This is a genomic window from Pseudomonas sp. Marseille-QA0892, assembly GCF_054950135.1.
The window spans coordinates 1427412-1542754 of record NZ_CM143104.1; the positions used below are offsets into that span (position 1 = coordinate 1427412).

The 115343-nt window shown below is 59.0% G+C and carries 92 protein-coding genes, 4 tRNA genes, 3 rRNA genes and 2 pseudogenes (2 of these 101 cut by a window edge); 37 read left to right on the plus strand and 64 right to left on the minus strand.

The features are described 5' to 3' along the window. Positions 1–1234, plus strand: partial view of a bifunctional diguanylate cyclase/phosphodiesterase gene (locus tag ACY8D3_RS06595; protein WP_462382700.1) — the 3' portion only. It extends 1358 nt beyond the left edge of the window; only the last 1234 of its 2592 coding nucleotides appear in the window; its start codon lies off the left edge, out of view; it ends in the stop codon at positions 1232–1234. Positions 1235–1269: 35 nt separating this feature from the next. Here ACY8D3_RS06595 and ACY8D3_RS06600 read toward each other — a convergent pair whose 3' ends face one another. Genes ACY8D3_RS06600 through ACY8D3_RS06610 form a run of 3 tightly spaced genes read right to left on the minus strand, consistent with a single transcriptional unit; the run spans position 1270 to position 5023 of the window. Then, positions 1270–2598, minus strand: coding sequence for an MFS transporter (locus ACY8D3_RS06600; RefSeq protein WP_462382702.1), 1329 nt, complete (start codon positions 2596–2598; stop codon positions 1270–1272). Between the two features lie 44 nt (positions 2599–2642). Then, positions 2643–3590 (minus strand): LysR family transcriptional regulator, encoded by a 948-nt coding sequence (locus ACY8D3_RS06605; RefSeq protein WP_462382704.1) that lies wholly within the window; start codon positions 3588–3590, stop codon positions 2643–2645. A 17-nt stretch (positions 3591–3607) separates the two neighbouring features. Continuing rightward, complete coding sequence (locus ACY8D3_RS06610; protein ID WP_462382706.1) at positions 3608–5023, minus strand: FAD-binding oxidoreductase; 1416 nt, start codon at positions 5021–5023, stop codon at positions 3608–3610. A 353-nt stretch (positions 5024–5376) separates the two neighbouring features. Between ACY8D3_RS06610 and ACY8D3_RS06615 the strand changes: the two genes are divergently transcribed. Further along, positions 5377–7224 (plus strand): sensor domain-containing diguanylate cyclase, encoded by a 1848-nt coding sequence (locus ACY8D3_RS06615; protein ID WP_462382708.1) that lies wholly within the window; start codon positions 5377–5379, stop codon positions 7222–7224. 20 nt (positions 7225–7244) lie between these two features. Here ACY8D3_RS06615 and ACY8D3_RS06620 read toward each other — a convergent pair. The 8 genes and pseudogenes from ACY8D3_RS06620 to ACY8D3_RS06655 all read right to left on the minus strand — a co-directional run bounded on the left by ACY8D3_RS06620 (position 7245) and on the right by ACY8D3_RS06655 (position 16946). Continuing rightward, positions 7245–7941: pseudogene (locus ACY8D3_RS06620) on the minus strand (response regulator). Further along, complete coding sequence (locus ACY8D3_RS06625) at positions 7931–10573, minus strand: DUF4118 domain-containing protein (RefSeq protein ID WP_462382710.1); 2643 nt, start codon at positions 10571–10573, stop codon at positions 7931–7933. Before ACY8D3_RS06625 ends, ACY8D3_RS06620 begins: the two are co-directional and overlap by 11 nt. Beyond that, positions 10570–11136: a potassium-transporting ATPase subunit KdpC gene (gene kdpC, locus ACY8D3_RS06630; protein ID WP_462384275.1), complete on the minus strand. Its 567-nt coding sequence runs from the start codon at positions 11134–11136 to the stop codon at positions 10570–10572. Before kdpC ends, ACY8D3_RS06625 begins: the two co-directional genes overlap by 4 nt. A 19-nt stretch (positions 11137–11155) precedes the next feature. Next, complete coding sequence (gene kdpB, locus ACY8D3_RS06635) at positions 11156–13210, minus strand: potassium-transporting ATPase subunit KdpB (protein ID WP_462382712.1); 2055 nt, start codon at positions 13208–13210, stop codon at positions 11156–11158. A 10-nt stretch (positions 13211–13220) separates the two neighbouring features. After that, positions 13221–14915: a potassium-transporting ATPase subunit KdpA gene (gene kdpA / locus ACY8D3_RS06640; RefSeq protein WP_462382714.1), complete on the minus strand. Its 1695-nt coding sequence runs from the start codon at positions 14913–14915 to the stop codon at positions 13221–13223. A gap of 5 nt (positions 14916–14920) precedes the next feature. Continuing rightward, a complete protein-coding gene (locus ACY8D3_RS06645) occupies positions 14921–15010 on the minus strand; it encodes a potassium-transporting ATPase subunit F (RefSeq protein ID WP_462382716.1) in 90 nt (29 codons plus the stop codon). Positions 15011–15221: 211 nt separating this feature from the next. After that, the gene (locus ACY8D3_RS06650; RefSeq protein WP_462382717.1) at positions 15222–15947 is read right to left on the minus strand and encodes a pirin family protein; all 726 of its coding nucleotides are present in this window, start codon (positions 15945–15947) and stop codon (positions 15222–15224) included. A 117-nt stretch (positions 15948–16064) separates the two neighbouring features. Beyond that, complete coding sequence (locus tag ACY8D3_RS06655) at positions 16065–16946, minus strand: LysR family transcriptional regulator (protein ID WP_462382719.1); 882 nt, start codon at positions 16944–16946, stop codon at positions 16065–16067. A 150-nt stretch (positions 16947–17096) separates the two neighbouring features. Between ACY8D3_RS06655 and ACY8D3_RS06660 the strand changes: the two genes are divergently transcribed. The 7 genes from ACY8D3_RS06660 (at position 17097) to rrf (ending at position 26028) form a co-directional block, all read left to right on the plus strand. Next, positions 17097–17780, plus strand: a complete 684-nt coding sequence (locus ACY8D3_RS06660) for a hypothetical protein (RefSeq protein WP_462382721.1) — start codon at positions 17097–17099, stop codon at positions 17778–17780. A gap of 75 nt (positions 17781–17855) precedes the next feature. After that, entirely contained in the window at positions 17856–20249 is a 2394-nt protein-coding gene (locus ACY8D3_RS06665) for a DNA polymerase II (protein WP_462382723.1), read from the plus strand. Positions 20250–20830: 581 nt separating this feature from the next. Beyond that, positions 20831–22366: ribosomal RNA gene (locus ACY8D3_RS06670) — 16S ribosomal RNA — on the plus strand. 94 nt (positions 22367–22460) lie between these two features. Further along, positions 22461–22537: transfer RNA gene (locus ACY8D3_RS06675), tRNA-Ile, on the plus strand. A 31-nt stretch (positions 22538–22568) separates the two neighbouring features. Further along, positions 22569–22644 (plus strand) — tRNA-Ala (locus ACY8D3_RS06680). Between the two features lie 237 nt (positions 22645–22881). Further along, positions 22882–25773, plus strand: a 23S ribosomal RNA gene (locus ACY8D3_RS06685). A gap of 139 nt (positions 25774–25912) precedes the next feature. After that, a 5S ribosomal RNA gene (gene rrf, locus ACY8D3_RS06690) occupies positions 25913–26028 on the plus strand. Together the 16S, 23S and 5S rRNA genes with 2 tRNA genes alongside form the textbook arrangement of a ribosomal RNA operon. Before the next feature lie 621 nt (positions 26029–26649). Here the strand turns inward: rrf and ACY8D3_RS06695 are convergent. After that, on the minus strand, positions 26650–26937 hold the full coding sequence (locus tag ACY8D3_RS06695) for a DUF2790 domain-containing protein (RefSeq protein ID WP_462382725.1): 288 nt from the start codon (positions 26935–26937) through the stop codon (positions 26650–26652). A gap of 689 nt (positions 26938–27626) precedes the next feature. On the opposite strand from ACY8D3_RS06695, the gene ACY8D3_RS06700 reads away from it, so the two are divergent. Continuing rightward, a complete protein-coding gene (locus tag ACY8D3_RS06700; protein ID WP_462382726.1) occupies positions 27627–28616 on the plus strand; it encodes a DctP family TRAP transporter solute-binding subunit in 990 nt (329 codons plus the stop codon). Positions 28617–28664: 48 nt separating this feature from the next. Here ACY8D3_RS06700 and ACY8D3_RS06705 read toward each other — a convergent pair whose 3' ends face one another. Together ACY8D3_RS06705 and ACY8D3_RS06710 are read right to left on the minus strand one after the other, a co-directional pair. Beyond that, positions 28665–30311: an acetolactate synthase large subunit gene (locus ACY8D3_RS06705; protein ID WP_462382728.1), complete on the minus strand. Its 1647-nt coding sequence runs from the start codon at positions 30309–30311 to the stop codon at positions 28665–28667. A 417-nt stretch (positions 30312–30728) separates the two neighbouring features. Continuing rightward, the gene (locus tag ACY8D3_RS06710) at positions 30729–31265 is read right to left on the minus strand and encodes an ankyrin repeat domain-containing protein (RefSeq protein WP_462382730.1); all 537 of its coding nucleotides are present in this window, start codon (positions 31263–31265) and stop codon (positions 30729–30731) included. Between the two features lie 134 nt (positions 31266–31399). On the opposite strand from ACY8D3_RS06710, the gene pncB reads away from it, so the two are divergent. Both pncB and ACY8D3_RS06720 read left to right on the plus strand, forming a co-directional pair. Next, positions 31400–32599, plus strand: a complete 1200-nt coding sequence (gene pncB / locus ACY8D3_RS06715; protein ID WP_462382732.1) for a nicotinate phosphoribosyltransferase — start codon at positions 31400–31402, stop codon at positions 32597–32599. Between the two features lie 126 nt (positions 32600–32725). After that, positions 32726–33850 carry a beta-ketoacyl-ACP synthase III gene (locus ACY8D3_RS06720; RefSeq protein ID WP_462382734.1) on the plus strand — a complete coding sequence of 375 codons (1125 nt, stop codon included), beginning with the start codon at positions 32726–32728 and terminating at the stop codon, positions 33848–33850. Between the two features lie 111 nt (positions 33851–33961). On the opposite strand, the gene ACY8D3_RS06725 is transcribed toward ACY8D3_RS06720, so the two are convergent. From ACY8D3_RS06725 to ACY8D3_RS06755, 7 genes are all read right to left on the minus strand, one after another. Then, the gene (locus ACY8D3_RS06725; RefSeq protein ID WP_462382736.1) at positions 33962–34960 is read right to left on the minus strand and encodes a TerC family protein; all 999 of its coding nucleotides are present in this window, start codon (positions 34958–34960) and stop codon (positions 33962–33964) included. A 265-nt stretch (positions 34961–35225) separates the two neighbouring features. Continuing rightward, positions 35226–35882, minus strand: coding sequence for an HAD family hydrolase (locus ACY8D3_RS06730; RefSeq protein WP_462382738.1), 657 nt, complete (start codon positions 35880–35882; stop codon positions 35226–35228). After that, positions 35879–36862 carry an ABC transporter ATP-binding protein gene (locus ACY8D3_RS06735; RefSeq protein ID WP_462382740.1) on the minus strand — a complete coding sequence of 328 codons (984 nt, stop codon included), beginning with the start codon at positions 36860–36862 and terminating at the stop codon, positions 35879–35881. The genes ACY8D3_RS06730 and ACY8D3_RS06735 overlap by 4 nt, the downstream gene beginning before the upstream one ends. 44 nt (positions 36863–36906) lie before the next feature. Continuing rightward, complete coding sequence (locus ACY8D3_RS06740) at positions 36907–37704, minus strand: ABC transporter permease (RefSeq protein WP_462382742.1); 798 nt, start codon at positions 37702–37704, stop codon at positions 36907–36909. Further along, on the minus strand, positions 37685–38593 hold the full coding sequence (locus tag ACY8D3_RS06745) for an ABC transporter permease (RefSeq protein WP_462382744.1): 909 nt from the start codon (positions 38591–38593) through the stop codon (positions 37685–37687). Before ACY8D3_RS06745 ends, ACY8D3_RS06740 begins: the two co-directional genes overlap by 20 nt. Positions 38594–38657: 64 nt before the next feature. Next, positions 38658–39464, minus strand: a complete 807-nt coding sequence (locus ACY8D3_RS06750) for an alkaline phosphatase family protein (RefSeq protein WP_462382746.1) — start codon at positions 39462–39464, stop codon at positions 38658–38660. A gap of 48 nt (positions 39465–39512) precedes the next feature. Beyond that, complete coding sequence (locus tag ACY8D3_RS06755) at positions 39513–40571, minus strand: ABC transporter substrate-binding protein (RefSeq protein WP_462382748.1); 1059 nt, start codon at positions 40569–40571, stop codon at positions 39513–39515. Positions 40572–40888: 317 nt separating this feature from the next. Here ACY8D3_RS06755 and ACY8D3_RS06760 point away from each other — a divergent pair, with 317 nt between their 5' ends. Next, positions 40889–41617, plus strand: a complete 729-nt coding sequence (locus ACY8D3_RS06760) for a UTRA domain-containing protein (protein ID WP_462382750.1) — start codon at positions 40889–40891, stop codon at positions 41615–41617. A 99-nt stretch (positions 41618–41716) separates the two neighbouring features. Here ACY8D3_RS06760 and ACY8D3_RS06765 read toward each other — a convergent pair whose 3' ends face one another. Both ACY8D3_RS06765 and ACY8D3_RS06770 read right to left on the minus strand, forming a co-directional pair. After that, complete coding sequence (locus ACY8D3_RS06765; protein ID WP_462382752.1) at positions 41717–42310, minus strand: LysR substrate-binding domain-containing protein; 594 nt, start codon at positions 42308–42310, stop codon at positions 41717–41719. Positions 42311–42480: 170 nt separating this feature from the next. Continuing rightward, positions 42481–42606 (minus strand): annotated as a pseudogene (locus tag ACY8D3_RS06770) (LysR family transcriptional regulator); the annotation flags it as partial. A 136-nt stretch (positions 42607–42742) separates the two neighbouring features. Between ACY8D3_RS06770 and ACY8D3_RS06775 the strand changes: the two are divergent. Both ACY8D3_RS06775 and hrpA read left to right on the plus strand, forming a co-directional pair. After that, on the plus strand, positions 42743–43948 hold the full coding sequence (locus ACY8D3_RS06775; RefSeq protein WP_462382754.1) for an MFS transporter: 1206 nt from the start codon (positions 42743–42745) through the stop codon (positions 43946–43948). Positions 43949–44088: 140 nt separating this feature from the next. After that, on the plus strand, positions 44089–48150 hold the full coding sequence (hrpA, locus tag ACY8D3_RS06780) for an ATP-dependent RNA helicase HrpA (RefSeq protein WP_462382756.1): 4062 nt from the start codon (positions 44089–44091) through the stop codon (positions 48148–48150). A 72-nt stretch (positions 48151–48222) separates the two neighbouring features. Here the strand turns inward: hrpA and ACY8D3_RS06785 are convergent, their stop codons facing one another. The 4 genes from ACY8D3_RS06785 to ACY8D3_RS06800 all read right to left on the minus strand — a co-directional run bounded on the left by ACY8D3_RS06785 (position 48223) and on the right by ACY8D3_RS06800 (position 51864). Beyond that, positions 48223–48495 (minus strand): PAAR domain-containing protein, encoded by a 273-nt coding sequence (locus ACY8D3_RS06785; RefSeq protein WP_462382758.1) that lies wholly within the window; start codon positions 48493–48495, stop codon positions 48223–48225. 89 nt (positions 48496–48584) lie between these two features. Continuing rightward, complete coding sequence (locus tag ACY8D3_RS06790) at positions 48585–49865, minus strand: NAD(P)/FAD-dependent oxidoreductase (protein WP_462382760.1); 1281 nt, start codon at positions 49863–49865, stop codon at positions 48585–48587. 89 nt (positions 49866–49954) lie between these two features. Further along, positions 49955–50902: a dihydrodipicolinate synthase family protein gene (locus ACY8D3_RS06795; protein WP_462382762.1), complete on the minus strand. Its 948-nt coding sequence runs from the start codon at positions 50900–50902 to the stop codon at positions 49955–49957. A 26-nt stretch (positions 50903–50928) separates the two neighbouring features. Next, entirely contained in the window at positions 50929–51864 is a 936-nt protein-coding gene (locus ACY8D3_RS06800; protein WP_462382764.1) for a 4-hydroxyproline epimerase, read from the minus strand. 370 nt (positions 51865–52234) lie between these two features. Here ACY8D3_RS06800 and ACY8D3_RS06805 point away from each other — a divergent pair, with 370 nt between their 5' ends. Then, positions 52235–53017, plus strand: a complete 783-nt coding sequence (locus ACY8D3_RS06805; RefSeq protein ID WP_462382766.1) for a helix-turn-helix domain-containing protein — start codon at positions 52235–52237, stop codon at positions 53015–53017. A 24-nt stretch (positions 53018–53041) separates the two neighbouring features. Here ACY8D3_RS06805 and ACY8D3_RS06810 read toward each other — a convergent pair whose 3' ends face one another. Both ACY8D3_RS06810 and ACY8D3_RS06815 read right to left on the minus strand, forming a co-directional pair. Next, positions 53042–54106, minus strand: a complete 1065-nt coding sequence (locus ACY8D3_RS06810; protein ID WP_462382768.1) for an NAD(P)H-dependent flavin oxidoreductase — start codon at positions 54104–54106, stop codon at positions 53042–53044. 72 nt (positions 54107–54178) lie between these two features. After that, positions 54179–57088 carry a PAS domain-containing hybrid sensor histidine kinase/response regulator gene (locus ACY8D3_RS06815; RefSeq protein WP_462382770.1) on the minus strand — a complete coding sequence of 970 codons (2910 nt, stop codon included), beginning with the start codon at positions 57086–57088 and terminating at the stop codon, positions 54179–54181. 464 nt (positions 57089–57552) lie between these two features. On the opposite strand from ACY8D3_RS06815, the gene ACY8D3_RS06820 reads away from it, so the two are divergent. Next, positions 57553–57945 carry a GFA family protein gene (locus ACY8D3_RS06820; RefSeq protein ID WP_462382772.1) on the plus strand — a complete coding sequence of 131 codons (393 nt, stop codon included), beginning with the start codon at positions 57553–57555 and terminating at the stop codon, positions 57943–57945. A 20-nt stretch (positions 57946–57965) separates the two neighbouring features. Here ACY8D3_RS06820 and ACY8D3_RS06825 read toward each other — a convergent pair whose 3' ends face one another. Further along, positions 57966–58964: a LysR family transcriptional regulator gene (locus ACY8D3_RS06825; protein ID WP_462382774.1), complete on the minus strand. Its 999-nt coding sequence runs from the start codon at positions 58962–58964 to the stop codon at positions 57966–57968. A gap of 89 nt (positions 58965–59053) precedes the next feature. Between ACY8D3_RS06825 and ACY8D3_RS06830 the strand changes: the two genes are divergently transcribed. Together ACY8D3_RS06830 and ACY8D3_RS06835 are read left to right on the plus strand one after the other, a co-directional pair. Further along, positions 59054–59704, plus strand: coding sequence for an alanyl-tRNA editing protein (locus ACY8D3_RS06830; protein ID WP_462382776.1), 651 nt, complete (start codon positions 59054–59056; stop codon positions 59702–59704). A gap of 88 nt (positions 59705–59792) precedes the next feature. Beyond that, positions 59793–60440, plus strand: a complete 648-nt coding sequence (locus ACY8D3_RS06835) for a LysE family translocator (RefSeq protein ID WP_462382778.1) — start codon at positions 59793–59795, stop codon at positions 60438–60440. A 113-nt stretch (positions 60441–60553) separates the two neighbouring features. On the opposite strand, the gene ACY8D3_RS06840 is transcribed toward ACY8D3_RS06835, so the two are convergent. Then, entirely contained in the window at positions 60554–61009 is a 456-nt protein-coding gene (locus ACY8D3_RS06840; protein ID WP_462382780.1) for a DUF3597 domain-containing protein, read from the minus strand. A 244-nt stretch (positions 61010–61253) separates the two neighbouring features. Here ACY8D3_RS06840 and ACY8D3_RS06845 point away from each other — a divergent pair, with 244 nt between their 5' ends. Further along, complete coding sequence (locus tag ACY8D3_RS06845) at positions 61254–61730, plus strand: nuclear transport factor 2 family protein (protein WP_462382782.1); 477 nt, start codon at positions 61254–61256, stop codon at positions 61728–61730. Positions 61731–61829: 99 nt separating this feature from the next. Further along, positions 61830–62567: an SDR family oxidoreductase gene (locus tag ACY8D3_RS06850; RefSeq protein WP_462382784.1), complete on the plus strand. Its 738-nt coding sequence runs from the start codon at positions 61830–61832 to the stop codon at positions 62565–62567. A 112-nt stretch (positions 62568–62679) separates the two neighbouring features. On the opposite strand, the gene ACY8D3_RS06855 is transcribed toward ACY8D3_RS06850, so the two are convergent. Beyond that, positions 62680–63816, minus strand: coding sequence for an aldo/keto reductase (locus ACY8D3_RS06855; protein ID WP_462382786.1), 1137 nt, complete (start codon positions 63814–63816; stop codon positions 62680–62682). A 285-nt stretch (positions 63817–64101) separates the two neighbouring features. On the opposite strand from ACY8D3_RS06855, the gene ACY8D3_RS06860 reads away from it, so the two are divergent. Then, positions 64102–64887 (plus strand): sulfite exporter TauE/SafE family protein, encoded by a 786-nt coding sequence (locus ACY8D3_RS06860; RefSeq protein ID WP_462382788.1) that lies wholly within the window; start codon positions 64102–64104, stop codon positions 64885–64887. Positions 64888–64903: 16 nt separating this feature from the next. Here the strand turns inward: ACY8D3_RS06860 and ACY8D3_RS06865 are convergent, their stop codons facing one another. The 3 genes from ACY8D3_RS06865 to ACY8D3_RS06875 all read right to left on the minus strand — a co-directional run bounded on the left by ACY8D3_RS06865 (position 64904) and on the right by ACY8D3_RS06875 (position 68730). Continuing rightward, positions 64904–66343, minus strand: a complete 1440-nt coding sequence (locus ACY8D3_RS06865; RefSeq protein WP_462382790.1) for a SulP family inorganic anion transporter — start codon at positions 66341–66343, stop codon at positions 64904–64906. Positions 66344–66630: 287 nt separating this feature from the next. Then, complete coding sequence (locus tag ACY8D3_RS06870; RefSeq protein ID WP_462382792.1) at positions 66631–67770, minus strand: lactonase family protein; 1140 nt, start codon at positions 67768–67770, stop codon at positions 66631–66633. A 45-nt stretch (positions 67771–67815) separates the two neighbouring features. Further along, positions 67816–68730 (minus strand): ketopantoate reductase family protein, encoded by a 915-nt coding sequence (locus tag ACY8D3_RS06875; protein WP_462382794.1) that lies wholly within the window; start codon positions 68728–68730, stop codon positions 67816–67818. 125 nt (positions 68731–68855) lie between these two features. Between ACY8D3_RS06875 and ACY8D3_RS06880 the strand changes: the two genes are divergently transcribed. Further along, complete coding sequence (locus ACY8D3_RS06880; protein WP_462382796.1) at positions 68856–69491, plus strand: HAD hydrolase-like protein; 636 nt, start codon at positions 68856–68858, stop codon at positions 69489–69491. On the opposite strand, the gene ACY8D3_RS06885 is transcribed toward ACY8D3_RS06880, so the two are convergent. The 4 genes from ACY8D3_RS06885 to ACY8D3_RS06900 all read right to left on the minus strand — a co-directional run bounded on the left by ACY8D3_RS06885 (position 69488) and on the right by ACY8D3_RS06900 (position 73919). Continuing rightward, positions 69488–71437 (minus strand): cellulase family glycosylhydrolase, encoded by a 1950-nt coding sequence (locus tag ACY8D3_RS06885; protein ID WP_462382798.1) that lies wholly within the window; start codon positions 71435–71437, stop codon positions 69488–69490. The two genes, ACY8D3_RS06880 and ACY8D3_RS06885, sit on opposite strands and share 4 nt — an antisense overlap. A 247-nt stretch (positions 71438–71684) precedes the next feature. Then, entirely contained in the window at positions 71685–72041 is a 357-nt protein-coding gene (gene copM / locus ACY8D3_RS06890; protein ID WP_462382800.1) for a CopM family metallochaperone, read from the minus strand. Positions 72042–72347: 306 nt separating this feature from the next. After that, positions 72348–72731: a hypothetical protein gene (locus tag ACY8D3_RS06895; RefSeq protein ID WP_462382802.1), complete on the minus strand. Its 384-nt coding sequence runs from the start codon at positions 72729–72731 to the stop codon at positions 72348–72350. Positions 72732–72812: 81 nt separating this feature from the next. Beyond that, positions 72813–73919, minus strand: a complete 1107-nt coding sequence (locus ACY8D3_RS06900; RefSeq protein ID WP_462382804.1) for a Gfo/Idh/MocA family protein — start codon at positions 73917–73919, stop codon at positions 72813–72815. A 201-nt stretch (positions 73920–74120) separates the two neighbouring features. Here ACY8D3_RS06900 and ACY8D3_RS06905 point away from each other — a divergent pair, with 201 nt between their 5' ends. Together ACY8D3_RS06905 and ACY8D3_RS06910 are read left to right on the plus strand one after the other, a co-directional pair. Next, a complete protein-coding gene (locus tag ACY8D3_RS06905) occupies positions 74121–75449 on the plus strand; it encodes a DEAD/DEAH box helicase (protein WP_462382806.1) in 1329 nt (442 codons plus the stop codon). 98 nt (positions 75450–75547) lie between these two features. Next, positions 75548–76255 (plus strand): substrate-binding periplasmic protein, encoded by a 708-nt coding sequence (locus ACY8D3_RS06910; RefSeq protein ID WP_462382808.1) that lies wholly within the window; start codon positions 75548–75550, stop codon positions 76253–76255. A gap of 18 nt (positions 76256–76273) precedes the next feature. Here the strand turns inward: ACY8D3_RS06910 and egtD are convergent, their stop codons facing one another. Both egtD and egtB read right to left on the minus strand, forming a co-directional pair. Beyond that, complete coding sequence (egtD, locus tag ACY8D3_RS06915; RefSeq protein WP_462382810.1) at positions 76274–77236, minus strand: L-histidine N(alpha)-methyltransferase; 963 nt, start codon at positions 77234–77236, stop codon at positions 76274–76276. Position 77237: 1 nt separating this feature from the next. Then, on the minus strand, positions 77238–78545 hold the full coding sequence (gene egtB / locus ACY8D3_RS06920; protein ID WP_462382811.1) for an ergothioneine biosynthesis protein EgtB: 1308 nt from the start codon (positions 78543–78545) through the stop codon (positions 77238–77240). A 347-nt stretch (positions 78546–78892) separates the two neighbouring features. Here egtB and ACY8D3_RS06925 point away from each other — a divergent pair, with 347 nt between their 5' ends. The 3 genes from ACY8D3_RS06925 to ACY8D3_RS06935 all read left to right on the plus strand — a co-directional run bounded on the left by ACY8D3_RS06925 (position 78893) and on the right by ACY8D3_RS06935 (position 80377). Then, complete coding sequence (locus ACY8D3_RS06925) at positions 78893–79030, plus strand: hypothetical protein (protein WP_462382812.1); 138 nt, start codon at positions 78893–78895, stop codon at positions 79028–79030. 324 nt (positions 79031–79354) lie between these two features. Then, positions 79355–79489: a PA1414 family protein gene (locus ACY8D3_RS06930; RefSeq protein ID WP_462382814.1), complete on the plus strand. Its 135-nt coding sequence runs from the start codon at positions 79355–79357 to the stop codon at positions 79487–79489. Positions 79490–79534: 45 nt separating this feature from the next. Beyond that, on the plus strand, positions 79535–80377 hold the full coding sequence (locus tag ACY8D3_RS06935; protein ID WP_462382816.1) for an NAD-dependent protein deacetylase: 843 nt from the start codon (positions 79535–79537) through the stop codon (positions 80375–80377). On the opposite strand, the gene ACY8D3_RS06940 is transcribed toward ACY8D3_RS06935, so the two are convergent. Then, on the minus strand, positions 80374–81273 hold the full coding sequence (locus tag ACY8D3_RS06940; RefSeq protein ID WP_462382818.1) for a polyprenyl synthetase family protein: 900 nt from the start codon (positions 81271–81273) through the stop codon (positions 80374–80376). The genes ACY8D3_RS06935 and ACY8D3_RS06940 overlap by 4 nt on opposite strands. A 256-nt stretch (positions 81274–81529) precedes the next feature. Here ACY8D3_RS06940 and fni point away from each other — a divergent pair, with 256 nt between their 5' ends. From fni to crtB, 5 genes are read left to right on the plus strand one after another with little or no spacing between them, the layout of a single operon-like run. Next, positions 81530–82582 (plus strand): type 2 isopentenyl-diphosphate Delta-isomerase, encoded by a 1053-nt coding sequence (gene fni / locus ACY8D3_RS06945; RefSeq protein WP_462382820.1) that lies wholly within the window; start codon positions 81530–81532, stop codon positions 82580–82582. Continuing rightward, positions 82579–83841, plus strand: coding sequence for a glycosyltransferase (locus ACY8D3_RS06950; protein WP_462382822.1), 1263 nt, complete (start codon positions 82579–82581; stop codon positions 83839–83841). Before fni ends, ACY8D3_RS06950 begins: the two co-directional genes overlap by 4 nt. Before the next feature lie 13 nt (positions 83842–83854). Next, entirely contained in the window at positions 83855–85027 is a 1173-nt protein-coding gene (gene crtY / locus ACY8D3_RS06955) for a lycopene beta-cyclase CrtY (protein ID WP_462382824.1), read from the plus strand. Then, a complete protein-coding gene (locus ACY8D3_RS06960; RefSeq protein WP_462382826.1) occupies positions 85024–86508 on the plus strand; it encodes a phytoene desaturase in 1485 nt (494 codons plus the stop codon). The genes crtY and ACY8D3_RS06960 overlap by 4 nt, the downstream gene beginning before the upstream one ends. 2 nt (positions 86509–86510) lie before the next feature. Next, positions 86511–87437: a 15-cis-phytoene synthase CrtB gene (gene crtB / locus ACY8D3_RS06965; protein WP_462382828.1), complete on the plus strand. Its 927-nt coding sequence runs from the start codon at positions 86511–86513 to the stop codon at positions 87435–87437. A 14-nt stretch (positions 87438–87451) separates the two neighbouring features. Here the strand turns inward: crtB and ACY8D3_RS06970 are convergent, their stop codons facing one another. Next, positions 87452–87970: a sterol desaturase family protein gene (locus ACY8D3_RS06970; protein WP_462382830.1), complete on the minus strand. Its 519-nt coding sequence runs from the start codon at positions 87968–87970 to the stop codon at positions 87452–87454. Positions 87971–88521: 551 nt separating this feature from the next. On the opposite strand from ACY8D3_RS06970, the gene ACY8D3_RS06975 reads away from it, so the two are divergent. After that, positions 88522–89964, plus strand: coding sequence for an ATPase domain-containing protein (locus ACY8D3_RS06975; RefSeq protein WP_462382831.1), 1443 nt, complete (start codon positions 88522–88524; stop codon positions 89962–89964). Positions 89965–89992: 28 nt separating this feature from the next. Continuing rightward, positions 89993–90364, plus strand: coding sequence for a response regulator (locus tag ACY8D3_RS06980; protein WP_462382833.1), 372 nt, complete (start codon positions 89993–89995; stop codon positions 90362–90364). A gap of 9 nt (positions 90365–90373) precedes the next feature. Here the strand turns inward: ACY8D3_RS06980 and ACY8D3_RS06985 are convergent, their stop codons facing one another. Next, entirely contained in the window at positions 90374–90697 is a 324-nt protein-coding gene (locus tag ACY8D3_RS06985) for a DUF3253 domain-containing protein (RefSeq protein WP_462382835.1), read from the minus strand. Positions 90698–90874: 177 nt separating this feature from the next. Between ACY8D3_RS06985 and ACY8D3_RS06990 the strand changes: the two genes are divergently transcribed. Continuing rightward, on the plus strand, positions 90875–91264 hold the full coding sequence (locus ACY8D3_RS06990) for a septal ring lytic transglycosylase RlpA family protein (RefSeq protein WP_462382837.1): 390 nt from the start codon (positions 90875–90877) through the stop codon (positions 91262–91264). Positions 91265–91308: 44 nt separating this feature from the next. Here ACY8D3_RS06990 and ACY8D3_RS06995 read toward each other — a convergent pair. From ACY8D3_RS06995 to ACY8D3_RS07085, 19 genes are all read right to left on the minus strand, one after another. Beyond that, positions 91309–91385: transfer RNA gene (locus ACY8D3_RS06995), tRNA-Asp, on the minus strand. A 35-nt stretch (positions 91386–91420) separates the two neighbouring features. After that, a tRNA-Val gene (locus ACY8D3_RS07000) sits at positions 91421–91496 on the minus strand. 83 nt (positions 91497–91579) lie between these two features. Further along, positions 91580–92488, minus strand: a complete 909-nt coding sequence (locus tag ACY8D3_RS07005) for a serine/threonine-protein kinase (protein ID WP_462384277.1) — start codon at positions 92486–92488, stop codon at positions 91580–91582. Between the two features lie 179 nt (positions 92489–92667). After that, complete coding sequence (locus tag ACY8D3_RS07010) at positions 92668–93390, minus strand: PP2C family protein-serine/threonine phosphatase (protein WP_462382838.1); 723 nt, start codon at positions 93388–93390, stop codon at positions 92668–92670. A 2-nt stretch (positions 93391–93392) separates the two neighbouring features. After that, the gene (gene tssM / locus ACY8D3_RS07015) at positions 93393–96911 is read right to left on the minus strand and encodes a type VI secretion system membrane subunit TssM (protein WP_462382840.1); all 3519 of its coding nucleotides are present in this window, start codon (positions 96909–96911) and stop codon (positions 93393–93395) included. Beyond that, positions 96908–97783, minus strand: a complete 876-nt coding sequence (icmH, locus tag ACY8D3_RS07020) for a type IVB secretion system protein IcmH/DotU (RefSeq protein WP_462382842.1) — start codon at positions 97781–97783, stop codon at positions 96908–96910. Before icmH ends, tssM begins: the two co-directional genes overlap by 4 nt. Positions 97784–97785: 2 nt before the next feature. After that, positions 97786–99117, minus strand: coding sequence for a type VI secretion system baseplate subunit TssK (tssK, locus tag ACY8D3_RS07025; protein ID WP_462382844.1), 1332 nt, complete (start codon positions 99115–99117; stop codon positions 97786–97788). Positions 99118–99120: 3 nt separating this feature from the next. After that, positions 99121–99594, minus strand: coding sequence for a type VI secretion system lipoprotein TssJ (gene tssJ / locus ACY8D3_RS07030; RefSeq protein ID WP_462382846.1), 474 nt, complete (start codon positions 99592–99594; stop codon positions 99121–99123). A 5-nt stretch (positions 99595–99599) separates the two neighbouring features. After that, positions 99600–100775, minus strand: a complete 1176-nt coding sequence (tagH, locus tag ACY8D3_RS07035) for a type VI secretion system-associated FHA domain protein TagH (RefSeq protein WP_462382848.1) — start codon at positions 100773–100775, stop codon at positions 99600–99602. Between the two features lie 16 nt (positions 100776–100791). Continuing rightward, positions 100792–100923, minus strand: coding sequence for a type VI secretion protein (locus ACY8D3_RS07040; RefSeq protein WP_462382850.1), 132 nt, complete (start codon positions 100921–100923; stop codon positions 100792–100794). A gap of 151 nt (positions 100924–101074) precedes the next feature. Continuing rightward, positions 101075–102580: a sigma-54 interaction domain-containing protein gene (locus tag ACY8D3_RS07045; RefSeq protein WP_462384278.1), complete on the minus strand. Its 1506-nt coding sequence runs from the start codon at positions 102578–102580 to the stop codon at positions 101075–101077. A 10-nt stretch (positions 102581–102590) separates the two neighbouring features. Next, positions 102591–105155, minus strand: a complete 2565-nt coding sequence (gene tssH, locus ACY8D3_RS07050; RefSeq protein WP_462382852.1) for a type VI secretion system ATPase TssH — start codon at positions 105153–105155, stop codon at positions 102591–102593. Further along, positions 105152–106174 carry a type VI secretion system baseplate subunit TssG gene (tssG, locus tag ACY8D3_RS07055; RefSeq protein WP_462382854.1) on the minus strand — a complete coding sequence of 341 codons (1023 nt, stop codon included), beginning with the start codon at positions 106172–106174 and terminating at the stop codon, positions 105152–105154. Before tssG ends, tssH begins: the two co-directional genes overlap by 4 nt. After that, positions 106138–107928 carry a type VI secretion system baseplate subunit TssF gene (gene tssF, locus ACY8D3_RS07060; protein ID WP_462382856.1) on the minus strand — a complete coding sequence of 597 codons (1791 nt, stop codon included), beginning with the start codon at positions 107926–107928 and terminating at the stop codon, positions 106138–106140. Before tssF ends, tssG begins: the two co-directional genes overlap by 37 nt. Positions 107929–108012: 84 nt before the next feature. Continuing rightward, positions 108013–108423 carry a type VI secretion system baseplate subunit TssE gene (gene tssE, locus ACY8D3_RS07065; protein WP_462382858.1) on the minus strand — a complete coding sequence of 137 codons (411 nt, stop codon included), beginning with the start codon at positions 108421–108423 and terminating at the stop codon, positions 108013–108015. Positions 108424–108492: 69 nt separating this feature from the next. Then, positions 108493–109968 carry a type VI secretion system contractile sheath large subunit gene (gene tssC / locus ACY8D3_RS07070; RefSeq protein WP_462382860.1) on the minus strand — a complete coding sequence of 492 codons (1476 nt, stop codon included), beginning with the start codon at positions 109966–109968 and terminating at the stop codon, positions 108493–108495. A 24-nt stretch (positions 109969–109992) separates the two neighbouring features. Continuing rightward, positions 109993–110499: a type VI secretion system contractile sheath small subunit gene (gene tssB / locus ACY8D3_RS07075; protein WP_462382862.1), complete on the minus strand. Its 507-nt coding sequence runs from the start codon at positions 110497–110499 to the stop codon at positions 109993–109995. A gap of 31 nt (positions 110500–110530) precedes the next feature. Continuing rightward, entirely contained in the window at positions 110531–112108 is a 1578-nt protein-coding gene (gene tssA / locus ACY8D3_RS07080) for a type VI secretion system protein TssA (RefSeq protein WP_462382864.1), read from the minus strand. A gap of 564 nt (positions 112109–112672) precedes the next feature. Further along, on the minus strand, positions 112673–113662 hold the full coding sequence (locus ACY8D3_RS07085; protein WP_462382866.1) for an asparaginase: 990 nt from the start codon (positions 113660–113662) through the stop codon (positions 112673–112675). Between the two features lie 178 nt (positions 113663–113840). Here ACY8D3_RS07085 and ACY8D3_RS07090 point away from each other — a divergent pair, with 178 nt between their 5' ends. After that, the gene (locus tag ACY8D3_RS07090; RefSeq protein WP_462382868.1) at positions 113841–114653 is read left to right on the plus strand and encodes a helix-turn-helix domain-containing protein; all 813 of its coding nucleotides are present in this window, start codon (positions 113841–113843) and stop codon (positions 114651–114653) included. Position 114654: 1 nt separating this feature from the next. Here the strand turns inward: ACY8D3_RS07090 and ACY8D3_RS07095 are convergent, their stop codons facing one another. Beyond that, positions 114655–115343: the 3' end of an alanine/glycine:cation symporter family protein gene (locus ACY8D3_RS07095; protein ID WP_462382869.1), read on the minus strand. The gene runs 724 nt beyond the window's last position; 689 of the gene's 1413 nt are visible here — the last part of the coding sequence; its start codon lies off the right edge, out of view — the gene reads right to left on this strand; it ends in the stop codon at positions 114655–114657.

Sequence of the window (115343 nt, forward strand, 5' to 3'; positions counted from 1 at the left end):
AAGCGATGGTGTCTCTGCGGATCAACCGATTTACCTGCTGGTGATCGATCTGGACCGCTTCAAACCGGTCAACGATACCCTTGGCCACGCCGCTGGTGATTTCGTCCTTCGGGAAGTGGCGAAGTTGCTTAAAAGCTGCGTGCGGGACACCGACATGGTGGCGCGGCTGGGCGGAGACGAGTTCGTCGTGGTAATCAATGGGTGTGTGTCGGCCGACCAGGCAACCATGCTATGCGACCGCATCCTGGATAGGATCAACCAACCCCTTCAGTTCGGCGGTCAGGATATCAATGTAGGCGCAAGCATCGGCATTGCGGCGGCGCCGCATGATGGTACGGTGCCCGACGATCTGCTGCGTTTCGCCGATATCGCGCTCTACGAAGCGAAAGCGGCCGGGCGTAATACCCGTCGTTTTTACGAGCCGACCATGAACCAGCGCATTCTCGAGCGACGGCGGCTGGAGACTGACCTTCGCAATGCCCTTCGCCGGAAGGAATTCGTACTCGACTATCAGCCCCGGTTCGATGCCACGTCGCAGCGCCTGATGGGTGCGGAAGCGCTGGTGCGCTGGAATCATCCGGAGCAGGGCCGGATCCAGCCGATGAGCTTCATTCCGGTCGCTGAAGAAAGCGGGCTGATCGTCGAGCTCAGCGATTGGGTCCTGCGTACTGCCTGCAGCCATGCGGTCAGCTGGGAGCCAGGGCTGATCGTGTCGGTTAACCTGTCACCGCTGGAGTTTCAGCGTGATGACCTGGTATCACGTATCGAGCGCGTGCTCGTCGAGACTGCTATCGATCCTTCGCGCCTTGAACTGGAACTTACGGAGAACGTGCTGCTGGACGACGCCGCCGGTGCACTCGACACCATGACGCGCCTGAAGCGGCTAGGGGTGCGATTGTCGATGGATGATTTCGGTACCGGCTATTCCTCGCTCAGCTACTTGCGTACCTATCCATTCGACTGCCTGAAGATCGACCGAAGCTTCGTTTCCAATATCGATGCCAGCGGAAGCGACGAAGCTATTGTGGAAGCAATTGTCAGCATGGGCCGTGCGCTGTCGCTCACAGTGGTGGCCGAGGGTATCGAAACGGCTTCGCAACTTGCGAAGATAGCCGGATTGCGCTGCGATCAGGCCCAGGGTTTCCACCTCGAACGGCCGCTGTCCCCTGAGCGATTCGCTGCCCTTCGCCTGTCGCAACCGATAGCCAGCGCATTGCCGAGCGTACCGGTATGAATAAGCCTGCCGCACGGCTGCGGCAGGCCTCCTGATCAGTGCGAAGTGGCAGGGACGGCTCGCTCCGCCTGCTTGACCCGCGGCACGACGAAGGCCAGCAGCGCTCCTACGACCAGCATGGAGGCCATGGCGTACATGGCCACCTGAGTATTGCCGGTAAGCTGCGTCAGCCAGCCGAAGACGATGGTGCTGAAGAAACCGGCCAGGTTGCCTAGCGAGTTGATGAGCGCAACGCCTGCTGCTGCGGCAGCGCCGCCGACAACTGCGGTCGGCATGCTCCAGAAGACTGGAATGCTGCTGATCATGGCGGCTGTGCCTACCGTGAGCCCGATCATGGCGAGCATGAGGTTATCGCCGAACAGGGTGCCGAAGATCACCCCGCCAGCGCCCACGACGGCGCAGATCGCCAGGTGCCAGCGCCGCTCGCCGTGCCGGTCTGAGCTGCGGCCGACCAGTACCATCGTGACGATCGCCGCCGCATACGGGATGGCCGTCAGCACGCCGATGATCCAGGGCTGCTCGACGCCGCTGTTTCGAACGATCGTCGGTAGCCAGAAGCTGATCACGTACTGCCCGAGCACCAGACAAAAGTAGACACCGCCTAACAGCCAGATCTTTGGGTTGCACAACCCGTCTCGCAGGCTGTGCCCTTGTTTGCCTGCCGATTCCCGATCGATCGCGGCTTGCAAGTCCCTGCGTTCTTCTTGGGTAAGCCAGTGAGCATCGGAAATTCGATCACGCAAAAGGAAGAAGACGGCAGCGCCCAGCGCAACAGCCGGCAAGCCCTCGATGACGAACAGCCACTGCCACCCCGCAAAGCCTGCAACGCCATTCATATACTGGAGGATATAGCCAGAGATGACCGAGCCGACGAGGGCCGAAATCGGCAGCGCGGTAATGAACAGTGCGGTCATCGTGCCTCGGCGATGCGCCGGGAACCATGTCGTCAGGTAGAAGATGATGCCGGGGAAGAATCCGGCCTCTGCGGCGCCAATCAGGAAACGCAGGACATAGAAGCCGGTGGGTGTCTCAACGAACATCATCGCCGCGGATAACAGACCCCAAGTCATCATGATTCGCGCGATCCAGCGCCGCGCGCCTACCCGATGCAGGATGACATTGCTCGGGACTTCGAAGAGCAAATAGCCCACGAAGAACATGCCGGCGCCAAGGCCATATACGGCCTCGCTGAACTGGAGGTCATCGAGCATCTGTAGCTTTGCGAAGCCGACATTGACCCGGTCGAGGTACGCGACGAGATAGCCTGCGATGAGAAGCGGGACAATGCGCCAGGCCGTCTTACGGTAGGCCGCATCGAGACGCTGGTCAGCCGTTGCATCGTCTGAGGGGGAAGAAGGGGTCATGGGCAGCCTCTTGTTGTTGTAGTGCAGCATTGTTGACAGCGGATCTAATCGGAACTGATCAGGCGAATGCAGGGCCAATCGCCGGCATGGCACATGTCTCGCACTACGTCGTTCAGTAGCTCGACCATGGCAGTGCGCAGGCGACTGTTGGGCATGGCCGCGCACGTGCAGATGCCGAGCGTCCGGAACACGCCTTTACCTGCGATCGGATGGGCGACCAGGCGTCCTTCACGGACCTCGCGAACGGCAAGGTTCAAAGGCATCAGCGTCGGGCCGATGCCGGCTTCGACGGCGCTCATGAGGATGTGGACGGAATTGACTTCCATCGCAATGCCCAGCGGTGGCATGTGCTGTTCGGCCAGCGCTTCCTCGACTACGGCGCGGGTGGCATGGGCGTGCGCTCTGCCAGGAAAGACCAGGGGCCTGGAGACCGCTTCAGCCAGAGTGACCTCGCCTGGCGGAGGTGCGTGTGGGTCACCAGGGGCATGGAAGTAATACAACGCTTCCTCGGCGACCGGGGTGAAAATGACTTCCGGCGGGAGGCCGGACGGGGTGAATAGCGCGATGTCCACCCGTCCATGGAGGAGCTGGTCGATGAGATTGCCGGTCAGCTCTTCGTTCAGGTGCAGTACGACATTCGGATAGCGCTTCGCCGCCGCTCGCATGAGGGGCAATGCCAGGATTCGCGCCACGGTCTGCGGCAGCGCGACGACGATGGAGCCGGATAGCTCGCCAGGTTGCTGGGCAACCGCAGCTTTCGCATCCCGCAGATGCTTGATCATTCCGCAGGCATATTCATAAAAGACATTGCCGGCCTCGGTCGGAATGATACCCGTGGCGCTGCGATGAAAGAGCGGCGTTTCCAGTTCTGCTTCGAGCATTGCCATCTGCTTGCTCAGCGCGGATTGCGCCACATGCACCTCACGGGCGGCGCGCGACAGGCTGCCGTGGTCGACTACTGCGACGAAATAGCGGATCTGGCGAAGTTCCATAGGGTGATGGCTCGACGTCAGGCGCTGGCGTCAGGAAAGATCTTGCCAGGATTCATCAGGCTCTTCGGGTCGAGGGTCGCCTTGATGGCCTTCATCGTATCCACGGCAGGCTGGCCATGTTCAAGTACCATGTAATCCTGCTTGGTGCGGCCAATGCCATGTTCGCCCGTGCAGGATCCGCCCATGCTGATCACGCGCTCTGCCAGCCGATGCGCGATCGCGTCCGCTTTCGCGATCTCGGCCTCATCGTTCGGATCGACGAGGACCAGCGCGTGAAAGTTGCCGTCGCCTACGTGTCCGAAGATCGGCGCCAATAGGCCCGATGCTTCGATGTCCGCCGAGGTCGCCTCGATGCATTCGGCCAGTCGCGAGATGGGAACGACCGCGTCGGTGGTCAGCGAGCGGCAGCCTGGCCGCAGGGCCAGCGATGCGAAGTAGGCATCGTGTCGTGCCTGCCACAGCCGGGTGCGGTCTTCCGGATTCACCGCCCACGCGAAATCCTGACCGCCATGTTCATCGGCAATCATTCGGATGGTTTCAATCTGTTCCTGCACGCTGCTCTCGGAGCCGTGCAATTCGAAGAACAACGACGGCGCCTCGTTGAGCGTGGTTTTGGAATAGGCGTTGAGTGCGCGTACGGTGAGCGCATCGATAAGCTCGATTCGAGCAATGGGCACGCCAAGCTGGATGGTCTGCATGACGGTGCGGACCGCAGCATCCAGACTCGGGAAATTGCACACCGCGGCGGAAATGGCTTCAGGGATGGGATGAAGTTTCACGGTCAGCTCGGCGATGGTGGCCAGGGTACCGCCAGAGCCTACCAACAGGTGGGTCAGATCATACCCAGACGATGACTTGCGGGCGCGGCCTCCCGTTTTCATCACCCGGCCGTCTGCAAGCACGGCTGTCATGCCCAACACGTTCTCACGCATCGTGCCGTAGCGAACAGCATTGGTACCGGATGCCCGGGTTGCGGCCATGCCACCGAGCGAGGCATCGGCGCCTGGGTCAATCGGAAAGAAAAGGCCGGTACCATGCAATGCCGCGTTGAGTTGCTTGCGCGTTACGCCTGGCTGGATCGTTACATCCATGTCTTCATGGCGGATCTCGATGATCTGATCCATACCCGATACGTCGATACAGACCCCACCTCTGACGGCATGCAACCACCCTTCCAGGGAAGTGCCGGTACCGTAAGGGATCATCGGCGTATCGTATGCATGGCATAGCTCATGAACGGCAACGATGTCATCGAGGGATGTCGCGAAAACCACAGCATCCGGCGGCAGCGGATCGAGCGCCGATATGTCCGATCCGTGGTGTGCCCTGACGCTGGCAGCCGTACTGAACCGACTTCCGAATCGGTCTTTCAGCGCCCTAAGGAGTGCTTCGGATAGTGGCGTATTGGCATGGGGTAGCGCGAGGTCAAGCATTGCTTTCTCCGGTTATCACACGTGGGCTGGACTGGGGTCGGCGACGGGCTTCTCCATCTTAGGTGCGCTACGTTCAAGTAACGACATGCTGATTTAAGATACTTCCATCTCTAAATGAGATGAGGATCCGGTTGTCGTTCTTTTCAAGCGAGAGCCCGATCGCCCCAAATCGTTACAACGCGTTCGATAACCGCGGGGCTGAGCTACCATGGGTCAAGGGCCCGCGCTGCGCGCCCGCCTCTGAAACCGTTCCAGCCTTAGCGCGGAGTTTCACCGGGGTTCAGCGATGCTGGATGTCCAGATTGAAATGTGTCAGCGTGGCGGCTTTTTAGTAGCCCGTTACGAACGCGCCAATGACCGGCCCAGACATGCTGATACCACCCAAGCCTTTGAATGAAGAGGCACGCCTTCGGCTCTTGCGCAGTCTGGATATCCTCGACACGCCGGCTGAGGAAACCTTTGACCGTGTGACGCGCGTTCTGGCGCAGCTGCTTGACGTCCCAATCACGCTGGTGTCGTTGGTCGACGATTCGCGACAATGGGTGAAGTCACGGGTCGGCATCGACCTGCAGGAGACCCCAAGAAGCGTTGCGTTCTGCGCCCATGCCATCCACGCCGAAGATATCTTTCTGATCGAAGATACGTTGGCAGATCCGCAGTTCGATCAGCATCCTCTTGTGGTGGGTAGCCCGCACATACGTTTCTACGCGGGGATCCCACTGAAAACGGCTGACGGCCTCGCCCTGGGGACGCTTTGCGCAATCGACCGTCGACCCCGAGCGCTGACGCCTGGCATGAAGGCGGCGTTTCACGATCTGGCGAGTATTGTCGAACGCGAGCTCCTGCAGCGCGCTGTAACCGAGCAGGGCAAGCGGGTCTGGGAAGAAGAGCGATTGGCGCGGGCGCGCAGTGATGCGCGTTTCGCGACGATTTTTCGTGAAACGCCAACCGGCAAGATCATCGTTGATCTGAAAGGGCGTTTCATCGAAGCCAACCCGAAGTTTTGCCAGCTGACGGGCTATACGGCTGACGAACTCACGCAGCTCAAGTTCAGCGACATTACCCATCCGGAAGATCTTGGCGCCGATCGATTGCTGGCGGCGGAGCTCGTCGCGGGCACGCGTACGAGCTATTCGGTCGAGAAGCGGTACATCCATCGCGACGGAAAGCCGGTTTGGGCACAGGTGAGCGTCTCGCTGTTGCAGGGGCACGAAGGCCATGCGCCGCAGTTCATTGCGGTCGTCCTGGATATCGGCGAGCGTAAGCGTAGCGAGCAGATGCTGCAAAACCACCGCGCCGAGCTCGAGCGATCGGTAAGGGAGCGGACGCTTGAGCTGGAGCGTAGCCGCCGCGTACTGCAGACCATCACCGACAACCTGCCTATCCTGATCGCTCAGGTGGACAAGGATCTACGCTACCGGTTCAACAACCATATCTACAATGAGGTGTTTGGTGTCGATCCCGCTGACCTCGCCGGTAAGCACCTTTCGAGCATGATTCGGCCCGATCTCCTGGATGAGCTGATGCCGTACTTTCAGCGCGCGCTGGCCGGCGAGCGCGTGACGAAGGAAAGTGTGCAGTATCAACAGGATCGCGACCGGCTTTGGAATGCGACCTATATTCCTGAGGTGCGCGACGGCGAAGTCGTGGGCTTCTTCGTGATGTCCCAGGATGTCACCGAGCAAAAGCGCTTCGAACGGGCGCTGTTCGACAAGGCGATGCTCGATCCCCTGACCGATCTTCCCAATCGACGCGCGCTGCAGGACAGGCTCGAAGCGTCGATTAACAGCGCGAACACTGACGGCGTGCCGTTCGTGGTCCTTTTCATGGATCTGGATGGCTTCAAAGTGATCAACGATGCGCACGGCCACGACGTCGGCGACGAGCTTCTCAAGCAGGTCGGGCGTCGACTGTTACAGGCGGTAAGAAAGGGCGATTTCGTCTGCCGCCTCGCCGGTGACGAATTCGTCGTTGTTGCCGAGGGCGTACCTAATATGGCGATTGCCGAGCGTATTGCCGCCGACATCACAACCGCTATCGAAAAGCCGTTCGAGCTCTCTGTTGGAGCGCTGTCGGTAGGCGTCAGTGTCGGCATCGCATCCAGCCAGTCGTCTGCCATGCGTGACAGCGACGACGTGATGGCTCGCGCGGACAGTGCGATGTATGAAGCGAAGCGTCGTCGGCGTGACGAGCGTTCCTGAAATACGCCGGGGCTGCCGTCTTACCTTTCGATCAGTTCATAGCCGACGCCTGGTTCTGTGCGAATCAGGACTGGCTCGGGCGGACCATTGCCGAGCTTCTGACGGATCGTCGCGATCACGATTCGAAGACAGTGATGGTCGTGAACATGGCTCTGGCCCCATACCTCGACCAATAACTGACGCTGGGTGACCATTCGCCCGGAATGCTTCATGAGCAGGGCCAGCACGTTGAATTCCTTCCGGGTCAGGTGGACCGCCACTCCATCACGCATGACCTGATGTCGCGAGATATCCATTTGCAGCGGACCGACGCTGAGCAGGGCGGTGGATGCACTGCTGTTGGTCAGCCGCTGGCGTAGTAGTACGCGAACCCTGGCCAGTAGTTCGGCGACGCTGAATGGTTTCGTTACGTAGTCGTTGGCGCCAGCATCCAAGTGCCTCTACCTTGTCCAGCTCATCGGTCCTCGCGGAGGGAACAAGCACTGGAGCAGCAGTCCAGGTGCGCAGCTGAGTTAGAACATTCAGGCCATCCATATCCGGAAGGCCAAGGTCGAGGATGATCAATTCCGGCCGATGGGTCAGCGCCTGTTGTAGGCCTTCTGCGCCGTTACTCGCCTCTAGAACGGCAAGCCTCAGGGTGGCAAGGATGATACGCAGGAGCGCCCGAATCTGGCTTTCATCGTCGACGACCAGCACACCTGGTTCGCTAGCCTCCATCCTGGGTATGTCTCTGCGTAAGTTGGATGGGAAGTGACAGCGTAACGGATGTGCCCAACCCGCCCGGACCATCAGCGACGCTCACATGCCCGCCATGCGCGCCCACCATTCCTTGACATATCGCGAGGCCAAGCCCCGTTCCTTTTCCTCCGCGATCGCCTCGCGCCGCGGTATAGAACATATCGAAGATCTGCGCCCGTTCTTGGGGCGGAATACCGGGGCCCTGGTCGGTCACGACAAAACAAAACGCATCCGGGTCCACGAGGGCCCTGACCTCCAGCGTTCCTGAGGCTGGCGAAAATCTCGCGGCGTTTTCAATGATGTTTATCAAAGCCTGTTCAATGAGGGCACCGTGTACGTGAAGCATGGGGAGCGTGTCGGCAACGTCGATAACGACGTTCAGCTCGTTGAGTAGGGATTTGAGCCGCGCCGTGGCGCTGGCAACGATCATGGTTGGCGCGATCCACGCTCTTGTGATCTGGAGGCCCGCTTGGCCGAGCCGTGTCATGTCCAGCAGGTTCTGGATATAACGATCGAGACGATCAGCTTCATCGCGGGTACCACGGAGCAGCGTGAGACGGTCCTGCTCGCTGATCTGGCGGCCTAGGACGAGGAGCGTGTCGATCGAGCCGCGCATTGTCGTAAGCGGAGTCCGCAGGTCGTGGGATACAGAGGCGAGCAGCGCGCTGCGCAACTGTTCGGTTTCTCCGTGAAGCCTGGCCGCCTCAAGGTCCTGGGCCAATTGAGCGCGCCCCAGTGCCTGTGCGGCCAGTTGCCCCAGGTCGGATAGCAGGCGCCGCTGCTCCTGACTCAATGGAGCGTCCCCGTTAGGGCGCGCACCGAGCAATGCCTGCGTGCCATCGGGAGTAACGAGTGGCAACCACCACCACGAACAGTCCGGTAAGGTATCGGTGTGCTTGCCCGCGGCACGGCCGTGTCGCCAGGCCCAATCCGCAGCGGCACGTTCCTGTTCAGTCAACCCGACGCGTATACCACTCTCGAATGACCATTCCGTCTGCGCGTCTCGCCGCAGGATGATGACATCGAAGGGGTAGTGTCCTTCGAGTTGCTGCATGGCCGCGGTGAGCACGGCCTTACGGTCGGTGGCTGCGGTGAGCTGCTGCGAGAGTTCCAGCACTGTAGCCGTCTCACGCTGTGTCGAGCGTATGCTTTCGAGTTGCCGGCGTTGGCGTGATGCGAGGTTGCCAGTCAGCGTAGCCATCAAAAGAAAGAAAGCCAGAGAGAGAACGTCCTGTTCGCGTGCAATGGTCAGCGAGTGGACCGGGTCGATAAAAAACCAGTTGTACGCCAGGAAGGAGAGCCCAGCGCAAATGAGCGCGGGACCTAGGCTCGTGCGAACGGCGACCAGCAGCACCGCAGAAAGAAACACCAAGCCGACGTCGGGCAAGTCGAGTATCCGGGAGACGAGCATCGCCATACCGGTCGCTACGCTGCTGGCAAGCAATGCCAACAGATATTGGCGCCAGCGTAGCGGGGCGCTGGAGCGGTATGTGATGGGTGGAGTCTCCGCCTGGCTGTCGACGATACTGATCTCGAGACCCCGGCCTGCCGCGACGAGTCGCGCATGCAGCGAGCGTTTCCATCTCAGACGTGCGCGGCTACGGCCCACGAGAATGACATTAGCGCGGCGCTCGAGCGCATGTTCGATCAGTGCCTTTGGCGGGTCGCCATGTAGCGTGATCGCTTCGCCGCCGAGCCGCTCTGTCAGCTGCCGCGCTGATTGAAGTCGGGTTCGATGCGCCTCGTCCGTAGGTTTCCCATCATCGACATGTACCGCCGACCAGGGAAGGTGACGTCGCTCGGCTACGCGGCTGGCATATCGCACCAGCGCCTCGGCCTGGCGATCACCCGTGATACCCAGAATCAAGCGTCCGCGTACGGCCGGCAGAGGCTCTCCAAGCTGGGCAGCGCGTCGATCCAGGTCGGCCTCTATACGCGCCGCTGCCGTCTGCATGGCAAGTTCGCGCAGAGCGGTAAGGTTGGTTTGACTAAAAAAGGCATCAATTGCGGCACGCGCCTGATCCGGTACGTAGACCTTCCCCTCACGGAGCCGCTCGAGCAGCTCTCGCGGCGGGAGATCGATCAGGAGGATCTCATCAGCATCATGGATGACCCAATCTGGGACGGTCTCGCGGACCCGGATGCCGGTGATGTCTAGGATCTGATCGTTCAGGCTTTCCAAGTGCTGTACGTTAACGGTGGAGTAGACGTCTATCCCCGCTGCCAGCAGCTCCTGAACATCCTGCCAGCGCTTGGCGTGGCGACTGCCCGGCGCGTTGGTATGGGCGAGCTCGTCCACCAGTACCAAGGACGGAGGTGATTGGAGCAGACCGTCAAGATCCAGCTCTGCCAGCATCAATCCTCGATAGGGGACGGACCGGGTCGCCTGCTGCGGCAGCCCGGCAACCAATGCTGCGGTCTCGCTTCGTCCATGTGTTTCGATGATTCCGGCACGGACCAACACACCTTGCAGGAGCAGGCGATGCGCAGCCTGCAGCATCGCGTAGGTTTTTCCAACACCTGGGGCAGCGCCAAGAAAGAGCTTCAGGCGACCGCGCCCTTCCCGAGGCAGGCCGGCCAGCAGTGCATCGGCTCGTCGGCCACTGTTCATGGTTGCGTTGGTCTCGTTCCGATTGCGTCCAGTGCCCTGTTGAGTTCGAGGACGTTCACCGTCTCCGGTCCGATCAGCGATGGTCGAATGTATCGATCGACCAACGCCTCCAGCCGCTGTTGGTCCAGACCGCGCGCGGCGGCAATTCGTGGAATCTGATAGCGCACCGCGTCGGGAGGCAGATCAGGGTCCAATCCGCTTCCGGAGGTGGTAACCAGCGCCATCGGCACCGGGCGGCTTCTCGTCGCCTCCCATCGTTCGCTCTCGGTTTGGATTCGCTCTGTCAACGCTGGATTGGTCGGGGCGAGGTTGCTGGCGCCGCTGGCAACTGTCGCGTAGTCGCCGGCAGAAGGGCGTGAGTGGAACCACCCGTCTCCCTCGAACGACTGGGCAATCAAGTGGCTACCACGCACTTGGCCATCAATGTCTCGGATCAGGCTACCGTTCGCCTGGTCAGGAAAAGCGCCTTGCCCAATGGCAGTAACCAATAGTGGATAGGCCGCGCCGGTTATCAGCGTCATGAAAAGCAGCGATGCGACTGCGGGGCGCAAATGAGAGGCGATGTTCATGTCTGGAATTACCTCAAACCAGGCCGATGGCAACGAGCAGCAGATCGATAAGTTTGATGCCCACGAACGGGGCCACGATGCCGCCGACCCCGTAAATAAGTAGGTTCCGGCGTAGCAGGGCACCGGCGTCGGTCGCCTTTACCGGGACGCCTCGCAGCGCAAGCGGAATGAGGGCAACGATGATTAGTGCGTTGAAAATGATGGCTGACAGGATGGCGCTCTGGGGGCTATGCAGGCCCATGAGGTTCAGAGCGGCCAACTGCGGGTACAGCCCTGTGAACAGCGCCGGCAAGATCGCGAAGTATTTGGCGACATCGTTCGCGATGGAGAAAGTGGTCAGGGCGCCCCGCGTTACTAGCAGCGCCTTGCCGACCTGCACCACGTCCAGCAATTTCGTCGGATCCGAATCGAGATCTACCAAGTTCGCCGCTTCGCGCGCGGCCTGGGTCCCGTCGTTCATGGCCATGCCCACATCGGCCTGGGCAAGCGCGGGCGCATCGTTCGCGCCATCGCCGCACATGGCAACGAGCTTGCCGTCAGCCTGTTCCTGCCGTATCCGCTGAAGCTTTTTCTCAGGCGTGGCCTCGGCAATGACATCGTCGACGCCCGCTTCGGCGCCAATTGCCGCGGCCGTTAGTGGGTTGTCCCCGGTAACCATTACCGTTCGGATGCCCATCTGACGGAGTGCGGCGAAACGTTCCCTAATGCCTGGCTTCACGACGTCTTTCAGATGGATCGCGCCCCTGAGCTCGTTATCGATAGCCACCAGCAAAGGCGTGCCGCCGCTCTGGGCAATCTGTTCAATTTCACGGGCCAAGGTGGACGGCAGATCATTCCGGCTGATGCCCAGCCACTCGAGTACGGCGTCCACTGCCCCCTTGCGGTAGCGCCGACCATTCCAATCTACGCCGGACAAGCGCGTTTCAGCGGTGAACGGGATGGCAGTCACAGCAGTGCGTTCGGGTGCAGGTACCGTATACAGGCTGTGCAGATATTCGACGATGGACTTGCCTTCCGGCGTGTCGTCGGCAAGCGATGCCAGCAATGCGGCTTCGGCGAGTTCGGGCGTAGTCACGTTCGGCGCCTTGTGAAGCGCCGTACAGCGCCGGTTGCCGAAGGTGATCGTACCGGTCTTGTCGAGAAGAAGGGTGTGTACATCGCCCGCCGCTTCGACGGCTCGCCCGGATTTGGCAATGACATTGAGCCGGACGAGGCGATCCATCCCAGCGATGCCGATCGCCGAAAGCAGGCCGCCGATTGTTGTAGGGATGAGCGTAACCAACAGGGCGGCCAGATAGACCATCGGCAAGTCCCCGCCTGCATAACGCGCGAAAGGCTGTAGCGTTGCAACGACCAGGAGGAAGATCAGCGAGAGGCCGATCAGCAGGATGTCGAGCGCAACCTCGTTTGGTGTTTTCTGGCGCTTGGCCCCCTCCACCAGTGCGATCATGCGGTCCAGCGTCGATTCGCCAGGGTTCGCGCTGATGCGTATGAGGAGCCAATCCGAAACGACTCGCGTGTTCCCGGTCACTGCCGAGCGATCACCACCTGATTCGCGTATGACCGGCGCCGATTCCCCCGTGATGGCCGCTTCATTGACCGCGGCAACGCCTTCGATCACCTCCCCATCGCCTGGTATGAGCTCACCTGCTGCGACCCGCACGATGTCACCTCTACGCAGGGTGGTGGCCTTGACCGCCTCATATGCGCCAGCGGGCGTTTGGCGATTCGCCATAAGGTCTTGGCCACTTGATTTCAGGCTGTCTGCTCGTGCTTTTCCGCGACCCTCTGCCAATGCTTCGGCAAAATTGGCGAACAGGACGGTGAACCACAGCCATACAGCGACCTGCAGCGTCAGCATTGGGCTGACCGCAGGGTGAGGTACGAAACACAGCGCCGACGTGACGATCGCGGTGAGCTCAACCGTGAGCATCACGGGTGAACGGACGAGCGAGCGGGGATCGAGCTTCAGCAAGGCCTGAAGCAATGCGGGTTTCCACAGTGCGCCAAAGCTGGTTCGTTCCGAGGCGGCGACGTGCTCGATTGGATTAACTGTTTGCATATTCATGGGTATGCCTCTAGAGAACTGCGCCGAAATGTTCAGCCAGCGGGCCGAGCGCGAGGGCCGGTAGGAAGGTCAATCCGCCTATCAGCAGAACGACGAGCGTGAGCAATACGACGAAGAGAGGGCCGTGGGTTGGAAAGCTGTTCGGGCCTGTCGGAGCGGCACGCTTGGCGGCCAGGCTGCCTGCAATAGCGAGTACAGGAAGGATGTAGCCGAAGCGCCCTAGCAGGATCGCAAACGCCTGCATCAGGTTGTGGTAGGGCGTGTTTGCGCCGAAACCCGCGAAGGCTGAGCCGTTATTCCCGGTTGCAGAGGTGTAGGCATAGAGCATCTGGCTGAATCCGTGCGGGCCGGGGTTGCTGATAGCACCTGCCGGTCCCGGCAGGCCTACGGCCAGCGCGCTCAATCCCAGCACGCCAACTGGCATTACCAGGAGCGTTGCCACGAGCAGCCGCACTTCGCGGGCTTCGAGCTTTTTCCCGAGGTATTCCGGTGTACGGCCGATCATCAAGCCTGCGAGGAAAACAGCAATCAGCACGAACAACAGCATGCCGTAGAGCCCTGCGCCAACCCCGCCGAAGATCACTTCGCCAAGCATCATGTTGAACAGGGCAATCATGCCGGCAACCGGGCTGAGGCTATCGTGCATGGCGTTCACCGATCCGTTGGATGCGGCGGTGGTAGTCGTGGCCCATAGTACGGAGCCTGCTACCCCAAAACGGCTCTCCTTGCCTTCCAGCGACCCGGTATGCTCGATGGGAAGCAAGGAAAACGCAGGGTTTGGCTGGTATTCAGCATGGAGCGCCGTCCCAAGCCCAGCGATGAAGAGTACGAGCATGCAGGCCAACAGCGCTCTGCTTTGCCGCAGATCCTTGACGTAATGGCCGAACGTAAAGAGCAGGGCAACGGGGATTAAGATAATCGATGCCATTTCGACCAGATTGGTCCATTGCGTAGGGTTCTCGAAGGGATGGGCGGAATTAACGCCGAAGAAGCCGCCACCATTCGTACCGAGCTGCTTGATGGCGATCTGACTGGCCGCGGGGCCCAGTGGAATGATTTGACTTGCACCCTGATGAGTAGTCGCCTGGACATAGCTATCGAACGTCTGAGGTACGCCTTGCCAGATCAGGAATACCGCTAGCAGAAAGCTGAGCGGGAGCAGGCAGTAAAGGACGGCCCGGGTCAGGTCGACCCAGAAGCTGCCAATAGTCGGCTTCGCGCGGTCTGCAATGGCGCGTGCAAGGGCGACCAGCACGGCGAGGCCCACGGCGGGGCTGACAAAGTTCTGCACGGCCAATCCTGCCATCTGGCTGAGGTAGCTCAACGTTGACTCGCCGCTATACGCCTGCCAGTTCGTATTGGTCACGAAGCTCGCAGCTGTATTAAGCGCAAGGGTCCATTCGAGGCCAGGCAGTCCCTCGGGGTTTAGGGGCAAGTTCCCTTGTGATAGCAGCAGAGCGAACAGGGCGCCGAGGCACAGGCTTGAGAAAACAACCAAAGCCAGAGCGTACTGCTGCCAGGTCTGTCCCTGCTCGGGGTCGATGTTGCAGGTGCGATAGATGACATGCTCGATGGGCCGAAGCGCTGGCTGTAGCCAGGTTCGCTCCCCTTGCATGGCGCGGTAGAAAAATCGCCCAAGCCAGGGAGCTGGCAAGAGGACGAGCAGGAAGAATGCAGCAAGAAGCGCGATGTCCTGGGAAGCCATGGGCATCACTCCCTGCCTGCGCGTAGCAGCGCGGCCAGCAAGTAGAGAAACAGCCCGGCCGCCATGAATAAAGCGGCACCGTCGATGATGGTCATTACGCTCTCCTTGTTAGCGGTACGTCCGCGTTAGGGAGAGTCTCTGTGTTCAGCCCGTAAAAATTCGATTCCGGAAAGAGTACAAGCGCGTAAAAAAAACGTATGAAACCCGGCGGGTCTGGCAGGACACAAGTTGACGTGGAAGGGCGGCAGCAGCGTGTTGCGGTGTAGCATCGTAATGAGCCCTGCCATTGCAGGGCTCATTACTGGACTACTGCGGCATTGCTGGCAGCTCGTTGGGGCGCAGATCAAATACGAGGACTTCGGCATTCTCACCGTGGCTCAGTTCGACGGCTTGAGCGTGGCGCAGGCGAGCACCGTCTCCTGCATTCATGGAGATGCCGTTGAGTTCAACAGCGCCTTGGGCGACGTGAACATACACATGACGATCCCCAGGGATCGCAAGCGCTGCGCGTTCGTCCCCATGGATTAAGCCGGCATAGACGCGCGCATCCTGGCGTACCTGGAGCGAACCGTCTTCGCCATCCGGGGAAATAATGAGCTGTAGCCGACCGCGTTTTTGCTCTTCTGAAAAATGCACTTGCTGGTACCGGGGCGCGGCATGGCGAACATTCGGTACGATCCAGATCTGCAGGAAGTGCACCGGCGAGACGTCGGAATGGTTGAATTCGCTATGCGAGACGCCACGTCCGGCACTCATGAGTTGAACGTCGCCCTGACGAATAACGGAGCCGTTCCCCATGCTGTCCTGGTGTGCCAGCTCACCTTGCAGTACGTAGGAGAAGATCTCCATGTCCCGGTGCGGGTGCTCGCCGAAACCCCGGCTGGGGTCAACGGTGTCGTCATTGATTACGAGCAAGTCTGAAAAGCCCTGCTGGTTCACATCTCGATAGTTCGCGAACGAGAAGGTGTGAAACGATTTGAGCCAGCCGTGATTCGCGGCGCCACGTTCGGATGCTTTGCGAATTGCGAGCATGATCGGATTCTCCATTCGGCGGGGCAATCCCCTTTGATTGATGGATTCATCCTACTGTCTGTTCTCGCGGCATTTAAGTAGTTGGATACAGACTGAACGTCACGCTGAGGTTGACGATCAAAGGCCGCCGAGGCGTTCACGTAAAAAATCGGAAAACACCTGAACGGCTCTCGCGGATTGCCGATGTTGGGGATAGACGGCATATACGGCGCCGCCTTGGGGCTGGAACGCTTCGAGTACGGGCACCAGCAATCCGTTTGCTAATGCGTCTCCAATAATAAAGGTCGGTAGATACGCAATGCCCATGCCCGCCAGGGCAGCATCTCTGATGACTTCGCCATTGTTCGCTCTCAGCTTGCCTTTCACGGAAACACTGACTGGCTTCCCGTTATCTTGGAAATGCCATTCGATGTGACGTGTGTGCCCGTAAAGCACGCAGGCGTGGTGCCCCAGGTCCGCCAGCGTTGATGGCGCACCATTGGCCGAAAGGTAGGCCGGACTGGCGCAGGTAACGATTTGCATGCACGTTAATCGCTTGGCAATGAGCGTCGAATCTTCGAGCCGGCCGATGCGTATGGACATGTCGTATCCCTCGGCTAACAGGTCAACCGACCGATCGTTGAACTCCAATTCCAATGCGATAAGAGGATGCTGCTGCATGAAGACCGGTACGAGCGGGCTGACGTGCAAGGTACCGAACGTCATCGGGGCGCTGACCCTAAGTGTACCGCGCACGGTTGGGCTCTGGTCAGAGACGAGTTCCTGGGTTTCCTGTAGATCGTTCAAGATTCGCACGGCGCGCTCATGGAGCAGCATGCCGAGTTCGGTCGGCTGCAATCGTCGCGTGGTACGGTTGAGTAACCGAACGCCCAGCGAATCCTCCAAGGCCATGATCCGGCGGCTGATGTACTGTTTCGAAACACCCAGCTTGTCAGCCGCTGCGGTGAAATTGCCTTCCTGAAGGGTCGCCACGAAGAGACGCAGGTCTTCGACATTCATCCGTAATGCCTCTTGAACAGAGCGTGATTATGGCGGGTCTTTGTCTAGGGTGCGATCTCTACAGTCATGGACACTGAAGCTCAATCGCAGGGCAAACGTCTCGTGGGCGCCTTTCAGTGCGGCGGCAAGGTATTCGAGCGGAGTGTTTGAATGCGAAAGATTTTGACAGGGTTGATGGCCTTTATCGTTGCGTTGCTGATTGCAGGTTCCTGCTTACTGCGATGGCCCACGACGGACTGGCTACCGCGTCTGCTACCCGACGAGGCGCAACTCGACGGCATGTCTGGCAACCTTGGCGGGGGATCAGTCTCACGGGTCACAATCAATGGATTCTCTAGCGGCCCCTGGATGTGGTCATGGCAATCACCTCGGCATATTGATGTACAGCTTGGTGCAACGGATCAGGAGGCATGGCAATTCAAGCTTTCGGGTTGGCCTTGGGAATGGTCGGTAAGCACTGCAGGTGGCGATTTGAGGTGGTGGCAGCGATTTCCTTTGGTGGTAGGAACGGCCCGCGGCGATCTGGAATGGCGCGGGAGTTGGCAGACCTGCAGTCAGGCGGCGGGCGAGCTGAATGCGTCGTCCCTACTATTGCTGGTGCCTTATCCAATTGGACTCGGCAAAGGAGGCTTGACTGCATCCTGTGCTGATACCCCAATACTTAATGCGTCGATCCAAGGCTCAGGTACGCATGCACTGACGGCGCGTTTCAACCTCTTGGATGGACGGGGGCACGTGGAAGGAGAAGTTGACCCCGGCAGCGCGTTAGGGCGCGTGCTCTTTCTTGGTGGGCTGGCACAGGAAAACGAGCGGCGTGTTCGTTTTGGCTTCTGAGCGTTTGGCTGTCCGGAATCGGCAAACCGAACTGCTACGCTCGTGTAGTAGATGGCGTCCGGGTAACATGCCGGCGTGACCGAAAAGAATCCATCCTCTGTGGCGCCTTCGACCGTGACGGTCGAAGGCTTCGTGCTGACGCGCCACTGGCGCGACAGCCCTACTGGTATTGAGGTTAGTTTCTGGCTGGCGACAACGCAGGGTCCCATCAAGGTTATCGCGCCGCCCCAGACCGCCGTTGCGTTCATCCCGGCAGAGCATCAGGCAATTGCTCAACCGATAGTTGCGCGATCCATGGGCGCCTATATGCGTCCGCTTTCCCTGAAAGACTTTGATCACCGACCCGTACTAGGGCTTTATTGTCCGCGCTACCGTCAACTGCAGGACTTGGAAAGAGCCCTTCAAAGCGCGGGCGTCGATGTCCTGGAGGCTGATGTAAAACCGCCGGATCGCTTCTTAATGGAGCGATTCATTACGGCAGGTGGGCTCGCGACTGGGCGATGGGATGGCGGCGCGCTCGTCGACGCTCAGCTAAAGCCGTCACCTTCATATCGCCCGGGCTTACGCCTCGTCTCGCTGGATATCGAAACCACCGCTCGCGGTGAGTTGTATTCAATTGGCCTGCATGGCTGTGGCCAACGTCAGGTCTATATGCTCGGCCCACCCAACGGCGATGCATCCTATATAGATTTCGATCTTGATTACTGCGAAACGAGAGCAGCCCTGCTCCACAGGTTGAACGAATGGTTCGATCAGCATGATCCAGATGGAATCATTGGGTGGAGCGTGGTGCAGTTCGACCTTCGGGTGCTGCAGGAGCATTCAGAAAAGCTGAGGATCCCGCTCCGATTAGGGCGGTCGGGAGAGGTATTGGAGTGGCGGCCGCAGGGCACGTACGGACATGCGCTTGCTTCAGCACCTGGCCGCGTGATCATAGACGGCATAGAAGCGCTGAAATCTGCAACCTGGAGCTTTCGTTCATTTAGCTTGGAGAGTGTGTCGCAGTCATTGCTGGGAGAGGGAAAGGCAATCGACAATCCATATGATCGCATGGCTTCGATCAACCGGATGTTTGCCGAAGACAAGCCCGCTCTTGCTACCTACAACCTGAAGGATTGCGAACTCGTCAGCCGAATCTTTAAGAAGACTAATCTCGCGGCCTTCTTGCTGGAGAAAGCTAGCGTGACCGGCCTACCAGTCGATCGTAGCGGCGGGTCAGTCGCTGCCTTTTCGCACCTTTATCTTCCACGCATGCACCGCGCCGGTTTTGTTGCGCCAAGCCTTGGCCAGCGGCAGGGTGCTGCCAGCCCGGGCGGATTCGTCATGGATTCAACGCCTGGCCTTTATGAGTCGGTCATTGTCCTCGACTATAAAAGCCTCTATCCGTCAATCATCAGAACCTTTCTTATCGACCCGGTAGGGCTGGTCGAAGGCATGGGTCAGCCTGAGCGAGAGACCGTTGAGGGATTTTTAGGGGCTCGATTCTCCCGTGCGACGCACTGCCTGCCGGCTATTGTTGAAGAGGTCTGGAAGGGACGAGAGCTGGCGAAGCGTAACGGCAATGCGCTCTTGTCCCAGGCGCTCAAGATCATAATGAACGCGTTCTACGGCGTACTTGGATCGACCGGTTGCCGCTTTTTCGATCCTCGACTTGCGTCATCCATTACATTGCGTGGCCACGAGATCATGCGCCGCACCCGCGAATTCATAGAGTCGCGGGGCTGGACGGTCATTTATGGCGATACGGACTCGACCTTCGTTTGGCTCGGATCCAAACATGCGGAGACGGATGCGCGTCAGATAGGTCTGAACCTCGCAGCGGATATCAATGAATGGTGGAGAATCCAGCTAGCGGAGACGATGCAGCTCGAAAGCGCGCTTGAACTCCAATTCGAGACCCATTTCGAACGATTCCTGATGCCAACTATTCGCGGGGCAGAGGAGGGGAGCAAGAAGCGATACGCTGGGCTGGTGCGATTCGACTGTGGTGACACTCGGCTCGTATTCAAAGGGCTGGAGACCGTCCGTACCGATTGGTCGCCGCTAGCACAGCGTTTTCAGCGGGAGCTGTATGAGCGAGTATTCATAGGGGCTCCGTGCGACGAGTACATCCGTAGCTATGTCGCCAGCACGATAGCAGGCGACATGGACGAGCTGCTCGTCTTTCGAAAGCGTCTAAGGCGACCTCTTGATGAATACATCCGAAATGTTCCACCCCACGTGCGGGCGGCGCGGATAGCCGACGAGCGAAATGCACAGATGGGGCGGCCGCTGCAATACCAGGGTCGGGGTTACATTAGCTACGTCATCACAACGGCAGGCCCTCAGCCAATCGACTACGCTGACGCCCCTATCGACTATGGACACTACGTCACTAGGCAACTGGAACCGGTGGCAGATGCGATCCTTCCCTTTATAGGAAAGCGCTTTGGGGAGATCATCGATAGGCAGCTCGGGCTATTCGGCTGACCACACGAGACCCGTTTGGCTGGTCATCGAAAGAAACTTTAAATTAAGTGTTGACGCCTCGTTTTGGGTGTCTATAATGCGCACCAATTCCGGCGCAGACCGAAGCTGAAACTCCTTGAGAATCATAGAGTTAGGCGAGATTAAGGGTTGCGCTGGCGGCGAATTCGAGTAGAATGCGCCGGGCTGACAAGGCAGCGGTTAGGGTCTTGTTGGTGGCTTCGGTCGAGATGATCGAAAGCGGTTGAAAGAGGGGTTGACAGCGTTTCAGAATGCTGTAAGATTCGCCTCCCGCTGACGAGACAGGTTGAATCGAAAGCGGCAAGCGGTTGAGTAGAAAGAGATTTCGAAAAACAAAAGCTTGACAGATTGAAAGGCTGCTGTAGAATGCGCGGCCTCGAACGAGACGAAAGACTGGTTCGAAACGCTCTTTAACAACGGAATCAAGCAATTCGTGTGGGTGCTTGTGATGTAAGACTGATAGTCGACTGATTATCAGCAACACAAGTAACACTCGTGAATTCGAGAGTTTATTTGCGATTGCTGAGCCAAGTTTAGGGTTTTCTCAAAACCCGGATTGATTTGAACTGAAGAGTTTGATCATGGCTCAGATTGAACGCTGGCGGCAGGCCTAACACATGCAAGTCGAGCGGCAGCGGGTCCTTCGGGACGCCGGCGAGCGGCGGACGGGTGAGTAATGCCTAGGAATCTGCCTGTTAGTGGGGGATAACTCGGGGAAACTCGAGCTAATACCGCATACGTCCTACGGGAGAAAGTGGGGGATCTTCGGACCTCACGCTAACAGATGAGCCTAGGTCGGATTAGCTAGTTGGTGGGGTAAAGGCTCACCAAGGCGACGATCCGTAACTGGTCTGAGAGGATGATCAGTCACACTGGAACTGAGACACGGTCCAGACTCCTACGGGAGGCAGCAGTGGGGAATATTGGACAATGGGGGAAACCCTGATCCAGCCATGCCGCGTGTGTGAAGAAGGTCTTCGGATTGTAAAGCACTTTAAGTTGGGAGGAAGGGCTTACGGTTAATACCTGTGAGTTTTGACGTTACCAACAGAATAAGCACCGGCTAACTCTGTGCCAGCAGCCGCGGTAATACAGAGGGTGCAAGCGTTAATCGGAATTACTGGGCGTAAAGCGCGCGTAGGTGGTTTGGTAAGTTGAATGTGAAAGCCCTGGGCTCAACCTGGGAACTGCATCCAAAACTGCCTGACTAGAGTACAGTAGAGGGTGGTGGAATTTCCTGTGTAGCGGTGAAATGCGTAGATATAGGAAGGAACACCAGTGGCGAAGGCGACCACCTGGACTGATACTGACACTGAGGTGCGAAAGCGTGGGGAGCAAACAGGATTAGATACCCTGGTAGTCCACGCCGTAAACGATGTCAACTAGCCGTTGGAATCCTTGAGATTTTAGTGGCGCAGCTAACGCATTAAGTTGACCGCCTGGGGAGTACGGCCGCAAGGTTAAAACTCAAATGAATTGACGGGGGCCCGCACAAGCGGTGGAGCATGTGGTTTAATTCGAAGCAACGCGAAGAACCTTACCTGGCCTTGACATGCTGAGAACTTTCCAGAGATGGATTGGTGCCTTCGGGAACTCAGACACAGGTGCTGCATGGCTGTCGTCAGCTCGTGTCGTGAGATGTTGGGTTAAGTCCCGTAACGAGCGCAACCCTTGTCCTTAGTTACCAGCACCTCGGGTGGGCACTCTAAGGAGACTGCCGGTGACAAACCGGAGGAAGGTGGGGATGACGTCAAGTCATCATGGCCCTTACGGCCAGGGCTACACACGTGCTACAATGGTCGGTACAAAGGGTTGCCAAGCCGCGAGGTGGAGCTAATCCCATAAAACCGATCGTAGTCCGGATCGCAGTCTGCAACTCGACTGCGTGAAGTCGGAATCGCTAGTAATCGTGAATCAGAATGTCACGGTGAATACGTTCCCGGGCCTTGTACACACCGCCCGTCACACCATGGGAGTGGGTTGCTCCAGAAGTAGCTAGTCTAACCTTCGGGGGGACGGTTACCACGGAGTGATTCATGACTGGGGTGAAGTCGTAACAAGGTAGCCGTAGGGGAACCTGCGGCTGGATCACCTCCTTAATCGAAGACATCAGCTTCTTCATAAGCTCCCACACGAATTGCTTGATTCACTTGCGAAAGCGATTGGGTTTTAGACCCGAGAGTGAGACAGATTGGGTCTGTAGCTCAGTTGGTTAGAGCGCACCCCTGATAAGGGTGAGGTCGGCAGTTCGAATCTGCCCAGACCCACCAATTGTCGAGGGGCTAGGCCGGTCGAACCATTGGGGCCATAGCTCAGCTGGGAGAGCGCCTGCTTTGCACGCAGGAGGTCAGGAGTTCGATCCTCCTTGGCTCCACCATTACTCGAATCGCTTGAAAAGCTCAGAACTGAGCATCCGCTTTGGTGGGATGTTGAGTTCTGGACTTTGCGCCAGAACCGTTCTTTAAAAATTTGGGTATGTGATAGAAGTAGACCGAATAATCTCTTTCACTGGTGATTATTCGAGTCAAGGTAAAATTTGCGAGTTCAAGCGCAAGTTTTCGGCGAATGTCGTCTTCACGTTCGAGACATATGACCAGATTGCTTGGGGTTATATGGTCAAGTGAAGAAGCGCATACGGTGGATGCCTTGGCAGTCAGAGGCGATGAAAGACGTGATAGCCTGCGATAAGCTTCGGTGAGGTGGCAAATGACCTGTGACCCGGAGATCTCTGAATGGGGGAACCCACTTAGCATAAGCTGAGTATCTTGTACTGAATACATAGGTGCAAGAGGCGAACCAGGGGAACTGAAACATCTAAGTACCCTGAGGAAAAGAAATCAACCGAGATTCCCTTAGTAGTGGCGAGCGAACGGGGACCAGCCCTTAAGCTTCTTGGATTTTAGTCGAACGCTCTGGAAAGTGCGGCCATAGTGGGTGATAGCCCTGTAGACGAAAGGATCCTTGAAGTGAAAACGAGTAGGACGGGGCACGTGAAACCTTGTCTGAATATGGGGGGACCATCCTCCAAGGCTAAATACTCCTGACTGACCGATAGTGAACCAGTACCGTGAGGGAAAGGCGAAAAGAACCCCGGAGAGGGGAGTGAAATAGAACCTGAAACCGTATGCGTACAAGCAGTGGGAGCCTACTTTGTTAGGTGACTGCGTACCTTTTGTATAATGGGTCAGCGACTTATATTCAGTGGCGAGCTTAACCGAATAGGGGAGGCGTAGCGAAAGCGAGTCTTAATAGGGCGTTTAGTCGCTGGGTATAGACCCGAAACCGGGCGATCTATCCATGGGCAGGTTGAAGGTTAGGTAACACTGACTGGAGGACCGAACCGACTACCGTTGAAAAGTTAGCGGATGACCTGTGGATCGGAGTGAAAGGCTAATCAAGCTCGGAGATAGCTGGTTCTCCTCGAAAGCTATTTAGGTAGCGCCTCATGTATCACTCTGGGGGGTAGAGCACTGTTTCGGCTAGGGGGTCATCCCGACTTACCAAACCGATGCAAACTCCGAATACCCAGAAGTGCCGAGCATGGGAGACACACGGCGGGTGCTAACGTCCGTCGTGAAAAGGGAAACAACCCAGACCGTCAGCTAAGGTCCCAAAGTCCTGGTTAAGTGGGAAACGATGTGGGAAGGCTCAGACAGCTAGGAGGTTGGCTTAGAAGCAGCCACCCTTTAAAGAAAGCGTAATAGCTCACTAGTCGAGTCGGCCTGCGCGGAAGATGTAACGGGGCTCAAACCAGGCACCGAAGCTACGGGTGTCATCTTTGATGACGCGGTAGAGGAGCGTTCTGTAAGCCTGTGAAGGTGAGTTGAGAAGCTTGCTGGAGGTATCAGAAGTGCGAATGCTGACATGAGTAACGACAATGGGTGTGAAAAACACCCACGCCGAAAGACCAAGGGTTCCTGCGCAACGTTAATCGACGCAGGGTGAGTCGGTCCCTAAGGCGAGGCTGAAGAGCGTAGTCGATGGGAAACGGGTTAATATTCCCGTACTTCTGGTTACTGCGATGGGGGGACGGAGAAGGCTAGGCCAGCTTGGCGTTGGTTGTCCAAGTTTAAGGTTGTAGGCTGATCACTTAGGTAAATCCGGGTGGTTAAGGCCGAGAACTGATGACGATCCTTCTTTAGAAGGAGAAGTGGTTGATGCCATGCTTCCAGGAAAAGCCTCTAAGCTTCAGGTAATCAGGAACCGTACCCCAAACCGACACAGGTGGTCGGGTAGAGAATACCAAGGCGCTTGAGAGAACTCGGGTGAAGGAACTAGGCAAAATGGCACCGTAACTTCGGGAGAAGGTGCGCCGGTGAGGGTGAAGGGTTTACCCCGTAAGCTCATGCCGGTCGAAGATACCAGGCCGCTGCGACTGTTTATTAAAAACACAGCACTCTGCAAACACGAAAGTGGACGTATAGGGTGTGACGCCTGCCCGGTGCCGGAAGGTTAATTGATGGGGTTAGCGCAAGCGAAGCTCTTGATCGAAGCCCCGGTAAACGGCGGCCGTAACTATAACGGTCCTAAGGTAGCGAAATTCCTTGTCGGGTAAGTTCCGACCTGCACGAATGGCGTAACGATGGCGGCGCTGTCTCCACCCGAGACTCAGTGAAATTGAAATCGCTGTGAAGATGCAGTGTATCCGCGGCTAGACGGAAAGACCCCGTGAACCTTTACTGTAGCTTTGCACTGGACTTTGAGCCTGCTTGTGTAGGATAGGTGGGAGGCTTTGAAGCGTGAACGCCAGTTTGCGTGGAGCCATCCTTGAAATACCACCCTGGCATGCTTGAGGTTCTAACTCTGGTCCGTTATCCGGATCGAGGACAGTGTATGGTGGGCAGTTTGACTGGGGCGGTCTCCTCCTAAAGAGTAACGGAGGAGTACGAAGGTGCGCTCAGACCGGTCGGAAATCGGTCGCAGAGTATAAAGGCAAAAGCGCGCTTGACTGCGAGACAGACACGTCGAGCAGGTACGAAAGTAGGTCTTAGTGATCCGGTGGTTCTGTATGGAAGGGCCATCGCTCAACGGATAAAAGGTACTCCGGGGATAACAGGCTGATACCGCCCAAGAGTTCATATCGACGGCGGTGTTTGGCACCTCGATGTCGGCTCATCACATCCTGGGGCTGAAGCCGGTCCCAAGGGTATGGCTGTTCGCCATTTAAAGTGGTACGCGAGCTGGGTTTAGAACGTCGTGAGACAGTTCGGTCCCTATCTGCCGTGGACGTTTGAGATTTGAGAGGGGCTGCTCCTAGTACGAGAGGACCGGAGTGGACGAACCTCTGGTGTTCCGGTTGTCACGCCAGTGGCATTGCCGGGTAGCTATGTTCGGAAGAGATAACCGCTGAAAGCATCTAAGCGGGAAACTCGCCTCAAGATGAGATCTCACTGGGATCTTGAATCCCCTAAAGGGCCGTCGAAGACTACGACGTTGATAGGCTGGGTGTGTAAGCGTTGTGAGGCGTTGAGCTAACCAGTACTAATTGCCCGTGAGGCTTGACCATATAACACCCAAACAATCTGCCTTGCAGATGGGTGCGAGCGGTCGAAGCCGACCAAGCCGAAAGCTTGCGAACTCGTATACCGATCCATCACATACCCAATTCGGGGAAGCGACTCAATATCGACTCCCCAACCAAATTGCTTGACGATCATAGAGCGTTGGAACCACCTGATCCCATCCCGAACTCAGTAGTGAAACGATGCATCGCCGATGGTAGTGTGGGGTCTCCCCATGTGAGAGTAGGTCATCGTCAAGCTCCTATACGAAACCCCAGCTTCGAAAGAGGCTGGGGTTTCTTCTTTGCGCCGCGAAAAAGCCCGGAGCGCCAGGGGCGTAGCGGAACGTCCAAGCCGTCTGAGCATGCCGGCGAAATTGGGCTGACCGCGCTAGGCTTCTATGCCGCGCGGCTCTCCTTTCGATCGATGATCACACCGGATCGCCGTAGCCTGATCAGCTACTGCCGCACCTTTCATTCCATGCCCGATCAGGAAAGATAGTCGGAGGGGTGCCGAGGACCAGCACTGCATCCCCGCTCTTGCTGCGTGGCTTGTGCTTGCAAGCCAATTAGCCCGCGACGGCCTTGTAGGTGCTACCAGCAGGCTGCTGGGCGCTGAGGCTCATCAGGCAAGCGAGTACGTATGAGCATATCCGCAAGCTAGTAGGGCCGTTTGTGGCGCTGAGGTATGCGCGGCGTGGCGGCAGTTCTGACCTAAAGCTCGGTGCACGTCGCCTTCTAACCGATCAGGAATGATGAGGGGAGAGGTGGGGTGCTGAAGGATCGAGTGAAGTGCAGCGGCTTGGCCGGACGGCACAGCCGCTACCAAGAATTGGCTATGATGGATTTGAAGATCATGCCATAAGGCACTTCACTCTTATATCAACCGTGTTCGGTTGTGAGGCCGCCCCATTCTAGGTAACGGACCCTATGAAGGTTACCTTGGTGGTCTCGGTAAACAACTACGGTGGGAACTATACCCGCTTTCAGCGAGTTATCGGTACGTGACAGTACCGTAGCGATATCTAGGTCCATGCCATACTGATAGTTAACAACCGGTACGCTAGCCCCTGCTGCCGAGTTGGGTCGCTCTGTTGTGTCATTGGCGGCGAAAGCCGCAGGTGTCGAAACAATGCCGGCTAATGCGATAGCAATGAGTGTAGTTTTCATGGTGGTTCCTCAATGTGATGTACAACGAGGCCATGTAAACATTCGGCTTATCACGTTTGAAATCGATGCTGATGCTATTAGTGATCGATGCCAAAGATACTTAGGTCGCTATCTATTTTAGGGGCTAGGCTGGTCCGAACGTTGGCTTCAAGTCATTGTTTCGACGGCGGTTAGCGTTGGGCAGCTGCGCGTTGGCAGCGAAAATAAGCTTTTGTCAGGCCTGGCGATAATGTGCGTGTTATCAGTGCACGGGGAGGGATCATGAGGTTGGGCATGATTCCCTGCCCATGCGCGACAAGTAGGTCTCACATAGCTGATCTGCATTTTATTTGACATGGTCGACCTACGCTTCGCACATGAGTATCAAATTGCCGGTAATGCGTCACCCTTTGGTCACTTTGTGCCCTAATTGGATTGCAACGATAGCTCTTTCAACGGGGGCTGGCTGCTCGAACAGCGTCCATGGCGATACGAGACAGCCAGCAGAGATTCATAGGCGACCTGGCGGAGGCCCACGAAGGCGTTAGCACTCATGTATTGAACGTCCAAGTCCTCTCTCGTCAAACCTCGCATGTTTATTGCTTACAACGGATTAGGCCATAGGTATGCAAAGACATGCTGGCGAATGTAGGTGTCGCTCCAGAAGGGGCGGTTTCGGGATTTAATTTCCCGTCGCAGAGGGAGATGTGATGTTCAGACTGAGTTTCAAGCCGATTTTAGTCGTATCGATGCTGCTGATGGGTTTCGCTGTTCATGCAGAGCCGGTAGTGATCAAGTTTTCCCATGTGGTAGCCGAAGATACACCCAAGGGGCGCGGCGCTTTGCTGTTTCAAAAGCGTGTGGCTGAGCGGCTGGGGGACAAGGTGCGGATCGAGGTGTATCCGAACTCAAGTCTGTATGGCGACAACGATGAGCTGGAGGCTCTCAAGCGAGGCGACGTTCAAATGCTTGCTCCGTCGCTGTCCAAATTCGATCGCTACACGAAAGAACTGCAGGTATTCGACATACCATTCCTTTTCGATGACCTTGCGGCCGTACAGCGTTTCCAATCGCGTGACAGTGGGCGGCGGTTGCTCGGGTCTCTGACAGGGCAGGGCATCACGGGCCTCGCCTTCTGGAATAATGGTATGAAGCAGCTGGCAGCGACCCGTCCCCTGAAGACACCTGCGGATGCGAAGGGGCTGGCATTTCGGATCCAAGCGTCGGATCTTATCGCTGAGCAATTCGAGCTGGTCGGTGCCCAAGGCATAAAGATGCCGTTCGCAGAGTCTTTCAAAGCACTGCAGAGCGGTACTGTACAGGGAACCGAGAACACATGGTCCAACCTGTACAGCCAGAAGCTCCACACGGTCCAGCCCTACATCAGCGAAAGCAATCACGGTGTCCTGAGCTATCTTCTTCTCATCGATACGCGCTTTTGGAACAGCCTGCCATTCAAGGTGCGTGGTGAGCTTCAGTCCATTGCAGATGAAGTGACGGTAGTCGTGAACCGTGAGGCAGAGGCGATCAATACCAGGAACAAAGAGCAAATCGTTGCCGCGGGTACCAGTACGTTGACCATACTAGACGCTCACCAGCTGGGCGCTTGGCGCTCCGCGATGGAGCCCTTGATCCGGCGACACGAAGACGAGATCGGTGCGAATCTCATTCGCGCGGCGCAAACGGTGAATAGACGGTAATTGAGACTAAAAAAGGCGGCCCTTGGCCGCCTTTTCCATACAGCCCTCTTACAGCTCGGCGCTGCGGATCTTTATTTCCTGGTGGAGAATGTAATCATTCTCGGTGTAATCGACGGGACAGTCGATCACATGTACGCCAGGCTCGCTAAGGCAGCGTTCAATCAAGGGTGCAAAGCCATCGGCGCTTTCGACCCGATGCCCCTTTGCACCGTAGCTCTCTGCGTATTTCACGAAATCCGGATTACCATAGGTAAGCCCGTAGTCCGCGAGCCCCATTTGAGACTGCTTCCAACGGATCATTCCGTAAGCATCGTCGCGAAGAATTACCACGACCAGATTCATGTTCAAGCGGACGGCCGTCTCAAGCTCCTGGCTGTTCATCATGAAACCACCGTCACCGCATACGGAGACGATGCGTGCATCCGGATATACGAGGCGCGCGGCCATTGCCGATGGCAGTCCTGCACCCATGGTAGCCAGTGCATTGTCCAGCAGCACTGTGTTCGGCATGTGCGCCTTGTAGTTGCGGGCGAACCAGATTTTATAGACACCGTTATCCAGCGCGATAATGCCAGTCGAGGGCATAACGTTCCGAAGATCAGCCACGACGCGCTGGGGATACATCGGGAAGCGCCCGTCGGTGCTCCCTTCCTGCAGGTGGGCTTCGTTCGCGTCGCGGATCGTTAAGAGCCGACTGAAGTCCCAATGTGCTTGTGGCTCAATCGCTTCACAAATCTGCCATATCGCGTTGGCGATATCGCCAACCACTTCGATCTGAGGAAAATAAACCGGGTCGACTTCAGCCGACCGGAAGTTGACGTGAACGACTTCCGTCCCGCCGCGAACCATGAAGAAGGGCGGCTTCTCGATAACGTCGTGACCAACATTGATGATCAAGTCGGCAGACTCGATTGCTCGGTGAACGAAATCGCCTGCTGATAGCGCTGCGTTGCCTAGAAAACGCGGATGACGTTCATCCACGACGCCCTTGCCGAGCTGTGTGGTTACAAAAGGAATGCCGGTCTTTTCTACAAGTTGCTTTAGCACGCGAGCCGTCATTTTGCGGTTCGCACCGGCACCGATCACGATGATAGGGCTCTTTGCTGCTTCAAGTTTCGCAACCGCGGCGTTGATTGCCTTCTCTTCTGCCAGAGGACGACGGGATAGGCTTGCTGGGATGGGCATGCTCTCCGTCAGCTCTTCTGCGACATCCTCAGGCAGTTCCAGATGCACCGATCCTGGCTTCTCTTCCTCGGCCAAGCGGACCGCTTCCCGGATGCGGGAAGGAATATTGTCCGCCGACGCAAACTGATGGGTGTACTTCGTAAGAGGCGACATCATCTTGCAGACATCGATGATTTGGAAGCGGCCTTGCTTTGATTTCTTGATCGGCTTCTGACCAGTAATCATCATCATCGGCATGCCACCAAGATAGGCATACGCGCCCGCCGTCACTAGGTTCGTCGCACCTGGGCCCAATGTGGAAAGGCAAACGCCCACCTTTCCGGTCAGCCGGCCGTAAGTGGCAGCCATGAAGCCAGCAGACTGCTCGTGACGGGTCAGGACGAGCTTTATTTTGTCCGACCGGGAGAGTGAATCGAGGAGGTCGAGATTCTCTTCGCCTGGTATGCCGAAGATGTACTCGACGCCTTCATTTTCCAAGCACTGGACGGTGAGGTCGGAAGCCTTTTGCATGTTGTTATTCCTGTTCCCTTAGAGGTACGCAAAGCAAGTAAGTCCGTGGGTTGGTCATCGCAGCCACCGCGGCAGCAGCATGGACAACACAAATGCCGTATTGCTCGCAAATTTTTGATACAGCACGGCTTATGGAGTGTAATGCTTGGGAGCAGAACGGCGGAAAATGCGAGTGTGACAGATTGGCGCACGTTAGAGTCGGGGGCACGGCTAAGCCGCTATTCCGGAAGGCTCTTACGAAAGGGCCTGCTTTGCAGGTGTCACGTGCGAACCGGAACATGACCGGTAAGGTCTGCAAAGGGGCACACAGAGCACTAACGTCGGAGTGCGATTAGATCGCTGGCCGGTAATAAGACCGACGGCTTCCTGCTCATCTAAGAAGGATTGAACGGCTGATGACATATTGACTGACTCATCTCAGCGCAGCGAGTCCATCCGTTCCGCCAAAAGCGTGGGCGTATCCTGAGCTCCCATCGTCACCGCGGCCTTCAGCGCAGTGATGCCGTTCAAATCCTCTGTGAAGGGGTCGGCACCGTTATCGAGAAGCAGCTGTACGATCTCAACCCGATTGAACATGGCGGCCATCATCAATGCAGTTTTCCCATCCGGCGTTGCCGCATTCACATCGGCGCCGTGTTCGACCAGCAGCTGCGCCATCTGCAAATCGCCTTTGAAACCAGTGCCTGCAAGAGGGGATTGGCCGTTATCGTTTCGCGTATTGGCGTCGGCTCCGTTCTCGAGGAGGACGCGTGCAGCATCGTGGTGCCCGTGGTAGCTGGCCAGCATGAGAAGGGTGTCCCCTTTTTGGTTGCGCAGATTCGGCGGCAGCCCATTCGCTAGCAACCGCTCCAGCATCGTCGCATCACCCTGCCGCGCCGTATCAAATACCTGGCGTGCAAACTCTTGCATCTCGGTTTCAGTCATCGTTGGCGAGCCAGTGGGGGATTCACTCATTTTCTATCCTTACGGGAGTCATGTTGCTCGTCGCGTTTTCAGATCGGAGTCGCGCATAATGGGCTTCCGCCAAACAATAGGCCGTGTGTTCTGTCGAAGCCGCACGTATGCCGAACTGGCCCAAGGAGTACAAAATGAGCGAGAGCCCGTTCGCTAAGCGGATCGTGCAGAACCTGCTGGACACCGACTTCTACAAATTAACGATGATGCAGGCGGTGCTGCACAACTATCCGAACGCAGAAGTCGAGTGGGAGTTTCGCTGCCGCAGTGACGAAGATCTCCGTCCTTACATCCATGAGATCCGCGAAGCGCTCGAAGGCTTGAGTGACCTTACGCTTGCAGCCGACGAGCTTGCGTTTCTGGAACTCATTCCCTTCCTGAAGCCAGATTTTATCCGTTTTCTCAGCCTGTTCCGCTTCAATCCATCCTACCTGCATGTCGGGGAGGAGGACGGCCAAGTTTGTATACGGCTCCGAGGTCCGTGGCTACATGTCATCCTTTTCGAAGTGCCACTGCTAGCTACAGTCAGTGAGATTCGGAATCGTCGGGTCCATCCAGATGTGACCCTCACCCAAATACGTGAGCCCCTTTATCGAAAATTCGATGAGCTGCGTGCGAGCGCTACCAATGAAGAGTTGGCGGGTTTCAACCTGGCAGATTTCGGGACGCGTCGGCGGTTTTCCTATGGCGCGCAAGCAGAAGTGCTACGAATCCTGAAGAAGGACTTTCCGGGACGGTTTGTCGGTACAAGCAATGTCCATCTTGCCAAGGAATTGAACCTCAAGCCCATCGGTACCATGGCACATGAATGGCTGATGGCACATCAGCAGCTTGGCATGCGATTGATAGATAGCCAGGTTGCCGCCTTGGAGAGTTGGGTCCGCGAATATCGAGGGCTGCTCGGTATCGCACTGACGGACGTGATCACCATGGATGCGTTTCTTCGTGACTTCGACCTGTACTTTGCGAAGCTATTTGATGGGCTGCGGCACGACTCGGGTGATCCGGTGGAGTGGGGTGAAAAAGCAATTGCGCACTACCAGGCATTGGGGGTCGACCCGCGCACGAAGACGCTTGTGTTTTCCGACGCTCTTGATTTCCAGAAATCGCTTGGTATCTACCGTGCGCTACGCGGCCGAATCAATGTGAGCTTCGGGATTGGTACGAAGTTGACCTGCGACATCCCAGGTGTCCGACCGCTGAATGCCGTGATCAAGATGACATCATGCAATGGTCAACCAGTAGCGAAGATTTCCGACTCGCCCGGTAAGACCCAGTGCCGCGACGAAAACTTCATAAGCTACTTAAAGCATGTGTTTAAGGTAGGCGCCTGAGATTCGTTAGAAGCAGGTGAGAAATACCGTCCCCTGGTACACAATGTACGGTATGAATGAATACTCGGTTACCTATGCCACGCCAATGGCGCGGCGAGGCGCTGCTAATGAATAAGAGGAACGTCCGTGCATAGGGTCGTCGTCAGCGGTACAGGCCTGTTTACTCCGCCTAATAGCATTTCCAATGAAGAGCTGGTGGCGTCGTTCAACGCCTGGGTTCAAAGCGAGAACGAGGCGAATGCGAAAGAGATTGACGCAGGCGATCGGGAGCCCCTGGGTGAATCCAGCGTCGCTTTCATTGAAAAGGCGTCCGGCATTAAAAGCCGGTTCGTCCTGGACAAGGCAGGCATTCTCGACCCGATGCGAATGAAGCCATCGATTCCGGAGCGCTCGAACGATGAGTGGAGCGTCCTGTGTGAGATGTCGGTTAGGGCAGCGAACGAGGCGATGGCCCGAGCCAAGCTAACGGCCGACGACATTGACGGCGTTATCGTAGCGTGTTCGAACTTACAGCGTCCTTATCCGGCTATTGCCATTGAGGTGCAGGCAGCACTTGGCATCCGGGGCTTCGGTTTCGATATGAACGTTGCCTGCTCTTCGGCTACTTTCGGTTTGCAAACCGCTGCGAACAGTGTTCAGTTGGGGCAGGCCCGTGCTGTGTTGATGGTTAATCCAGAGATCTGCACCGCACATCTCAATTTCCGTGATCGGGACAGTCATTTCATCTTTGGCGATGCCGCAACGGCTGTGATCGTGCAGCGCGCGGATCTCGCAACGTCCGACCATCAGTGGGAAATCGTGGGTACCAAGTTATTGACCCAGTTCTCCAACAACATCCGCAACAACTTCGGCTTCCTGAACCGCACCGCGGAGGAGGCGGCGATGAGTAACCCCGACAAGCTCTTCGTTCAAGAAGGGAGGAAGGTATTCAAGGAAGTGTGCCCCATGGTGGCGGATCTTATTGCTCAGCATCTTCAGGAGGCGGCTATCGAGGTAGGCGCCGTCAAACGGTTCTGGCTGCATCAGGCGAACCTGAACATGAATCTGTTGATCGCACGCAAGCTGCTGGGTCGTGATGCAGAAGCTACCGAAGCACCGACCATTTTGGATACCTACGCCAACACGAGTTCGGCTGGCTCTGTGATCGCATTCCACACCTACCAAGAGGATTTGCCTTCAGGGTCGCTTGGCGTGCTTAGCTCTTTCGGCGCGGGTTATTCGATCGGTAGCGTTATTCTTCGCAAAGTCTGATTGGTCTGGTAGAAAGCGAGCGTTTGCCCGGCTCGTAGCCGGGACCTTCTAAGGCTCGGAACAGGAAAACGGCGTGCAAGCTTTCAGCTTGCACGCCGTTTTTGGTTGCGGTTAGCGATGCTGCGAAGGCGACACTGCTTTCTGATCCCTCGTCTTCCAGAGGGAGAGCAGTACACCGCCGAGCAGCAGCCCGAACGTTACGGACAAAGACAGCGCAGGTGGGACCTTACCTATGATGTTCACCAGGAAGATCTTCCCGCCAATGAACACCAGTACCAGAGCCAGCGCGTACTTGAGATAGACGAAGCGGTGGATCAACGCTGAGAGAGCAAAGTAGAGCGCCCTGAGACCCAGAATCGCAAAGATGTTTGACGTATAAACAATGAACGGGTCGAGGGTGATCGCAAAGATGGCCGGAACACTGTCAACGGCGAATACGATATCTGCACACTCGATCATGATCAGCGCCAGAAACAACGGCGTGATCCACATCTTCATTTTGCCGCTACCGTCGGCTTGCTTGACCACAAACTTGTCGCCATGTAGCGAGTCCGTTACCGGCAAGTGGCGACGCAGAAACTTAAGGAACTTGTTTTCGGAGAGATCCGGATCATCATGAACCTTGCTGAACAGCATCTTCACGCCGGTCAACACCAGGAACACGCCGAAGACGTAGAGGATCCAGTCGAAACTGGCGATCAGTGTAGCGCCTAGGCCAATCATGATGGCGCGCAGCACGATCACACCCATGATCCCCCAGAACAGTACCTCGTGCTGATACTTGCGAGGAATACCAAGGAAACCAAAGATCATCGCCATCACGAAGACGTTGTCCATCGACAGCGACTTCTCGATCAGAAAGCCAGTGAAGTACTCCATCCCTGAGTCGCCGCCTTTCTGGAACCACACCCAGGCGCCGAACAGCAGGCCGGCCGTGATGTAGCCACCGGAGAGAAGGAGGCTTTCCTTGATGCCGATTTCACGGTGTTCACGGTGAAGCACACCGAGGTCAAACGCCAGCAGTGAAATAACGATCGTGATGAATGCGAGCCACAGCCAGGTGGCAGTGCCCAGAAAGTCGGCGGTAAGAAACGAAGCTAGAGCGGTCATGTGAGCCCCCTGGGTTAGTCGGTTGTACAAGCTGTAACTCCGACATGGCGGCTCATTAAAGCCGTCAGAGGGGCCCGCAGTTACGCCATTTACGTTAAGGCGGCTGCGCGTTGGCGAGCAATGGGCTCAATTTTTCCAAATATTTCGCCCGTCATTAGCCAAACAACCGGAAGCGGGCGCGCGTTTATTTGAGCTACTGACGACGCATTCCGTTAGAAAAGGTCGATCATGCGGTAGCCGCACGGGCGCGTGCCGGTAGACGCGTTCACGCCCATTCGAGAATAGGCCACGAAGCCGAGAGCGCATGCTCGCGTAATACAGGGTCCGGGTTGACCGCTCTAGGGTGGCTGACCCGCTCCAGCAACGGCAGATCGTTGCGGGAGTCCGAATAGAAGTAGGCCCCGTCCAGTGTTTCGTTCTCTGCTTCTAGCCATGCTTGCAGCCGAACCACCTTGCCTTCCTTGTAGGTCAGCACGCCTTCGGTCTTGCCAGTAATGAGACCCTCATTCAGTTCAACATCAATTGCCAGCACCTCGCCAATTCCAAGTCGGTTCGCGATCGCTGATACAAGAAAATGGGGCGACGCTGAAATGATCAGTATGCGGTGGCCTTTCGCTCTGTGCGCGGCGACGCATCGCATGGCATCGCCGTAGATCAGCGGCTCGATTACATCCTCCACGAAGGGGCCGACGACATACTCGATCTCGTCCATCGTCCGTCCCACGAGAGGCTCGAGCGTGTATGCCATGTAATCTTCCATCGCCAGGCGGCCGAAAGCGTATTCCGCCATCAGGTGTGCCTCGTGCTTCAGGAATCGTTCTCCGTCGACCCATTCCAGTCGAGCCATTTCGTGACTCCACAGACTGGCACAGTCACCCGCGATCAGCGTTTCGTCGAGATCAAACAGGGCAAGCGTCGTCATGCGACCTCCCGAATGGCCGAATCATCGATGCTGAGCCCGACGAGCGCGCCGGCTGGCTGCAGATCGGACGCTGAACGGTTAAGGACGTCCACCACCAGCTCCACGCCTCTTGCCTCTACGCGATAGCGGATCACGTTACCGAGCAAGCTATGGCTGCGTATCTGCGCGTCGATCGTGCCACCGAGCGCGATCGCCTCTGGCCGGATGGCAACGCGACCGGCAACAGGGCGCAATAGAAGCCGACTGGCCGTTTCAGCGTCTAGGAGGTTGTAATTACCAATGAAACCGGCTGCAAAGGCATCGACCGGTGCGGTATAGAGGGTTTCGGCGTCGCCGCTTTGTACGATCTTTCCCGCATTCATCAAGAAGATTCGGTCTGACATCGTCAGGGCTTCTTCCTGGTCGTGCGTGACGAAGATCGTCGTCAGGCCCAACTCCTGCTGAATAGCGCGAATCTGCTCACGGAGCAGCTTGCGGATGCGTGCATCAAGGGCAGAAAGGGGCTCGTCCAGCAAGAGCAGTCGCGGACGCGTAACGAGTGAGCGCGCCAGCGCTACACGCTGGCATTGCCCGCCTGACAGTTGCGAGGGATAACGCGCGGCATAGTCACCGAGTTCGACCATCTGCAGGGCTTCGGTGACCCGCTTGTCCAACTCAGCCTTCCCGACCTTCTGCATCCGCAGCCCGAACGCCACGTTCTGTGCTGCCGTCATGTTGGGAAACAGCGCATAGCTCTGGAACACCATCCCGATGCTGCGTTTCTGCGGCGACAACGGCACGATATCCTGACCCTCGATCAGGATCTGGCCACCGCTGACGTCGGTCAAGCCCGCGATGCAGCGTAGTAACGTCGACTTGCCGCACCCCGACGGCCCGAGCAGTGTGACGAACTCACCCTTGTCGATCTCGCAATCGATGTTGGTGAATATCGTGGTTTCGCCATAGCGTTTATGCAGCTTTCGGATGTTGAGGAAGCTCATGAAGAATGCCTCTGAAGCGCTGTTCGGAAGGGCAGCTCGCGTGGCTAGCCCCGGTCCTTGTTCAACCAGTTCGCAAGCCAGGTGAACATGAGGACGAAAAAGAAATACGAGATCACCAGTGCACTGCTGAAGTGGCCACTGCTGTTACGCATGTTGTTCAGGTAGACCTGCAGTGTCTCGTATCGCGTCCCAACGAGCAGGTTGGCGAATACGAACTCAGCGAACAGAAACGAGAAGGACAGGAGTAGCGAAACCACCAGCCCTTTGCGCAGGTTCGGCAGGATCACCAGAAAGGCCGCCTTCCATGTACTGGCGCCGAGCAGGTGTGCCGCGTCCATCAGGTCCCGCAGGTTGATTGCCAATAGATTGTTGGTGATCGCCCGGTACATGAACGGCAACGCTATCGTGAAGTAGCATCCGATGAGGATCCACGGCGTACCGACCATCGCCATCGGGCCAGAGCCGTACAGCTGCAGAAGCCCAACGGAGGACACTACCGGAGGCACCGCGAAGGGCAGCAGGATCAGGATGTTCATCACCCCGTCCAGCTTGGGGAAGTGGTAGTGCACTACGAACAGCAGCGGCAGGATGAGGATCGTCGCCAGGACGAGAGCGCCGGCGCAGACCAGAATGGACTGCACGAAGGCATTCAAAAAGCGTTGCTCGGTCCAGAGCTGGATGTACCACTTCAGCGTAAGTCCGTCCGGCAGTACGGTCGCACTCCAGCTCGTGGAGATCGAGTACAGGAATGTGCCTAGCAACGGCAGCAGCAGAATCGTGAACAGCGTCCATACGACGATCCTGTGATAGAGCGCAGCGGGCTTAACGCTTCGAGCCTGCATGGTAGCTCCTTTTCAAAAGCCATTGGTGGGCGATCGTAATGATGACCATAAGGCCGACGAGTACCATCGAGAGCGCGCTCGCCATGTTTGGATCGAGCGAGATATCGCCCGCGACCATGGCCGCGATCCGAATCGGCAGGACGTTGAAGTTGCCCGTCGTCAGTGCATATACGGTCGCGTACGCGCCTAGCGCGTTAGCCAGCAGGATCACGAACGTGCCAAGCAGTGCAGGCGTCAGCACAGGCAATCCGATATGCCACCAATAACGGAAGGCGCTTGCGCCAAGAAGCGATGCCGACTCGCGCCAGTCATCGCGTAGCGCGTCGAAAGCGGGGTAGAGCAACAGTACGCCCAGGGGAATCTGAAAGTACGTGTAGACCACGATCAGGCCGGTCTTGGAGTACAGGTTGAAGTCGCTCATCAGCCCGTACTGCTTGAGCACCAACGTCAATGCCCCGTTGAAGCCCAGGATGATCACGAAAGCAAACGCCAGCGGCACCCCAACGAAGTTGCTCGTCATGTTGGAGAACGCCATGACGAAGTCGCGCAGGCGTGAGTCGACCTGTCGCAACGAATAGCTGCCCAAAACCGCCAGAAGCAGGCCGAGAACGCTCGACCAAAGCGTAATCTCAAGGCTGAACTGAATAGCCTGGCGATAGAAACGCGACGAGAACACGCGTTCGTAATTCGCCAGGCTCCAGCCCCCATCCGTAACCAAACTGTTAATCGCCACCCAAAACAGCGGCGCGATCTGGAACACGATGAAGAACACCGCGAAAGGCAAGAGGCAGAGCAGTGGCACCAGGCGCCGGGTGCGTCTGGATGCCGGAACGCGAGCGCTGGGGGCGGCGACGGCAAGGCGCGGAGTGTCAGGCGTAGACGCCGTCATGCAGGGACCTCGTTGGAGTATGGAACGGAGCGACTCGCGGCCAACGGGAACGGCAGCCGAGCGGTCATGAAAGCAAACCCGGGCATAGCGGTTTGTCATGCGCAGCGCCCAGAATCTGACAGATCGTCCCGCACAGCTCCGTTTGTCGAGGCCGTGCTTCAGAGGAAAGGCTGAAGGCCTCTCCGAAAACGAACAGCGGCACATCTTGCTCTTCGCTCAGCAAGCCGTTGTGGGATCGATCAGCATTCATGCCATGGTCGGACGTCACCATGATCTGGTATCCAGCGTCGTACCAATGCTGAAGGTGTTCTGCCAGTGCGATATCGGTCATCCGCGCCGCGTTGCGATACTGCGGCGTGTCGCCGCCATGCTTATGCCCGGCGTCGTCGATGTTCATGGGATGGACCAGCAGGAAATCAGCCGCATAGCGCTGACGAAGCACATCGGCATCGGCGAAGAGATGCGAATCCGGGTAGTGGTCCTGCCAGTAGAAAAGGCCGTGCTGTATCGGGAGGCTCTCGTCATCGGTGAACCGGTCCCGACCGGCCTCGAATGGTGCGCGATTATAGAGTTCGCTGACCCAGTGATACGCCGCAGCGGCGGTCGAGAGTCCGGCTTCACGGGCCAGATGAAACACGCTCTTATGGCGACTGAGGCGCACGACGCCGTTATGAACGACGCCGCTGTCGATAGGGCGCACCCCGGTCAGGATTGTTTCGTAGAGCGGGCGTGAAAGGGCGGGAAGTTCGCAGCTCATGCGGTAGAAGGCGCCTCGCCCTGCCTCGCACCAGGCATGAAGATGGCCCATGGCATGCGCTGCCACCGAAAAGCTGAGCCCATCGAGCACGACGAGAATGACCTTGTGACCCATGCGTCCCCCTGGTGAGACGGGGCGAACGCATTCGCCCCGGTCGAGCGTTTACTGCATGTTGATAAGGACGTTTTCCTGCCATAGCTGCGGCAGAGACTTGGACGTCTTCTCCCACGCGTCTGCGTCCTTGATCGGTTGGGCCTCGGCATACTGCTCGTTGGGGATCATCTTCGCCTGCACGTCCGATGGCAGCGTGACGTGCTCGGCGCGAATTGGCCGCGCGTGCCCCTTGGCGAGGTTGATCTGGCCGGCATCGCTAAAGATATATTCGCGTGCCAGCTTCGCAGCATTCGGATGCTTGGCGTACTTGTTGATGATGGTGGTGTAGCCCGACATCACGGAGCCATCGGACGGAATCACGACGTCGAAGCGGTTAGCCTCGATCTGGTCGCGATAAGACAAGCCGTTGAAGTCCCAGACGATGCCGACTTCCACCTCGCCGCGCTCCAATGTCTGGATCGTGGGGTTGGAAAGCGATAGGCGACCCTGTTCTGCGATGTCCGCAAAGTAGTCCAGCCCGGGTTGGATGTTCTTCTCATTACCCCCATTGGCAATTGCAGCGGCCAACACGCCGTTAACGGCCTGAGCGGCGGCGCTGACATCACCAATCGCAACCTTGTACTTGCCTTCCTTCAGATCTGCCCAGGAACGCGGCGCATCCTTCACCAGTTGCTTGTTGACGATGAAGGCAATCGTGCCGGTATAGGCAAGCGCCCAGTGGCCTTCCTTGTCCTTGGCCCACTCAGGAATTTCGTCCCAGGTCGTCGGCTTGTAGGGTTGCGTTACGCCTTTCTGTACGGCGATTGGGCCGAAGGCGGCACCAACGTCACCTATGTCAGCGGTGGCGTTGTCCTTCTCTGCGTCAAATTTTGCAATCTCCTGGGCCGAGCTCATATCGGTATCCATGTGCTTGAGCCCGTACTTGTCCTGTAGGTCCTTCCAGGTGTCTTTCCAGTTCGCCCAGCTGTCAGGCATCCCGACGCTGTTCACCTGGCCTTCTGCACGCGCGGCTTTTTCCAGTGCGCCAAGGTCCATTTCGGCGGCGCCTGCCGTCGAGGCGAGGGCCACGGACATGCCCAACATTGAAGCCAGAAACAGCTGTTTCATTCGACGCTCCTTACATGGAATGATCGGTTGGTCTAGGTCAGCAAGAGACAGGCCAAAGCTAGAGCGCTCACGTGACAGTTTCATGTAAGCCGGAGGAAACGCGATCTGAAAGCGCAGCTTCTTATCAAGCGTAGCCGATGCTTTAAGATCTGCAGGCCGCTTAGCTCAAGGCCTGCAGCGTTTTCTGAAGGGAGACTCACACGCGCCGTCATACGACAGTCATGCTCGGAACATAGCCTTGCCAAACTCGGCGACGATAACCGAGGCCGATGACATGCCCCATCCTGGGGCTGGACTAGACCAGATCGAGAACCCCGATGCGCGATGTGGCATCCCGTACCGTCACTGCAATATGCCGTGCGCTCGAAGAGCAAATCGCGCACGGCGTGCTTGCAGTGGGCGTCAAGCTGCCGGCCGAACGTCAGCTGAGTGAAGTGTTCGAGACCACCCGAATCACCTTGCGGGAGGCGCTCGGTCAACTGGAATCGCAAGGCCTGATCTATCGCGAAGATCGCCGCGGCTGGTTCGTTTCGCCACCTCGCGTTGCCTACAACCCGTTGGGCCGCAGTCATTTCCACGCCATGGTCCGCGAACAGGGCCGCGTGCCGACGACCGAGCTCATCTCTGCACGTCGGATGCCTGCATCTGTTGCGGTGTGCCGCGCACTCGAGCTTGCGGCGCTATCGCCTGTCTTTCAGATTCGCCGGTGTCGGCGCATCGATGGACGACTCGTACTCTACGTCGAGCACTACCTCAACCCTGCCTATTTTCCAGGCATTCTGGATTTCGACCTGACGCGCTCCCTGACGGAGCTGTACGCCGCGGAGTACGGCATTCGCTACGGCCGCGTTCGTTTCGACATGCTCACTACCGTCCTACAAGGTGATGCGGCGGCTGCGCTGAAAATGTCTGTCGGGAGCCCGGCCTTGAACATCACGCGGGTGAACCAAGATCAGCATGGTCGGGTGATCGACTGCGATCTGGAGTTCTGGCGACACGACGCTGTGCATGTGAGCGTTGAGGTCCCGGAGGATTTTGGCGGCTGAGTGCGATATTGGAGGCCCTAATCTGGTGCGGATTGTTGAGCGACGCGCACGCATCGTCAGCGCGTCGGTCGGGCCTGATCCCCGCCACGCGGCGTCAGGTCACGTTGCGGTGCCAGCGATGCAGGCCATCGCGGTGTCTACATCGGCCAAGAGTTCAAGCGTCGCTGGGGTAGGGCTGTTGGGCCAGATCGCATAAACGTTGCGGGTCGGGGCGTCTGAAACCGGCACGCTTGCAATGCCCTGGAAGTTATCCACGATACTTCGCGGTACCAAACCAACGGCAAGCCCTCGGCGCACGAAGCGCTCCAGCAATTGCATATTGGTCGTTTCGAACCGTACACGATGAGGCAGGCCCAGCGCGGCGAAGGCCTCATCCGTTTGCCGGCGCGCACCGCTACCCGCGGGAAGGTCGACCATGGGCAGATGCACCAGCTCCTCGAGCCGTATAAATTCTCGGGTCGCCAGGGCATGTTGGGCAGGCAGTACAGCGACCAGATCCTCGGTCAAGATCAGTCGCCTCTGGAACCCTTCCAGCGCCACGCGGCGTGATACGCCGATGATCGCAAAGTCGATTCGCCGTTCCCGAACGCCCTCAATGAGTCGCTCACTGGGATCGTATAGCAGCTGAACGTCCACCTTTGGAAAGCGCGCATGAAAGCTACCGATGAGATCGACGATATCCAGCAGCGGCACCGAAGAAATGATCCCGTCAGAGTGCCGCGTAGCTCGCCCGTGATGGAGGCAACATCTTCCTTCGCACGTCGCACCGCTTCTAGCGCCTGCCGCGCATGAGCGAGGAATATTTCGCCTGCAGGCGTCACCGATACGTGACGAGGCGTGCGCTCGAACAGTGCCGTGCCCAGCTCCTCCTCAAGCCCTGCAATCTGGTGGCTTAGCGCGGATTGGACCACGTTGCAGCGTTGGGCTGCACGGGTGAAATGGCGCTCATCTGCCAGAGCCAGTGCGAATTCGAATTGCTTGAGATTCATGGGCAATCACCAATCAAGATGCCAGTGATCGTAACGATTCATTTCAATCATTATCGATTCTTCTGAATACTGCGCCGGTCTATCAATACCTGTCGCTGTGATCACGTAAGCCGTGTAGAGACGTCGAAGAGCCCACATGACCCCCACTGATAACGTTCATCTAAGCCGTTGGCTTGTCCTGTTGATGGCCGTCGCAACAGGCGTTGCCGTCGCCAGCAATTACTACAACCAGCCCTTGCTCCACACGATCGCGGAGCGCTTCGAGCTTTCGTTCTCACAGGCCGGCGCCATCGTGACGACGGCGCAGGTCAGTTATGCAATCGGCCTCCTGCTGCTCGTTCCTCTGGGGGACTTACTCGAACGCCGCCGGCTGATTGTGTCGATGACCGTCGTCGCCGCTACCGGACTCGCCATTAGCGCCAGTGCAACGAGCCTTGGCTGGCTGTTGCTCGGTACCGCCTTGACCGGACTATTCTCCGTGGTTGCGCAGGTACTCGTTCCGTTTGCCGCCACGCTGGCCGCGCCCGAAGAGCGCGGCAGGGTTGTCGGCACAGTGATGAGCGGACTGATTCTGGGCATATTGCTAGCGCGAACGGTCGCCGGCGCCTTGTCCGCTGTGGGTGATTGGCGCACGGTCTACATGCTGGCATCAGCCCTGATGCTCATCGTGGCAATTGCCTTGCGGTTCGCCTTGCCGCGCTATCAGCAGTCAGTAGGCCTGTCATACCCGCGCCTGCTTGGTTCGGTATTTACGCTGCTACGCGACGAGCCTGTACACCGTGTGCGTACAGCGCTTGGGGCGATGAGTTTTGCGATCTTTGCCATCTTCTGGACGCCGTTGGCGTTCATGTTGGCCTCTGAGCCTTACGGCTATCCGGACGGCACGATTGGCCTATTCGGGCTCGCAGGGGCCGTTGGTGCATTGGCTGCCAATATGGCTGGGCGTATGGCTGACAAAGGCAAAGGCGCATTGGCAACGACACTCGGGTTGCTGACGTTGCTACTGTCCTGGGTGCCGCTGGCGTTTGCCCAGAACTCGCTTTTGGCCCTATTGATCGGCGTCGTGCTACTTGATCTGGCCGTCCAGCTGTCTCACGTCAGCAACCAGAACGTGGTCTACAAGCTGCGGCCGGAAGCCAGGAGTCGGCTGAACGCAGGCTACATGACCGGCTACTTCATCGGTGGCTCATTGGGCTCATTATTGTCCGCCATGCTCTACCAGCATTTCGGCTGGTTGGGCGTCACCGCAGCCGGATTCGCGATAGCGGCTGGCGCACTGTTTACGTGGCTACGTTCGCGACATGCCGGCGACACGAGCCAACGGTCTCATTCTGCGCCATGACAGGACAGCGGTAGCAGGTGCACATTGGCGCGGTGCCGCTGCCCAGGAAGCGATGTGCCGCTGTGGTCCGGCCAGCGGCATCGTGAGAGGCGGGTAAATCTGCGACAATTGATGCTTTCCTCCGAGACTGTTCGAGCCTGATGTCCGACCCCAAGCCCGCCATCGCTTCCCTGCTCAAGAACCTCGATCAGGCGATGATTGCCGATCGGCACCGCCTGCGCCGCCAGCTCCATGAGCTGCAGAAACAACCCGACGACGCCAGGCTGGCGAAATGGCTGGAACGTTTCCAATCGTCATGTGAGAGCGCCGAGGCGAGACGTGGCAGCGTTCCGCCGATGCGCTATGACGAAGCATTGCCGATCGCAGCGAAGCGCGACGAGATAAAGCATGCTATCGCCAACCATCAGGTGGTTGTGATTGCAGGTGAAACCGGGTCGGGCAAGACGACTCAACTTCCAAAGATCTGCCTTGAGCTTGGGCGTGGCGTTCATGGGCTGATTGGCCACACTCAGCCTCGTCGACTGGCCGCTCGCAGTGTGGCCACCCGTGTGGCCGAGGAAATCGGTACGCCACTCGGCGAATTGGTGGGTTATCAGGTCCGCTTTGAAGACCAGTCCAATGCGCGCAGCCTGATCAAGCTGATGACGGATGGCATCCTGCTGGCCGAAACGCAGCATGATCGTTTTTTGGAGCGCTACGACACCATCATCGTCGACGAGGCCCACGAGCGCTCACTGAACATCGATTTCCTGCTTGGCTACCTGAAGACACTGCTGCCGCGTCGGCCGGATCTGAAAGTCATCATCACGTCAGCCACGATCGACCTGGGGCGTTTCAGTGCGCATTTTGGCAATGCGCCCGTGGTGGAGGTCTCCGGTCGAACCTATCCGGTCGAGACCTGGTACCGGCCGCTCGCGGCTGAAGTGGATGAAGACGGCGAACCGCTCATGGATGACCTTACAGTCGACCAGGGCATTCTCGCCTCGCTTGAAGAAATCGAAGCGCACGAGCGCAGCGTGGGCCAGCGCCCGGGCGATGTCCTTGTCTTCCTGCCCGGTGAGCGCGAGATCCGCGAGGCTGCCGAAGCCTTGCGCAAGGCGAACCTTCGTTTTACCGAAGTGCTTCCGCTCTATGCACGCCTGACGCCAGGGGAACAGCAAAAGATTTTCCAACCGCGGCCGGGGCGCAAGGTTGTGCTCGCGACCAACGTGGCTGAAACCTCGCTGACCGTGCCGGGCATCCGCTATGTGATCGATTCGGGCACCGCACGGATCAGCCGATACAGCTACCGCGCCAAGGTTCAGCGGCTACCTATCGAGGCGATCTCGCAGGCCAGCGCGAACCAGCGTAAAGGCCGTTGCGGGCGTGTGGAGCCGGGTATCTGCATTCGTCTATACAGCGAGGAAGATTTCGTCGGCCGTCCCGAGTTCACGGATCCCGAGATACTGCGGACCAACCTTGCTGCCGTCATTCTGCAAATGCTGCACCTGCGACTCGGTCGCATCGATGATTTCCCTTTCATCGAGCCACCGGATGGCAAGGCGGTCAGTGATGGCTTCACCCTGTTGCAGGAGCTGTCGGCGGTCAACCGCGAGAACCAGCTGACGCCTTTGGGGCGTCAGCTGGCGCGTCTGCCAATCGACCCTCGCCTGGGGCGCATGGTGCTCGAAGCGGTGACGCAGGGGAGCCTGGAGGAAGTGCTCATCGTAGTCAGCGCGCTGTCCGTGCAGGATCCCCGTGAACGTCCGATGGAGCGGCAGCAGGCGGCTGATCAAGCGCATGCACAATGGAAGGATCCGGACTCGGACTTTGCAGCGCTAGTTAATCTGTGGCGTGGCTTCGAAGAACAGCGCCAGGCACTGGGCTCGAACGCGCTGCGCACCTGGTGTAAGAAGAACTTCCTCAATTATCTTCGGTTGCGTGAATGGCGTGACGCGCACCGCCAACTGACCTTGTTGTGCCGCGAGCTCAAGCTTGGCAACAAGGGCCACGGCGCACCCGCCGCAAAGGCCGATACGAAGCGTGACGCAGAAGCTGAGTCGTCTAGCAACGCCAAGGCAGCACCGACACCAACCAAGGATAACCGGGTCAATGCGATCGCCCGGCAGCAGGTCGAGCAGTCCGAGGCAGCGCAGCGCGCACGAGGTTACGCAGCGGTCCACAAGGCCATTCTCTCCGGGCTGCTGAGCCAGATCGGCCAGAAGACCGAGGACGGTGACTTCAACGGCGCGCGGCAGCGCCGCTTCTGGGTTCATCCCTCGAGTGTCCTGGGCCGCAAGAAGCCCAATTGGATCATGGCGGCCGAACTCGTCGAGACCACAAAGCTGTTCGCGCGCATGGTTGCGAAGATTGAGCCGGACTGGATCGAGCCACTAGCTGTGCATCTGGTGAAGAAGAATCACCTGGAGCCGCATTGGGAGAAGAAGCGCGGCCAGGTCGTGGCGTACGAACAGGTGAGCCTGTACGGACTCATCATCGTTGGCCGCCGGGCCGTGCATTACGGACCGATCGACCCATCAGTCGCGCGCGAACTGTTTATCCGGGAAGGGCTGGTGCGGGGCGATATTAATAGTCGTGCAAAGGCGCTCGGTGCCAACAAACGCCTGCTGGAAAAGCTCGACGAACTCGAAGCCAAGGCGCGACGTCGCGATATTCTGGCTGACGAGGAAACGCTGTTCGGCTACTACGACAAGCACCTGCCTGCCGACATATACCAGACCTCCAGCTTCGATAACTGGTATCGGCGTGAGAGTGCGAACAATCCCCAGCTATTGATCATGCGCGAAGAAGATGTGCTGGCTCGTGAGGCGAGCGAAGTCACCGCTGCGCAATACCCGGACAGCCTGCGTATCGGTGAGCTCCAGTTGCCGCTGTCCTATGAGTTCGAGCCCACTCATCCGCGTGATGGCGTGACGCTGCGTGTACCTGCGCCGCTTTTGCCACAGTTGCCTGCCGAGCGACTGGATTGGCTGGTTCCTGGGCTGATCTACGACAAGAGCGTGGCGCTGGTCCGTGGGCTTCCGAAAGCAGTGCGCAAAAACTTCGTACCGGTACCTGACTTCGTACGCGCGGCCCTGGAGAAAATTACGTTCGGCCAGGGCTCGTTGTATGAGAGCCTGGGTCGGGAATTGCAGCGCATGACCGGCGCTCGCATCCCTGAAGACGCTTGGCCTGAGGCCGCTGAAGGGCTTGAGCGGCATCTGCGCATGAACATCGAAGTGGTCGATGCCAATGGGCGCTTCCTGGGCGAAGGTCGCGATCTGGCCGCATTGACCGCCCAGTTTTCCAGGGAAAGCCAGGCGGCGCTTGCCATCTCACCCAAGAAGGCGGAGCCGGCCGGACCCGTCGAGGCGAAGGCGTTCGGGGAAGTACCGGAAAAAGCGCAGCAGAAGATCGCCGGGCTTTCGATGACCGTCTACCCCGCGTTGGTAGAAGAGGGCGGCGCGGTAAAAGAAGGCCGCTTCTCGACCCAGGCCGAAGCCGGGTTCCAGCACCACCGCGCGTTGCAGCGGTTGCTGCTGCAACAGCTGGGTGAACAGGCCAAGTTTTTGCGCGGCAAGCTCCCAGGCCTCACCGATATGGGCATGCTGTACCGTGAGCTGGGCAGGGTCGATGCATTGACCGAGGACATCCTCCTGGCCAGCCTCGACAGCGCGATACTCGAAGGCGAGCCAACCCTGCCGCGTGACGGTGCTGCGCTCGCGTCGCTGGCCGAACGCAAACGCGGCGACTGGGTTGAGCACGCTGAACGCCTGTCGCGTCTTGTGCTCGGCATCCTCAAGCAGTGGCATGCGCTCCAGAAACGCTTCAAGGGCAAGATCGATCTGGCTCAGGCGGTTGCGCTAAATGACATCAAGGCACAGTTGGCAAACCTGATCTATCCGGGCTTCGTGCGCGAGACGCCGCTAGAGTGGCTCAAGGAATACCCACGGTATCTGAAGGGCGTCGAGCAGCGGTTCGAGAAGATCGGTGCACAGCTGCAGCGGGATCGGGTCTGGTCCGGTGAGCTTGCAGGGTATTGGGAGCAATACCAGGCACGGCGCGCGAAGCACGAGCAGGAGGGCAAGCGCGACGGCGAGCTGGTGCTGTATCGCTGGATGCTGGAAGAGTATCGGGTCTCCCTGTGGGCACAGCAGCTCGGTACACGGATTCCTGTGTCTGACAAGCGCCTGAGCAAGCAATGGAGCCAGGTGGAAGGCTGATAAAGAAAGGAGCGGCGCCTGCTGGAGAAGTGCGACAGGCGCCTGAGTCCAAAGCGATCGGAGGCTTGACGCTCAGCCGATCAGCACCGTGCCCGATCCAGCCGTGATCACATCGTCATGGCTGCCGGTGCTGCCCACGACGGCCGCATTTCGGCCATTGATGAAGACCGTACCCGAAACGGCGCCGACGATGGCGCTTCCGCATTCGGTGGCATCACCCATCCGCGCCGCGGGCAGGCCGTCGATGATCACGTCAGACGAGCCCGACGCGACGGCGTTCGGGCCATGGCCCTTCTTTGGGCAGGCGGTGGGGTCGGAAAGGCGGGCTGCAGGTTTTCCGCTCATGTGCATCACTCCCTGTGAAAAGCGGGGGAGGTTAGCCCAGCATTGCGGGCGTTGCTGTACCACCGGTTCACAGAATCAGCATGCGCCTGTCAGAACCGATCCAGTCGATAGCGAACCGCAGAGGGCAGTGCGGCCCCGCCTGGCGCGCCGGGGCTGGCCATTTGCGCGATCATCTCCGCTGTTACGGCAGCCTGGGTCATCCCCAGGTGATGATGCCCGAATGCGAGCAGGACCTTCCCGTCCCTTACCTTGTCGATGATTGGGAGCGAGTCCGGTAAGGATGGGCGAAAACCCATCCATTCGGTGGCGTCCGACGTGTCCAGCGCCTGACCGAAAAGGCCCTCACTAAGCCGTTCCAGCTGCCGCGCCCGTGATGGGGTAAGTGGCCGTTCCAGACCTGCGAATTCGACCGTACCGGCCAATCGCAAGCCGTCGGCCATGGGCGTCATGATGAATCGGCGCTCGAGCGAGGTGACGGCGAAGGGCAAACGATCCTGCTCGTGGGGTAGCATCAGGTGATAGCCCCGCTCGGTATCAAGGGGGACGTGTTTGCCTGTCAATGCGGCGGTGACAGGCGCCGAATGCGCGCCGCTCGCAATCAGCACGCACCGGGCGGCGCGATTGCCTTTGTCGGTCTCCAGTAGAACGCCGTTTACGCCAACCGTGCCGCCGAGTACCCGCGCCTGCTCGAACGTCACGCCCAGCTGCTTTGCAGACGCGACAAGGGCTGAGACGGCGCGGTAGGGGTTGATGAAATGGGCGGTCTCCGGGAAGAAGAGACCCCCTTGCAGGCGTTCGCTGAGGGCTGGCGCGGCCGCGCGGATCCGTGGCGCGTCCCAGCGCTCGACAGCTACCTGTTGCTCGTGCATGCGCACCCTCAGCGCCTCGAGCGCCGGGGAGGATTCGGGACGCTCGTACACCAGAAGAGAACCGTCAGGCTTCATCAGATGCGGCTGCCCGATCGACGTCAGCAGCCGCTGCCAAGCGCCCACGCTCTGTTCGTTCAGTGCGCGGATGCCGCCGATCGACTGACGATAAGGGGCATCGCGCAGGTTCCATAGCAATCGCATGAACCACGGAAGTGCCTTTGGGAGGTAGCGCCAGTCCAGCCGTAAGGGCCCGGTCGGGTCGGAAAGCATGGCGGGTAATTGCCTGAGAATGGACAGGTCAGCGATGGGAAAGACCTGCTCGGCCGCCAAATGCCCTGCATTGCCGTAGGAGGCGCCCCGCCCGGGTTCCTTGGGGTCCAATACGCTCACGCGCAGGCCGCGTCTGGCCAATGCAAGCGCGCAGCATACGCCGACGACGCCAGCACCCACGACAGCAATGTCCGGCGAGTCGTCTACGGTGTGAACGGTCGATGAACTCATGGTTTGTCTCTGGCCTACAGTCGGAAAGCGCGTGAACACATGACCTTCGGGCCCAGGTGCCGACCGCTCAGGGACGCCACCGTTGGCGATTACGCCATGTCTACCTGCTTCGGCCAATCCGAGTACCACTGGCGGAACAAGGCGTACTGGGTTTCGGCATAGCGGCGCTGAGCATCGCTGAGCACATCGGTTTCGTTGAAATGCAGGGCGTACTCGGTATTGCCGTTCAATACCATCAGGTGCTTGTAATACAGGACAAGGTCACAGCCCTCGTCAAAGGACGATAGAACGGCCAATGCCGATTCCAGCTCGCGCGCCAGGCGTCGCGCCGTTGCGTCGCCACTCGCCGCCTGCTTGCTCAGCGCGACCAGCTGCAGGACCTCGCGTGGCAGTGCGTTCCCGATGCCCGTGATTGCGCCGGTCGCGCCGCAATTCACGAAGCCGTGCACGACCTGGGTATCGACGCCAACCATCAGTGTGACGTCGTCGCTGCCGGACGTGATGTGTTCGGCGGCGTAGCGCATATCGACTGAGCCTCCGAATTCCTTGAAGCCGATCAGGTTCGAGTGCTTGCGACGAAGCTCGAAGAACAGATCGGCACGCGTCGCAAAACCGTAATAGGGACTGTTATAGATGATCGCCGGGAGGCTGGGGGCGGCATCGAGAATTGCGGAGAAATGGGCTTTTTGTGCGGCCGGTGAGGCACCACGTGACAACACGCGAGGAATGACCATCAGCCCATGGGCGCCCACATCTGCAGCATGTGTGGCATGCGCGACGGCCTCCCGGCTGTTCACGGCGCCCGTACCTACAATGGTCGGAACGCCGGCGGCGACCAGGCGAGCTACACCTTCCTGGCGTTGAGCTTTGGTCAGTAAAGGCCAGTCGCCCATGGACCCGCAGTAAACGACCGCGCTCATCCCGACGTCGATCAATTCGCGGCCTTTGGTTACCAATGCATCAAAATCTGGCCGGCGATCGTTCGTACATGGGGTCATCAATGCCGGGATGCAGCCGTTGAAAATCGTCGTATGCATGAGCAGGGCTCCAGAAGTGGAAGGGGCTATGGGGTTCCGATGCCCCAGGCAAAGGGGTCGTTTTCGTCGACGAGCAAGGTACTGTCGGCGGTCACGTACGCGCGGCCTGTGATGTAGGGCCGAATGCGATCGCCTTCCCACTCGTAACGGCCCTCGAACCGGCTTCCCGTGATGCTGGCCTGTACCCACGGCTCGCCTGGCTCCAACAAGCGGCCAGCTGCAAGGCAGGCCAGTTTTGCGCAGGTTCCGGTGCCGCAAGGGGATCGGTCGTATGCCTTCCCCGGGCACATCACGAAGTTACGGCTATCGGCGCCTGCGGCCTCAGCGAACAGTTCGATGTGGTCTATCCTTGCGCCGTCTTCGCCGGTAATGCCCTGTGCTTCGAGCGCTGCCAGCATCGTCCAGGTGAAGTGCGTCAGGTGCTCGACATTGCCGATATCTAACGACTGGCCATGGTCGGACACCAGGAAGAACCAGTTTCCGCCCCAGGCAACGTCGCCCCGTATGGAACCAAAGCCGGGTAGATCGACCGCTACCTGCTGGCGGTAGCGATAGGCGAGCACGTTGCACAGGGTCACCTCACCGCTTTCGTGCAACGTCGCGCTTACGGTGCCCACCGGCGTATCGATTGTATGGATGCCGGGTACGATGCGGCCCAGATGATGCAGCGATGCGATCAATCCGATAGTGCCGTGACCACACATCCCCAGATAGCCCGCGTTGTTGAAGAAGATCACGCCACACGTAGCGCCAGGCGTAACGGGCTCGCAGTAGAGCGCACCGACCAATACATCATTGCCTCGTGGCTCGAGCAGGCAGGCCCGGCGCCAGTGGTCGTGGTCGGTTCGTAGCCTCTGCAAGCGCGCCTGCATGGTGTCGCCGTCCAGCGCAGGGAAGCCGTCCAGCACCAGTCGAGTGGGCTCCCCGCCCGTATGGGAGTCAATGACGTGTATCTGTTTCATGCTGTCCGTTTCCCGGATTTGTCAGAAATCACCGGCCTACTCGGGAGCCTTTCAGTCGCCGTCCTGTGTTCGACGAATGCACCTATACAGTGGCTGCGAATAGGCGGTAGACGCTTGATTGATTTCGTCGGCGTGATGACGAAATCGGCAGGGTCGTGTGCCGGGCGCATAGGACGCCTTTCAGCCGCTCGCAAGTGAGGCTATGGCGGGAGCGAACCTATTTCGGGCTAGACCTGTGTACTTGCGGGCGCTGTAGATGGGTTGTGACGCGCCGCAGTCGTGGACGTTGCGTCTTTCCATGGTACGAAATACGCTCAACGCTTGGGCGTTTCGTGCGGATTTCCGCTGATTTAGCTGCAAGGGAAGCTTGATGGAACCGGATCAACTTGCGGATTGGTGCGAGGGGAGTGCGGGAAAGCGGCCATCAAGCATGGCTGACGTGCTTGTGCACCTCGCGCCGATACTTCCGCTACTGGACGTCATTCCGAATGCCACGATCTTCCTGAAGGATGCGCAAGCGCGATACGTATTTGCCAACCGCACCCTGGTGCAGCGGTGCGGTTTCGCTGACCCGGCGCCTTTGCGCGGCAAGACCAGCGCTGACGTTTTTCCTTCCCAGTTCGGCTCAGGCTATACGGATCAGGATCAGCGGGTCCTGCGGAAAGGCGTCGCTCTGAGCGACCAACTGGAATTGCATCTCTACGGCAGCCGCAAGCCAGGCTGGTGCCTGACCCACAAGCGTCCGATACACGATGATCGCGGCCGGGTCATCGGGCTCGCCGGTATCTCGCTCGACCTGCAATCCACGCATGATACGCATCCTGCGTATGCGCGGCTGGCCCAGGTCGACGATTACATCCGCGCCCATTTCAATCGAACGATCAGCATGAAGGAGCTCACGCAGATCGCGGGTATTTCGGTCGCAGGTCTCGAGCGTTACTGCAAGCGGGTGTTCCACCTCACGCCTCGACAAATGATCCTCAAGGCGAGACTGGAACACGCCAGTCGACTTTTGCTGTCGGACATCCCCATCACGGAAATTGCACTACGTTGTGGTTACACGGACCACAGTGCGTTTACCCGCCAATTCAGATCCATGACGGGTATGACGCCCAGCCAGTTTCGGCGCGCAGCTACGCTTTCGGGCCGCTGATCTGGAAGAGTTGCCCGGCCCTTGTCAGCGCTGCTGCCACTCGCGGATAAGCGTTTCGATCAACTCGGCCGCTGGCAGCGCTCTCGCCAGCGGTGCGCCTTGACCGGCCCACTGGGCTGCGAAGCCATGCTCGCCCATTGTCGTCGCCACCGCGTTCAATTGCTTGTTCGCATCGTAGGCCATTGGGTACGCCGCGGGCACGGGTGCCGAAGGGGATTCACCCCATTCAATGAACCGGTTGAAGAGGCCGCGCGCGGGGCGCCCTGAGATGGCGGAAGTCAGCTGCGTCCGATGGGCGCGCTCATCTTTCAGGGCTGCCCGGTAAGCCGCATTGGCAGAAGATTCTGGGCAAGGAACGAACGCAGTACCGAGTTGCGCTGCCGAAGCGCCCAGATCGAACGCGGCGCGCATACTGGCGCCGTCCATGATGCCACCCGCGGCGACCACCGGTACGTCCAGTGATGTGGACAGCAGACGGGTAAGTACCGCTGCTGGCAGGCGTTCATCCGGCGCCTCGGGATCGAACAGGCCACGGTGGCCTCCTGCCTCGATGCCTTGCGCGATGATCGCGTCGATACCGGCGTCGACAGCGAGTCTTGCTTCTTCAATGTTCGTCGCCGTCGCAAGCGTGCGAATTCCCGCTGCTTTCATGGTATCGATCTGGCCAGCCGGCGGCAGCCCGAAGTGGAAGCTGATGACCGCCGGACGCAATTCCAGCAACAGCGCGTAGGTTTCTTCGCTCTCAAGGTAAGATGGATAAATGGCCTCGAGCCGGTCGGGCAGTGTCGCGCCCACTTCATCGAAGAGCGGTTTCAGATGCGTAAGCCAGGCGTCGTCGCGGGCGGCGTCGCGTGACGCCGTGGTATGACAGAACACATTCACGTTGATGGGTTTCGAGGTCAATGATTGCGTACGCTCGATCATCGCGCGCGCTTGTGCAGGGCTGCTCGCACCGATGCCCAGTGAACCCAGCGCCCCTGCGTTGGAGACGGCGGCCGCGAGTTCAGGCGTCGACACGCCTGCCATGGGTGCCTGGATCAAGGGATACTGGATACCCAGCAATTCGGTGAAACGTGCAGGAGCGGACATGAGCGGTCGGCCTCGAGCGACTGGAGGGTATTCGAGTGTACGCCACCATCGCTCGGGCCGAGCGCCTGCAAATCACTCCATCATCAGCTGGCGGACCCGTGCAGCCAGTGCGTCCACTGCGAACGGCTTTGTGACCACCTGCATGCCAGGACCGAGGTGACCGTTGCCGATGGCCGCGTTCTCAGCATAGCCGGTGATGAACAGGGTCTTCAGGCCGGGACGAATCTCACGGCCTGCATCGGCCATCTGCCGGCCATTCATGCCGCCTGGCAAGCCGACGTCACTGATCAGAAGATCGATACGCACATCCGAACGCAGCACCTTGAGGCCTGCGACGCTGTCAGCCGCCTCGATGACGGTGTAGCCCAGATCGCTCAGCACATCTGCAAGCAGCATGCGTACGGTAGGTTCGTCGTCCACGATCAGAATGGTTTCGCCTACTTCCGCGACCGGAGCCAGAATCGCCTCTGCATGCTCTGTATCCTGCACGGTCGAGCCGAAGTAGCGGGGCAGATAGATGCAAATCGTCGTTCCCAGGCCTATCTCGGAGTAGATACGGACCTGCCCGCCTGACTGTTTGGCGAAACCGTAAATCATCGAAAGGCCGAGGCCAGTGCCTTCGCCGATGGGTTTGGTGGTGAAGAAGGGATCGAAGGCCTTGGCGATCACATCGGGCGTCATACCCGTGCCGGTGTCCGTGACGCAAAGGGACAGGTATTGGCCTTCGGGCACGTCATGGGTGCGCGCGGCTTCTCGATCCATCCAGCGGTTCGCGGTTTCGATCGTGATACGTCCGCCATCCGGCATGGCATCGCGAGCATTGATGCATAGGTTGAGCAGCGCATTTTCCAGCTGGCTCGCATCGACCAGCGCAGGCCAAAGCCCTGTGGCGCCGACAGTCTCTACCGTGATGCTCGGGCCTACGGTGCGCTGGATCAGCTCGGTCATGCCTGTCATCAACAGGTTGACGTCGGTTGGGCGGGGATCGAGGGTCTGACGCCGGGAGAAGGCCAACAATCGGTGGGTGAGGGCAGCGGCACGCTTCGCTGCACCCTGAGCGGCCATCATGTATTTGTCCAGATCCTTCAGGCGACCCTGTGCGACCCGTGTGTTCATCAATTCCAGCGAACCGGAAATGCCCGCGAGGAGATTGTTGAAGTCGTGGGCGAGACCGCCCGTAAGCTGGCCGACCGCTTCCATCTTCTGCGACTGACGCAGCTTCTCTTCGGCCTGCATGAGATCAGCGGTGCGCTCCGCGACCCTAGACTCAAGGGTATCGTTGAGCGAGCGGAGTGCAGCGATGGCCCGGTCACGCTCGGCTTCGACCGCGCGGCGTTCTTCGACATCGATGAGTACGCCCGGGAAACGAAGGGGCGTGCCATCCGGCGCATGGTCGACCTTGCCGTTCGCTTCGATCCAGTAGTACTTCCCATCCCTACGCCGAACCCGGTATTGATGCGCGTAGGCACCGCTGCGCTCGATTACTTCGGCGATAGCGGATTTCAGCCCTTCCTGGTCGTCCGGATGTACGGTCGCGATAATCTCCTCCAGGCTCAGGTTGTGAAGGTCCAGAGCAGGGTCGAGACCGAACGCGAGCGCGAAGGCGTCGTCCACGACGAAACGCCCCGCCACAAGGTCCCAATGCCACGTTCCGATAATCGCGCCGGCGGCCAGTGCCAGTTGCACGCGTTCTATGTTTTCGCGCGCAACAGCTTCGCTCGCCTGCAGGCGTTCCTGCGCGTTTCGTCGTTCGGTAACGTCGTTGAAGAGGATAGCAATCTGTCGATCGGCCGGATCCCCGACCTGTACGGCCCGAACATCGAACCAGCGCTTGAAGGCGGCGGCATAGCTTTCGAAGTTGCGGGGCTGACCCGTCTTGGCTACGTGGCCATAGGTATCGAACCAGAACTGCTCCAGGTCTGGAGCAAACTCGGTCACCCACTTGCCTCGCAGGTTCACACCGGCTTGGCGTTCGAAGGCGGGGTTCGCTTCCAAAAACATGTAGTCGATCGGATGGTCGTTTTCATCGAACTTGACCTGCACAATGGCGAAGGCAGCCTCGATCGTTTCGAGAATCTTTACGAACCGGTCTTCGCTCTTGCGCAGGGCGGACTGGGCCGAACGCAGCTGGGTAACATCCAGCATGGCGCCAATCATGCGCATTGCCCTGCCGTGGTCGTCCCGGATCACGTGACCGCGGTCCAGCACCTCGGCATAAGAGCCGTCGTACCGCCGAAAGCGGTATTCATCGGTCCACGCGTCCCCTTCACCATCGATGACGGCATGTATCGACGCCCAGATGCGTGAGCGGTCTTCGGGATGAATGTGGTCCATCCACCAGTCCCCCGATGCGTCTACCGAGGCCAGTGGATGCCCGTAGGCGCGCTCGAGTGCCTCGTTCCAGAGAACGAGGTTGCCTCGTAGGTCCCAGTCCCAGATAGCGTCGTTGGTTGCCTTCGCAGCTAGGCGATAGCGCTCCTTGGTCTCTTCCAAGGTACGGCCGGCGAGGTGCTCGGCAGTGCGGTCGCGCAGAATCTTGATGAATCCCAGGTGGGTGCCGTCTTCACCCAGAAGCGGCATCATCTCGCCGGATGCCCAGAAGTGCTGACCATCCTTGCGCAGATGCCAGCGTTCGTCCGAGGCCCGTCCATTTGTTAGTGCGCATGTCATTTCCACCTGGGGACGGCCGGCGCTGCGATCTGCAGGGGTGAACATGCGCTCCACGTTTTGGCCGCACATCTCTTCCAGCGTCCAGCCCATGACATGCGCAGCGCCGGAGTTCCAATCGGTCACAATGCCGGTAGGGTCGGTGACAACGATGGCGAAGTCTATCGCACTGTCGAAAATCGCCTTGAGATGCGCCGCGCTCTCACGACTGGGGCGTTTGGCTTGTTGCGTGTCGGGACTGCTCGTCGCCTCGGCCAGAGCCTTGCGCAAGCGCGCTACCTCGGCTTCGAGGTCTTCACGGCTAATGTCGTTCAAAGTGTGCGCCACTGTTTTCCTACCGTTACTGCTGGCCGGACGCCGGGAATGTTCGTTGAGCATTGAGTGCGCGACCTGTTGAGCCCGTTGGCCGTATAGAAGGCGGCCGGTACGGATCGTTCTGTAAGTCCGCGAAAAACATCGATACGTCGGGCGGCCCAGCCTATACGAAGCGCCTAGTTTATCTGTAACGGAAGCATGCACCGTATAGGTTGCTGACGTGCTGGGCGGCGAAAATACAACAGCTTTTCGCTACAGGCTGTGCCCGAGCGACAAGTGGAAGGCGGTTTGTCGCATAGTGAAGGTACGCGGACCGCTTCCCTATTAGACCGTTGCTCGGCACCGCTGCGCCAGGCTCGACGTTCTGAATCTATGGCACTTATCAGTGGATCAGGAGCGGTGGTAAACGTGCTGTCATGTTGGCGGCGCGAAGTGCCAGTCGAATCTATTACGAGGTGACTGATATGACGATCAGCGGTGGATGCTTTTGCGGAAAGGTTCGTATCGAGGCGCACGGCGACCCATTACGGGTGGGGATCTGCCACTGTCTCGACTGCCGGAAGCATCACGGCGCGGTGTTCTATGCGGCCGCGATTTATCGGCAGTACGACGTTCATGTCACGGGCGACACGGCCAGTTATGCAGGACGCCACTTCTGCGAAACGTGCGGCTCGTCCGTATTCGCGTGTTCCGCCGACGAGGTCGAAGTCTACCTGGGGTGTCTGGATGAGCCCGGACGCCTGACCCCTCAGTACGAATGCTGGACTGCTCGGCGAGAGCCATGGCTGCCCCCTGTCGACGGAACGCGGTGTTACCTGCATGGCCGTGTCGGCCGGCGAGAGATATCGGATGATTGATTACAGGTAGGCGCACGCGCTCACCAGTCTCCGCCTGCTTCAGGGCACTCGTACATGTCAGGGGAACGTACAGCCGGCTCGCTATCGACTTTCGCCCCCAGCGTTGCCTCCTGTCCAAGGCGGTCTGCCAGGAAATCAATGAATACCTTCAGCTTTGGCTGCAAATGCCGCGTCGCCGGATAGAGCAACCATGCGCCACCACTATACTGGTTCTGGAACGTCCACTCCGGTAGCACCTGAACGATCAGGCCTTTGCGGAGCGCATGGCGCGCTGTGAAGTAGGGAAGGCTGCCAATCCCCAGATGCTGTAGCACAGCGTCGAGACGCGCTCCAGTGTGGTTGGCAGCATAGCGGCCACGGACGTTCACGCTCACGGTCTTCCCGTTCTGCTGGAAACGCCAGCGTGCGTCCGTTGGGCTCCCGCTTAGGCAGATGCAGCAGTGCTTCGAGAGATCGCGCGGATGCGTCGGCATTCCATGCTCGGCGAGATAACGCGGCGTTGCGGCGATCAGGTGGTCGATCCGGGTAAGCTGGCGACCCTTCAGTCCGGCAGGCGGAGCATCCGTGATCCGTATCGCAAGGTCGATGTTGCCATCGACAAGGTCGACATACCGATCGCTCAGGTTCATGTGCACATCGACGTTTGGGTAGCGGCAGAGAAAATCCGGCAGGTGAGGGTGGACGAGAAAACGGCCGACTGCCTTTGGCACACTCAAGCGAATGATGCCTTCGGGCGTCTGGCTGAAATTTCCGCTGTACTCCAGCACGGCACGTCCCGCGCTGACCATGTCCACGCAGCGTCGATAGATATCTTCACCACGTTCGCTCAGCCGCAATTTGCGCGTGGTGCGGATCAGCAGCCGCGTCGACAATGCCTTCTCCAGTCGTGCGACGCTTCGGCTGGTAGAGGACGGCGTCGTACCCAACTGGCGCGCCGCTTCGGAAAAACTTCCGGTTTCAACGACCCTGACGAAAACGGCCATTTCGCTCAAGAGGGTGGTCAGTGTATTTATGCTCACGGCGCAAAGGTTCTTTGGATCGATACGGGATTATCACACCATCCGACTTTTCCTAATATGTCCGACGTCCATACCAGCCAGACCCAAACATGACCCAACGCCTTTACCACACCAGCCAATCCCTGACCGCAGAGGTGGACGTCATCGCCTGTACGCCTTCCGGCGACCGCTTCGAGGTCGAATCGGCACAAACCCCGTTCCATCCGCAAGGTGGTGGTCAGCCCAGCGACACCGGTTGGCTTGGCAGGGTTGAGGTACTGGCCGTACGCGTAACCGACGGCCGTGTGCTGCATATCACCAGCGAACCGGTACCGCTTGGGCGAGCCGAAGCCAAGGTAAACGCGGCGACGCGCCATCTGCACGCTCACCTTCATTCTGCAGGCCACCTGATAGGACTGATCGGCGAGCGGTTCGGCTGGCAGCCCGTCAAAGCGCACCACTGGCCGGGAGAGAGCCGCGTCGAATTCGTGCCTGGCGAAGAGGTCCGTGTATTGGATGCCGATCAGCTGCGCGCCGAATTTGAAGCGCTACGCGAAGATGAACTCCCAGTGCGAATGACATTGGACGAGGACGGGCGCCGGCAGATCGGCTTTGGCGCATTCGCCGCCTACGGGTGCGGTGGAACACACGTGGATTCGACGGGCGATCTGCGCGGCCTGGGCGCGCTTACAGTCAGGCAAAAGAAGGGTCGGCTCATCGTCCAATATGACGTAGTGCTTCCCCCGAGCTCGGATGCCTGACGCCGGCGACGGATAGCTTCAACTATCCAGTTGCATGCCCAGAGGGCAGGTAATGCCTCGTTTGTGCTTCTTTCTGGCTGAATAGCGCATGTCGCCGTACCTTGCAGAATTCCTTAGCCTTGCCCTGATTCACTTTCTGGCCGTCGTTGCGCCGGGGCCCGACTTCGCTGTCACGATACGCCAGAGTGTGCGTTATGGCCGCGCGGTGGGCTTGTATACCGCTATCGGAATCGGTGCCGGCATATCGGTCCACGTGCTCTATACCCTGATGGGCATCGGTGCGCTGATGCATACGCTGCCTTGGCTGTTGGGTATCGCGAAGGTGGTAGGTGGCACCTATATCCTTTATCTGGCTGTGATGTTGTTAAGAAGCAAGCCCGCGACAGATCGCCGCGGGGCGGTTGCTGGGCCTCAACACGACACGCAGGGTGCATCCACCGCGTTTCGGATTGGCTTTTTAACAAATGCGACTAACCCTAAGGCAACGCTATTCTTCTTGGCCATGTTCACGACCGTGGTGAGTGGGCGGACGCCCCTCCAGATCCAGGCGCTCTATGGCGTATGGATGTGTGCGGTGAACGCTGCATGGTTCATGCTCGTGAGCGCGCTCTTTTCCAGCGGGCATGTTCGCCAGACGTTCTTGAGAATGGGGCACTGGTTCGAACGGATCATGGGTGCCGTACTTGTTTTCTTCGCGCTGCGATTGTTGTTTTCGATTCTGCCGAGATTCACCTGACAGGATTTTGTCCAGAGCCCTTGGATATGCGGGCAAAGTCATGCGTGATCGCAGGTATAAAAAAGCCCCGAGCTATGCCACGGGGCTTTTGGCGCAACTCTTGATTCAAGCGTTTACATCAGCTCCGCAGGCACTCGGCCGCCGTTCTCGGCAAGCTTCTTGAGCACGGCCTTGTGAAGCCACATGTTCATCGAGGCTGAGTCTTGCATAGTGTCAGCGGGGCAGCCCAGTTCACGCGCCATTTCCTGGCGCTCGCCCAGACTGCTGTCGAGGCCGAGCAGTTTAAGCAGGTCGACGATCGATGTCCGCCAGTTCAGCGTCTCGCCGTGGTTGGCTGCAAGGCCGTCGAGCTTGGCGGCGACATCCACTTCACTGATGGTCGCGTTGCCTGTTGTCGCGGCAGCCGGCGGTGTAGTTGAGGTATCAGTTGGGGAGGGCGTAGTGCTGGAGGCCGGCACGCCTTCACCTGCCGCACGGCCGAGTGCGGAGCCTGCATTGCTGGTAGGTGTCGTGTCGGTCTGTTCCGGGTTGATGCCAAGCTTGGACAGAATTTTGCCAAATAGACTCATGTTGCCTCCTGATCTGCAGCGAATAGGCCAAAGGGGTTATATATCCTGACCGCAGCGGCACGGGCGAAGTTGCTGGGTCTTCACGCCTTGGCGAATTCGCTTACCAACGGTATGACCGTCTTCCCGGAAACAGGCAAGGATCTAGAAGTCCCAGGCAACCGGCCATCTCGCGATCTCTCTTACCATCGAAGCCGAGCAGCATAGGCATTCGCTCATTTCGTCCAACCGACATGAGGGCTCGATCATGATTGCTCTATCCCGATTCAACCTGGTGCTGGCAGGGCTGCTCTCGCTGATGGCAACCCTGGTCGTAGGACGCGAAGGCGATGTATCCGCGCGGAACGCGGCCGCAGTGGAGAACGCCTTCCATCAGTGGAAAAAGGGAAACGGGACCGTGTTCGATCTGCTTGCCGGTGGTGCACAGTGGACAGTGACGGGTACGAGCCCGGACGCCGGTGTCTACACGTCGCGGGAAGACCTGATCGAACGCGCCGTCACGCCCATCACAGCGAAGTTGGCAACGCCCATCGAGCCGACGGTGCGGCACATCGTCGCCCAGGGTGATCAAGTGGTGGTCTTGTGGGACGGCCGGGCGCGCGCGCATGACGGCAGCGATTACATCAACAACTATGCCTGGTACCTGGCGTTCGACGAGCAGGGCCGGATCCGTGAGGTCATCGCTTACCTTGATACCTGGCGGCTGGATCAGTTGATGCGCTGACCAAACCTATGCCCGCATCTCCGCATGGCCGTGACGACCGCGTGCGTCGGATACGCGACCTGCACTGGTCAAAAGAAACTTGAACCACGAGGCGCGATAATGCAGACAGACACCAAGGTGGCACTCGTTACGGGCGCTTCACGAGGAATTGGTCGGGCCATTGCTCAGCGGTTGGCGCGAGACGGATTTGCCATTGCGCTGAACTACGCGGGCAATCATGAAGCTGCCCGGCAAGCTGTTGACGAAATCGAAGCGGCGGGCGGCAAGGCCACGGCTATTCAGGCCGACGTGGCCAACGCTGAGGAGGTAGGTCGGCTGTTCGATCAGACCACGCGTCTATACGGTCAGCTGGATGTCGTCGTCCATAATGCAGGGATAATGGCGACGGGGCCCATCGCCGAAGAAAGCGTGGACATGTTCGATCGGACTATTGCCACCAATCTTCGCGGTGCCTTCCTGGTATTGGGCAAGGCTGCGAGTGGAATCCAGGGCGGCGGTCGCATCATCGCCTTGTCATCGAGCGTACTCGGCAAGTCGTTTCCCGGCTACGGTCCTTATATCGCCAGCAAGGCGGGCGTGGAGGGGCTGGTCCGCGTCCTTGCCAACGAGCTAAAGGGCCGGAATATCACCGTCAATGCTGTCGCACCGGGCCCCACCGAAACGGAGCTCTTCCTCGATGGCAAGAGCGACGAGTTGGTTATTCAGTTCGCCAACATGGCGCCGCTTCAACGTCTCGGGCAGCCCACCGAAATTGCGTCTGTGGTGGCCTTTCTTGCGGGCCCGGACGGTGGCTGGGTTAATGGTCAGGTGCTCCGTGCGAACGGCGGTATGGTTTGATCCCTGGGATATCCTGCGAGGAACAGCACCGCTGCAATGAGCACCGTGTGGATGTCACGCCTGCCTTTTTTTGGCTCGGCTGGCGCGACAACTGCTGCGGTAAAAAGGTGCTTCAGCCCGGTATTGGCGCATCCGGATGGATCAAGCCAGTTTCCTTAGCTTCCTTCCAGAATTCGGAAGGCACGGTTTCGGACATCGATGCGACATTCTGGCGTATCTGCTCCTCCGTGCTGCCGCCGGGGATAATTGCCGAAACGACATCAGGTGCATTGCAAAAATGCAGGGCAGCCGTGCGAAGGTCAGTCCCATGCTTCTTGGCGAGCGCCTGTGCCTGGCTGCGCTTCTCGGCCATGCCCTCCGGTATCTCCTTCGAGTAATTGAAGTACTCGTTGCCTGCCAGGTAGCCGGAATTCAGTGGTGCCCCAATGACCAGGGAAACGTCGCGTTCACGGCACACGGGGAAGAGCCGCTCGACGGCGTCGGCATGCTGGATCAGAGAGTACTGACAGGCTTGGAGGATGATGTCGGGATCGGAGGCTTCGATCGCGCCCAGGCTGGGTTCCAGTGTGTTGACGCCCATACCCCATCCTTTGATCAGGCCTTCTTCACGCATCTTCACGAGCTCAGGCATTGCCCCTTTCTGGGCCTGCTCGAAGCGTTCCTTCCAGCCATCGCCCAGGTCTTCATTGTCCGGGGACAGGTCGTGGATGAAGACAATATCCAGGCTCGGCACGCCCATCCGTTGAAGGCTGTCCTCGACTGAGCGGCGGGTGGCGGACGCGCTGTAGTCGTAGGTGTAGTTGAAGTTGTTCACGCCCTGCCAGTTGTCATTGGAGAAGCCAGGCTCGGCGTGCAGCAGGCGACCCGACTTGGACGACAACTCATAATCGTCCCGCGCATGGTCGGAAAGCAGAAAACCCGTCCGGTGCTCGCTCAAACCCAGACCGTACCAGGGTGAAGTGTCGTAGTAGCGGATGCCAGCATTCCATGCGGCCTGCAGCAACTCGAGTGCCTGCCGGTTAGTCATCTCGCGACGCATGTCGCCCAACGCCACTGCGCATCCGTAGCCATAACGGTGTTTGGGACGGTAACGCTTGTGCTTGCCGTCGTTCATCGGTAGCGCGCTGCCAGCCTTGCCATTGCCAGCTGTACCACCGGCATTCGCCGCAGCCGCCTGTGCCAGCAATGGGCCCCCCATGATGCCGGCTGCACCCACCGCCGATGCCGCTATGAAGTGTCGTCGTTGCATGCGCGTTGTCTCCTTGAAATTGCCGATGTAGAGCGTGGACTACCATGGCCCAACATGAGTTTCGAAGGATTGCCCGACGGGCAACGACCGGAGCCTAGTCCACCAACGTACTGCTTTTTCGCGCCGAAGCGGCGGGAGCGAGACTGCAATTCGACGCGGGGTGTACCGTTCGCATACGGACGTTTCTTGTCTTGCGGTTATAACAAAATGCTTTTTTAATATATTTCGCGTGTCTGCAAAGCCGCTATGCTCCCGCCCGTTTTTCGTTTGCGTATTGAGTGTGCGATGGAAGTTGGAGTAGCGGGTTTTATCATCGCCGGACTGGTGGTCGGCTTTATCGTGGGCATGACAGGGGTAGGTGGCGGGTCGCTGATGACCCCGATCCTGCTCTGGTTCGGAATCAACCCAGCCGCTGCGGTGGGCACTGACCTGCTCTATGCGGCCGTCACTAAAGCTGGTGGCGTATGGGTCCACCACCGCAACCGCAACATCGACTGGTCCATCACCGGCTGGCTGGCGCTGGGAAGCGTGCCCGCCGCGGCACTGACGCTGCTTTTTCTGAAAAGCCTCGACTCAAGCCCGGACGCACTGAACGCCATCATCAAGCATGCGCTGGGAGTGGTGCTGGTGCTGACCGCACTGGCGATATTCTTCAAGAAGCGGCTGCTGGCATTCGCAGGCAAGCAGGCGGGAGAGGGCTACAACATCCAGCCACGGACCTTGACCATTTTGACGGTGGTCACGGGTATCGTGCTTGGCGTCATGGTGACGTTGACCTCGATCGGCGCGGGCGCACTCGGGACCGTCGCGCTGTTCGTCCTCTATCCGCTGCTGGTGACGCGCCGATTGGTCGGCACCGAGATCGCGCATGCCGTTCCGCTCACCCTGATCGCCGGCCTGGGCCATGCCAGCATGGGCAACATGGATTGGTCCATCCTGGCCTATCTATTGATTGGTTCGTTGCCGGGCATCTATGTAGGCAGTCATCTTTCAGGCCGCATTTCTGATGACATCCTGCGGCCTTGCCTGGCGGTCATGCTGCTGGCGATCGGTTACAAGCTGGTACTGTGACACTGCAGCGCGTCGGTCAGGGCTTGACCTCGGCGCGCCGAAGCAGCCGCTTGCAGCGATCCGACAGATGAACGACCCGCAGGTGTTTTCCAGCTTTGCTGTAGCGCTCGCGTAGCGTCATTAACGCGGCGATGGCGGAATAATCAATGAAGCTTAGATGGCTGCAGTCGAGGGTCACCGTCTCAGGGTCCGTGGCGGGCGCGAAGCCTTCGAGAAAGCGTGTCGTCGACGCGAAGAACAGCGTCCCTCGCGGTCGGTAGAACTTGCCTTCCGGCTCGTCGCGCGTTTCGATGTACAGATCGCGCGCATGCTGCCAGGCGAAGTTCAACGCTGCGATGACGATGCCGCAAAGGACCGCCGTCGCAAGGTCGGTGAGTACGGTGATGATAGTGACCGCAACGATCATCAGCACATCGTTGACCGGCACCTTGCTGATGACCCGCAGCGATGCCCAGGCAAACGTCTGGTGTGCGACCACGAACATCACGCCCACCAGTGCTGCGAGCGGGATGCGTTCGATGAGCGGGGAAAGGAACAGCACGAACAGCAGAATCATGACGCCGCTAACGGCGCCGGATATACGTGTACGTCCGCCCGAGCTGAGGTTGATCATTGTCTGGCCGATCATGGCACAGCCGCCCATTCCTCCAAACAATCCCGATGTGACATTAGCGACACCGAGCGCAATGCACTCGCGGTTCGCATGGCCACGCGTTTCCGTGATTTCGTCGGTGAGGTTCAGCGTCAGCAGCGTCTCCAAAAGGCCCACCATCGCCATCAGGGCCGCGTAGGGCAGGATGATGCGTAGCGTCTCGACGCTCCAGGGAATATCAGGGAAGAGTAAGGTTGGTAGGCCGGCGGCGATATGCGCCATGTCGCCCAGCGTGCGGGTAGGCAGGTCCAGGGCTGCAGTGAGCAAACCTACGCTGACGATCGCGACCAGCGCCGGCGGTACTGCCCGTGTGACGCGTGGCAGTACGTAGACGATCGCCATGGTCAGCAGCACCAGCCCGACCATGATCCAGAGCGGTTTGCCGGAAAGCCATTGGTCGCCGTCGTGAAAATGCTCCAGTTGCGCCATGGCGATGACGATGGCAAGACCGTTGACGAAGCCGAGCATCACCGGGTACGGCACCATGCGTACGAGCTTACCGAGCCTCAGCAGTCCGAACAGGATCATCAACGCACCGCCCAGCAGGACAGTAGCGAGGAAGTACTCGACGCCGTGCTGCACGACGAGGGCAACGATGACGACCGCCATGGATCCGGCCGCACCCGAGATCATGCCCGGACGCCCGCCAAATAGCGCTGTGATGGTGCAGATGAAGAACGCACCGTAGAGCCCCATCAGCGGGTTGAGATGAGCGACGAGGGCGAAGGCGATGCACTCCGGCACGAGCGCGAACGATGAGGTCAGTCCGGCCAGTACGTCGGCGCGAATACGAGCGACTTTCATTGAAATCCTGTGGCAATAGCATTCGTCACCCTGGCGCGGTGGCGACCGCAGGGTGTCGGTAATGTCGTGTGGGAAGCGGGAGATACTAAGTAATAGAGGACGCTAATGCCAGCCCGAGCGGGCCGGCGGCGCGATGCGCTACCAGAAAGGTAGGGCGTCGCGCTGCGTTTGAAGGGCGCAAGGCGCATGGCAGGGCGCCATGACACGGTTTCAGTAGTCGCCTCACGTTCTGTCGCCGGCCAAGCGCACACGGCATTGCGCGGCCGGCGACATGCGATCACTTGAAGTCAGTTCACGCTGTCTTCAGCCGCTTCAGGAAGCATTTCTATCCAAAGGGCGCTTTTGCCAGCCGGCGCCTCACCTACACGCTCGATGGCACCGGATTCATCGATCCGGTAGCTGCCGATGACAGGGCTCTTCTCGCCGCTCGCGATTAGCCAACGACCTGACGGCGAAATGGCGATATTGCGAGGCTGTTTTTCCTGCAAAGGAAAGTTGTCGATAAAGGTCAACTCGCCGGTAGCCGGATTGACCCGGAAGGCCGAAACCGAACTGGTGGTGCGCTCGCTGATGTATAACAACGTGCCGTCGGGCGTGAGACGAATGTCCGCTGCCCAGATCAGTTTCGGAGCGAGATCTTCGGGGATCGGGTCTGAGCCACGGATCACACCGGGCTGCAGGTTCATCCGCGGCGGGATGCCTTCGGCGCGTGTGATTTCGTTCAGCGCACCGGTCGACGCGTCTATTGCGTATCCAATCACGGTACCCGTCAGTTCGCCGACGACGTATAGGTGCTTGCCGCCCGGCGAGATGATCAGATGGCGCGGCCCCATGCCGGTGGGTGTCGAAATGAAACCCTCGCCGATAGGAACAAGCTTGCCGGTCTCTGTATCGTGAGCGAACTGTGCAATCCGATCGGCACCGAGTACGGCGGCATAGACGTGACGATCATCGTCGCTGACTCGGATCGAGTGGGTGTTCGGGCCGGTACGGTAGACGACCGGGTCTCCCGTCGTTGGCCCTACCGGTGCCGGCTGGATACTGATCAAGCCACCGCCATAGGACGCGCCATAGAGGAACCGGCCGGAGTGTGAGGTCGAGAGATAGGACATGCGGTCAGCGAGCGGCGCTTCGCCCGAAGCCTGCAGTTGCCCGGAGCTGGCTTCGATGGCCAGGCGCAGCACGCGGTTGCCTTTCTCGGCAGGTGCGGCGGCATACAGGTACTCCCCGCCGGGCGAAAGCGTCATTGCCGCGACGCCGTTAGCCGCTGCAAACGCGTGCACGTGCGTAAGGGCACCGGAGCGCTCGTCCAGCCGGTACTGGGTCACGTTCCCGTCGCCGGGGCTTGAGATGTAGACATGGGCAGCATGAGTATGAAGGGCGAACATAGTGGTAGCGATGGCCAATGGAAGCGGGGAACGGGGCATTCTGGTTTCCTATTCGATCTCACGCAAAGAGAAACGTGCAGGCGGTCAGATGTGCTTCTGGTGAACCTGCAGTTGGACGTAGGCGGTATCCAGCAATGGGGTCGCCACGTTGGCGCGGTTCGCCCGGTCTATCAGGTCGCCTATGATCTGCTCTGCTTCGACCGGCTTTCCGGCTTGCAGGTCCCGATACATCGAGCTGGTCTGACGTGAGTTGGCATTGGTGAGCATGGTCTGGACGGTCTGTACGTAGGCATCGCTCACGGCACCGCCGTTCGCGCGGACAGCCGTGACCACCTCGCTGAGCACGCGTCCGACCAGTTCGCGCCCGCCACGCGTGTTATTGACCTCGCCGACTGTGCCGCGCCCAAGGCAATTGATGCTGCCCAGGCTGGCCAGAAGCGTCCATTTCTCCCATAGGGTCCGCACGATGTCATCGGATTTCGCGGCCCCGAACCCCGCGCCCTGCATGAAGGCGTCGAGGCGCTCGATTCGTTCGGAGGTGGCGCCATTCAATTCGCCATAGGTGATGTCATTGATCTTGCTGAACTGAACGATTCGGCCCTCCGCGTCGACAGTCGACTCGATCTTGCAGACGCAGCCCACCACCCGCTCAGCCCCGAATCGCTCACGCATCCGGTCCAAATGTTTCATCCCATTGAGTGTGGATAGCAGCATTGTGTGTTCACCCACTGCAGGTGCGATGTCATCCAGCGCTTGCTCCAGGGCATACGCCTTGACGGTCAATAGGACCGCATCGAATGGTGCGTCGATGGCGTCTTTGGTGGTTACGGATGGTTTAACGGTGGAATTCCCGTGCGGGCTGACGACCTGGATCCCGCACGTGCGCAGCGATTCGGCCCGAGCAGGGCGAACGAGGAACGTCACGTCACGGTCTGCCTGCGTTAGGCGCGCACCGAAAAAGCCGCCGGTGGCTCCCGCACCAACTACCAACATTCTCATTTGATATTCCTCGTTCTCATTGTCGTTGCGCAGGTATAGGCGTGCGGTCGAAGGTCGGTCAAGCGCTGCGTCACAGCCCGGACAGCCCTGATACCATTGGGAATGCACAGCGACGGGAGCCTGCAGTGGCCCGCTACGACCTGATCATTTTCGACTTTGATGGCACTCTGGCCGATTCCTTTCCCTGGTTCATCGGGACAGTCAATGACGTCGCACACGAGATGCGATTCACACCGTTTGATCTGACCAAAATCGACGTATTGAGACGTATGTCCTCTCGTGAGCTATTGGCGATGACAGGTTTGCGGGCGTGGCGCCTACCTGCGGTCATGCGGCGAATGCGGCAGCGAATGGGCGATTGCATAGGCGGTGTAGAGGTCTTTGACGGCGTGGCCGACTTGGTGATGCGACTGAAGGCGGGCGGGATAGCGGTCGCTGTCGTGACATCCAATAGCGAAGCCAACGTGCGCGCCGTACTGGGCCCCGCGCTAAGCGAACGGATCGACCATTTCGAGTGCGGTGCCTCGCTGTTCGGCAAGGCTCGCCAATTGGAGAAGGTAATGGCTCGTGCCGGCGCGGTGGCGGGACGATCGATCTATGTCGGTGATGAGACGCGTGACGTCGAGGCGGCCCGGCGAGCAGGCGTTCGTTTCGTCGGAGTTGGTTGGGGGTATGCGGCGGCTGAGCTGCTGGCTGCCTGGACCGGCGAGGACGTACTTGACGTCCCCGCCGATCTGCTCGGCCATGTGGACCTCGGTTAGCGGGTGGCCTGTGAAAAGGGCGTGACGCTTCGAGGGAAACCGCTAGGACCCGATTTGAGGGATCCGCCCTGCAGATAGACTGCCATATTACCGCCGATGTTGTTTACGAACCCAATCTTGGCAACCTGACCGTCCGACAGTTTTACCGACGCGCCGGTCTTGAACACGCTTAAATTGGCTGACGTTTTCGGAATCAGGAACGCATTGGCGGTACGGTGAATGCCCGCGTTCCATGTACCATCGGTCACGGCAGCGATGCCGACGTCCGCCTTGCTGGGCATAGACTTTGGAGACTTGCCGCTCGGCACAGCCGCGTTTTGGCTGTTATCGGTCGAGCCGCTGCCAGTACCGGTAGATAGGCTGCCTGGGGCCGCGGAAGGCAAGGCGCTGTCTGATGAGTGTGCAGTGGGCATTACCGGAGTGGGCGGCGGAGCCGAAACAGACACGCTCGCAGTAGCCGGACGCGCTGTAAACTGGTGGCTTGCACTTGCACTGCTCCCGCTGGGGCTACGAACGACCGGGCCGGCCATTTGTGTTTGCCCTTGCAGCGTGCCAACCGCGCGGTCAGTCGCAGTTGCGTCTGCTACGTAAACGGCTTGCATGGCAGGCCGCGCGACTATCGGTGCATTGCCAGCTGCATATTCCACGATTGCTGAGGATTTGGTTGCAGCCGTGGACATCGCGTCGCTAGTGCCTGGAACCGCCGAGGGATACGCTGCAGCTTGCGCATTAGCGTGTGCGACTGATGGTGCCGCTTCCTTCCAGGCTGGACGGGGGGAGGAGGTCGATCCGGTCGGCTGAGTATTTGAACCCGGCCCACTGTTTGACGGGTTCGTTCCAGTCACCGGTGGCTGGCTCTGAGGAGTCGAGAACGGACCAATCGCCCAGCAGCGCGTATTGTTGATGTACTTCTTCAGCGTGGGCCATTGCGGGCGATCCACACCATTGATGGGCTCTACGGCGAGGCGGTAGTTAGCCCATCCGGGACCAGCTGCCCAATAGGTCGACGGGATACAGTTGTCTCGGAGATACGCCAACATGCCGTCCATGATCGGCAACCAACGCGGCTCGTCCGCAGGCACGCCGTACTCTCCGATAAACCCTTTCTTGTTGTACTTCTTCAGCCATTCGACGAAGGGTTTGACGCGTTCGACGCCGTAATCTGCTGAGACCGTCGCAACGTCGAAGCTCTTGTATGAGCCGCCACCGTATACACCATCGAAATAGACATGTGCCTGGAAAATCAGGTTATCTGCGGGGTCCTTCAGGTTCAGCAGTGACGCGTTCCACTGCGGCCAGATGGTGGCATTCGCCCACCCGTTACCCTCGATCATGATCGGCCGGACGTTATCCATGACCCTGATCCCGTCGATGCCGTGCTGCGCGGCGATTGGCCACTGGGCCGTCGCGTCATGGGGTTCGTTCATGATGTCGTAGGCATACAACGACTTCACACCACCCCAGCGCTGGGCGATTTTGAGGTTCACGTCGCGGAAATGAGCGTAGGTAACATTGCCTGTGCCGATCACTTCGCCGCGGTACCGCATGTAGTTGTGCAGGTCGAGAATGATCTGCATATCGTATTGATCGGCAAATCGGAAGGTTTGGTCGATCAGTCCGGCATAGGTAGGGTCAAGCGGACCACCCAGCGTAGGTTGCAGCCGTTCCCAGATGATCGGGAAACGGATAAGGCGAATGCCCTTGCTTCGCCACTGCTGGAAGTAGTTTTCGGTTGGAAAGAAGTAATTGGTCCCGTTCTTTCCGGGTAGCGCGCCTGGACCGAAGCCGGCACCGGAAAGGTTCAAGCCAACAAGTTCGATACCTGCTGCCTGGGTTTTGGCAGGCGCCAAAGCGCCCAACACGCCAATGCCCACAGCAAACGCAATGCAGGCAGCGCGGGCAATCTTGGATTTGACTGTCGAAAAGGTGCTAAGCGTCAGATACATGCTCGACTCGCGCGGATCATACGAAGGGCCGATGCCGTGTTACGGCAGGGGCAATGCGTATTCGACGAGGCGGGCGTCCGAAGACCGTTCTAGAGCCGTTTCCGTCGAATCTGACCTGTTAGCGCCAGCCAAGTTAACTTCTTGAGCATTCGCTCAAGAAGTCCGACGTACGGTAGGGAACTATTTGTGTGGGCAGCCATTTAGGAAGTGCTAGGGAGCGAAGCGCCGCAGAGACGGCGCTATTGCCTCACTGGGTAGAGCGAGCCTTGAGCCAGGCGCGAAGCTGATCGACTTCCTTTTCCTGCGCCGCGATCACCGTTTCTGCGAGTGCTCTCATTTCTGGATCCTTGCCATACTCCAGCTGGATGCGAGCCATATCGATCGCCCCCTCATGGTGAGCGAGCATGCCGGCGGCGAACGCTACATCAGGATTCTCCGCCATGATGCCCTTGTGCATATCGTCATGCATGGTCTGCATTGACTCCATGTACGCTTCGCTGGCAGGGCTATTCGCCTGGGCATGCGCACCATGGTTATGCGATCCGGCCGCCATGGCGGTTGCTGACATCAGGCATGCGAACGTACCTAAAACTATCGCCTTCATGGTTAACGCCTCCATTAAGAATCGTGATATCGGACGCTAGCGGTTGCCCCAATGGGAAGGTCAACATAGCGGTCACGACGCTTGTAACCGTTTGTGAACACCCGGAGGCGTCGACGAATACGTGGCGGGGACGTTCGCGCTGAGAGAGCCGTATAGATAGGCCGGGGGGCGGATGGACCGCACGGGATGTGTTTGAAGTGTTTACGCAGCGGTAGGGCCCGCGGGAGAGAGGTGAGGGGGGCTTGCGCCCACTACCCGACGCCCTTCAGTCAGAACCACCGTACGTCAAGTCTGGCAGGCAGGTTTTCAGTCTTCATCCATCCGTTCCAGTACGAACAGGGCTTTCGTCTCGGCTGGCTGGTCATGTACGTAGTACATGGTGATGTGGCCATCCTTGCCCGTGACGCCAAGATAGTCGCCGGATGTCACCGTGAAGTGATCCGATTGCCCAGCCTCGGCTTCGGGTTCGATATGGGCCTTGAAGAAATGCACTTCATCGCCATCGCCGAAATACGCTTCACGTTCGTCTACATCCCAATCGGCCGGTACTTCGAACGGCCCTGCAATCAGGATGCGGCCATCGCCAAGCTCTCGCTCCTCGTCGGCGTCATTTGGGTCCGGTCGAAACACTACGCAGTCCAGCGCCTCGGGATGGGCGAGTAGAGCGGCACGGTCGAGTTCGGTAGACATGGCGACATCCAGTGAAAAGGGGGCGCCCAGCATCCCATAAAGCATCGGTCTGCGGGAGGTGCATCGCACCTCCCGTCGTCTTCACTCGTTGGGCTCTTCTGTCGAAATGTAGGGCGGCACTTCCGCCAGGGGTAGACGGCGAGCCTGTTCGGAATTGATGCCGGGACGCTTTGGAAGCGGATCGAGCTTCTGTGGCGTGTTTGTCTTCAGGCAGCGCTCGACTGCCGCGACTACGCGTACATCACGCCAGCCTTCGTCACCGTCCGGCTCCGGGTCGCGGTCCTGCAGGATGCAGTCTGAAAAGTACTGGGTTTCGCCAGCAAACTGGTCTACGACTGGATGGTCGTGTTCGGTAGTTTCACCCTGGATGGTCGCGCGGTAGCGAATCGCGACCCCTTCCCCGAAACCGAAGCAAGGTGACGCCTCGAATTCGCCTTTGGTACCCACCAGCTGGAAGCGCTGCGTACCGGGTAGGGCATAGCTGACGATGAAGGTTGCCATACGCTCGCCAGGAAAACGGAGCGTTACGTTCACGGTATCGGGGGTATTGATTTCCTCGCCCGGGGTTTGGGTCGCTACCGCATACACTTCGATCGGCTCCTCACCGAAAAGGCTACGTGCCGCATTGATCGGGTAAGGGCCCATGTCCGCAACGGGGCCCGCCCAGAAGCCGTTCTGCATCCGGTGGTTGGAGGGCTTCGTCATTTGCGTGAACGTCGCGTTGAAGACGCGGGGATCACCAATTTCGCCCTGACTTATACGGCCGATCATTTCAACGGTGGCGGGCTCGAAGTGCAGGCGGTACGCGATCATCAGCTTCGCACCGGACTTTTTCGCCGCTTCGGAAATGGCCAGGCAATCCTCTTCGCTGGTGGCCATTGGCTTTTCCAACAGGACATGGATGCCGGCTTCCAATGCGGGTACCGCAAACTCACGGTGACGGAAATTCGGTGTGGCGAGGTAGATGGCATCGATCTCGCCCGATTTCAGGAGGTCCGGAAATTGCTCATAGCTGTAGCTGTTGAGGCCGTAGCGTTTTGCCAGTTCGTCGGCCTTGATCGGGTCGCCCGTTACGAGCGCGGTCATCTCCGAGTTGTCGGTCTGTCCAACGCCAGGCATGAATGCGCCCTGCGAAATCCAGCCACCAGCCACTACGGCGTATCGAACCTTCTGTCTTGCATCTGCCATCATCTTCTCCAGTCGAGCCTGTACGGGTCCAGCGATAGGGAATGGCCAGCTCGAATGCTGCCCTCTATTTAACGGCAGGCGAGATGCCCGTTAAGTTCAGTGCAGGTGGCCGATGGCGTGCAGCTCATTTCAATCGAGTTTCGTCGGCGTTAGCGGTACGCTATGCGATTCGCAATCGTTGCCGCCCGTTTGAGGTTTTCCGTGTTCGCTGATTTCGCCTTGCATGACCGCCTGCTCAAAGCCATCGAGGAGCTGTCGTTCACGACGCCCACGCCTGTCCAGGCGGCGGCCATACCGCCTGCGATGGAAGGACACGATCTGCGGGTCACAGCGCGGACAGGAAGCGGGAAGACCGCAGCATTCGTATTGCCACTGCTGCACAAGCTTCTACAAAACGCGGGCAAGCGGGTCGCCATTCGATCGTTGATCCTGCTGCCTACTCGCGAGCTGGCGCAGCAGACGTTGAAGGAAGTCGAGCGCTTCTCTGCGTTCACCTTTCTAAAGTCTGGCATCGTGACGGGGGGCGAGAACTTCAAGGAGCAGGCTGCGCTGCTGCGTAAGGTACCTGACGTCCTGATCGCCACACCGGGTCGAATGATCGAACACCTTGATGCCGGTAACCTCGACCTAAAAGACGTGGAAGTGCTGGTGCTCGACGAAGCCGACCGCATGCTCGACATGGGCTTCGCCGACGATGTGCTCCGCCTGGCTGACGAGGCGGCGAATCGCAGCCAGACGCTGCTGTTTTCAGCGACGACCGGGGGTGCGGCGCTGCGTGACGTCGTAACCAAGGTACTCCGCGATCCTGTGCGCCTGCATTTGGACAGCGTAGGCGATCTGAACGAAGAGGTGCAGCAGCAGATCATCACCGCCGATGATGCCGGCCACAAGGAACGCATCACTCAATGGCTGCTGACCCACGAAACTTTCGAGAAGGCGATCGTTTTCTGTAACACCCGGGCGCAAGCTGACCGCCTTTATGGCCATCTGGTCGCCGGGGACTTCAAGGCATTCGTATTGCACGGCGACAAGGACCAAAAGGACCGCAAACAGGCCATCGAGCGCTTCCGGCAGGGCAGCAACCGCGTGCTGGTCGCCACTGATGTCGCGGCGCGCGGCCTCGATATCGAAGGGTTGGACCTGGTGATCAACTTCGACATGCCGCATTCCGGCGACGAATACGTTCACCGTATCGGCCGTACGGGCCGCGCCGGTTCAGCCGGCACTGCCATCTCGCTGATCTGCCACACCGACTGGAATCTCATGTCCAGCATTGAGCGCTACCTGAAGCAGCGTTTCGAGCGTCGAGTCATCAAAGAGCTCAAGGGAAGCTATCTTGGGCCGAAAAAGGTGAAGGCGTCAGGCAAGGCGGTGGGCGTGAAAAAGAAGAAGGTCGACAAGAAGGCCTCTGCCAAGGCGAGCTCAAAGCCCAAGCGCAGCCCCGCTGGCAAGAGGCCGGCCCGTCCGGCCTCCGAGGTCGTCAGTGCTGACGGCATGGCGCCCCTGAAACGCCGCAAACCCGACGCCTGATCGAGTCCCATCCACCACGCGCAAGGACGGTGATCGCGTAATCTTCGGAGTAACGTGACGTGCCATGCGTTGCCTGCATTTTGAGGCTGACCTGCGTCATGCTGTGCCTCATATCCACGACGGCCATGGCGGGCCCTTTGGTATTTGGATTTTCAGCCGGCAAGCCCCCGTACGTGTTCGATCACGAGCCACGGGGGCTTGAGTACGAAATCATCGAAGCCTCGTTCAACAGAGCAGGAATCGCGTTCGAGGCGCGGTACCTGCCGATCGACCGGCTCCATCTCTCCTTGGAGCGGGGGGATCTGGGTGCCGTCGCCAGCACAAATGTCCAGGGCGGGTTGTCGAACGTCGCCTATTCCGATGTCTATCTACAGCAGCAGAACGTGGCGATTGCGCTGGCCAGCCGCGGCTATGCGATAGACAGCATCGAGGACCTTGCCGTCCATTCGATCAGTACCTTCCAGAATGCGCACCGATTGCTGGGGCCAGTCTTCGGCAAAATGGCAGAGCGCAATGCCCTCTACCGTGAAGAAGCACAGCAGATCATCCGTAATCGAATGCTCTATTCGGGCCGCATTGACATTGTTATTGCCGATCTCAGGATTCATCATCACCTGAACACGGCGGCGCAGCGCGACGTCGACACAACACAGTCCATTACGATCTACCCGATATTCCCGCCCACTCCCTATCGCGTTGCATTCCGGGATCCGGGTCTACGAGACCGCTTCAATGACGCGTTAGCGAAGATTCGGGCAAACGGCGAATACGATGCGATCGTTCGTCGCTACGCCGGAGAAGACTAACCCCGGCGTAGCGACGCCTTAGATGCGCTCGAGATAATGGACGCTGAACAGGCGCTGTGCGTCGGTCCACATGGCAACAGCCCTGAAGCCCCCTTCGGCCGCCAGCAACCTGAAATTCTCAGGCGTGTACTTGTAGGAGTTTTCGGTATGCAGGCTTTCGCCGCGTGCAAAATCGAAGCGCTGGCCCTCGATATGGACTGACTGTGCTTTGGCGCTGATCAAATGCATCTCGATGCGGGACTCGGCTTCATTGAAGAACGCGTGGTGGACGAAACGCGTCGGGTCCAGATCGGTTTCCAGTTCCTTGCGAATCCGCTCGAGCACATTGAGGTTGAATGCCGCCGTAACGCCAGCCTCGTCGTTGTAGGCGGCTTCGAGCACCTGTGTATCCTTGACAAGATCGACCCCGATCAGAAGGCCGCCACCGCTCGGCAACATCGAATGCAGGTTGCGTAAGAAGTCCAACGCAGCGCTCGGCGTGAAATTGCCGATACTCGAGCCAGGGAAGAACGCGACGGATCGGGTACCATCCAGATGCGTCGGCAGGCTCATGGGTTGGGAGAAGTCGGCGCATGCCGCCTGTACGTCAAGCCAAGGGTAATCCGCAGCCAAACGACGCGTGCTGGACAGTAGGAAATCCTGGCTGATGTCGATGCCAAGATAGCTGGCAGGGCGGAGTGCTTCAAGCAGCAACCGAACCTTGCGACTGGCGCCGCTTCCGAGTTCGATGAGTGTTGCTTGCTGGCCAGCGATGTCCGATATGTCGTTCGCGGCCTGCCTGAGGATGTGCTCTTCGGTACGCGTCGGATAGTACTCTGGCTGCTGGCAGATCTGCTCGAACAGTTCCGATCCTTTCTGGTCGTAGAAGAACTTCGGCGAGATTGCCTTGGGCGATTGGGCGAAACCGGCCAGCACCTCATCGCGCAAAGAGTCCGTGGCTTCATGGGAGCGCTGGTCGTGGAAGCGGATCGCGAGTGCCATATCAGACATCCTTGGCGAGGCGCAGGCCTGCGAACTGCCAGCGCATATGGGGATAGAAGAAATTGCGATAGGTCAGCCGCATATGACTGCGGGGCGTCGCACAGCAACCGCCGCGCAAAACCATCTGTCCGGACATGAACTTCCCGTTGTATTCACCGAGCGTACCCTCGAGCGGCTTGAAGCCCGGGTAGGCGGTGTAGGCGTCTGCCGTCCATTCCCAGACGTCGCCGAACATCTGGATCGGGCCTTCCTCACTGTTTTCATGCGCAGCGACCGGCTGGAGGTAATCCGTTTCCAGGAAATTACCCGCGATCTCCTGTTCAGCCGCAGCGACTTCCCATTCCGCCTCGGTCGGCAGGCGTGCGCCCGCCCAGCGTGCAAAGGCGTCGGCTTCGTAATAGCTGATGTGGCAGACCGGAGCATCTGGATCGAGTCGCCGCAGACCGCCTAGTGTGAACTCGAACCAACCGTCATCGCCGAAACGGTGCCAATACAGCGGCGCGTGCCAGCCATTTGCCTGGATCAAGGCCCAGCCGTCCGACAGCCATAAATCCGGCCGGGCATAGCCCCCATCTGCAATGAAGGCGAGGTATTCCGCATTACTGACCGGGTGATGTGCCAATGCGAAGTCTTCAAGGTAGCGGCGGTGACGCGGGCGCTCATTGTCGAACGCAAACACGGCCTGCTCGCTTGCTCCGATTTCATGGACGCCCCCGGCGAAACGGTGCCACTGCGTTTCGGTGCGGGACTTTGGGCTGACAGCTTCAAGATCGTTGCGATAGACCGGGTAGACCGGGTTTTGCGCCAGGATGTGCTTGATGTCCATCACCAACAGCTCTTGATGCTGTTGTTCGTGGTGGAGCCCCAGGCGCATCCGCCGGCAAATCTCTTCGGCGTGCTCAGCAGGCGCATTGCTCAAAAGGTCGGCAATGGCGATATCAACGTGCTGGCGGAAGCGGTACACGTCATCGACGCCTGGCCGCGATAGCACGCCACGCTTCGCGCGCGGGAACGGTACACCATGGGTCTGGTAGTAAGAATTGAACAGGTGGTCGTAGACCTCGTCCAGCGGGTGATAGCCCTTCAGGAAGGGTTTGAGAATAAACGCCTCGTAGAACCACGTGACGTGCGCCAGATGCCATTTGGGCGGACTCACATCAGCCATGCTCTGCACGACATAGTCTTCAACTTCAAGTGGCGCGCAGATCGCCTCGCTGTATGTGCGAACGTCCTGATAAAGGTCGAAGAGTGTGCGCTCCTGTTCGTCAGGAGCGGCTGGCTCCATTGGCTGTAGGGCCAGATTCGACATGCGGCTGCCTCCTGTTGGCAGGTCGGTGCATCGATGCGCGAGAGGCCCTTCGGACCGTCTTGTCGCCAATGGGCGTGGCGCTGCCAAGCAGATATAAACGCCCGGCGAGCTCGTTCAACTGCGGTGAACCCTAGTGAACCGACCCGATTGCGAGACGGAAAGTTTCCCGGGGACGGCGCGTTCGTCAAATGGCCGATGTCGATGTGCCACTTTGTGATGAACTTCTTGGCATGGCTCGACATCTGATCTGCAGATGTGCCCAGGATCAACGGGGCGCCGGCATCGGACCGCGGGAGCGGCCGAGACATCAGGACAGTTGCTGGCCAGCCCACCACCGAGGATGAATGATGAAGGTTTCCGACCTGTTTTCCGGTGTTTCTCAGGACGAGCGCGATTCGGCTCCACCCACACCCACCCGCCCGCTTTCCCTTCTTCCGTTTTACGGCCTGCTCGTTATTGCCTGCCTGCTCGCCATGATGAGCTGAGCTGAACGGTCAGGGGACCTGCGCTGTGAATTGCCGTAGGTCGCCGTCACGTCAGGTGCCTTGTTCACTTGACGCCGATAAATAACAGCCTGTTACGTGCCGCTGGGGACGTCGCCGAAACTATCGCTGACGGCGCCGTGTCGACTTTGTAAATCGGTCAAGAATATGGGCGTGCACCGGGATAGCTTTTGCGACGTCTCATCTCGTTCCGACGAACGTCGAATAAAAAAGAAACCCGCTCGGCCGATACAACCGATAGAGACGAGAGTAATCTCAACCTACGGCCAATTGGCCGCAGGCCTGTAGTCGAGAAGGAGGCTACCCATGAAAGCACGCTTCGAACACATCATTTGGCAAATCGGTGTTGCGCTCGGCCTCATAGAGGCGCCGAAACTGCAGCGGATCCCCGTGCGTAGCCGCGAACGAGAGCGGCTCGCTGCGGAGCGTCGCGCTCGCTGATGTGCCGAGGTGCAGCAAGGTGAAAGCGGAATAGGGCACGTCCGAATGTCGGCTTTGGAACTGGACGATGCCCTTGCCACAATCGCTAGCTGCATGGCGGCGGGTAATATGCTCGTTGTTACCGGCGCGGGCATCAGTACGGCGTCCGGTATACCTGATTATCGAGACAGGGACGGCGTAAGGCGCGGTCGCCCGCCCATGATGTATCAGGAATTTGCCACGTCCCAAGCGTCGCGGAAGCGGTACTGGGCCAGGAGCACGGTTGGTTGGCCACGGGTAAGGGATGCGGGTCCGAATGAGGCTCATACCGCCCTCGCCGAGGTGGGACAAACGGGCCTGCTTGGTGGCCTCATCACTCAGAACGTTGACGGGTTGCACCAGAAGGCGGGTAGCGTTGACGTTGTCGATCTGCATGGCAACCTGCATCGGGTGCGCTGCATGGATTGCCAGTCAGTGTCCGATAGAGAGGCCCTGCAAAACGTACTGGTCTCTTCGAATCCTGCGTTGGCGGATGTCGACGCGATCCTGGCCCCCGATGGTGATGCGTTGCTCGCCAGCGAATTCCTCGAGGGCTTCCAGCTCCCGTCCTGCCGTTGTTGCGGTGGGTCACGGCTGAAGCCGGACGTCGTGTTCTTCGGGGAGAATGTGGCGCCTCCGGTGGCAGCAAAGGCCGCGACCCTGGCCGCTCAGGCAGACGCGATGCTGGTCATCGGGTCTTCCTTGATGGCGTTTTCGGCGTTCAGGCTGTGCAAAGCGGTGGCAGCACGTGGGAAGCCCATCTTCGCGCTGAACCATGGGACGACGCGAGCAGACGACATGCTGACCCTGAAGCTCGAGGTCTCCTGCGAGCGCGTCCTGCCTGTCTTGCGCGCGCTCGTGGCTGGCTAACGACTGAACATCCTGTGCAGGTACTGGCTTATCAGCCCGTTAGGGCCATAAACGCGCGCCAGTTCGGTATCGGCCGCCTCGATATGGCCTCGTAGCCTGCGGCTGACTTCCTCGCGCCCTAGAAGAGCGAGGAGGGTCGACTTGCCGATGTCCTGGCCTGAATCCTTGCCTGTCTGCTGGCTGTCGCAGGTGTCTTGAAGATCATCATAGAGCTGAAACGCCTGACCCAGCTCCAGCGCGAAGTTACGCAGCGATTGTCGCGTCATGTCCGATGCGCCTGCAATCAACCCCGCCATTTCCAACGCCGTACCGAAAAGTACTCCTGTCTTCAGTTCGTTGGTATCCAGAATCTCTTCCGGACGGCGCTCGCCGTTGCCTTCTCGCAGATCGCGGTACTGACCTCGGACCAGCCCCTGCGTACCCACGACACCGGCCAGGCTGGCCACCAGACGATTGCGCGTGGTGGGTGGCACGCCCGACAGCGAGGCCACCACCCTGAAGGCCTGGCTCAAAAGGGCAACGGAGGCCAGTACGGCAACGTCTTCGCCAAAGTGCTTGTGAATGGTGGGGCGCCCACGACGTAACGCGGCGTCATCCATGCACGGCATGTCGTCAAGGATGAGTGACGCCGAATGGACCATCTCCACGGCGCAGGCCAGCTCGACCAAGTCGGGCTTGTCGTAACCCAGCTCTCGTGCTGCCATCATCAGGAGCAGTGGGCGAATACGCTTTCCGGGCGCCAATGTGCTTTCGCGCATGGCCAGACATACGAGATCCCGCTCGTCGTTTGGGCTCGGCAGGACGAGCGCCAGACGATCATCCAATTCCTGGCGCATGGCCGCCAGCGTATCCGGCAAGGCGGTGCGTAGAGCCACGCTGGTTGCGAGTGTCGTCATGGTAGCCGGTCTCCCTTCGGTATGTGGCGATTCGACCGCATCTGTTATCTGTGTTTTCGAGCGGCGCCGCGCATCGAACGTGCTTGAACGGGGCTTGGATTGTGATTCCAGAGGTTGCCGGCAAGGGAACGTCGATGCCTACCACGTTGCCATATAGATCGTTGAACAACTATGTTGTACAACCCTTGTACAATAAAGTCGGCTTACCCAAAGGGACAGCTAAGTCGGCAAAAAATCCCTTTGGCTGGAGCAATTCATGGAGATAGGCCACTTGGTGAGCCGAAAGGACGACCACCTGGACATCGTCCTTGATGCTCATCGTGCGCGAAACGTCGTCGACGCTGGCTTCTCCGACTATACCTTCGAACACTGCGCATTGCCCGAGCTCATGCTGGATGACATCGATCTGGGGATGTCTCTTTTTGGCCGCGCATTGCGCGCGCCTTTCCTGATCAGTTCGATGACTGGCGGTGCGCGCAGGGCAACCGATATCAATCGGCATCTGGCCGAGGCAGCCAACGCACTCGGCATCGCGTTGGCCGTCGGGTCACAGCGGGTGGCCCTTCAGACCGAGTCCAACCATGGCCTGACCCCCGAACTTCGTAGGTATGCACCTGACGTGCCGATCCTGGCAAATCTTGGCGCCGCTCAGCTCACCCAGGGCGGCTCCGAGCTAGCACGGCGAGCCGTTGAAATGATCGAAGCGGACGCGCTGATCATTCATTTGAACCCACTTCAGGAAGCCGTACAGGTTGGCGGTGACCGGGATTGGCGAGGCGTCCTCGATGCGATTCACCGCCTCGTTTCAGCATTGCACGTGCCGGTAGTGGTGAAAGAAGTAGGCGCAGGACTATCAGGCAGAATTGCTGCCGCCTTGGTCGACGCCGGCGTAAGTGCCGTGGATGTCGCGGGGGCGGGCGGCACGAGCTGGGCGGCCGTGGAAGGCGAACGAGCCCAGGACCCGGCAGATCGTGCCGTAGCCATGGCGTTTGCTGGGTGGGGAATTCCTACCGCACGCGCGGTGATCGATGTTCGCTCAGCCGTGCCTGACGCATTGCTGATTGCTTCGGGCGGTATACGGGACGGCATTGACGCGGCGAAGGCCATCCGTCTAGGGGCCAACGTGGTGGGCCAGGCTGCCTCTGTGTTGGCCAGTGCGGTCGAATCAACCGAAGCGGTAATAGGGCACTTCGACGTCGTCATTCGTCAACTTCGCATCGCCTGCTTCTGTACTGGGTCTGCCGATCTTGCGGCGCTCCGCCACGCACGCTTGCTACCGGCCGGGCTTGGCGCGGTCCCGCTGGAATGAGCCATTTCGGCTTCGTTGCCCCGGCATTCCCAAGCCACTACCGAGCGCTGGAGGCGGTTGCCTCCCTGTTGGTCGATCGTGGCCACTGCGTCAGCTTTTTTCATCAAGCTGATGCCGCACAGTTCCTCCGTGACCCTCGTATCGGTTTCCACGCGCTGGGTGCTGAAACCCACCCGGACGGTTCGCTCGAGATGGCGCTGCGACGTGCCGCGAGTCCTGGCAGCCCGATCGGTTTGAAGCGTGTGATCGGTGATCTTGCCCGAACGACAGATATGCTTTGTCGCGAGCTGCCTGCTGCGCTTGAGCGCGCCGGCGTGGATACCGTTGTTGGCGACCAGATGGAAGCCGCAGCGGGTCTTTGCGCCGAAGCGCTTGGATTGCCCTATGTCTCGGTAGCGTGTGCTTTGCCTGTCAACCGCGAGCCAGGGATCCCACTGCCGGTTATGCCCTGGGCATTCGATCGGGGTTCGAAGGTCGAGAACCTCTACAAGACCAGTGCCCGCGTCTATGACCTACTCATGTCACCCCACCGGCGTGTCATTGAGCATCATTCCCGCGCGTTTGGGCTGGCGAAGCGCGGCGCCTTGCATGAGTGTCTCTCGCCCTACGCGCAGTTGAGCCAGACCGTGGCCGCATTCGACTTTCCCAGGGAAGCATTGCCGCCGCACTTCCACCATGTCGGTCCCCTGCGCACGAGCGCTGCTACGGCCAAGGCCTTGCCATACGACTTCGATCCCGAGCAGCCCGTCGTTTTTGCGTCGCTGGGGACCCTTCAGGGGCAGCGCATAGGCCTGTTTCGCAAGATCGCCGATGCATGTGCTCGCCAGCGTGCGCAGGTACTGATTGCCCATTGCGGTGGCCTGACCGGGCCGCAAGCAAAAGCGCTGGGCGTGCCCGGACGTGTGTGGGTGACCGACTTCGCGCCTCAGGAGGCCATACTTCGGCGGGCGGATGCCGTCATCACGCACGCCGGGCTCAATACAGTCATGGACGCGTTTGTTGCGCAGACGCCGATCCTCGCGCTACCGATCGCATTCGACCAGCCTGGCGTGGCGGCGCGGGTCGTTCATGCTGGGGCAGGGCTGAAGGCATCCGTGCGATTGGCCAGCGTCCAGGGGCTGAGTACCCGGCTGGAACGACTCCTGGCGGATCCTTCGTTCAAGGCGGCTTCTGGCAGGCTGGGGGGGGCTGTGAACGAAGCAGGGGGCGCAGCCAGAGCAGTCGAAATAATCGAAGCGGTAGCGGCGTGTGAACCTTGACGGAGGCTGCAGTATGAGTCAGCGTTTCGACGTCATTCTGGTGGGGGCAGGTCTAGCCAATGGCCTGATTGCGCTACGGCTGCAAGAAGCAAGGCCTGATCTCCGGTTGCTGCTTTTGGAGCAGGGCGCTGCGCCCTGTGGTAACCACACCTGGTCATTTCACGATGCGGATTTGACGCATGCACAACACCGCTGGCTCGATCCGCTGGTGCATCGTAGGTGGCCCGCATACAGCGTTCGCTTTCCGAAACGTACGCGGCGTCTGGAAAGCGGCTATGCCAGTATCCTTTCTGAAGACCTCGCTGATTATCTCCAAAGCCGGTTAGGCGACCGTTTGCGTTGCAATGCGGTAGTTACCCAACTTGGGCCGAACCATGCGACGCTCTCCACAGGGGAGACATTTGAGGCAGGCGCCGTCATCGATGGACGTGGTACGGCCGATAGTCCGAACATGGCGCTTGGGTACCAGGCGTTTCTCGGGCAAGTGGTGCGTACCGCTGAACCGCACGGCTTGGACGTACCCATCATCATGGATGCGACCGTAACGCAGGGGCAGGGCTACCGTTTCGTTTATGTGCTTCCGTTCAGCTCGGACACCCTCCTGATCGAAGACACCCACTACGTCGACGACCATGGCCTCGCGCCTGACACGTTGCGGACCCATATTGCCGAGTATGCCAATTACCAGAGATGGGCGATTGCCGAGATTCTGCGTGAAGAGCAAGGGGTGCTGCCGATTACTCTGGCCGGCAACCAGGAGGCGTTCTGGCGGGAGTCTCCAGGCCAGCCGCGCGCTGGCCTCCGGGCGGGGCTTTTTCATGCCACGACCGGCTATTCCCTGCCGAGCGCGGTTCGTCTGGCTGATCACGTTGCGAAGCTCGATGCGTTCGATGCGGCCTCCCTTCATGCAGCTATACGGGACCACGCCGAGACTGTCTGGCGCGAGCAAGGCTTCTTTCGCCTCTTGAACCGGATGCTATTCATGGCAGGCGAACCGAATAACCGTTGGCGCGTCATGCAACGCTTCTACGGGCTGTCCGAAGGGTTGATCGAGCGCTTCTATGCCGGTCGGCTCACGTGGCGCGACAAGCTCCGAATCCTGTCCGGCAAACCTCCGGTCCCGGTAGGGCAAGCCTGGGCTGCCATCAACAAGACCGATCCCTTTCAAATAAGGACATCCACATGACTCCACCCAAACGTGCCGTTGTCATAGGCGCGGGTTTTGGCGGTATCGCCCTTGCAATTCGCTTGCAGGCAGGTGGATACCAGACCACGCTGCTGGAGAAGCGCGACAAGCCAGGTGGACGCGCCTATGTGTACGAGGATGAAGGGTTCGTTTTTGACGCGGGCCCAACCGTCATCACCGACCCCTCTGCGCTGGAAGAACTGTTCACGCTGGCGGGCAAACGAATGGCGGACTACGTTGAATTGCTGCCGGTCGATCCGTTTTACCGCCTCTGCTGGGAGGATGGCTCCTACTTCGATTACGTCAATGACCAGGATGCGCTGGATCGTCAGATCCACGCACGCAACCCTGCCGACGTTCAAGGCTACAAGCGCTTCCTCGAATATTCGAAGGCAGTGTTCGAGGAGGGCTATATCAAGCTCGGTGCCGTCCCATTCCTGTCCTTTCGGGACATGTTGCAGGCTGGCCCACAGCTGGCCCGCCTACAGGCATGGACGAGCGTATACGGGATGGTCTCGCGGTTCGTCGAGAACGAGCAGCTCCGCCAGGCGCTTTCGTTCCATTCGCTGCTGGTCGGTGGTAATCCATTCGCTACGTCGTCCATCTATACCCTGATCCATGCTCTGGAGCGGAAATGGGGCGTCTGGTTTCCGAAGGGGGGCACCGGCGCGCTCGTGAAGGGAATGGTCAAGCTCTTCGAAGACCTGGGCGGCCACGTCCACCTCAATGCGGAGGTATCGCGCATTGAAGTGAAGGAAGGGCGCGCTACCGCGGTCAGGCTGGCGGATGGCCAGAGCATTCCTGCTGATACGGTCGCGTCGAACGCGGACGTCATGCATACCTACGACAAGCTGCTTGGGCATCACCCAAGAGGTGCCAAGCAATCTGATACGCTTCGGCGCAAGCGGTACAGCATGTCGCTTTTCGTGCTGTACTTTGGCTTGAACCGTCAGCACACGCAGCTAAGGCACCACACCGTATGCTTCGGCCAGCGCTATCGCGGCCTGATCGAGGACATCTTCAATCGCGACAGCCTTGCAGCTGATTTCTCGCTTTACCTGCATGCCCCGTGTGCGACCGATCCTTCACTGGCGCCGCCTGGCTGTGGCAGTCATTACGTGCTTGCGCCCGTTCCACATCTGGGTAACGCCAATATCGATTGGGAAGAGGAGGGCCCTCGCTATCGCGACCGTATCTTCGATTATCTGGAGCGATTCTATATGCCAGGGCTGCGTGAGGATCTGGTCACGAGCCGCTTCATCACGCCATTCGATTTCCGCGACGAGCTCAATGCGCATCACGGCTCTGCCTTTTCGCTTGAGCCAATACTCACCCAGAGTGCGTGGTTCCGTCCCCATAACCGGGACGCATCGATCCCGAATCTGTATCTGGTAGGCGCGGGCACGCACCCGGGCGCCGGCATTCCTGGCGTCGTCGGGTCTGCGAAGGCGACCGCTGGGTTAATGCTGAGTGAGGTTTGAGCATGGGTGAGGCACTGCTGGATCACGCTACTCGTTCAATCGAGGTTGGATCGAAAAGCTTCGCAACCGCCTCGAAGCTTTTTGACGTTCACACACGCCGTAGCGCGGTGATGCTTTATGCGTGGTGTCGGCATTGTGACGATGTAATCGATGGCCAGGAGGCTGGCTTCGGACAGCAGGCCGGTGACCGCTCGGACAGCGAGGCGCGCCTGGCATCACTGTTGGCTTCGACCCGCCAGGCCTATCGCGGCGAGCCGATGGCGGATCCCGCATTTGCAGCGTTGCAGGCTGTGGTCATGGCGCACCAGATTCCTGAGCGTTTTCCGCTCGAGCATATCGAGGGGTTCGCGATGGACGTCGAGGACCGAACCTATCGAACCCTCGATGACACGCTGCAGTATTGCTACCACGTGGCCGGCGTGGTTGGCGTCATGATGGCCATGGTGATGGGTGCCCGGGATGATGCGACGCTTGACCGGGCCTGTGACCTGGGGCTCGCGTTTCAGCTCACCAATATCGCTCGCGACATTGTCGAGGATGCACACATTGGCCGCTGCTACCTTCCGCTGGAATGGCTGGAGGAACAAAACATCCCGCGCGCTGCGATGGCGGACCCGCGTCACCGTGATGCCTTGGCGATACTGGCCGCCCGGCTGGTGGAAACAGCCGAACCGTACTACGACTCCGCCCAGCTCGGCCTGAGTGCGTTGCCGCTTCGGTCGGCCTGGGCGATTGCGACGGCGCGGGGCGTGTATCGGGAGATTGGCGTGAAGGTCAAGGCCCTCGGACGTTCAGCCTGGGACGCCCGTGTATCGACGTCCAAGGCGGATAAGGTGCGATTGCTGGCAGGTGCGGCAGGTACAGCGTTGGCATCTCGCAGCGCAAGCACGCAGCCACGATCCGATGCGCTATGGAAGCGTCCGCGGTAGAGGGGCGCCCGCACCTACTGGTTTTCTGATGCCTGATCCTTGCGCTGTTTGCGGCCCTCAAGGGACCCGCCATGGATGGTGCGTAATTCCTGCTTGAGGCGATCGACCGACGGCGCCCACAGGAACCCGAACGATACGCAGCCGTCCTTACCATCAACGGCATGGTGCATCCGATGCGCTTGGTAGAGGCGCTTCAGGTAACCCTTGCGCGGAACGTAGCGCAGGGGCCAGCGATGATGGACGAGACCATCATGCGCAAGAAAATAGAGAAAGCCATATCCCGTCATGCCCGCGCCAATCCATTCAAGCGGATGCCAGCCCTGCGTGCCCGCATAGATGAGGGCAATCGCGATGCCTGCGAAGACAACGGCGTACAGATCGTTTTTTTCGAACCAGCCGGCACGGGGTTCATGATGGGACTTGTGCCACCCCCAGCCCCAACCATGCATGATGTATTTGTGGGCCCACCAGGCGAACACTTCCATGCCAGCCAACGTAGCGAGGAATACGAGGGTGTTGGTCAGTATGGACATGTCAACCCTGCCAATGCGGTAAGTCCTCATGATAGCGCGACTGTCCAACGCCATGTTCGGCAGCGTCTGGATGTCGCAGTCGTCCGGCTTGCCGGGTCGCTGCGTGTTGAGTCGCGGATTTGAAGATGCTGACACTACTGGAACGTGGCAAGCGAGTCAGGCTTTGACGCGTTTGGGTCAGCATCGTTTCGAAACGCTGAGGCCCCTTCCATAACGTCGTGTTGCCTTCCTGTATCGCAGAGCGCTTCGTCTTTCGAATGCCACTGTCAGTGCCGGATCCTCGGCTCCAAGTCAGTAGGGCGAGCCGTCAGCTCGAAATACACTTAGGCGACACGGCTGTGTTTGTGGCTTCGGGATCGCTGCTTGCGTGCTTCGGTACCCTCGGTGCGCACACGCGGTAAAGGTCACTGTCACGCGGGAGTTCATGCGTGTGAAACGTATTGCGGCGTTGCCCAGTGTGCGTATCGACCTGTCAAACTCTGACTGTATTGAAGAAACCTGTGTAGGCTATACCGCTCTAAGCGCTCAACATTCATCGAGGCAGACCGGACTTGGAACAGCTAACACGCCTTCGAAGCGGGATTGAAGGGCTCGATGCCCTTTTGAAGGGCGGCTTGGTCGCTGGTGCGTCCTACATCGTTCAAGGTCGTCCCGGCTCGGGCAAGACCATCTTGGCTAACCAGATTGCGTTCAATCATGTGGCGGGCGGCGGCCGTGCGCTGGTCGCGACCCTGCTATCCGAATCGCACGATCGTCTTTTCCAATATCTTTCGACCCTGAGTTTCTTCGACAAGGCCCGCGTGGGTGAAGAAATCCAGTTCGTTAGCGCCTTCGATACCCTTCAAAACGAAGGGTTGGAGGAGGTCGTCAAATTGCTCCGTCGGGAGATCAGCCGTCAGAAAGCGACCGTCCTGGTGGTGGATGGCCTGCTCAATGCTCGGTCGAAGGCAGATACTCAGCTCGACACCAAGAAGTTCATTTCGGAGCTACAAGGGCACGCCGCGTTTGCCGGCTGCACGGTGCTGTTCCTCACCAGCTCCCGTCTAGACGACGGCAGTCCGGAGCATACGATGGTTGATGGGATCATCGAGCTGTCAGACGAGCTCGTAGGCTCGCGTTCCGTAAGGCGTATCCAGGCACGCAAGACTCGCGGCAGCGGTGCACTGTCCGGGCTGCATGAATACGAGATCAATGACGATGGAATTGGTGTTTATCCTCGTATCGAGTCGCTCTACGCACGACCCACTCACCACGACAGCGCCGCACTTACGCGTATTGCCTCGGGCATCGAATCACTGGACCAGGTCGTCGGCGGGGGTGTACCTAGCGCTTCGGTAACGCTCATCACCGGGCCATCGGGAAGTGGCAAGACCACGATCGGGTTGAGTTTCCTTTCGCAATGCACACCCGAAGCGCCAGGCCTCCACTTCGGTTTCTACGAGACACCGGAACGCCTCCGGAACAAAGCCCACGCCATTGGCATCGATATGCAGGGTATGGAGCGAAGTGGCGCATTGCATGTCGAGTGGCAGGCCACTACGGAGGGCCTGCTGGATCATCTCGGCGCGAAGCTGTTACGGATCGTCGAGGAAAAGGGGATCCGGCGGGTATTCATCGATAGCCTGGGTGGCATGGTGCGAGTAGCTAACACTACGCAGCGCCTGACCGAGTATTTTAGTGCGCTGATGAATGAGTTGCGTGCCCGAGATGTTTCCGTATTTGCCACGTGGGAAATGCGTGATCTCTTCAGTTCAGAGATCAACGCACCCGCACCAGAGCTGTCGAGCATCGTCGACAACCTGCTCCTTACACGTTTCGTCGAGCTGGACTCGGAACTCAAGCGGCTTCTTTCGATCCTCAAAATGCGGGACACCTTCTATGACCCCTCGCTGCTGGAAATTGTGATCAGCGATCATGGCGTCAGCCTCGAGAAGACGTTCAGACATGCTACAGCTGTCCTTTCCGGGACTGCTGAACCGCACCCGAACGCATGATCGCGAACGCTACCGGACGTAAGAACGCATGACGACCATCCTTATAGTCGATGACGAATATCTCATAGCGGATATTCTCGGCTATGCGCTGGAAGATGAAGGCTACATGGTGGCGAAGGCCAGCAACGGCCGTAAGGGGCTCGAGGTACTAGACCGAGAGCGTCCGGAGCTCGTCATCACAGACTTCATGATGCCGGTCATGGATGGTCTCGAGTTTGCGCGTGCGATCCGGGCAAGGCCGCAGTCGGCCAACCTTCCCATCATTCTAATGAGCGGGGCGCAGGCCAGCATCGGCCGCGCTGAGCCGGCGCTATTCTCTGCTGTGTTCGACAAGCCTTTCCAGCTGGATGCTGTTCTAGCAACCGTGCGCGCGCTTGTAGGACATGGGGATCGTCACTGACAATCGCCTTCACTTATCGCCATTCGCGGCCGTTTCGTAGTTCGAGCCACGGCGATATCGTATCGGCCCTTTCGACTCCTCCGTCGGGTCCACCGTTTTTGATCCCTGTGTGATCCTGATCAGCTCCTGGCTGGCAAGCTGAGCGCCGACTCGCCTGATACACGGCATCAATTGTCGCCATCCTCCGTTACTGGCGAGCAAGCGGGCCACCTCGGAAGGGCAGATCGAACTCTGGCAGTCGCGGGTGCCCAATAGGCCGAGGATCTCCTTCGCTATGTGATCATCAGTCATTCGCCGTACCTTCATCTCGCGGACATGAACTAAGCATTCCATTTGAACGAAACGGTGATGCCATGATCCCAAGCAAGGCTGACGCACCGCATTCCAAGAATAGAGCGGTCGCGAAAGACCGAAGTCTGCACGATATCCATTGTCCGCAAACCTGATGTCGAGCAGGAGCTGACTTGTGTCACTGCAGGCGTGTTGCCATGTTCCGCTCGGAGGATGAGCATGAGGAAAGGCGTTTCGACTATACGACGTACTCTATACGGTCTGGCGGGTTGGGGGATGGCTTGCATAAGTGCGCACGCAGCGAGCGATGCCGGGGCTTTCGTGCAGAAAGGAAAGGCGTCGCACTATTCAGATCATTTCCAGGGTAAGAAGACCACCAGCGGTGAGCGCTTCGATAACGATGAATTGTCTGCCGCCCACAAAACATTGCCGCTTGGAACAGAGGTTGAAGTAACAAACCTTGAGAATGACAAGAAGGTCACTGTGCGGATCAATGATCGCGGGCCGCATAAGCCAGGCAGGGTAATTGACCTTTCGCAGGAAGCTGCTCGAAAAGTCGATATGCTTGAAGAGGGTGTAGTGCCCGTAAAAGTAGAGAAGGTGGATTGACGAATCAATCCACCTTTTCGGTTCAGGGCGTTACTCCTGAGATATGGCGCAGCGGACGGGACTCGAACCCGCGACCCCCGGCGTGACAGGCCGGTATTCTAACCGACTGAACTACCGCTGCGCGTCGGTTGGACTTTCGTCCATTCTCGCAATGCTTGGTGGCTGATGACGGGATCGAACCGCCGACCCCCTGCGTGTGATGCAGATGCTCTCCCAGCTGAGCTAATCAGCCGATCGCCTTGCGAGGCCGCGAAATTTACGCAGGTATGTCACCTAAGTCAATAGAAAGGTTGAAAATTTTCTAGATTCTTCCGACTAAGCGAAGCGGAGGCGGCTGAACCACATCGATAGGCGACTGGGTGTGGGGCCCGAGAAGTGCCTGGCCAATTCTTGCACGCTGATTAGTCGATCGTTTTCATCGAAGGCGAGTGCGGTACGAAGTGCCTGCCAGCAGTGGTCTGGCATGTCCTTCGGTGGCGACAGCTGCGCCGCCAGATCGAGACCCTTTGCCTGCTTTGCATTGAGGCGGCGGTAGGGATGTGTGCCTGTACATAATTCGTAGATGACGCATGCGACCGCATAGGTGTCCGTCGCTTCGCTCAATCCGCGGCCTTCAATGAGTTCAAGCGCGGCGTATCGGGGCGTCCATGCCGTAAAACGGTCTCTACTGATGCGGGGTAGCCCGTCGAGGACGCCAGCTTGCGCCTGGCCCAATCCGAAGTCGAACAACCGCAGCCCATCCGGCGTGAGCATGATGTTGCTAGGCTTGATATCCCCATGCAGAACGCCGCGTCCATGCGCGTAAGCGATGGCGGCGAGCAGATCTATCACCAGATCACGGGCAGTGACCCACGGGATACCATCCGGCTGATGGGCCAAGGCCTGGTCAAGCGTCTGGCCCTGCAGGAGCTCCAGCACCACATAGGCACGTTGGGCCGCGTTATCCACCTCGAAACCATGCAGTCGTACAACATTGGGATGGTTCAGCCGAAGGGTCAGAACAAACTCGCAGTGCAGCAAGGTGTAGGCATCTGGATAGGAGGCGAATTCGTCGGTCAACGTCTTGATCGCCACCAGGGGCGACGGGTCGCCGAACTGTTGTCTCAGTAGATCCCGGGCACGGTACACGGCTCCCATCCCGCCGATGCCCAGTAACCGCTCGATGCGGTATCGCCCGTTAAGAAGCTTCGGCATGTCCGCGACCGGCACGTCCGCGACCGGCATGTCCGCGACCGGCACATCCGCAACCGCATTTGACTCACATCCGGGCAAGACGCTTGCGGGTACGCCAGTCACCAACGCCTCTGGCGGCTTGGCGACATCACGAAGGGCAGCACCTGCGAACGCGTAGCGGGTCAGGTCATCCTCCCCGTCTGCGACGGCAGGTAGGGCAATTGTGCCTGTCATAGGCGGACCACCACGGCGCCGAGATTGTCTCGCGCAGGCCCCTGAAGAGCACGGTCGAACAGCTGACGCAGTGCTGCCGCGGGAGACTTGAGGCTGAGCGCTTCGCCCATTTCGGCCTGGTTGAGCGAGCGGTACAGTCCATCTGTGCAAAGAAGAAAGGTATCGCCGGGTTGCGTCTCAAGTTCAAGCAGATCCAATTCCAGGTGCTCATTCGCACCCACGGCGCGGGTCAGTGCATGTGCACCAGGGTGCCGCAGTGCCTGATCTTCGGTCAGCCCGTTGTTGTCCATCAGATGTTGCATCAGGCAATGGTCGCGGGTGAGGAGATACAGGCAATTGTTACGCCAGAGATAGCAACGACTGTCTCCTGCCCAAATGCATGTCGCGCGTCTCCCCTCGGCCAGCAGGGCCACCACCGTACTACCGACCAGCGCGTCCTCTCGCCAGGCCTGGAGCGTGATGTCACGCTCCAGGCAACGGTTGACGGCATGGAGACGTTGTCGGGTCTCGTGTACGCGCGCGTCCAGATTGCCATCCAGCGGTTCCGCCAGATATTCGACAATCAACCGACTGGCGAGCGCACCGTTCTGATGACCGCCCATCCCGTCCGCCGCTGCCCATAAGCCCTGGTTCGGGCAATCCAGGACCGCATCTTCGTTTCGTGCGCGGACCTTGCCGGTGTCCGTCCGCGCCGCACTTTGCCAACGAGATCGCAGCATTGTCACAAGGTTGCCGGCAGGTCGAAATTGCGCAGGGTCGCGATGTCGAATGGATTCGGCGCACGCTGGCTGTGAAGGAGGTAGTTGGCATGCAAACCGCCGAGGTTGGCTTTGAGCATCAGCACATCTCGTCCACTGTGGTAATCGACCTTCAGGAGGTCAATGACGCGGAAGAGCGACCACGGCCCACTGTTCTTTTCAATGCCGACCTTTTCGCCATTCAGTGCTTCCACGACCAGACTCGCGCGCCCCTCGTCAGCGACCGCTGGCCAACGGAATGCCGTCTGCACGATAGGGCCATGACGGTATTCCATGGTGCTGCCTCCGAAGCGGAAATCAGCGCGGCCCACGTTAGAGTCCAGAGAGTAGGGCTCGAGCTTGAAAGCGATGGTGGGCTCATTGGGATTCTCCGCGAAGAAACCGGCGCGGATGGATTGCACTCGGCTCAGCTGGCGAAGGAAGTCCCGTGACAGCGGAAGGCCGCGACCGTCTACACGACGAAGCTGATACTGGCCGGATGCGTTGCTGACAAAAGGCTGCAAATAGGTATCGATGAAGCTCTGCGCGAGACCTTGCGCCTTGAAAAACTCCCTGAAGTCTGCGACCGCGACATCGCTCTCGCTATGCGCACTGAACGGATAGCGCTGTTTCAGTGAGCTTTTGTAGGTCGCATACAGCTCGTTTTGGTAGCGCTGATTCAGATAACCGTGGGCCTCGTTAAGCACAACCGACCAGCTGTCGTCGCCAAGGAGCGACAGCCATCCGCTCACGGGTTGCGGTAGGCGTGGTACGGCCTGGCGAACCTGATCGAACGCATCGCGCTGTCCCTTCATCCGGCCCTTGGCCATCTCGAACGCGGCCTGGTCTGGCATCCCCGCGTGTGCAAGGCTCGCCATCTGTACCTGTAGCGCATTGAGGCCCTGCATGACATTCGAGAGGTCCACTGCTGGCCCGCCCTCGTCATCGAGCAGGCGATGCAATGCCTGGAACCGCTGCTCCAGCGCACGCCGCGAACCCTGTTGGCCGCCTGCTGCTAGGGCCTGCTGTGCGGAGTCGGCTATCGCTCCCGCGACCTTGCCGGCTTTGCCACCGACAAGCGAGGAACCCTGGGAAATAGCGGCATCTGCTGCCGCGGCGTCCGGAGCACCAGGGAGGCGTGTATTCTCGCGGATTTCAGCCAGCAGACGAATCAGCGGCGAATTAGCCGAGGTCAGCCCGCTGAGTTGCATGGCTCCCTGTTGAGCGTCGCCAACAGGTTGTAATGCAAGCCCGGCAATCGCCTCTCCCCATTGGTCCGCATAATCCTGAAAGTACAGACGCTCTACATCTGCCAGCAGCCGGCCCAGGTCCTTGGGGCTGAGGGCATCGCTTTCACCCAGCACCCAATTATCCTGCAGGATGTCTCGCACCAGGCTGAGTCCCTGGGTTGCGAACATGCTCTGATAACCATGAAGCGTATAGAAGCCAGGGATCGCATGGTCGGCCGACGTGAAGAGCGCGGCCTGAGCGCCCATACGCTGATCAAGCCGATAATCAGGAAGGTGACGTGCGCGATCACGAATCATTCGGTAGACGACATTGGCCATCGATTCACCCCGCAGGCCGTCCCGTGCCTGCGCAACGAGCGCATCGTTCAAGGTGTAGGGGGCGAAGTCATGCGATAGCAAGCGGTCGAGGTGCGAAGACAGCCCGTGTTGCAGGACGGCATTACCGGCGTAATGGGTGGACCACGTAGTAGCCATCCAGTCCTTGAGAAATGCGTCGTCGCGCCGATCGGCAAGCTTCAACATCAAATAGGCGCGGAGATTATTTAAAAGGCGCTCACGATCACGGCGACTTGCTTGAATCTCGGACTCCAACTGGCCGGCGATAAGCGGCAGTAGAAACTTCTCGAGATCCTGACGGTACGCAAGCTGAACCACAGGATCGACTTCAGTGCCTTGATACAAGCCCGTGTGTGACCATCGGCTGGCCCGTTCTGGCGCATATACCTGAGATGCCGCATAACCGCTATCAAGTACATTGAGCGTCGTTACACCGTCCGCTTGCGCACGTAGCTCAAGATGCTGCTGGGCCTTCGTTTGGGCGATATCCTTGAGGTTTTCCAGACGCTGGTGGTTGGTCGAGAAACTGTTCGCCCATACGAAGCCACCTGCCACTACTGTTGCCAAGGCTCCGCCGTAGACACAGCGGCGCTTCCAGTCCAGCCGGTGTTGCACGGTGGCGTCTACGCTGGCGAGGTCCGCTTCGGCGAAGATTACCCGGTTCAACAGGTCGTGGATGAATCGGGCGCGACCACGGCGAATCACCGGGAGCCCATGCCCGGGCAGCCCGATCATTCGATCGATGTTTGAGGTGACTGCTGGGTTGCGGTCTTCCAGATCAGGCGCGCTAGTCAGGTAGTAGCCTCGCAGCTGCGCGCCACGCTGATAGCGGTTGCCCGCGAAAGCGAGCTCGACGAATAGGGCAAGCGGCTCACCGATCCGGGCGAGCTGGCCAGGGAAGTCGAGCACACGACCGCGTCTTTGCGTATCGCGCTCGCTATGCATGCGACCAATGACTTGTGCGTTCAGGCGTTGCAATAAGGTTTCGAACGTGTGCCTGATGACACGGGAATCCGTTCCGTTCTGTGCTTCGGTGAACGTGGTGCCGAGGACCTGAGCGGCTTCTTCCTGAGACAGCTGATCGAAGAACTCGTCGAAGCCAACCAGCAGGTCACCTTTGCTCAGTACGAGATAGACCGGTACCTCGATTCCCAGTTTCTGATGTATGTCCTGCAAGCGCTGGCGCACTTGTCTCGCCAGCGTTTCGAGTGCGAATTCATTGCCAGAGAGGAGGCTGTCGATTGAAAGGGTGACCAGTACGCCATTCAACGCACGCCCGCGCCGCTTCTTCAGAAGTGTTAGCAGCCAACGCCAGGCGCTGCCATCGACCTTCGGATCGGATTGCGTCAGATAGCGGCCGGCTGTATCGAGCAGAACAGCGTTATTGGTGAAGTACCAGTCGGCATAGCGCGTTCCGAAGGTGTCGCGCGTCAAACGGTGTTCTTCTCCCTGGCTCAGCGGCATCTCCAGGCCGGACAGGTCGAGGAGATGGGTTTTCCCGCTCTGCTCAGGTCCGATAACCAGGTACCAGGGAAGGTCTTCGCGTGACTTCTTGTTGCGTTTGTTGTGATTGCCCGACTTCCGAGTGGTCCTCAACGCATCCTGAAAGCGCTCCTGTAGTACGAACCGTTCCTCATCCATGATCGCCGTGCGCTGTACATCTTCGGTATCGCTGGTGGACTCCGGTTCGATAGTGGATGTGTTGTTACCGTTGAGGACTGCATACAGGCCCCAGGCAAGCAGTAAGACGCAGGCGGTCAGTAGTCGCGCAGTCTCGCTCTGCCATGGACGGTATTCGTCGATCGAGAGCAGAGGGCCAACAAACCAGATGAAAAGGGAAAGCAAAAGGACAATGCACAGGCTCCAGACCCAGCGCCTGCGAAAGAAATGACTTACCCGTTGGGCGCGTGTTTTCATTGTGGTTCTTCCATGAAGTCCGAAGCCGCAGCCGGTGCATCGGCCCTATAGGGTTCCAGTACAGCGTGACGGTAGTCGGCAAGCATCCAGGCAAAGCCGGCGTACATCGCTGTCAGTGAAATGAGAGTGAATGCCATGACCAACCACCAGGGTGCGGTCGGCGTAGCGCGTCGCTTGTTGTCCGGCAGCCCTTTCCAGTTGGGCGATAGTTCCTGTGGTACATCGCCCCTCAACTGCCTTATCTGGCGATAGAGGTTGTCACGGATCGTCTCCAGCTCCAGCAGTCCGCGCGGCATGACGCGGTAACGTCCTTCGAACCCTAGCGACAGGCAGACATACATCAGCTCCAGCATGTCCAGATGCTTGGCCGGGTTTTGCGATAGTCGCTCCAGTAGCTGAAAGAACTTCTCTCCACCGAAGGTTTCGTTATGAAAGGTTGCCAGCAGGCTCATGCCTGACCACTCGCTTTCGTTACCCCAGGCCGTAGTGACAACGGCTTCGTCAGTGGCAGTGCAGAGCACATACCGTGCGGCCATTACCTGCGTCTGCTCCAGTCCGAGGTTGAGCGCCCGGTACTCGAATTGCCTGACTTCCTCAGCGAGTCGATGTTGAACGCTGTCCAGATCCTCTGGTTCGTAGTGGGTCTTGAGCACAACGATCTCGGACAGTAGGCCTTGTGCAGCGCCAATGAGCGGGTTGACCCCATGCGTCACGCTTTCGGCATGGGAGACCCGGGCTGCGTGCACCATGCGTTCTTCCAGTTGCTCGAAGCGGGGCGCTGGCGTGTCCGTCAGCCGTTGGCTGCGGCCCGAGCTTCGACTCAATACGACCGTCCTGTCGCCTGCACCGAATTCCATTTCTCTGGTTGCCATGGTCAGTTCCTGATCGCCCAGAATTTCAATTCAAGCTCGGCGAAGTCGCCGGACACGTGGAAAGCAAAACCGCCTGACGTGCTGAGCTGGGAGATATCCTCGGATGAAAGCTCGAGCACGAAATAGGTTTTGTCCGAATGGAACGGGATCTGCCGTGGTGCGACTGCCATCGGTTTTAGCTTGATTCCCGGCAGATGCAGATTGACCAACTGACGTATCCGCTCGACCGGTCCGATTTTCAGATGGCTCGGCAAACGTGTGCGGAGCGTCTCTGAATCGCACTGCGCACTCGCAGCGATCACGAAGGACGACGTCTCGAGCAGTTTGTGATCAGGTAGCGGCGAGACGAGTATTCCGTATTGCCGCTTCTGCAAGTCCAGTTCAATCGCATGCTGCTCGAGCACCATCGAGAGGTGCTGGCGCAGGTTTTCCATCACCTGACCAAAGCTTTGGCCCTGGTCGTTATGGCGGTATTGCCAATCGACACGGGGTCGTTTGGCCTCGTTCGCATAGGTGGCGAGTTCCCCCGCGAGGCTGATCAATTCGCGATAAAGCGCTTCGGGGTGGACCAGCTCGATGTTCGCAAGATGCCGTAGCACGGGTTCGAGCCGATTGATCATTTGCAGCAGAAGGAAATCACCTATTTCTGCACCCGCAACCTTGCCGGTCGCCCTGATGCGCTCGGCCAGAATGTCACCGCGATGGCCTAGCATGCTAATGACTTCCTTGAGACAGGCGCGCAGATACGTCGAGCTGTGGATGTTCAGGAACGTGGGCACATAGGCCGGGTCGATTTCGACGACACCGTCGGCGCTCGTCTCGAGAATCCGGCAGGCGGCCAGCTTCACGTAGGCTTCGTCCGCAGGTTGGTCACCCAGCAGAAGCCGGAATGACAGACGCCCGCAGGTGACTTGGCTTGAGGCTGTTTCGCCGGCGTTGGAGTCCGCAACGAGCGTGTCGAACGCGCAGTAGCGGGCCAATACGTCCAGCTGTTCTGCACGACGACTTTCGACGTGGTTTCCGGTCACCAGCGCAAGGGCCAGGTAAGCCGTGGTATCTCGCGAGTTGGGTGGCACGTCCAAGGCAATGACATCGTGGTCCGTACCGATTTCGAATAGCGTACCGTCCGGCATCACTCCGCTTCCGCGACTTAGTACGAGCTTGCCCATGCTGAGAAACTGCCGGTCGATCTCCAGATCGAAGAAGCCCCAGCTGTGGGCTGAGAGTTGGCGGGTACGGGACTTGAGTTGTTGATCGAAGTAGCGATCGTTCTGCTGAAAGTGCTGCGGGCGAAGCAGCATTCCTTCCTGCCAGATAACCTTATGGTGCGACATGAATCACTTCCCGACCGTTTCGTTCTGGTTCTGAATTCCGTGCTCGGTCAGTGACAGGGCTACCTCGTTACGACGTTGCACGTTCAGGGGCACGACATAGCGCCACTGTGACTCCGGCAGGTTGCGATAGGCGGCCAATACGCCTACGTAGCGACTGCCCTCCTGAACGAAGAGTTTGATGTTGCGCTGCTCGCCCGGTCTCAACTCGATTTCCTCGAGCGCCACCAGATCCGGGGAAAGTGCTTCACGGGGGCGCTGATAGAGGGTGAAGAAGTCCAGCGTTTCGAAGCCCACTGCGTGCTTTAGCTCGACCAGCCGAATGACGATAGGAGAAGGCCGTCCATTTAGATCCGGGTTCAAGCGCTCGCTGCCTTCGAGCATCAGATCGAGTTTCGTCAGGTTCGACGATGGCGAGAGGGCAGAACAGCCCGTCACGCTCAATGCAAAAGCGAGGGTCAGGAGAAGAGATCTGTACATGAACATCATCCTTGAATGTCGATCGTCATGGTGGAAACGAGGCGGAGCTGATCGTCGTAGGCCTGGGCGAAATCACGGACACTTGTGGATTCGACCGGGGTGTCCGCTCCGCTGTGGTTCATGTACCAACGGCGATAGGCACGCCAGCGATGCCCATCGGTCCTGAATCGAGATTTACGTTGATCCGCCTCGAACAGACTCTCGAGTCGATCGGGCGCAAACGACTCAAACGTAGACTTGCCCGCCGCGCGTACCGCTGCGGCCAGTGCTACCTGGTGCGCCTGCAGACCGCGGAATGCATTGGCAATGGTGCGGCGAGCCGTGACACCGTTTGCATCGTGCCGATCAAACAGCGCCGCCATGACGTCCTCCATGGCGGCCTGTCCTTCCAGCGGATTGACCCGGTAAGGCTTATCGGTAGAAGCAAGCTGGAGTTCGGCCTTGAGTTCGTCGCGGTTGCGTACGGACTGCTGCAACTGGGCGATGGTGTAGCGGAGGAGGGTCGCCGATTCGATGGCAATCGTTGTGATAGCCTCGTCGTCGAGCTTTTCCAGATCGACGCCCAAGGCGGCAGAAAGGCCGGCTCGAAGGGGCGGGATGGGACTCATGCCGACTGGACGTGACGGAGGCGCAGTGGACAGCGCGGGCTCGACGAGTTCGGGTACGATCATGTGCTCGTCGTGGATCGGTGCGTGGTCACGCTCGGTCCGATGGTCCTTGGGCAGGTCCAGCATCCCAAGGTAGGGATCCGTTTGCGATGATGCAGGATCGAGATCTGCCATTGGATCAAGTCCGAGGAATGCATCATCCGGAATCATTCCGCCGCCGGGCATTACGGTTTCATTGGTACGTGATTCAGTGGCCTGCTCGAAGGATGCGCGGATGTCGGTACGGCCGAGGCAGAAGATATCGCCTTGGCGAATTCGATAGCGCTCGTATTTCTTGAGGCCAAGGCCTTCCTGCTTGAGTTCGACACCATTGCTGCTGACGTCGGTGAGGAAGAAAGCACCGTCTTCGAAGGTGATTTCTGCGTGACGTCCCGAGATCAGCCGTTGATTGTCAGGCAATGTCCAGTCCGCCTCTGCCGACCGGCCTATCACACCGCCTCGCTGCCCAAAGCGTTTATGGCCCGCTCCGCCGGACACGCCAATGCCGCCGACAATTTCAAATATCAGATCCATGATATGGGTGCCCTTGTCAGCCGTTACGTCTATCGGCTTGTGGATCGCCCAAGGGGCGATAATCGCTGTCGCTGAACCGGTAGTTGCCAGTACAGGATGCCACTGCGAAAGCGGCGAGCAGGGCGAGGGCGCAGTAGCGCAAATGCATGCGGAGTTCCTCCGTGAAAACGCATTGGGATCGGCGGCCGTCCTGGCCGGGCGCTATTAAAGTTCATCCCGGCGTAAGGCGGGATTGAACTGGTTCACGGCTGCGCCGGGTGAACCCGGAAATGAGACCTGTGTAGGATTGGTTTACGGAGTCACACGGCTTTACTGGTGATATGCAGCACCTTCATGCGGTACAGCAACGTTCTTCTAGGCAGCCCCAATTCGCGAGCAACCTGACTTTGGTTGCCATTGTTTCGGCGAAGGCAGTCAAGCAGGAGATTGCGTTCCACCTGATCCATTCGCTCGCGGAAATTCATCGTCGGCACGGCACCCAGGTGTTCTGGCTGCAGTGCAAAATGTTCGGGAAGCAGCTCGCCCCCCTCGCATAACAGAACCGAGCGTTCGACGAGCCCTTTGAGCTCGCGAACGTTTCCGGGAAATCGATAAGCGAGGAGCGCATCAAGGGCTTCGTCGGACCAGCGACAGCGTGGTCTCTGCAACGCATCACAGGCATTCGCAGCAAAGTGGCGTGCCAGTGACAGGATGTCATTGCCGCGGTCCCTCAAGGCGGGTATCTGCACCGGGAAGTGGGCGAGGCGGTAGTACAGGTCTTCGCGGAATCGGCCGTCCTGCACAAGACGCCGAAGGTCATGGTGGGTGGCCGTGACGATACGCACATCCACCTTTCGGGTTTCGCCACTGCCCAATGGACGAATTTCGCCCTCCTGAAGAACACGTAGCAGCTTGGCCTGCAGCGTCAGCGGCATGTCGCCGATTTCGTCCAGAAAGAGGGTGCCTTCATGCGCAAGGTCGAACAGGCCCTTGCGGTCTCTGTCGGCGCCCGTGAAGGCACCTTTGACATAGCCAAACAGTTCGCTCTCCAGCAGATGCTCGGGCAACGCCGCGCAATTCTGTACGACGAAGGGCATCGCGCGTCGTGACCCTCGGTCGTGTATGGCGCGCGCCACCAGCTCCTTGCCGGTGCCGGTTTCTCCGGTGATAAGCACCGTGACAGGAATGTGCAGAACCTTGGCAATGAGGCGGTGAAGGTCTTTCATGCCAGCACTTTCGCCAATGAGGCCGAGGGCGGCGCTACCAGATCCCCTGCTTGGAACCGGCTTTGCTGGCTCGACCGGGGCGCTGTTCTGTTGCAAAAGTCGCATTCGTTCCAGCGCGGCGCTACCGAGCCGAGCGAGCGACCCTGCGTATGGTTCGAGGTCGCGGCCATGTCGGGACGCGCTAATCAGAAGCCCTTTGATACGAGTGCCCGCATCCACGAGCGGGAGGCACTGCAGTGAACGCCAATGCCCGCCTGGTAGGAAGCCGGTGTCGTGCAGGCTGCCATCCAGGTTGCCAATGCTTAGGGCCTCGTTCTGGCAAAGGCAGTATTGCAGCAGTTGGCTACCGTCGTAGTCGCTGGGCCACGTCCGGCAGTCCGCTTCTGATGGGACGCCGTCGAGCCACTGCGCTGAAAGCGTTAGGCATGTGGCTGTCTCGTCGAGGAGGTAGAGTTGTGCCAACTCGCATCGGGTCAGGTCGGCAGTGGCCGCGACGAGGCCTTCCACCAGAGAGCGGCTAGCGGGCAGGTGCGATAGTGCGTAGAAGTGACCGATCAACGCATCCGCATAGTTCAACGGCTGCGGAATTTCCTTGGACAGCAGTTGCAATTCAGGCGAACTCACAGACGATGGCTCCATCCGCGCTCACGGTCGCATGCGCATGCTTCAGTGCGGGGCCGCCCGCCATGGCCTGCAGTAACTTGTCGACCACTGGCGATTGGATTGCGCGCTCGATCAGCCGATCGATGATGCGCGCACCGCTTTCGGTCTGGCTGCAGCGCTCGGCCAGCGTGGCGACAAGACGGTCACTGTAATCGAACGCAACCTTGCGCGGGGCGAGCCGCTGACCAAAGCGATCAAGCTTGAGGCGTACAAGGTCTTCAAGGACATCCTGCTCGATCGGGTAGTAAGGGACGATCTCCATTCGCGCTAGCAGGGCAGGTTTGAAATGTTGACTGAGCGTGGGTCTTATCGCCTGCTCGAGGTCGCTTGCGGCTGGCCGTACGCCGGATGCGCAGAGTGCGCTGATCTGCTCACTGGCGAGGTTGGACGTCATCAGAATGAGTGTGTTTCGGAAATCGATCTCGCGGCCATCACTGTCGTTGGCGATGCCCTTGTCGAAGATCTGGTAGAAGACGTTCATCACGTCTGGGTCAGCTTTCTCCACCTCATCCAGCAGCACGACGGAGTAGGGCTTTTGCCTGACGGCTTCGGTCAGCATTCCGCCTTCGCCGTATCCGACATATCCGGGAGGCGCGCCGAGCAGGCGGGACACGGTGTGTCGCTCCTGAAACTCGGACATATTGATCACCGTAAGAAAGCGGTCTCCGCCATACAGCAGATCCGCAAGCGCAAGGGCCGTCTCGGTCTTCCCTACACCGCTAGGGCCAACCAGCAGGAACACGCCTACGGGGGCATCAGGTCGATTCAGGCCTGCGGCAGCCGCGCGCATGGATCGATCCAGCGCGGTCACGGCCTGGTTCTGGCCACGCACACGCGCACGTAGATCATCCGCGAATCGCTCCACACGGTTGTCATGCTCGGCGGCAAGGTGTGCGAGCGGAACTCCCGTCCACTGGCTGATGACTTCGGCTACGAGGCGTGGGCAGACTTCATAGCTCACCAGCCTGTTCACCTGTTGCAAGGTCGACAACTCCGCGCGGAGCGCTTCGATCGTCGTCTCGCCGTTGTCGTCCAGCGCGGCGCCCGACGCCAGGGCTGGAGTGCCAGCGCGCATCGCGACGATCCGTGCAGCCATCGCGCGCTGTGCTTCCCAGTCAGCGGTCAAGGCTTCATTTTCGAGGCGAAGGCCTTCAAGGCTATCGAGGGCTGCGCCGAGCGCTTCGCCGTCAACCGCGACCCCACTGTCCCGGTCACGGGTTACAGCTTCAACCTGAGCCGAGCGTCGCTGGATCTCGCTGCGAAGCATTTCGATGCAGGCGGGTACGGTATTCAATCCGATTCGAACCCGGGCGCACGCTGTATCGAGCACGTCTACTGCCTTGTCCGGCAACTGCCGGCCTGCCAGATAGCGAGCTGACAGTTCGGCGGCCGCAATGACTGCGTCATCGCGCAGGTAGACGGCGTGCTCACGCGCGTATATGGGTGCCAGCCCGCGCAAGATCGAGATTGCATCCGATACGGTAGGCTGCTTGAGGGACACAGGCTGGAAGCGACGGGCCAACGCGGGGTCTTTCTCGAAGTACTTCTTGTACTCGGCCCAGGTCGTGGCAGCGATGGTGCGCAATTCGCCGCGCGCCAGCGCTGGCTTGAGGAGATTGGCGGCGTCGCCGCTGCCGGCCTGGCCACCAGCGCCAATCAAGGTGTGCGCTTCATCGATGAAGAGAATGGTCGGCTTCGCCGTTGATTTAGTCTCGTCAATCACCCCCTGAAGGCGTCGCTCGAACTCGCCTTTCACACCGGCGCCGGCTTGCAGCAATCCGAGATCCAGCGTTCTGATATCGACGTTTGCAAGCACCTGGGGTACTTCGCCATTGACGACTTTCAAGGTCAGGCCTTCGACGATGGCGCTCTTGCCAACGCCCGCTTCGCCTACCACGATGGGGTTGTTCTTGCGTCGCCGAGCGAGGATATCGACCATTTGGCGAATCTCATCGTCACGGCAGAGAACCGGATCGATCTTCCCGTCGCGGGCCTTCTGGGTGAGGTCATGCGTGAAGCGCTCCAGGTACGATCCTTGGGGGCTGACCGTAGCGGGCGCCTCGCGACTCGCGGCGACAAAACCGTTCAGGCGCGCTTCGTCGATTTTCGTTATGAGCGGCAAATAGCGGCTACCGGCATAGCGCATAGGATTGCGAAGCATTGCGAGAATCAGCGAGCCGTCATCGATCGCACTCTGTTGCCACTCCAGTTGCGCTACCAGCAGTGCGTCCTGCAGCCACTGGATCAATTCGGTAGAGAATACCGGGCTGTCGGTCTCTGGCGTGCGAGTCCGGGGCGCCAGGGCTGCGGCAACGGCGTCGGGCTCGACATCAGCATCGGCAAGGGCACGTCGTAGCAAACCGTCTTCTCGATCGAGCAGTGCGAAGAGAAAATCTTCGACGGACACCTTGGCTCCGCCGCGCGCTACACAGCGCTCGGCTGCGTACTCGAGGTCCTTTTTGCTGGGCGCATCCAGCGCCCTGATCAATTGCTGCAGGTCGATGTTGATCATGGAGTTCCATCCGTGGTTGTCTGGCTGGATAAGGTGACGATCCCGTCAGCCCGTGCCGTTCCGAGCCAGCTGGTCCACCCAAGCCGGCACGGGTTGTTCTGACCGATGCGAAGCTCGCGAAGCGCATCAGGTTTCAATTGAAGTCGAATGTCGTAGTCCAGTGGGTCGCGTAGCGTGAAGCGTACAAGCGCGCAAAGCGGGCGATAGCCCGGGCCGATGGGTAGGAATTCGTGGAACCGCTCCCAGTCGAGCGCTTTGATGTGTATTCGAAACTTCCCACTTCGGTCATGGACCTGGGCGCCCAACACCGTATCGAGGCCAAGCCGACTCTGTGCTCGACCTAGGGAATTGAGTTGCCCGGTGTCGATCTGCACCTGACGTTCCACGCATTGTTCGATATTGAGCTGTTCGTGCTTGAAGTAGTACCTGAGCACTGCTTCGATCAGTGCCGCCGAATGCGCCCGCAGGCTAAGCAGGCCCAGATAGGGCAGCAGCCTGTTCCAGTTCAGTTCCGCGCTTGCCCGGATTGACGCGCCACCCATGCCGATAAGCGCGAACAGGTGCTCCGAGAATGTGTCGGTCGCACCGGCGCGGAAGCGGGCGTAGTAGCGGTACTTGCTCCAGATTGGAAGCAGCATGCGCTGCAGGCGATTGTTGAACAGATCGAGGAAGTCTCGAGTGGTCTGGTTGCTCGCCAGATCGCCCAGTGCCTGATCACCATAAAAAGCTGGGATAGGTGAGCCGGCTCCGAACAATCCAACAAGATTGATGCGCAGACGCGCTCGCAGGGCGCCTTCGTGCTCGAAGAACTCCAATTGGTCGATGTCGCTTCCGGGAAAGCCCAGGCTCGGGTTCGCCTGATAGTCGAGAAGCTCGTGCAGCGCGTCATCATCGAGGCCCGGGTGCGCGAGCCGCAAACGGTCCAGTACCTGCTGGATGCCCTGGAAGAGGCTATAGGTCCGAATGCTGCGACTCAGTTGAGTCAGAGCAGAGGCTGCTGGCCCATACGCGGCGTCCATGCGTATACCTCTCCCTGAGTGCTGTTCACCTGAAGCTCGTGATACGAGTTCAGGCTGGCGTAGAGTGCAAAAAATTCATTGAGCACTGATGCGAACAGGTACAGGTCAGCCTCGCCGAGGTAACTGTCCGGATTCATGGTCAATGTCGTCCGAATACCGCGAATGGGCAGGCCACGGTACAAACGATCCGCCTGTTGATGATTGATCGCTTCGAGGCCGTCGAGCAGTCGCTTGCTGACGCGCTCGGCATGCGGGTCGTAGTAGCGGGGCAGGTCATAGGTTTCCAGAATGACCTTCAGCGCCTCCACGTTCGCGAGCGAAAGGTAGTTGAGTGACATGTTGCTGACCAGCTTCCACAGATAGTCGTTATGCAGAGGCGGCGCGTAGCTCGCCGTAGGGGTAGTGATGTTGCGGAAGCTCAGAAACTCGGGCGTACCTTCGACCGGTACACAAATGTCGCCTAAACGAAGGCGTCTCGGGAGGTTCTGGTTTGTGCAGGTCAGTTCAATGGACAATGTCTCGTGTCCGCTACCGGCCGACGCGCCGAAGCAAAGGTAGGTTTCAAGCCCATCTCCGGTCACGGCGGCTTGCTGGCGGACGCTATAGTGTGGTGCTGCGTTCGAACCTTCGAAATTGTGATCATGCTCGAACGATTCGAATGGAACGTAACGCTCATACCCCTTGCCACCTGGGCGCCAGCCGGTGACCCCGTCGACGGAAAACACGCCACATTTGGGCGCCTCCCATTCGGCGGGACGCACCAGGTAGCGATCCTGCCGACCATCCAGGCGGATAGGTACCGCGTCATGGGCGAAGAGATTTGCCACAGGAGTGCAATAAAGGCGCACGTTCTCGAGCGAAGGTCGGATGCGCTGGCTACCGACCTTGGCCAGGTCGAAACGGAGCTCGATGCCGCGTGCGCGGGCGAGTACGTCGGAGGGTTGCTGCTGAAGGATGGACAGCCCGTTCAGATCGACGAACAGGTATTTTTCCTGAAAGACGAAGTATTCCTGCAGGAAGCGATAACCACGAAACGTGTTCAGTGGGTAGGGCACCAAGGCGTCCTGCTCAGTGAAGCCCGCCGCTACCAGAGCATCGAGGGGCAGGGCGGTAGGACTTAATGGAGCACCGTACGCGTCTTCGAGTGGCTTACCGCGCTCATCGAGAAGCACAACCACGAGCGCACGCGCCTGTGCCAGCATTGCGTAGTACAGCCATTGGGCTATGTAGCGCTCACCCGCCAGGTGAAAACGCAAGCTGGAGAGCGCGAGTTCGCCGATATGGCCCTGCGTTGTCATTTTCGTGCGGATCGCCAGCCGCGCCCCATCCCCTTGCTGCGCAAAGTCGACGGCCGTCAGCGCCAGCGGGTGCACATCGATTGCCGAGGTCGTGCGGAATTGGCAGGACACCCCATCGACCGGGCGCGACTCCACGGGTGTGTCGCGCGGGATGTGCACGGCTTTGCCCGGGCGTGACAAGGGGTCGAACTGGAGCATGCTGAACGCAGGTAGCGGCCGCATGTAATTTGGCCACAGCAGGTGCATCAGCGAGTGCGTCAGCTCGGGTATTCCGTCATCCAGCTTTTGCCGGAGCCGTCCCGTAAGGAACGCGAAGCCTTCCAGTAGCCGCTCGACATCGGGGTCCCGACCGCTCTGACCCAAGAAAGGGGCCAGTGCCGGATTGCGTTCGGCGAAACGCGTTCCAAGCTGCCTTAACGCCGAGAGTTCGCTTTGGTAGTAATGATTGAACGACATGCCCGTCCCTGAATGACTGTCCAGCGATGACATCCAGTCATCGGCGCTTTCGTGATTGTGCGTCCGCTACAACGCAGTGATCGATCAGGCCTGTTCGACGCTGACTTTGCCGCTACCGCCAAGATGAGCATTGAATGCCACCTTGCGCTTGAGTTCGCCGACATCGAGCACACCATCGATGCCGAATCTGAGCGTCAGCGGATCGTTGCCACGCGGCAAGGCGAATACTCTGACGCCACTGAGGCGTGGCTCGTAGGCTTCAATAAACCGTTCAATCGCACTTCGAGCCTGCTGGAGTGCGTCATGCAGCGACAGCCGCATGTCATTGAGATCGGGCAACCCATAGTCCGGGAGCGTCTGGACACTCCCGGCCCGGGTGCTAAGCATTTTCGAGAGATGGGCAGCGACGGATGCCATCGCGGACGTCTCGGCATCTAGCGTCATGCGGTCTGCCGTGTCGCCTCCCAGCCGTTCGAACAAGCTGCCATAGGCCATTTCAGCGCATCTCCCCAAAGTGCACTGAGGCAACCGAAAACCTTCCCATGGCAGCTGCATTCATCTCTCTTATTCCTTGTCCAGTTTGCCGACGAGAGACAGCGTGAAATCGGCGCCCATGTATTTGAAATGAGGACGGACGTTCAGGCTCACGCGATACCAGCCCGGCTCACCCTCGACGTCGTTGACCATGATCTGTGCGGCGCGCAGCGGCCTGCGACTACGCACTTCGGCGCTCGGGTTTTCCTGGTCGGCAACGAATTGGCGAATCCATTTGTTGAGCTCCAGTTCCAGGTCGGTGCGCTCCTTCCATGCGCCAATCTGCTCTCGCTGCAGCACCTTCAGGTAGTGCGCGAGGCGGTTGACAATAAAAAGGTAAGGCAACTGGGTGCCCAGCTTGTAGTTCAGCTCGGCGAGCTTGCCTTCTTCGCTGTTGCCGAATGACTTTGGCTTTTGCACCGAGTTGGCAGAGAAGAACGCGGCGTTGTCACTGCCCTTGCGCATTGTCAGCGCGATAAAACCTTCGTCGGCCAGTTCGTACTCGCGGCGATCGGAAACGAGAACTTCGGTTGGGATCTTGGTTTCGATCTCGCCCATGCTTTCGAAATGGTGAAGCGGCAGATCTTCCACGGCGCCACCGCTCTGCGGGCCGATGATATTCGGGCACCAACGGAACTTGGCGAAGCTATCCGTCAGGCGACTAGCGAAGGTGTAGGCCGTGTTGCCCCACAGGTAATGCTCGTGGCTGTTGGCAACGTTCTCCTTGTATACGAACGTCTTCACGGGATTGTCTTCCGGGTCGTACGGATTACGGAGCAGGAAGCGAGGCACCGTCAGGCCAACATAGCGGGAGTCTTCCTGTTCACGGAAGCTCTGCCATTTGGCGAACTGTGGGCCATCGAAATGATCCTTCAGATCCTTCAGATCCGGTAGACCCGTGAAGCTTTCCAGGCCGAAGAAGCGGGGGCCGGCCGCTGCGATGAAGGGCGCGTGGGACATGCTCGCAACATTCGAAACGTACTGGAGTGTCTTGACGTCAGGGGCACTTGGGTCGAAGAAGTAGTTGGCAATCAATGCACCCACCGGCTGGCCACCGAACTGCCCGTATTCGGCCGTGTAGATGTGTTTGTACAACCCCGATTGGGTGATTTCCGCGCTGTCCTCGAAGTCATCGAGTAGATCTTGCTTGGAGGCGTTGATGATTTCGAGCTTGATGTTCTCGCGGAAGTCGGTGCGATCCACGAGCAGCTTGAGCCCGCGCCAGGACGATTCAAGCGCCTGGAATTCCGCATGGTGCAGAATCTCGTCCATCTGCAGGCTCAGTTTGGCGTCGATCTCAGCGATCATGCGGTCGACCAGGGCCTTTTTGACGGGCTCGTTCGCATTCTGCGGTTTCAGCAGCTCTTCGATAAAGGCGGATACGCCACGCTTGGCGATTCCATAGGCTTCGTCCTGCGGTGTCAGGCGCGTCTCGGCAATGATGCGATCGAGAATGCCCGCGCTTTCTACACGGGAGGCGTTGGCTACTGCAGCTTGAGTACTCATCGGGTCTTCATCCTTGTCGTGTGATCAGGCGTCCTGCGGGGCAGGCTCGCTCATGCCGAGTTCTTCCAGAACCCGCTCGCGGGAGGCATCGTCCGCGAGTACCTTTTCAATGGCTTGACGAAATGCTGGGGCGTTGCCGAGAGGGCCCTTCAGCGCAACGAGTGCATCACGCAGATCCATCAGTTTCTTAAGCTCGGGGACTTGGTCGACGAGTTGCGCAGGATTGAAGTCCTTCATGGAGTTGATCTTGACGTCGACCGTCAACTCGTCGTGCTCCGGCTCGTCCTGAAGTCGGTTCGGCACATTCAGGCACAGCGACAGTTCCTGTTTGGCCAGCACCTCGTCAAAGGTGTTACGGTCGATGCTGATTGGCTTGCGGTCTTCGATCTTGCGGTTGTCGGCGCGCTGGGTGAAGTCGCCCAATACCATCAGTTTCAGCGGCAGCTCGACCTCTTCCTGAGCACCACCAGAGGTCGGTTTGAATGTGACGTTGACACGTTCCTTGGGTGCGACGGAGCCATCTTTGGCCATGAATCATCTCCTTGTTGAGGGCCCGGTGGGCCTAGTCGAGTACCACTTCGAGATCGAGGTGGCACAGTCGTCGATAGGTAGCGTCCCGCGCTTCCTTGTTGGCGGGGTTCTGCGGCATAAGCTCGAGGCAGTTGTGCAGCAGCTGAATCAGCTCCAACGAGAGTTGCGGCTCCCATTCCGATATGCCGTTGCCATGTATCCAGAGATCGAGCGTCTCGAGTTGATGTCTGGCCAGGTCGTACTTCTTCGCGGACAGGCAAAGGCGTGCGAGGGCCAGCCTCCAGTGAAACTTCTCGCGGCCGCCGTTGGCTTTCGCCAGTCCAAGCTTCAGGCGTCGAACGCCCGACTTGAGGCCTTCCTTGCGTAGCGCAGCCTGGGCTTCGGCCAGGGTGGTTTCCCAGGCGGGCGCCGAAAGCGGATCGTGCGGCAAGGGATTGTCGGAAGGCGCCGTTGACTGCTCGCGAGCGTCCACGCCGTGGCGCGTGACCTGGCTATCGAGCCACTGCCGTGTTTCCGCACTGGCGAAGGCGGTACCGTCGTGGAAGCGAAGCGCTTCCAGTCCCGCTATGCGTCGAAGAAATGATGCAAGCTGTACTTCCAGATCATGCATGGCGTTAGTGGCTCCGAGCGCTTCGAGGCACTGCCAAGCCAGATAATGCCCATCGAGCCAGAAGGGCGCGCGGGCGAGGCTGGTCTCAAGTTCGACCAGCAGCTCAGCGAACATTCCCTGTTCTAAACGCTCCTGGTAACTACGAATCTTGTCAGCAGGCAGACCCCGTAGCGATGTGATTTGCTCGGCGTTATGGTCTGGGAGCCCATCAATGGAGAGCCAGGCGAGCACACGTGAGAGCTGAAGTGGCCGACTATCCGACGCGCGCTGCTTCAACCAGTAGGCGCATAGCGTCCGCCCTTGCTCCTGGATGGCGCGCAAGGCCTTGTGGGCATCCTTGTCATTCGCAACTAGGGTTGGTGCTGTCGATACCGGCACGGGCGTCGTCGACGGTGCCGCGCGACTGTCCGATTGTTCTTCTTGAGCGTCTGGAGCAGGCTCGGCCTGTTGAATACGTTCGAGGATTCGCCTGCGAATCGGTTTCAAAAAGGGCGCATCGTCGCCAAGGGCCACGCTCAGGGAACGTTCGAGCGTCTCTAACTGGTCGGCGATGCCTTCAACGATTGGGCGCAACTTACTCTCGAACGGCTCAGCTTCAGCGACTGATTCCAGGCGCGCCATGAGCCAGCTCAATGCTGCCAATCGCGTTCGAGGCCTTGCTGGGTGGAGCGTATCCCAATGCTCTGTAGTGAGCCTGGCCAGAACAGCAAGCCCTGCATGAAGCCCGGCCAGATGATGTTGTTCGTAAAGTCCCCACGCCAGCCACGCCGCAACACGGAGATCCTTGCTTTGGGACCGGAGCACACCTTCGGCTATCTCGCAGACCAGCCCCCAGTCAGTGGCGCCAGCGCCATGCATTGAGTGGGCCTTGCCTACTTCAGATTCGAGTCTTTCGTATTCATCGGAATAGCGGACATCCTCACCAGCGAAGTTATCTTCACTGACGCCTGATCCGGCTAGACCCGAATAATGCACGGATAATGTGCTCGAATAGGTCATTCCATGACTCACATGTATAGAGTCGACGTCCTGTCGGCTCTGCCTGAAGCGGGTCTTACGCTGTATTGCGCAAGATGTGGCACGGCTGCGCAACTTCTTGCGCGGCGTGTTTAGAGAGGAGAATGCTAACGACGCGATGAAAGCGCAACAACTCTAATAATGTGATTAGTTCTGCAATATTGGTATCGTTGTTTGATACGTAGTGAACTTTTTATATGTCCAGTAGCTAGGCTTATTTATATAAAGAGATGTGCTGCAGTACGCATGAGCGACGGTAGAATTAAGGACTAACGTGAACCCGTCAAAGACTGGTATTGACGGCTTTCACATTACTACCATAGCTATGCCACGCGGCAGTTCGCGGGCTGACTATCGATCGCGCGGCCTTACCCAGTAGCGATATCGCCGGGTTGAAGGCAGGTTGGGGCAGGGTCGCTACGTCGGCTCACTCTGCGTTTAGCTTGGGGTGGCCGAGTCCAGGCCCGCCTGTGCAGGCGTCGGATCTCGCTGATCTAGTTGATCGGGTCCCTGCCTGGAGTGTCGGCGAGTGCCGTTGGACAGCGCTTAGCGCTCGTAAAGCTCGCCGCAGAGATCGGATGCGAAGGCTTGCTCAATGGTCGGCTGGTCGAGCCCGAGGCCGGTCAGGAAAAATAGCTTCCCGAGTGCGGCCTCTCGCGTCATGCCGCCGCCCGAGACGAGGCCCGTGTCGCGGAGGCGACTGCCCGCTTCGTATGTCTCGAAGGCGATGTGGCCATACGGGCATTGACTGATCGCCGCGAGTACCACACCCCGGCGATGGGCATCGGCCAGCACGTTCATCAATGACTGATCATCCGACGGCCCGGTACCGCTGCCGTAGCATTCGAGAAGAAGGCCAGCCGGATTCGTTGCCAGAAGCGCTTCGGCCTGAATCGCGTTCAAACCAGGGAACAAGGGCAGTATGGCGATGGCTGCCGGCTGGGGGCGCCGCGTGTAATCAAGTGTCGTCTGGCCCGGTACGCCGTTAGCGGCGGGGCGCTTACGTGGCAATACATGAAACGCATCGTGTTCGTCGCTCTGCAGCTTCGTCACGCGAGCGCCGTGCATGAGCCTACCGTTGAAGAAGACGTGTACCCCCGGGGTGGCGTTGTTGGCAAGGGCTGTCATGGCGCCGAACAAGTTTGGCCAGGCGTCGCTGTTCGGTACGCCCGCCGGTAGCATCGACCCAGTCAATACCACGGGAATCGGCAGGCCAAGCAGGAGAAAGCTCAGGGCGCCAGCGCTGTACGCGAGCGTGTCGGTACCGTGAAGGATGAGCGCACCGTCGCACTCGCCCTTGGTGTACGCAGCGACAATTGCGTCTCGCATCAGAAGCCAGTTCTGTTGCGTCATGTTGGCGCTGTCCAGCGGCGGCTCCAGTGATTCGAATGTCCACTCCGGAGTCTCTGCCGAACGACCGGCCTGCTCCTGTCGGAGGCGGGCCTCGAAGCCGCCTGCGGGCACAAGTCCGGTCTGGCCCATCTGCATACCGATGGTCCCGCCGGTGTAAAGCACCAGCACGCGTTTCACGGTCATCTTCACTTAATTCCCTTCAGACATCGTCTTGTTTTCCATAGCGTATCGAGCCACCGGAGCCGCGCCCAGTAGCGCAGTGCGTCCAAGTTGGCGCGACCGTTTATAAAGTTAAGTCGCCAGGGCAAAAGGGCGACGCGAGTTGATGCTATAGTCGCGCCCGTCGTGAAGGGGAGCGGTCATGTCCAACCATTTGGGTGAAAATCTCAAGCTGCTGTGCAGCCACTATCGATCGATTGCGGAGGTATGCCGGAAGCTCTCGATCAATCGTGCGCAGTTCAACAAGTACCTGAGCGGGCAGAGTCAGCCGACCGCCTACAACCTCAAGCGAATCGGGGACTTCTTTGGCGTCGAGGGCTACGAGCTGGGTCTGCCACCCGAGCAGTTTTCACGCCTTATCGGGGCGCGCGTCGACCAGTCGCCGGTCGCGCCGGCCAAGGATCCGATCAGCACCCTGTTCGAGCCGCTGGCTGACCAAGCAGGGAATCTTTCCAGGTATTGCGGTTACTACTTCGAATACTCCAACTGCATGTCCGTGCCCGGCAGCATCCTGCTTTCATTGGTGCAGATGCGAGAAGAGGACGGGCATTTCCTTTTCGAACGTCAGGAGCGCCAGGAGCGGGCTTCGAATGGTCAGGCCGACGATTGGGTGCGCTGCCGGTATCTCGGTGCGGCCTACTACCTGCAAGACCGTCTCTTCCTGATCGATTACGAGTCGCTGACGCTGAATGAGATGAGCCAGACGATCCTCATTCCAAGCTTCAAGAGTCGGATCACGCGGCTTAACGGTCTGAAGATGGGCGTATCGAGTGGAGATCGCCGGACGCCCGCCTGCACACGGGTCGTGTGGGAATACCTTGGGCCGGAGATCAATCGGGTCAACGCGTATCGCCAGGTCATGTTGTATCGCCCTGATGACGCGCGTATCGACGAAGACATCCGGCAGCGCCTTGGCGGAGCACGTGTCCGCCATGGGCTGCTGGAGGTAGAGTAGATCAGGTGCGTTTCACGGCGTCCTGCTTGCTGGAGCGCCAGACCGCTGGATCCAGATCGAGGTCGCTGAAGCGGGACGCATCGAATTCTGGCGACTTGCTGCCTTTGCGGCGTTGCTCATCGTAGTCGTTCATGACACGCAATCCAGTATTGAACAGCAGCGCCACTGCGATGAGGTTCACGATCGCAAGCATGCCCATCGTTACGTCGGCGAAGGCGAACACCGTGCCCAGATCCTGCACCGCGCCCCATAGAACCAGCAGGACGACGAGGACACGATAGACGATCAGCAATGGGCGTTTGCGACTAAAGAAGCCCAGTGCAGTTTCACCCAGATAGTAGTTGTAGATCAGCGTGGTGAAGACGAACACCGTGAGCGCGACGGTAATGAATACCCGGCCCCATTCACCGACAACGGCCGCCAATGCAGTCTGTGTCAGGATGACGCCACTGGCTTCACTTCCGGGCTCATAGATCCCGGAGAGCAGAATGATCAGCGCGGTGCATGTGCAGATGATCATGGTATCGATGAATACGCTGAGGGACTGAACGATACCCTGGGCGGCGGGATGGCTGACTTCGGCCACAGCGGCTACGTTGGGTGCGCTGCCAAGGCCGGCTTCGTTCGAGAAGAGGCCGCGGCGCACGCCCATCAGGATCGCAGCGCCGATGCCGCCGGCGAACGCAGGCT

Coding starts and splice junctions, on each gene's coding strand:
- crtY (WP_462382824.1), top strand. CDS start 83,855: ATGAGTCAGCGTTTCGACGTCATTCTGGTGGGGGCAGGTCTAGCCAAT.
- ACY8D3_RS06650 (WP_462382717.1), bottom strand. CDS start 15,947: ATGCTCGCAATTCGCAAAGCATCCGAACGTGGCGCCGCGAATCACGGC.
- ACY8D3_RS06775 (WP_462382754.1), top strand. CDS start 42,743: ATGACCCCCACTGATAACGTTCATCTAAGCCGTTGGCTTGTCCTGTTG.
- ACY8D3_RS06625 (WP_462382710.1), bottom strand. CDS start 10,573: ATGAACAGTGGCCGACGAGCCGATGCACTGCTGGCCGGCCTGCCTCGG.
- ACY8D3_RS07040 (WP_462382850.1), bottom strand. CDS start 100,923: ATGCATTTGCGCTACTGCGCCCTCGCCCTGCTCGCCGCTTTCGCAGTG.
- ACY8D3_RS06935 (WP_462382816.1), top strand. CDS start 79,535: ATGTCGGCTTTGGAACTGGACGATGCCCTTGCCACAATCGCTAGCTGC.
- copM (WP_462382800.1), bottom strand. CDS start 72,041: ATGAAGGCGATAGTTTTAGGTACGTTCGCATGCCTGATGTCAGCAACC.
- ACY8D3_RS06845 (WP_462382782.1), top strand. CDS start 61,254: ATGATTGCTCTATCCCGATTCAACCTGGTGCTGGCAGGGCTGCTCTCG.
- ACY8D3_RS06820 (WP_462382772.1), top strand. CDS start 57,553: ATGACGATCAGCGGTGGATGCTTTTGCGGAAAGGTTCGTATCGAGGCG.
- ACY8D3_RS06840 (WP_462382780.1), bottom strand. CDS start 61,009: ATGAGTCTATTTGGCAAAATTCTGTCCAAGCTTGGCATCAACCCGGAA.
- ACY8D3_RS06710 (WP_462382730.1), bottom strand. CDS start 31,265: ATGAGTGAATCCCCCACTGGCTCGCCAACGATGACTGAAACCGAGATG.
- ACY8D3_RS07085 (WP_462382866.1), bottom strand. CDS start 113,662: ATGACCGTGAAACGCGTGCTGGTGCTTTACACCGGCGGGACCATCGGT.
- ACY8D3_RS06645 (WP_462382716.1), bottom strand. CDS start 15,010: ATGACCATCATCGACGGTGCCGCTTTATTCATGGCGGCCGGGCTGTTT.
- ACY8D3_RS06790 (WP_462382760.1), bottom strand. CDS start 49,865: ATGAGTTCATCGACCGTTCACACCGTAGACGACTCGCCGGACATTGCT.
- ACY8D3_RS06705 (WP_462382728.1), bottom strand. CDS start 30,311: ATGCAAAAGGCTTCCGACCTCACCGTCCAGTGCTTGGAAAATGAAGGC.
- kdpA (WP_462382714.1), bottom strand. CDS start 14,915: ATGGCTTCCCAGGACATCGCGCTTCTTGCTGCATTCTTCCTGCTCGTC.
- ACY8D3_RS06700 (WP_462382726.1), top strand. CDS start 27,627: ATGTTCAGACTGAGTTTCAAGCCGATTTTAGTCGTATCGATGCTGCTG.
- ACY8D3_RS06930 (WP_462382814.1), top strand. CDS start 79,355: ATGAAAGCACGCTTCGAACACATCATTTGGCAAATCGGTGTTGCGCTC.
- fni (WP_462382820.1), top strand. CDS start 81,530: ATGGAGATAGGCCACTTGGTGAGCCGAAAGGACGACCACCTGGACATC.
- egtD (WP_462382810.1), bottom strand. CDS start 77,236: ATGGCACTCGCGATCCGCTTCCACGACCAGCGCTCCCATGAAGCCACG.
- ACY8D3_RS06850 (WP_462382784.1), top strand. CDS start 61,830: ATGCAGACAGACACCAAGGTGGCACTCGTTACGGGCGCTTCACGAGGA.
- ACY8D3_RS06865 (WP_462382790.1), bottom strand. CDS start 66,343: ATGAAAGTCGCTCGTATTCGCGCCGACGTACTGGCCGGACTGACCTCA.
- ACY8D3_RS06800 (WP_462382764.1), bottom strand. CDS start 51,864: ATGAAACAGATACACGTCATTGACTCCCATACGGGCGGGGAGCCCACT.
- ACY8D3_RS06855 (WP_462382786.1), bottom strand. CDS start 63,816: ATGCAACGACGACACTTCATAGCGGCATCGGCGGTGGGTGCAGCCGGC.
- tssG (WP_462382854.1), bottom strand. CDS start 106,174: ATGGACGCCGCGTATGGGCCAGCAGCCTCTGCTCTGACTCAACTGAGT.
- tssB (WP_462382862.1), bottom strand. CDS start 110,499: ATGGCCAAAGATGGCTCCGTCGCACCCAAGGAACGTGTCAACGTCACA.
- ACY8D3_RS06605 (WP_462382704.1), bottom strand. CDS start 3,590: ATGGAACTTCGCCAGATCCGCTATTTCGTCGCAGTAGTCGACCACGGC.
- ACY8D3_RS06655 (WP_462382719.1), bottom strand. CDS start 16,946: ATGAATGTCGAAGACCTGCGTCTCTTCGTGGCGACCCTTCAGGAAGGC.
- ACY8D3_RS06900 (WP_462382804.1), bottom strand. CDS start 73,919: ATGGCAGATGCAAGACAGAAGGTTCGATACGCCGTAGTGGCTGGTGGC.
- ACY8D3_RS06755 (WP_462382748.1), bottom strand. CDS start 40,571: ATGAAACAGCTGTTTCTGGCTTCAATGTTGGGCATGTCCGTGGCCCTC.
- ACY8D3_RS06615 (WP_462382708.1), top strand. CDS start 5,377: ATGACCGGCCCAGACATGCTGATACCACCCAAGCCTTTGAATGAAGAG.
- ACY8D3_RS06740 (WP_462382742.1), bottom strand. CDS start 37,704: ATGCAGGCTCGAAGCGTTAAGCCCGCTGCGCTCTATCACAGGATCGTC.
- icmH (WP_462382842.1), bottom strand. CDS start 97,783: ATGGCAACCAGAGAAATGGAATTCGGTGCAGGCGACAGGACGGTCGTA.
- ACY8D3_RS06990 (WP_462382837.1), top strand. CDS start 90,875: ATGAGGAAAGGCGTTTCGACTATACGACGTACTCTATACGGTCTGGCG.
- tssM (WP_462382840.1), bottom strand. CDS start 96,911: ATGAAAACACGCGCCCAACGGGTAAGTCATTTCTTTCGCAGGCGCTGG.
- ACY8D3_RS06895 (WP_462382802.1), bottom strand. CDS start 72,731: ATGTCTACCGAACTCGACCGTGCCGCTCTACTCGCCCATCCCGAGGCG.
- ACY8D3_RS06870 (WP_462382792.1), bottom strand. CDS start 67,770: ATGCCCCGTTCCCCGCTTCCATTGGCCATCGCTACCACTATGTTCGCC.
- ACY8D3_RS06950 (WP_462382822.1), top strand. CDS start 82,579: ATGAGCCATTTCGGCTTCGTTGCCCCGGCATTCCCAAGCCACTACCGA.
- tagH (WP_462382848.1), bottom strand. CDS start 100,775: ATGGATCTGATATTTGAAATTGTCGGCGGCATTGGCGTGTCCGGCGGA.
- ACY8D3_RS06960 (WP_462382826.1), top strand. CDS start 85,024: ATGACTCCACCCAAACGTGCCGTTGTCATAGGCGCGGGTTTTGGCGGT.
- ACY8D3_RS06810 (WP_462382768.1), bottom strand. CDS start 54,106: ATGTCCGCTCCTGCACGTTTCACCGAATTGCTGGGTATCCAGTATCCC.
- ACY8D3_RS06985 (WP_462382835.1), bottom strand. CDS start 90,697: ATGGAATGCTTAGTTCATGTCCGCGAGATGAAGGTACGGCGAATGACT.
- ACY8D3_RS06980 (WP_462382833.1), top strand. CDS start 89,993: ATGACGACCATCCTTATAGTCGATGACGAATATCTCATAGCGGATATT.
- ACY8D3_RS06970 (WP_462382830.1), bottom strand. CDS start 87,970: ATGTCCATACTGACCAACACCCTCGTATTCCTCGCTACGTTGGCTGGC.
- pncB (WP_462382732.1), top strand. CDS start 31,400: ATGAGCGAGAGCCCGTTCGCTAAGCGGATCGTGCAGAACCTGCTGGAC.
- ACY8D3_RS06795 (WP_462382762.1), bottom strand. CDS start 50,902: ATGCATACGACGATTTTCAACGGCTGCATCCCGGCATTGATGACCCCA.
- ACY8D3_RS06745 (WP_462382744.1), bottom strand. CDS start 38,593: ATGACGGCGTCTACGCCTGACACTCCGCGCCTTGCCGTCGCCGCCCCC.
- ACY8D3_RS06725 (WP_462382736.1), bottom strand. CDS start 34,960: ATGACCGCTCTAGCTTCGTTTCTTACCGCCGACTTTCTGGGCACTGCC.
- ACY8D3_RS06660 (WP_462382721.1), top strand. CDS start 17,097: ATGCGAAAGATTTTGACAGGGTTGATGGCCTTTATCGTTGCGTTGCTG.
- tssJ (WP_462382846.1), bottom strand. CDS start 99,594: ATGTACAGATCTCTTCTCCTGACCCTCGCTTTTGCATTGAGCGTGACG.
- ACY8D3_RS06925 (WP_462382812.1), top strand. CDS start 78,893: ATGAAGGTTTCCGACCTGTTTTCCGGTGTTTCTCAGGACGAGCGCGAT.
- ACY8D3_RS06600 (WP_462382702.1), bottom strand. CDS start 2,598: ATGACCCCTTCTTCCCCCTCAGACGATGCAACGGCTGACCAGCGTCTC.
- ACY8D3_RS06860 (WP_462382788.1), top strand. CDS start 64,102: ATGGAAGTTGGAGTAGCGGGTTTTATCATCGCCGGACTGGTGGTCGGC.
- ACY8D3_RS06885 (WP_462382798.1), bottom strand. CDS start 71,437: ATGTATCTGACGCTTAGCACCTTTTCGACAGTCAAATCCAAGATTGCC.
- ACY8D3_RS06910 (WP_462382808.1), top strand. CDS start 75,548: ATGCTGTGCCTCATATCCACGACGGCCATGGCGGGCCCTTTGGTATTT.
- tssF (WP_462382856.1), bottom strand. CDS start 107,928: ATGTCGTTCAATCATTACTACCAAAGCGAACTCTCGGCGTTAAGGCAG.
- ACY8D3_RS07090 (WP_462382868.1), top strand. CDS start 113,841: ATGTCCAACCATTTGGGTGAAAATCTCAAGCTGCTGTGCAGCCACTAT.
- tssE (WP_462382858.1), bottom strand. CDS start 108,423: ATGGCCTATGGCAGCTTGTTCGAACGGCTGGGAGGCGACACGGCAGAC.
- kdpB (WP_462382712.1), bottom strand. CDS start 13,210: ATGAATATGCAAACAGTTAATCCAATCGAGCACGTCGCCGCCTCGGAA.
- ACY8D3_RS06805 (WP_462382766.1), top strand. CDS start 52,235: ATGGAACCGGATCAACTTGCGGATTGGTGCGAGGGGAGTGCGGGAAAG.
- ACY8D3_RS07005 (WP_462384277.1), bottom strand. CDS start 92,488: ATGCCGGTCGCGGACGTGCCGGTCGCGGACATGCCGAAGCTTCTTAAC.
- crtB (WP_462382828.1), top strand. CDS start 86,511: ATGGGTGAGGCACTGCTGGATCACGCTACTCGTTCAATCGAGGTTGGA.
- ACY8D3_RS06610 (WP_462382706.1), bottom strand. CDS start 5,023: ATGCTTGACCTCGCGCTACCCCATGCCAATACGCCACTATCCGAAGCA.
- tssK (WP_462382844.1), bottom strand. CDS start 99,117: ATGTCGCACCATAAGGTTATCTGGCAGGAAGGAATGCTGCTTCGCCCG.
- ACY8D3_RS06750 (WP_462382746.1), bottom strand. CDS start 39,464: ATGGGTCACAAGGTCATTCTCGTCGTGCTCGATGGGCTCAGCTTTTCG.
- ACY8D3_RS06785 (WP_462382758.1), bottom strand. CDS start 48,495: ATGAGCGGAAAACCTGCAGCCCGCCTTTCCGACCCCACCGCCTGCCCA.
- ACY8D3_RS06760 (WP_462382750.1), top strand. CDS start 40,889: ATGCGCGATGTGGCATCCCGTACCGTCACTGCAATATGCCGTGCGCTC.
- ACY8D3_RS06830 (WP_462382776.1), top strand. CDS start 59,054: ATGACCCAACGCCTTTACCACACCAGCCAATCCCTGACCGCAGAGGTG.
- ACY8D3_RS06940 (WP_462382818.1), bottom strand. CDS start 81,273: ATGACGACACTCGCAACCAGCGTGGCTCTACGCACCGCCTTGCCGGAT.
- tssC (WP_462382860.1), bottom strand. CDS start 109,968: ATGAGTACTCAAGCTGCAGTAGCCAACGCCTCCCGTGTAGAAAGCGCG.
- tssA (WP_462382864.1), bottom strand. CDS start 112,108: ATGACCTATTCGAGCACATTATCCGTGCATTATTCGGGTCTAGCCGGA.
- ACY8D3_RS06735 (WP_462382740.1), bottom strand. CDS start 36,862: ATGAGCTTCCTCAACATCCGAAAGCTGCATAAACGCTATGGCGAAACC.
- egtB (WP_462382811.1), bottom strand. CDS start 78,545: ATGTCGAATCTGGCCCTACAGCCAATGGAGCCAGCCGCTCCTGACGAA.
- tssH (WP_462382852.1), bottom strand. CDS start 105,155: ATGATCAACATCGACCTGCAGCAATTGATCAGGGCGCTGGATGCGCCC.
- ACY8D3_RS06875 (WP_462382794.1), bottom strand. CDS start 68,730: ATGAGAATGTTGGTAGTTGGTGCGGGAGCCACCGGCGGCTTTTTCGGT.
- ACY8D3_RS06730 (WP_462382738.1), bottom strand. CDS start 35,882: ATGACGACGCTTGCCCTGTTTGATCTCGACGAAACGCTGATCGCGGGT.
- ACY8D3_RS07010 (WP_462382838.1), bottom strand. CDS start 93,390: ATGCTGCGATCTCGTTGGCAAAGTGCGGCGCGGACGGACACCGGCAAG.
- ACY8D3_RS06835 (WP_462382778.1), top strand. CDS start 59,793: ATGTCGCCGTACCTTGCAGAATTCCTTAGCCTTGCCCTGATTCACTTT.
- hrpA (WP_462382756.1), top strand. CDS start 44,089: ATGTCCGACCCCAAGCCCGCCATCGCTTCCCTGCTCAAGAACCTCGAT.
- ACY8D3_RS06695 (WP_462382725.1), bottom strand. CDS start 26,937: ATGAAAACTACACTCATTGCTATCGCATTAGCCGGCATTGTTTCGACA.